99 protein-coding genes, 1 tRNA gene, 1 other RNA gene and 1 riboswitch are annotated in these 98,588 nt (G+C 73.0%); of the genes, 56 read left to right on the top strand and 45 right to left on the bottom strand.

The window, feature by feature from the left end; genetic code table 11:
* Positions 1-682, top strand: a 682-nt coding sequence (locus ACPCK6_RS08785) for a helix-turn-helix transcriptional regulator (protein WP_423480823.1), incomplete at its 5' end; no start/stop codon positions are given.
* A gap of 3 nt (positions 683-685) precedes the next feature.
* On the opposite strand, the gene ACPCK6_RS08780 is transcribed toward ACPCK6_RS08785, so the two are convergent.
* The 4 genes from ACPCK6_RS08780 to ACPCK6_RS08765 all read right to left on the bottom strand — a co-directional run bounded on the left by ACPCK6_RS08780 (position 686) and on the right by ACPCK6_RS08765 (position 3,033).
* Entirely contained in the window at positions 686-1,240 is a 555-nt protein-coding gene (locus ACPCK6_RS08780) for a DsbA family protein (protein WP_318335170.1), read from the bottom strand.
* Complete coding sequence (locus ACPCK6_RS08775; protein ID WP_396882662.1) at positions 1,237-1,734, bottom strand: redoxin domain-containing protein; 498 nt, start codon at positions 1,732-1,734, stop codon at positions 1,237-1,239. Before ACPCK6_RS08775 ends, ACPCK6_RS08780 begins: the two co-directional genes overlap by 4 nt.
* Positions 1,735-1,793: 59 nt before the next feature.
* Positions 1,794-2,468, bottom strand: coding sequence for a BON domain-containing protein (locus ACPCK6_RS08770; protein ID WP_135241477.1), 675 nt, complete (start codon positions 2,466-2,468; stop codon positions 1,794-1,796).
* Between the two features lie 160 nt (positions 2,469-2,628).
* A complete protein-coding gene (locus ACPCK6_RS08765) occupies positions 2,629-3,033 on the bottom strand; it encodes a hypothetical protein (protein WP_194802242.1) in 405 nt (134 codons plus the stop codon).
* Between the two features lie 418 nt (positions 3,034-3,451).
* Between ACPCK6_RS08765 and ACPCK6_RS08760 the strand changes: the two genes are divergently transcribed.
* On the top strand, positions 3,452-3,811 hold the full coding sequence (locus ACPCK6_RS08760) for an STAS domain-containing protein (RefSeq protein ID WP_013287849.1): 360 nt from the start codon (positions 3,452-3,454) through the stop codon (positions 3,809-3,811).
* 101 nt (positions 3,812-3,912) lie between these two features.
* Positions 3,913-4,365: an SRPBCC family protein gene (locus ACPCK6_RS08755; RefSeq protein WP_318335168.1), complete on the top strand. Its 453-nt coding sequence runs from the start codon at positions 3,913-3,915 to the stop codon at positions 4,363-4,365.
* A 25-nt stretch (positions 4,366-4,390) separates the two neighbouring features.
* Here ACPCK6_RS08755 and ACPCK6_RS08750 read toward each other — a convergent pair whose 3' ends face one another.
* The 4 genes from ACPCK6_RS08750 to ACPCK6_RS08735 all read right to left on the bottom strand — a co-directional run bounded on the left by ACPCK6_RS08750 (position 4,391) and on the right by ACPCK6_RS08735 (position 9,919).
* Entirely contained in the window at positions 4,391-5,467 is a 1,077-nt protein-coding gene (locus ACPCK6_RS08750; protein ID WP_423480822.1) for a coiled-coil domain-containing protein, read from the bottom strand.
* Between the two features lie 4 nt (positions 5,468-5,471).
* Positions 5,472-5,602, bottom strand: a riboswitch (cyclic di-AMP (ydaO/yuaA leader).
* Positions 5,603-5,746: 144 nt separating this feature from the next.
* Complete coding sequence (locus ACPCK6_RS08745; protein ID WP_396882660.1) at positions 5,747-6,661, bottom strand: cation diffusion facilitator family transporter; 915 nt, start codon at positions 6,659-6,661, stop codon at positions 5,747-5,749.
* A 104-nt stretch (positions 6,662-6,765) separates the two neighbouring features.
* Positions 6,766-8,880, bottom strand: a complete 2,115-nt coding sequence (locus ACPCK6_RS08740; protein WP_423480821.1) for a HelD family protein — start codon at positions 8,878-8,880, stop codon at positions 6,766-6,768.
* Positions 8,881-9,004: 124 nt separating this feature from the next.
* On the bottom strand, positions 9,005-9,919 hold the full coding sequence (locus ACPCK6_RS08735; RefSeq protein WP_423480820.1) for an alpha/beta fold hydrolase: 915 nt from the start codon (positions 9,917-9,919) through the stop codon (positions 9,005-9,007).
* A 148-nt stretch (positions 9,920-10,067) separates the two neighbouring features.
* Here ACPCK6_RS08735 and ACPCK6_RS08730 point away from each other — a divergent pair, with 148 nt between their 5' ends.
* On the top strand, positions 10,068-10,691 hold the full coding sequence (locus tag ACPCK6_RS08730) for a carbonic anhydrase (RefSeq protein ID WP_396882657.1): 624 nt from the start codon (positions 10,068-10,070) through the stop codon (positions 10,689-10,691).
* A gap of 37 nt (positions 10,692-10,728) precedes the next feature.
* Here ACPCK6_RS08730 and ACPCK6_RS08725 read toward each other — a convergent pair whose 3' ends face one another.
* Positions 10,729-11,058: a hypothetical protein gene (locus ACPCK6_RS08725; RefSeq protein ID WP_013287842.1), complete on the bottom strand. Its 330-nt coding sequence runs from the start codon at positions 11,056-11,058 to the stop codon at positions 10,729-10,731.
* Between the two features lie 328 nt (positions 11,059-11,386).
* Here ACPCK6_RS08725 and ACPCK6_RS08720 point away from each other — a divergent pair, with 328 nt between their 5' ends.
* Genes ACPCK6_RS08720 through ACPCK6_RS08710 form a run of 3 tightly spaced genes read left to right on the top strand, consistent with a single transcriptional unit; the run spans position 11,387 to position 13,912 of the window.
* Positions 11,387-11,878 (top strand): DUF3145 domain-containing protein, encoded by a 492-nt coding sequence (locus ACPCK6_RS08720; RefSeq protein ID WP_318335162.1) that lies wholly within the window; start codon positions 11,387-11,389, stop codon positions 11,876-11,878.
* Between the two features lie 33 nt (positions 11,879-11,911).
* Positions 11,912-13,636 (top strand): glycoside hydrolase family 3 protein, encoded by a 1,725-nt coding sequence (locus tag ACPCK6_RS08715; RefSeq protein ID WP_423480819.1) that lies wholly within the window; start codon positions 11,912-11,914, stop codon positions 13,634-13,636.
* Positions 13,637-13,690: 54 nt separating this feature from the next.
* Entirely contained in the window at positions 13,691-13,912 is a 222-nt protein-coding gene (locus ACPCK6_RS08710; RefSeq protein ID WP_423480818.1) for a hypothetical protein, read from the top strand.
* 93 nt (positions 13,913-14,005) lie between these two features.
* On the opposite strand, the gene fabF is transcribed toward ACPCK6_RS08710, so the two are convergent.
* From fabF to ACPCK6_RS08685, 5 genes are all read right to left on the bottom strand, one after another.
* A complete protein-coding gene (gene fabF, locus ACPCK6_RS08705) occupies positions 14,006-15,232 on the bottom strand; it encodes a beta-ketoacyl-ACP synthase II (RefSeq protein WP_135241466.1) in 1,227 nt (408 codons plus the stop codon).
* Between the two features lie 2 nt (positions 15,233-15,234).
* Complete coding sequence (locus ACPCK6_RS08700) at positions 15,235-15,474, bottom strand: acyl carrier protein (protein ID WP_007072348.1); 240 nt, start codon at positions 15,472-15,474, stop codon at positions 15,235-15,237.
* 82 nt (positions 15,475-15,556) lie between these two features.
* The gene (locus ACPCK6_RS08695; protein ID WP_366593737.1) at positions 15,557-16,501 is read right to left on the bottom strand and encodes a beta-ketoacyl-ACP synthase III; all 945 of its coding nucleotides are present in this window, start codon (positions 16,499-16,501) and stop codon (positions 15,557-15,559) included.
* A complete protein-coding gene (locus ACPCK6_RS08690) occupies positions 16,502-17,671 on the bottom strand; it encodes an acyltransferase domain-containing protein (RefSeq protein ID WP_423480817.1) in 1,170 nt (389 codons plus the stop codon). It abuts the gene before it with no gap.
* A gap of 97 nt (positions 17,672-17,768) precedes the next feature.
* Positions 17,769-19,043: a PucR family transcriptional regulator gene (locus ACPCK6_RS08685; RefSeq protein ID WP_423480816.1), complete on the bottom strand. Its 1,275-nt coding sequence runs from the start codon at positions 19,041-19,043 to the stop codon at positions 17,769-17,771.
* Positions 19,044-19,147: 104 nt separating this feature from the next.
* On the opposite strand from ACPCK6_RS08685, the gene ACPCK6_RS08680 reads away from it, so the two are divergent.
* Entirely contained in the window at positions 19,148-19,477 is a 330-nt protein-coding gene (locus tag ACPCK6_RS08680; protein ID WP_318335155.1) for a hypothetical protein, read from the top strand.
* A 43-nt stretch (positions 19,478-19,520) separates the two neighbouring features.
* On the opposite strand, the gene ACPCK6_RS08675 is transcribed toward ACPCK6_RS08680, so the two are convergent.
* Positions 19,521-20,183, bottom strand: coding sequence for a hypothetical protein (locus ACPCK6_RS08675; protein WP_396882649.1), 663 nt, complete (start codon positions 20,181-20,183; stop codon positions 19,521-19,523).
* 213 nt (positions 20,184-20,396) lie between these two features.
* Here ACPCK6_RS08675 and ACPCK6_RS08670 point away from each other — a divergent pair, with 213 nt between their 5' ends.
* Entirely contained in the window at positions 20,397-20,978 is a 582-nt protein-coding gene (locus ACPCK6_RS08670) for a copper resistance CopC family protein (RefSeq protein WP_423480815.1), read from the top strand.
* Between the two features lie 5 nt (positions 20,979-20,983).
* Here ACPCK6_RS08670 and gltX read toward each other — a convergent pair whose 3' ends face one another.
* From gltX to ACPCK6_RS08655, 3 genes are all read right to left on the bottom strand, one after another.
* Positions 20,984-22,393, bottom strand: a complete 1,410-nt coding sequence (gene gltX / locus ACPCK6_RS08665; protein ID WP_423480814.1) for a glutamate--tRNA ligase — start codon at positions 22,391-22,393, stop codon at positions 20,984-20,986.
* 105 nt (positions 22,394-22,498) lie between these two features.
* The gene (locus ACPCK6_RS08660; RefSeq protein ID WP_396882646.1) at positions 22,499-23,776 is read right to left on the bottom strand and encodes an MFS transporter; all 1,278 of its coding nucleotides are present in this window, start codon (positions 23,774-23,776) and stop codon (positions 22,499-22,501) included.
* Entirely contained in the window at positions 23,773-25,086 is a 1,314-nt protein-coding gene (locus tag ACPCK6_RS08655; RefSeq protein ID WP_423480825.1) for a GH1 family beta-glucosidase, read from the bottom strand. Before ACPCK6_RS08655 ends, ACPCK6_RS08660 begins: the two co-directional genes overlap by 4 nt.
* 201 nt (positions 25,087-25,287) lie before the next feature.
* Between ACPCK6_RS08655 and ACPCK6_RS08650 the strand changes: the two genes are divergently transcribed.
* Positions 25,288-25,734 (top strand): SRPBCC family protein, encoded by a 447-nt coding sequence (locus ACPCK6_RS08650; RefSeq protein ID WP_013287829.1) that lies wholly within the window; start codon positions 25,288-25,290, stop codon positions 25,732-25,734.
* 138 nt (positions 25,735-25,872) lie between these two features.
* Here the strand turns inward: ACPCK6_RS08650 and aceE are convergent, their stop codons facing one another.
* Entirely contained in the window at positions 25,873-28,617 is a 2,745-nt protein-coding gene (aceE, locus tag ACPCK6_RS08645) for a pyruvate dehydrogenase (acetyl-transferring), homodimeric type (protein WP_396882645.1), read from the bottom strand.
* Positions 28,618-28,806: 189 nt separating this feature from the next.
* Here aceE and ACPCK6_RS08640 point away from each other — a divergent pair, with 189 nt between their 5' ends.
* On the top strand, positions 28,807-29,211 hold the full coding sequence (locus ACPCK6_RS08640; RefSeq protein ID WP_269697422.1) for a secondary thiamine-phosphate synthase enzyme YjbQ: 405 nt from the start codon (positions 28,807-28,809) through the stop codon (positions 29,209-29,211).
* 41 nt (positions 29,212-29,252) lie between these two features.
* On the opposite strand, the gene ACPCK6_RS08635 is transcribed toward ACPCK6_RS08640, so the two are convergent.
* Positions 29,253-30,896 (bottom strand): alkaline phosphatase D family protein, encoded by a 1,644-nt coding sequence (locus ACPCK6_RS08635; protein WP_396882644.1) that lies wholly within the window; start codon positions 30,894-30,896, stop codon positions 29,253-29,255.
* Positions 30,897-31,082: 186 nt separating this feature from the next.
* On the opposite strand from ACPCK6_RS08635, the gene ACPCK6_RS08630 reads away from it, so the two are divergent.
* The 5 genes from ACPCK6_RS08630 (at position 31,083) to ACPCK6_RS08610 (ending at position 35,251) form a co-directional block, all read left to right on the top strand.
* Positions 31,083-31,553 (top strand): MarR family winged helix-turn-helix transcriptional regulator, encoded by a 471-nt coding sequence (locus ACPCK6_RS08630; protein WP_423480813.1) that lies wholly within the window; start codon positions 31,083-31,085, stop codon positions 31,551-31,553.
* 62 nt (positions 31,554-31,615) lie between these two features.
* Positions 31,616-34,000, top strand: a complete 2,385-nt coding sequence (locus tag ACPCK6_RS08625) for a transketolase C-terminal domain-containing protein (protein ID WP_423480812.1) — start codon at positions 31,616-31,618, stop codon at positions 33,998-34,000.
* A 110-nt stretch (positions 34,001-34,110) separates the two neighbouring features.
* Entirely contained in the window at positions 34,111-34,545 is a 435-nt protein-coding gene (locus ACPCK6_RS08620) for a DUF3052 domain-containing protein (protein ID WP_013287823.1), read from the top strand.
* Between the two features lie 80 nt (positions 34,546-34,625).
* Entirely contained in the window at positions 34,626-35,093 is a 468-nt protein-coding gene (locus ACPCK6_RS08615; RefSeq protein WP_194802220.1) for a peroxiredoxin, read from the top strand.
* Positions 35,094-35,176: 83 nt separating this feature from the next.
* Positions 35,177-35,251, top strand: a tRNA-Val gene (locus ACPCK6_RS08610).
* 28 nt (positions 35,252-35,279) lie between these two features.
* Here ACPCK6_RS08610 and ACPCK6_RS08605 read toward each other — a convergent pair.
* The 4 genes from ACPCK6_RS08605 to ACPCK6_RS08590 form a co-directional block, all read right to left on the bottom strand.
* Positions 35,280-35,909 (bottom strand): hypothetical protein, encoded by a 630-nt coding sequence (locus ACPCK6_RS08605; protein ID WP_423480811.1) that lies wholly within the window; start codon positions 35,907-35,909, stop codon positions 35,280-35,282.
* Positions 35,910-36,071: 162 nt separating this feature from the next.
* Positions 36,072-36,875, bottom strand: a complete 804-nt coding sequence (locus ACPCK6_RS08600; RefSeq protein ID WP_423480810.1) for a hypothetical protein — start codon at positions 36,873-36,875, stop codon at positions 36,072-36,074.
* 8 nt (positions 36,876-36,883) lie between these two features.
* Positions 36,884-37,414 (bottom strand): hypothetical protein, encoded by a 531-nt coding sequence (locus ACPCK6_RS08595; protein WP_423480809.1) that lies wholly within the window; start codon positions 37,412-37,414, stop codon positions 36,884-36,886.
* 231 nt (positions 37,415-37,645) lie between these two features.
* On the bottom strand, positions 37,646-38,404 hold the full coding sequence (locus ACPCK6_RS08590) for a helix-turn-helix domain-containing protein (RefSeq protein ID WP_423480808.1): 759 nt from the start codon (positions 38,402-38,404) through the stop codon (positions 37,646-37,648).
* Between the two features lie 225 nt (positions 38,405-38,629).
* On the opposite strand from ACPCK6_RS08590, the gene ACPCK6_RS08585 reads away from it, so the two are divergent.
* Positions 38,630-38,809 carry a hypothetical protein gene (locus tag ACPCK6_RS08585; RefSeq protein ID WP_423480807.1) on the top strand — a complete coding sequence of 60 codons (180 nt, stop codon included), beginning with the start codon at positions 38,630-38,632 and terminating at the stop codon, positions 38,807-38,809.
* Positions 38,806-39,051 (top strand): hypothetical protein, encoded by a 246-nt coding sequence (locus ACPCK6_RS08580; protein ID WP_423480806.1) that lies wholly within the window; start codon positions 38,806-38,808, stop codon positions 39,049-39,051. Before ACPCK6_RS08585 ends, ACPCK6_RS08580 begins: the two co-directional genes overlap by 4 nt.
* Before the next feature lie 39 nt (positions 39,052-39,090).
* Here ACPCK6_RS08580 and ACPCK6_RS08575 read toward each other — a convergent pair whose 3' ends face one another.
* The 3 genes from ACPCK6_RS08575 to ACPCK6_RS08565 form a co-directional block, all read right to left on the bottom strand.
* On the bottom strand, positions 39,091-40,791 hold the full coding sequence (locus ACPCK6_RS08575) for an ABC-F family ATP-binding cassette domain-containing protein (protein ID WP_423480805.1): 1,701 nt from the start codon (positions 40,789-40,791) through the stop codon (positions 39,091-39,093).
* A 199-nt stretch (positions 40,792-40,990) separates the two neighbouring features.
* Positions 40,991-42,838 (bottom strand): glycoside hydrolase family 15 protein, encoded by a 1,848-nt coding sequence (locus ACPCK6_RS08570; protein WP_318335140.1) that lies wholly within the window; start codon positions 42,836-42,838, stop codon positions 40,991-40,993.
* A gap of 75 nt (positions 42,839-42,913) precedes the next feature.
* Positions 42,914-43,870 carry an NAD(P)/FAD-dependent oxidoreductase gene (locus ACPCK6_RS08565; RefSeq protein ID WP_423480804.1) on the bottom strand — a complete coding sequence of 319 codons (957 nt, stop codon included), beginning with the start codon at positions 43,868-43,870 and terminating at the stop codon, positions 42,914-42,916.
* An 80-nt stretch (positions 43,871-43,950) separates the two neighbouring features.
* Here ACPCK6_RS08565 and ACPCK6_RS08560 point away from each other — a divergent pair, with 80 nt between their 5' ends.
* Positions 43,951-44,535 carry a helix-turn-helix domain-containing protein gene (locus ACPCK6_RS08560; RefSeq protein ID WP_423480803.1) on the top strand — a complete coding sequence of 195 codons (585 nt, stop codon included), beginning with the start codon at positions 43,951-43,953 and terminating at the stop codon, positions 44,533-44,535.
* A gap of 52 nt (positions 44,536-44,587) precedes the next feature.
* On the top strand, positions 44,588-45,385 hold the full coding sequence (locus ACPCK6_RS08555) for an alpha/beta fold hydrolase (RefSeq protein ID WP_423480802.1): 798 nt from the start codon (positions 44,588-44,590) through the stop codon (positions 45,383-45,385).
* Position 45,386: 1 nt separating this feature from the next.
* Here ACPCK6_RS08555 and ACPCK6_RS08550 read toward each other — a convergent pair whose 3' ends face one another.
* The gene (locus tag ACPCK6_RS08550; RefSeq protein WP_423480801.1) at positions 45,387-46,814 is read right to left on the bottom strand and encodes an MFS transporter; all 1,428 of its coding nucleotides are present in this window, start codon (positions 46,812-46,814) and stop codon (positions 45,387-45,389) included.
* A gap of 74 nt (positions 46,815-46,888) precedes the next feature.
* On the bottom strand, positions 46,889-47,347 hold the full coding sequence (locus ACPCK6_RS08545; protein WP_396884015.1) for a MarR family winged helix-turn-helix transcriptional regulator: 459 nt from the start codon (positions 47,345-47,347) through the stop codon (positions 46,889-46,891).
* Positions 47,348-47,451: 104 nt separating this feature from the next.
* Here ACPCK6_RS08545 and ACPCK6_RS08540 point away from each other — a divergent pair, with 104 nt between their 5' ends.
* Positions 47,452-48,327, top strand: a complete 876-nt coding sequence (locus ACPCK6_RS08540) for a universal stress protein (RefSeq protein WP_396884016.1) — start codon at positions 47,452-47,454, stop codon at positions 48,325-48,327.
* Between the two features lie 173 nt (positions 48,328-48,500).
* Positions 48,501-49,715, top strand: a complete 1,215-nt coding sequence (locus ACPCK6_RS08535) for an ROK family transcriptional regulator (RefSeq protein ID WP_423480800.1) — start codon at positions 48,501-48,503, stop codon at positions 49,713-49,715.
* Between the two features lie 120 nt (positions 49,716-49,835).
* Here the strand turns inward: ACPCK6_RS08535 and ACPCK6_RS08530 are convergent, their stop codons facing one another.
* Together ACPCK6_RS08530 and ACPCK6_RS08525 are read right to left on the bottom strand one after the other, a co-directional pair.
* Complete coding sequence (locus tag ACPCK6_RS08530) at positions 49,836-50,768, bottom strand: phosphotransferase (RefSeq protein WP_423480799.1); 933 nt, start codon at positions 50,766-50,768, stop codon at positions 49,836-49,838.
* 40 nt (positions 50,769-50,808) lie between these two features.
* Positions 50,809-51,384, bottom strand: coding sequence for a dihydrofolate reductase family protein (locus tag ACPCK6_RS08525; protein ID WP_423480798.1), 576 nt, complete (start codon positions 51,382-51,384; stop codon positions 50,809-50,811).
* A 92-nt stretch (positions 51,385-51,476) separates the two neighbouring features.
* Here ACPCK6_RS08525 and ACPCK6_RS08520 point away from each other — a divergent pair, with 92 nt between their 5' ends.
* Both ACPCK6_RS08520 and ACPCK6_RS08515 read left to right on the top strand, forming a co-directional pair.
* Entirely contained in the window at positions 51,477-52,055 is a 579-nt protein-coding gene (locus ACPCK6_RS08520; protein WP_396884020.1) for a TetR/AcrR family transcriptional regulator, read from the top strand.
* Positions 52,056-52,129: 74 nt separating this feature from the next.
* Positions 52,130-53,275, top strand: a complete 1,146-nt coding sequence (locus ACPCK6_RS08515; protein ID WP_194801070.1) for a polysaccharide pyruvyl transferase family protein — start codon at positions 52,130-52,132, stop codon at positions 53,273-53,275.
* A gap of 9 nt (positions 53,276-53,284) precedes the next feature.
* Here ACPCK6_RS08515 and ACPCK6_RS08510 read toward each other — a convergent pair whose 3' ends face one another.
* Complete coding sequence (locus ACPCK6_RS08510; RefSeq protein ID WP_396884021.1) at positions 53,285-53,491, bottom strand: DUF8847 domain-containing protein; 207 nt, start codon at positions 53,489-53,491, stop codon at positions 53,285-53,287.
* 85 nt (positions 53,492-53,576) lie between these two features.
* Between ACPCK6_RS08510 and ACPCK6_RS08505 the strand changes: the two genes are divergently transcribed.
* Positions 53,577-54,098 carry a DinB family protein gene (locus ACPCK6_RS08505; RefSeq protein WP_423480797.1) on the top strand — a complete coding sequence of 174 codons (522 nt, stop codon included), beginning with the start codon at positions 53,577-53,579 and terminating at the stop codon, positions 54,096-54,098.
* A 4-nt stretch (positions 54,099-54,102) separates the two neighbouring features.
* Here ACPCK6_RS08505 and ACPCK6_RS08500 read toward each other — a convergent pair whose 3' ends face one another.
* On the bottom strand, positions 54,103-54,963 hold the full coding sequence (locus ACPCK6_RS08500; RefSeq protein WP_423480796.1) for a carbohydrate kinase family protein: 861 nt from the start codon (positions 54,961-54,963) through the stop codon (positions 54,103-54,105).
* 85 nt (positions 54,964-55,048) lie between these two features.
* On the opposite strand from ACPCK6_RS08500, the gene ACPCK6_RS08495 reads away from it, so the two are divergent.
* Both ACPCK6_RS08495 and ACPCK6_RS08490 read left to right on the top strand, forming a co-directional pair.
* Positions 55,049-58,330: an SNF2-related protein gene (locus tag ACPCK6_RS08495; RefSeq protein WP_423480795.1), complete on the top strand. Its 3,282-nt coding sequence runs from the start codon at positions 55,049-55,051 to the stop codon at positions 58,328-58,330.
* The gene (locus ACPCK6_RS08490; protein ID WP_423480794.1) at positions 58,327-59,382 is read left to right on the top strand and encodes an SWIM zinc finger family protein; all 1,056 of its coding nucleotides are present in this window, start codon (positions 58,327-58,329) and stop codon (positions 59,380-59,382) included. Before ACPCK6_RS08495 ends, ACPCK6_RS08490 begins: the two co-directional genes overlap by 4 nt.
* A 51-nt stretch (positions 59,383-59,433) precedes the next feature.
* Here the strand turns inward: ACPCK6_RS08490 and ACPCK6_RS08485 are convergent, their stop codons facing one another.
* Complete coding sequence (locus tag ACPCK6_RS08485) at positions 59,434-59,691, bottom strand: DUF3040 domain-containing protein (protein WP_135241429.1); 258 nt, start codon at positions 59,689-59,691, stop codon at positions 59,434-59,436.
* A gap of 448 nt (positions 59,692-60,139) precedes the next feature.
* Here ACPCK6_RS08485 and ACPCK6_RS08480 point away from each other — a divergent pair, with 448 nt between their 5' ends.
* The 5 genes from ACPCK6_RS08480 to ACPCK6_RS08460 are packed head-to-tail and all read left to right on the top strand — an operon-like array spanning position 60,140 to position 66,380.
* Complete coding sequence (locus ACPCK6_RS08480) at positions 60,140-62,188, top strand: DUF1800 domain-containing protein (RefSeq protein WP_423480793.1); 2,049 nt, start codon at positions 60,140-60,142, stop codon at positions 62,186-62,188.
* A gap of 14 nt (positions 62,189-62,202) precedes the next feature.
* Entirely contained in the window at positions 62,203-63,576 is a 1,374-nt protein-coding gene (locus tag ACPCK6_RS08475; protein ID WP_396884054.1) for a DUF1501 domain-containing protein, read from the top strand.
* Positions 63,573-64,988 (top strand): ferredoxin reductase family protein, encoded by a 1,416-nt coding sequence (locus ACPCK6_RS08470; protein ID WP_423480792.1) that lies wholly within the window; start codon positions 63,573-63,575, stop codon positions 64,986-64,988. The genes ACPCK6_RS08475 and ACPCK6_RS08470 overlap by 4 nt, the downstream gene beginning before the upstream one ends.
* 13 nt (positions 64,989-65,001) lie before the next feature.
* Entirely contained in the window at positions 65,002-65,598 is a 597-nt protein-coding gene (locus ACPCK6_RS08465; RefSeq protein ID WP_396884028.1) for an FMN-binding protein, read from the top strand.
* A 50-nt stretch (positions 65,599-65,648) separates the two neighbouring features.
* Positions 65,649-66,380, top strand: a complete 732-nt coding sequence (locus ACPCK6_RS08460; RefSeq protein WP_423480824.1) for an FAD:protein FMN transferase — start codon at positions 65,649-65,651, stop codon at positions 66,378-66,380.
* Positions 66,381-66,841: 461 nt separating this feature from the next.
* Here the strand turns inward: ACPCK6_RS08460 and ACPCK6_RS08455 are convergent, their stop codons facing one another.
* On the bottom strand, positions 66,842-67,513 hold the full coding sequence (locus tag ACPCK6_RS08455) for a bifunctional DNA primase/polymerase (protein ID WP_355508170.1): 672 nt from the start codon (positions 67,511-67,513) through the stop codon (positions 66,842-66,844).
* 250 nt (positions 67,514-67,763) lie between these two features.
* On the opposite strand from ACPCK6_RS08455, the gene ACPCK6_RS08450 reads away from it, so the two are divergent.
* The 7 genes from ACPCK6_RS08450 to mctP all read left to right on the top strand — a co-directional run bounded on the left by ACPCK6_RS08450 (position 67,764) and on the right by mctP (position 74,425).
* On the top strand, positions 67,764-68,993 hold the full coding sequence (locus ACPCK6_RS08450; protein WP_355508168.1) for a helix-turn-helix domain-containing protein: 1,230 nt from the start codon (positions 67,764-67,766) through the stop codon (positions 68,991-68,993).
* A complete protein-coding gene (locus ACPCK6_RS08445) occupies positions 68,990-69,571 on the top strand; it encodes a flavoprotein (RefSeq protein WP_282310753.1) in 582 nt (193 codons plus the stop codon). The genes ACPCK6_RS08450 and ACPCK6_RS08445 overlap by 4 nt, the downstream gene beginning before the upstream one ends.
* 94 nt (positions 69,572-69,665) lie before the next feature.
* A complete protein-coding gene (locus ACPCK6_RS08440) occupies positions 69,666-70,523 on the top strand; it encodes a Nif3-like dinuclear metal center hexameric protein (RefSeq protein WP_396884029.1) in 858 nt (285 codons plus the stop codon).
* The gene (locus ACPCK6_RS08435; RefSeq protein WP_423480791.1) at positions 70,513-71,250 is read left to right on the top strand and encodes a zinc ribbon domain-containing protein; all 738 of its coding nucleotides are present in this window, start codon (positions 70,513-70,515) and stop codon (positions 71,248-71,250) included. Before ACPCK6_RS08440 ends, ACPCK6_RS08435 begins: the two co-directional genes overlap by 11 nt.
* 5 nt (positions 71,251-71,255) lie before the next feature.
* Positions 71,256-72,404, top strand: a complete 1,149-nt coding sequence (locus tag ACPCK6_RS08430; RefSeq protein ID WP_423480790.1) for a bifunctional RNase H/acid phosphatase — start codon at positions 71,256-71,258, stop codon at positions 72,402-72,404.
* 126 nt (positions 72,405-72,530) lie between these two features.
* Positions 72,531-72,773, top strand: a complete 243-nt coding sequence (locus ACPCK6_RS08425) for a DUF3311 domain-containing protein (protein ID WP_013287785.1) — start codon at positions 72,531-72,533, stop codon at positions 72,771-72,773.
* Positions 72,773-74,425 (top strand): monocarboxylate uptake permease MctP, encoded by a 1,653-nt coding sequence (gene mctP, locus ACPCK6_RS08420; protein ID WP_396884031.1) that lies wholly within the window; start codon positions 72,773-72,775, stop codon positions 74,423-74,425. The genes ACPCK6_RS08425 and mctP overlap by 1 nt, the downstream gene beginning before the upstream one ends.
* 58 nt (positions 74,426-74,483) lie before the next feature.
* Here the strand turns inward: mctP and ACPCK6_RS08415 are convergent, their stop codons facing one another.
* Complete coding sequence (locus tag ACPCK6_RS08415; RefSeq protein ID WP_396884032.1) at positions 74,484-74,951, bottom strand: MarR family winged helix-turn-helix transcriptional regulator; 468 nt, start codon at positions 74,949-74,951, stop codon at positions 74,484-74,486.
* A 56-nt stretch (positions 74,952-75,007) separates the two neighbouring features.
* On the opposite strand from ACPCK6_RS08415, the gene ACPCK6_RS08410 reads away from it, so the two are divergent.
* Complete coding sequence (locus tag ACPCK6_RS08410) at positions 75,008-76,231, top strand: MFS transporter (RefSeq protein WP_396884033.1); 1,224 nt, start codon at positions 75,008-75,010, stop codon at positions 76,229-76,231.
* Positions 76,232-76,255: 24 nt separating this feature from the next.
* Here the strand turns inward: ACPCK6_RS08410 and ACPCK6_RS08405 are convergent, their stop codons facing one another.
* Positions 76,256-77,017, bottom strand: a complete 762-nt coding sequence (locus tag ACPCK6_RS08405) for a sulfite exporter TauE/SafE family protein (protein WP_396884034.1) — start codon at positions 77,015-77,017, stop codon at positions 76,256-76,258.
* Positions 77,018-77,190: 173 nt separating this feature from the next.
* Here ACPCK6_RS08405 and rnpB point away from each other — a divergent pair.
* An RNA gene (rnpB, locus tag ACPCK6_RS08400) (RNase P RNA component class A) lies at positions 77,191-77,599 on the top strand.
* A gap of 118 nt (positions 77,600-77,717) precedes the next feature.
* Here rnpB and ACPCK6_RS08395 read toward each other — a convergent pair.
* From ACPCK6_RS08395 to ACPCK6_RS08385, 3 genes are all read right to left on the bottom strand, one after another.
* A complete protein-coding gene (locus tag ACPCK6_RS08395) occupies positions 77,718-77,981 on the bottom strand; it encodes a hypothetical protein (protein ID WP_423480789.1) in 264 nt (87 codons plus the stop codon).
* 209 nt (positions 77,982-78,190) lie between these two features.
* On the bottom strand, positions 78,191-78,994 hold the full coding sequence (locus tag ACPCK6_RS08390; protein WP_423480788.1) for a nucleotidyltransferase domain-containing protein: 804 nt from the start codon (positions 78,992-78,994) through the stop codon (positions 78,191-78,193).
* A gap of 318 nt (positions 78,995-79,312) precedes the next feature.
* Positions 79,313-79,717 carry an ADP-ribosylation/crystallin J1 gene (locus tag ACPCK6_RS08385; protein WP_396884036.1) on the bottom strand — a complete coding sequence of 135 codons (405 nt, stop codon included), beginning with the start codon at positions 79,715-79,717 and terminating at the stop codon, positions 79,313-79,315.
* Between the two features lie 128 nt (positions 79,718-79,845).
* On the opposite strand from ACPCK6_RS08385, the gene ACPCK6_RS08380 reads away from it, so the two are divergent.
* The 4 genes from ACPCK6_RS08380 (at position 79,846) to ACPCK6_RS08365 (ending at position 82,193) form a co-directional block, all read left to right on the top strand.
* The gene (locus ACPCK6_RS08380; RefSeq protein WP_423480787.1) at positions 79,846-80,184 is read left to right on the top strand and encodes an immunity 51 family protein; all 339 of its coding nucleotides are present in this window, start codon (positions 79,846-79,848) and stop codon (positions 80,182-80,184) included.
* Between the two features lie 90 nt (positions 80,185-80,274).
* Positions 80,275-80,679, top strand: a complete 405-nt coding sequence (locus ACPCK6_RS08375) for a DUF6331 family protein (protein WP_423480786.1) — start codon at positions 80,275-80,277, stop codon at positions 80,677-80,679.
* Between the two features lie 7 nt (positions 80,680-80,686).
* The gene (locus ACPCK6_RS08370) at positions 80,687-81,082 is read left to right on the top strand and encodes a VOC family protein (protein ID WP_396884039.1); all 396 of its coding nucleotides are present in this window, start codon (positions 80,687-80,689) and stop codon (positions 81,080-81,082) included.
* A gap of 154 nt (positions 81,083-81,236) precedes the next feature.
* A complete protein-coding gene (locus ACPCK6_RS08365) occupies positions 81,237-82,193 on the top strand; it encodes a threonine/serine dehydratase family protein (RefSeq protein ID WP_423480785.1) in 957 nt (318 codons plus the stop codon).
* A gap of 137 nt (positions 82,194-82,330) precedes the next feature.
* On the opposite strand, the gene ACPCK6_RS08360 is transcribed toward ACPCK6_RS08365, so the two are convergent.
* Positions 82,331-82,816, bottom strand: a complete 486-nt coding sequence (locus tag ACPCK6_RS08360) for a roadblock/LC7 domain-containing protein (protein ID WP_423480784.1) — start codon at positions 82,814-82,816, stop codon at positions 82,331-82,333.
* On the bottom strand, positions 82,813-83,184 hold the full coding sequence (locus ACPCK6_RS08355) for a hypothetical protein (protein WP_013287772.1): 372 nt from the start codon (positions 83,182-83,184) through the stop codon (positions 82,813-82,815). The genes ACPCK6_RS08360 and ACPCK6_RS08355 overlap by 4 nt, the downstream gene beginning before the upstream one ends.
* A 239-nt stretch (positions 83,185-83,423) precedes the next feature.
* Between ACPCK6_RS08355 and ACPCK6_RS08350 the strand changes: the two genes are divergently transcribed.
* Together ACPCK6_RS08350 and ACPCK6_RS08345 are read left to right on the top strand one after the other, a co-directional pair.
* Positions 83,424-83,741 carry a PadR family transcriptional regulator gene (locus ACPCK6_RS08350; protein WP_396884042.1) on the top strand — a complete coding sequence of 106 codons (318 nt, stop codon included), beginning with the start codon at positions 83,424-83,426 and terminating at the stop codon, positions 83,739-83,741.
* Entirely contained in the window at positions 83,738-84,505 is a 768-nt protein-coding gene (locus ACPCK6_RS08345) for a hypothetical protein (protein WP_396884043.1), read from the top strand. Before ACPCK6_RS08350 ends, ACPCK6_RS08345 begins: the two co-directional genes overlap by 4 nt.
* A gap of 3 nt (positions 84,506-84,508) precedes the next feature.
* Here the strand turns inward: ACPCK6_RS08345 and ACPCK6_RS08340 are convergent, their stop codons facing one another.
* Positions 84,509-85,783: a M48 family metalloprotease gene (locus tag ACPCK6_RS08340; protein ID WP_423480783.1), complete on the bottom strand. Its 1,275-nt coding sequence runs from the start codon at positions 85,781-85,783 to the stop codon at positions 84,509-84,511.
* Between the two features lie 182 nt (positions 85,784-85,965).
* Between ACPCK6_RS08340 and ACPCK6_RS08335 the strand changes: the two genes are divergently transcribed.
* The 4 genes from ACPCK6_RS08335 (at position 85,966) to npdG (ending at position 89,260) form a co-directional block, all read left to right on the top strand.
* Positions 85,966-86,169 carry a hypothetical protein gene (locus ACPCK6_RS08335; protein WP_030273123.1) on the top strand — a complete coding sequence of 68 codons (204 nt, stop codon included), beginning with the start codon at positions 85,966-85,968 and terminating at the stop codon, positions 86,167-86,169.
* A 77-nt stretch (positions 86,170-86,246) separates the two neighbouring features.
* Positions 86,247-86,996, top strand: coding sequence for a histone (locus ACPCK6_RS08330; protein WP_423480782.1), 750 nt, complete (start codon positions 86,247-86,249; stop codon positions 86,994-86,996).
* Between the two features lie 62 nt (positions 86,997-87,058).
* Positions 87,059-88,495 (top strand): RNB domain-containing ribonuclease, encoded by a 1,437-nt coding sequence (locus ACPCK6_RS08325; RefSeq protein ID WP_423480781.1) that lies wholly within the window; start codon positions 87,059-87,061, stop codon positions 88,493-88,495.
* A gap of 66 nt (positions 88,496-88,561) precedes the next feature.
* A complete protein-coding gene (npdG, locus tag ACPCK6_RS08320; protein WP_396884047.1) occupies positions 88,562-89,260 on the top strand; it encodes an NADPH-dependent F420 reductase in 699 nt (232 codons plus the stop codon).
* A gap of 86 nt (positions 89,261-89,346) precedes the next feature.
* Here npdG and panB read toward each other — a convergent pair whose 3' ends face one another.
* Positions 89,347-90,192, bottom strand: coding sequence for a 3-methyl-2-oxobutanoate hydroxymethyltransferase (gene panB / locus ACPCK6_RS08315; protein ID WP_396884048.1), 846 nt, complete (start codon positions 90,190-90,192; stop codon positions 89,347-89,349).
* Between the two features lie 118 nt (positions 90,193-90,310).
* Positions 90,311-92,071, bottom strand: a complete 1,761-nt coding sequence (locus ACPCK6_RS08310) for an NAD+ synthase (protein WP_423480780.1) — start codon at positions 92,069-92,071, stop codon at positions 90,311-90,313.
* Positions 92,072-92,280: 209 nt separating this feature from the next.
* Here ACPCK6_RS08310 and glnA point away from each other — a divergent pair, with 209 nt between their 5' ends.
* The 5 genes from glnA (at position 92,281) to ACPCK6_RS08285 (ending at position 98,571) form a co-directional block, all read left to right on the top strand.
* Positions 92,281-93,630, top strand: coding sequence for a type I glutamate--ammonia ligase (gene glnA, locus ACPCK6_RS08305; RefSeq protein ID WP_120568707.1), 1,350 nt, complete (start codon positions 92,281-92,283; stop codon positions 93,628-93,630).
* 81 nt (positions 93,631-93,711) lie between these two features.
* The gene (locus ACPCK6_RS08300) at positions 93,712-94,137 is read left to right on the top strand and encodes a DUF350 domain-containing protein (protein WP_013287762.1); all 426 of its coding nucleotides are present in this window, start codon (positions 93,712-93,714) and stop codon (positions 94,135-94,137) included.
* A gap of 32 nt (positions 94,138-94,169) precedes the next feature.
* Positions 94,170-94,862, top strand: coding sequence for a helix-turn-helix transcriptional regulator (locus tag ACPCK6_RS08295; protein ID WP_318335105.1), 693 nt, complete (start codon positions 94,170-94,172; stop codon positions 94,860-94,862).
* Between the two features lie 97 nt (positions 94,863-94,959).
* On the top strand, positions 94,960-95,325 hold the full coding sequence (locus tag ACPCK6_RS08290; RefSeq protein ID WP_396884051.1) for a VOC family protein: 366 nt from the start codon (positions 94,960-94,962) through the stop codon (positions 95,323-95,325).
* Positions 95,326-95,529: 204 nt separating this feature from the next.
* Positions 95,530-98,571: a carbohydrate binding domain-containing protein gene (locus tag ACPCK6_RS08285; protein ID WP_423480779.1), complete on the top strand. Its 3,042-nt coding sequence runs from the start codon at positions 95,530-95,532 to the stop codon at positions 98,569-98,571.
* Positions 98,572-98,588: the final 17 nt, after the last annotated feature.

Here is a 98,588-nt window from a genome sequence, read left to right as displayed (position 1 = left end):
CCCGGAGCTGGGTGCGTGGCTGGCCGCCGACGAGGCACAGGTACGCGCCGTCGTCGGTGACGTCGACGGCGCCCGGGCGCTGCTCGACGCGGCGGGCGACGGGCCGGCGCCGGCGCTGGCGGACGCGCGGCTGCGGTTGCGCGCCGGTGACGCCCGCGCGGCCGAGCGGGCGCTGCCCGACTGGACCGGGTCCGGCGCGGCGGACTGGCCGCTGCCGGTGCGGCTGGGCGCCGGGTTGCTCGACGCGGCGCTCGCGGACGCCTCCGGTGACGCCCGGCGCGCCGGCCGGCTGCTGGAGGAGGTGCTGGCGCTCGCCGAGCCGGACGGCTACCGGCGCGTCTTCACCCGCGCCGAACCGGGGGTACGGGATCTGCTCGCCGCGCGCCTGGACTCCGGCACCGCGTACTGGGCCACGGTGAGCGAGCTGGTGCGCGGCGCGGACGCGCAACCGGTGGCCGCGACCGCCGACGGTCCGGCCCGGACGCTCGACGAGCCGCTCACCGAGCGGGAACTGACCATCCTGCGGTATCTGCAGAGCATCCTGTCGAACGTGGAGATCGCCGCCGAGCTGTCACTGTCGGTCAACACGGTGAAGACGCACGTGCGCAACATCTACCGCAAGCTCGACGCGACCCGCCGGCGGGACGCCGTCCGGCGGGCGCGCGAGCTGCGGCTGATCTGACCGTCAGCCGTCGTCGGTGGCGGCGTCCACCACTGCCAGCAGTTCGGCCAGGTCGTAGCCGCCGTCGTGCCGGACGTCGTTGACGAACAACGTCGGCGTGCCGTTGACGCCGCTGCGGATGCCGCCGACGAAGTCCTGCCGGACCCGGTCGGCGTACTCCTGCCGGCCGACCTCCGCGGCGATCTCCTCCGGCGACAGGCCGATCTGCTCGACGCCCAGCGACAGATGCACCGGGTCGAGCTGGTCCTGGTGCTGGTAGAGCCAGTCGTACATCTCCCAGAACCGGCCCCGGGCGGCGGCGGCCTCGGCGGTCTCCGCGGCGCTCTCCGCGTACGGGTGGACGTTGGTGATCGGGAAGTGCCGGTACGCCAGCCGCACCACGTCGGCCCGCTGGCGCAGCACCTCGGCCAGGTTCGGGTACGCGGCGCCGCAGAACCGGCACTGGAAGTCGCCGTACTCGACGATGGTGACCGGCGCGTCCACCGGCCCGCGGACATGGTCGCGGTCGGTCACCGGGATCCGCAGCCGCGCGGTGGTGACCTGAAGTGGCGTGGTCATCCGGCACTCACCCGCCGATCCGCGTCCAGCCGTTCCAGCGCGTCGAGGATGCCGTCCACACCCGGGTTGACCTCGGGCGGGGACAGATGGCTCCAGGCCACCCGGCCGTCCGGGCCGATCACCACGAGCGCCCGGTCCGACTGCCCGTGCGGCGCGTACGCACCGTACCGGCGTGACACCTCACCCTTGGGCTCGAAGTCGGCGAGCAGCGGGAACCGGATGCCCCGGCTCTCGGCGAACGCCCGGTGCGAGTCGACGCCGTCCACCGAGATGCCCAGCAGCACCGCGCCGTACCGCTCCAGCTCGGGCAGGGCGGCCTGGTACAGGGTCATCTGCTCGCCGCACACAGGTGACCAGTCCGCCGGGTAGAACGCCAGCACCACGGGACGCCCCCGGAACTGCCCGGGGCCCACCTCGCGCCCGTCCGGCGTCGCCGGCAGCGTGAACCCGGGCGCGTCCGTGCCCGGTGTGATCAGCCCGTTCGGATCACTCATGCCGCCCACGATGCCCGCGGCCCGGGTGAGGCGGGCTCACCCGGGCGGGGTGGTTCCCGTCATCGCACGGCGAGGTGGTTGCGCACCTCCCGGATGCCCGGCGCGTTCCACACCACCCGCTCGATCTCCTCGCGTTCGCCGGGCGAGTGGACCCGCCCGTCCAGCAGCACCGTGTCGCCGTGCACCCGCACGTCGACCTCCTCGGCCTCGGTGGCGCGGTTGCGGGCCAGCGCGTCCACGATCCGCTCGGCCAGGTCACCGCCGTCGGCGCGCACCGCGGGGCGTACCGCGATGCCGTTGCTCACCCCGCACACGCCGGTGAGCCGGGCGACCGAGCGTTCGGCGGCCCGCCGCTGGTACTCCCACTCGACCTCGCCGTGCAGCGTGACCCAGCCGTCGGCCACCGTCACCTGCAACGCCTCGATCGGCACGAACGCGTCCCACTCCAGCGCCCGTACGGCCGCGACGGCGATCTCCGGGTCCTCCCGCCCGGCCGCGGTGTCGATCCGGACGGCGAGGTCGTTGGCGACCGCGCGGACCCGGGCGACCCGGTGCGCGGCCCGCTCGGCGGCCCACTTCTTGGCGTAGCTGTCGACCCGGCCGGTGAGCGTCACCACGCCCTCGGTGACGGTCACCCCGATCTCGTCCGCCCCGACCCGGGGTTCCCAGGTCAGCTCGTCGAGCACGGCGGACTGGATGTCCCGGTCGGTACGGGTGATCGTGTCGGTGGTCATCCGGCTCTCCCTCCCGTCGATCGCGGCACGGGCACGTGGTCCCGCACCCGCGATCCTGCGCGCGCCCCGGGTGAACGGCCCTCACCCGCCGTGGGTGAGGCAGCACGAGGGCCGCCCCCGGGACTCCCGGGAGCGGCCGTCGTGGTGTCGTACGGGCGGGTCAGCCGTCCAGGCCGGCCGGCGAGTTCGGCCGATCCACGTCCACGAACTCGATCTCCTCGGCGGCCCGGTCCCGGCTGCCGGCGGCGCGCGCCGCGGTGCCGGCGGCCCAGCCGATCGCCGCGCCGGTGAGCGCCGCCGCGATCAGCAGCGTCCAGGGCAGGGCGGGCCGGCGGCCGGCGAGCGCGTCGAAGGCGAGGGACGCCCGGCGGCGTGCCTCGTCGGCGGCGGAGCCGACCAGGTCGGTGGCGTCGTCGGCCAGGCCGGAGGAGCTGCGGCGGGCGGTCCGGGTGGCGTCGCGCACGCTGTCACCGGCGGAACCGACGGCGGAGAGCAGGTTCTGCCACGCCTGGTCGGCGACCCGCTCGGCCTTGCCCCGGCGGTCCAGCAGGTTGGATCCGAACATCGTTCTACCTCCTCGGGTGCCGAAGGCCGGCGGCCACTTCGGACTCCGGTGTCCATCCGGCGGGTTCACTGTCTCGGGCAGTGCCCCACCGGCGCACGCGGCAAACCACGCGGTGGTGCCCGGCCGTGAGCAGCGAACGGGACGAACCACCCGAACGCGCCGGGACCGGTGCCGACGGGACGTGCGTGCGCCAGCTACCCTGGTCGGCGGATCGGCGGGCCCGCCCGGTCGCACGGTTGGCCGCGGCCCGCCGTACAGGGGAAACTGGAACCCGGAGGTCCGGATTGAGTACGCCCAGGTGTGCCCAGTTCGCGAATTGCTCATCCCGGGGGGTGGCGACCGGGCCGTTGGAGGAATACTCTCGGTCGCGGCCCGCGTACTGATGAGGCGCCCGTCATGGGCGAGTGGAGGTGCTCGCGTGAGCCTGTCGATCGTGAAGTCGGTGCGGCCGGGTGGTGTCGTCCAGATCGCGCCCCGTGGGGAGATCGACGTCGACACCGCGTACGAGGTGCGGGAAGCGATCGCCGAGGTGCTCGCGAAGGGCCGTCCCTCGCGGATCGAGCTGAACATGCGGCTCGTCACGTTCATCGACTCGGTCGGCATCAGCGCCATGGTCGCGGGCTTCCAGACCTGCGAGGTCAGCGGCGTCAAGCTCGTGGTCACCGAGCCGAGCCGGTTCGTGCACCGGCAGCTCTGGGTGACCGGCCTGCTCGGCCTGTTCGGCGCGCCCGAGCCGTGGTTCGCCGACGACACCCCCGAGGTGCTGCCCGGCGCCTGAGCGCCGTTCACACCCCCTGCGGCCAGGGGACCTTCTACCCGTTGCCAGTCCGGCGTCGGTACGGGACGATCGTCGCGACGCACGACGGCGAGGGGGCCCGCTTGCAGAGCAGCGACAGCTTCAGCTACACCGTGCAGGCCCGGTGCACCCGGGCCGACGCGGTGGCCCTGCTGGGTGACCTGAGTCGCCAGGGCGAGCTGCATCCGCTGATCGTCCGGGTCCGGAAGCTGCCGGCCCGGCCGGGCGCGCTGGCCAGCTACGCGATCACCGACCGGCTGCAACTCGGCCCGCTGCACTTCCCGGTCACGTACCAGGCGGACGTGCTCGTCGCGAGCGAGGACGAGGTCGTCACCGTGGCGCGGCAGCAACCCGCGACGACCGTCCGCAACCACACCCGCCTGCGGGACGAGCCGGACGGCACGGTACGCATCGACGTGGAGATCACGCTGACTGCGCCGGCGCCGCTGTTCGGGTACGCGTTCCGCCAGGCCCGGGCGGCTCACCTGGGCCTGGCGGCTCGTCTCGGGGCGACCCTGGAGGGCCGGCCGGCCTGATCCGGCCGACCCTCTCCGGGTGTGCTCAGTACACCGACAGGTGCACGTGGTTGGTGTGGTCGCTGGACGGGTCACCGTTGCCGCCGCTGTACGACTTCCACCCGCTGCTGGGCAGCCAGATCTGCTTGAACCAGATCACGTAGAGCACGGCGAGCGGGTCGGCGTTGCGCACGAAGTACGCGGCCAGGTTGTTGCCGTACGTCCGGTCACCGCCGGTGGCGACGCCGCCGAAGCCGTTCTTCTGCGCGGCGAAGTCGCAGGCCCGCCCCTTCGGATGCTCACCCGAGCCGCTCGGCCGGTGGCACGAGACGTACCTGGTGAAGCCGGCCGCCTTCGCCTGTTGCAGCGCGTGCAGCGTGCGCGGCGTGATGCAGCCGTTCGCCGGGGTCGGGTCGTTGACGCTGCACGACTCCGACGGCCAGGAGCCGTCCGAGTTGCGCGGCGCCGGTTTGGCGTTCTTGCCGGAGGTGCCCTGGACGCTGCCACCGCCGCTGCTGCTGCGCGACGCGCGGTCGTTCGCCACCTCCAGGGCGCGCTCGGCCTGTTCCTTGCGCTTGGCCATCACCGTCACCTGCTTGCGCTGCTCGAGGATCTCCCCGTCGAGCTGGGCGCGGGTGCGGGTGGCCTCGTCGCGGGTGGCGATCAGGTCGCGCAGCGTACGGTCCTCGTGCGCGGCGACCTGTTCCAGCGCGGCGGCCCGGTCCATGAAGCCCTCCGGGCTGCTGCTGCCCAGCAGCGCCCCGGCGGTGCCCAGGCGGCCGTTGCGGTACGCCACGACGGCGATCTCGCCGACCTTGGCGTCGCGGACGGCGAGCTCGGCGCCGACCGTCTTGAGCTGGTCGTTGAGCTGTTTCTGGCGGGTCACCGACCGGTTCAGCGCGGCCTTCGCCTCCAGCCAGCCCTTGCTGGCCGCGTCGAGCTGGGCGCGCAGTTCCGGCGTGCCGCCCTCGTCGTCGCCGCCGGGCGCGGCGGCGAGCAGGCCGGTCGCCGGCGCCGCGGAGGCGGGGGAGACCGGAACGGTCGCGACGCCGAGGGTCAGCGTCGCGACGAGCAGGGCCGCCAACCGGGCGGCCGTCCGTCGTACAGGTGCCACTGGGGGCATTCACACGTCCTTCCGTCAACGCCGACCGGGTTAGCTGACGGGTTCGGGACGGAAGATCCCTACCGCTGACGCGGATGCACCCCACGTACGTGGTTCCCCGGCTCGTCCCTGCGGACGATTAGGCGACGGCCGCCCCACCGGGGCCGGGTGGCGTCCGCGGGTGCGGCCGCGACCGAGACTACCGGCGCTGCCCGGGCGCGGCTCCGTCGAGCAACGCCACTAGGCGGGGCAAAACCGGCATAAGACTACATTAGCCACAGTGATTTAAGTGTGTCCTAATCACCACTCGGTCTTGCCGCACACTCCGGCCGACGCTCCGGGTTCGACCTGCAACGTGGCGTGATCGATGGAGAAGTCCTCGTGCAGGGCGGCCCGCGCGGCGGCCAGCACCCCGGCCGGGTCCGCGCCCGGGTCGGTGGTCAGGTGCGCCGAGGCCACCTCCATGCCCGAGGTGAGCGTCCAGACGTGCAGGTCGTGCACCTCGGCCACGCCGGGCACGGCCGCCAGCCGGTCGTGCACGGCGGTGACCTGGAGGTGCTCCGGCGCGGCCTGCACCAGGATGCGCAGCGCGGCCCGGCCGAGCCGCCAGGTGCGCGGCAGGATGAACAGGCCGATCCCGACGGCGACCAGCGGGTCCGCCCACCACCAGTCGGTCACCGCGATGACCAGCGCCGCGGCGATCACGCCGAGCGAGCCGAGCAGGTCGCCGAGCACCTCCAGGTACGCCCCGCGCAGGTTGATGCTCTCCTTCGCCCCGGCGCGCAGCAGCGCGAACGCGACGATGTTGGCGAGCAGGCCGAGCACCGCCACCACGAGCATCGGGCCGGCCAGCACCTCCGGCGGCTCGCCGAACCGGCGTACCGCCTCGACCAGGACGTAGATCGCCACGGCGCCGAGCAGGACGGCGTTGGCGAGGGCGGCGAGCACCTCCAGCCGGTAGAGCCCGAACGTGCGCTGCGGGTCGGTGCCGGCGCGGCGGGTGGCGGTGATCGCGGCCAGCGCCATGCCGATGCCGAGGACGTCGGTGAACATGTGCCCGGCGTCGGAGAGCAGCGCCAGCGAGCCGGTCGTGAACGCGGCCACCGCCTCGACCACCATCAGGGCGGCGAGCAGCGCGAAGGCGGCCCAGAGGCGGCCCCGGTGGCGGTGCGCCGCGTTGGTCACCGCGCCGCTGTGGTCATGACCTGCGCCCACGCCAACACCCTTCCTGCCCCGTACCGGCCAGGCCCAATGTATGTTCACATCGCTATGTATGCAACTGAACTGTGGGTGACGGCTGGATCAACGTCGGGTGTCCGTCAGACGGGATCGAGCGTGGTGAGCCGCTGGGTGGCCCGCGACAGCGCCACGTACAGCGTGCGCACACCCGAGCCGGGGTCGGCCCGGATCTCGCTCGGTGCCACCAGCACCACGCCGTCGTACTCCATGCCCTTGGCCTGCAGGCTGGTCACCACCTGGAGGCGGCCCGCGCCGAGCCCGCCCAGCCAGCCGGCGACCTCGTCCCGGCGCGGCACCGGCGTGATCACCCCGACGGTGCCCTCCACCTGCGCGAGCAGCGCCTCGGCCGCCTCGACGGTGGCCGCCGGCAGGTCGGCGGCGGGCACCGTGCGCTCGACCGGCGGCACGCCGGTGGACCGCACCGCGTCGGGCAGCGGCAGGTCCGGGTAGAGGCGGCGGATCTCCGCCGCCGCCACCGCGAAGATCTCCGCCGAGTTCCGGTAGTTGGTGGTCAGCTCGTAGCGGTGCCGCTTGCGCCGGCCCAGCGCCTGGTCACGGGCCCGGTCCAGCTCCTGCGGGTCGCCGGTCCAGGCGGTCTGCGCCGGGTCACCGACCACCGTCCAGGACGCCAGCCGCCCGCGCCGGCCGACCATCCGCCACTGCATCGGCGAGACGTCCTGCGACTCGTCCACCACCACGTGCGCGTAGTCGCGGTAGTCGTCCGGACGCTCCCGCGCCGCCGCGCGGGCGGCGCGCTGCCGGTCGGCGTACGTGCTCAGCTCGCGCACGCCACCGGCGAGCTGGTACGGGTCGCGCTTGGGCCGGGCCCGCCGCACCGGCTTGCCGAGCAGCGCGTCCAGCTCGTCCAGCAGCGCGATGTCGGCCACCGTCAGCCCCTCGGTCGCCAGCGTCCGGTACGCGTCGCCGAGCAGCCGGATCTCCGCCGAGGACAGGACGCCCCCGGCGTATCGGCGCAGCCGGTCCGGGCGGGCCAGCCAGTCCAGCACGTGCCGCGGGTGCAGCCGGGGCCACCACGCCTTGAGGAACTCGCGGAACTCCGGCCGCTCGATGATCTCGTCCTCGAACGCGGGCTGCTCCGGCAACCGGCCCACCCGCAGCGTACGGGCCTGCGCGTAGAGCGCGGCGAGCACCGCGTCGAACGCCGCCCGGCGTACCTCGTTGCGGCGCGCGCCACGGGCCAGCGTGCGGTCCCGGATCGCGTCCAGCGCGGGACGTTCCAGGCGCAGCAGCTCGCCCCGGTAGAGCAGGCGCAGCTCGGCGGGGGAGTCCGGCACCGCGTCGCGTACCGCGCGTTCCAGCACCCGGCGCATCCGCAGCGAACCCTTCACCGCCGCGACGTCCGGCGGGTCGGTCCGGGACGCGGACAGCCCGGGGAACAGCGAGCCGAGCGAGTGCAGCGTGGCGGTCTCCTCGCCCAGCGACGGCAGCACCGAGGCGATGTACTCGACGAACACACCGGACGGGCCGACCACCAGGATGCCGCCGCCGGCGTACCGGCCCCGGTCGGAGTAGAGCAGGTACGCGGCCCGGTGCAGCGCCACCGCCGTCTTCCCGGTGCCCGGGCCGCCGGAGACGATCGTGACGCCGTTGCCGGGGGAACGGATCGCCTCGTCCTGCTCCCGCTGGATGGTGGCGACGATGTCGCGCATGCCCCGGCCGGTGGCCCGGGACAGCGTGGCCAGCAGCGCCCCGTCACCCACCACCGCCATGTCCGGCGGCGCGGCCTCCGGGTCCAGCAGGTCGTCCTCGATCCGGGTGACCTTCTCCGAGGCCGACTGGATCGTGCGCCGACGCACCACGCCGCGCGGCTCGGAGGGCGTGGCCTGGTAGAACGCGGCGGCGGCGGGTGCCCGCCAGTCCACCACCAGCGTCTCCGCGTCCACGCCCCGCACACCGAGACGGCCGACGTGCAGCACCTGCCCGGTACGCAGGTCCAGCCGCCCGAACACCAGCCCCTCGTGCTCGGCGTCCAGCACGTGCCGGCGCTGGGCGGCGTGGAAGACCATCGCGTCCCGCTCGACCAGCGCGCCGAAGTTGCCGACCCGGGCCAGCCGGTAGCCCTCCCGCTCGGCGTCGGCCGCCGACCGGCGCAGTTCGGCCAGCCTGGCGTACACCCGGTCGAGGTGGCGCTGCTCGGCGGCGATCTCCCGGTCCAGCGTGGTCTGGTCGGTCAACGCGGATGCTCCTGTGTTCGGAGGGCACGACGGGCTGAATGAGGGTACGGGCCGCCGGCAACCGGCACGCCGGGGCATGCCGCGCACGTGGCGTACGTCAGTGCCGCTCGCGAGCCGGAGACGCTCAGAGGCGGGTCGCCGGGCGACCGGCCAGCACCCGGTCCAGCACGCCGGCGAGGGCCGCGTTCACCTCGTCGGGGCGCTCCATCATCAGCATGTGCCCGGCACCGGGGCAGACCGTCAGCTCCGTGGTGGGCAGCGCCGCCGCGATCGACTCGGCGCAGGGCGGCGGGGTGAGCCGGTCCCGGTCCCCGACCAGCGCGGCGGCCGGCAGCCCGCCGAGCGCGGCGAGCGTCTCCAGCCGGTGCTGGGCGCCGATCGAGGCGCGGAAACCGCCGATCGAGCGCAGCGTGGCCCGGGCCACCGCGGAGGTGACCAGCCGGATGTCCGCCGGGTCGCAGCGGTCGCCGAACAGCATCCAGCGGATGCTCGGGCGCAGCGCGCGCAGCAGCGCGTGCGGGGGTCGCCAGCCGCCGCAGCGCGCCAGCACCCCGGCGCCCGTCGTCTCGGCCAGCCGGATCAGCCGGGTGATCCGCGGGGACAGGCCGTACGCGGTGTGCGTGTGCCCCTCGGCGGTGGTGGAGACGAAGACCAGACCGGCGGTACGCGCGGCGAACCGGTCGGGGTGGCGGTGGGCGTACTCCATCACCGTCATCCCGCCCATCGAGTGCCCGACCAGGACGATCGGGCCGGACGGGACGATCTCGTCGACCACCGCCGCCAGGTCGTCACCGAGCTGGGCGAGGGTGGCGTCGCGCAGCGCCAGGCAGCTCGACCGGCCGTGGCCGCGCGCGTCGTAGGTGACCAGGCGGACCCGGCCGCCGAAGCGTTCCCGCAGCTCGGCGACCTGACGGTGCCAGCTGCGCCCGTCCAGCGTCCAGCCGTGCAGCAGGACGGCGGTGACCTCGGCGTCGACCGGCCCGGTGACGCTGACGTGCAGGCGTACGTCGTCGGGGAGCCGCAGTTCCAGGTCCGGCATCGTCCACCTCCCGGGCCCGCCGATGTGTGTCCACCGGATGACCCGGCGGTGACACCGGCGTTACCCGCCATGAGACCACGGCAACCGGCCCGGAGAGAAGATTCCGGTCCGGCCCCACGGCGTCGGATCGGTGACCAGGCTGGGAGGCATGCCGTCCACCAGTCCGCGCGCCGCGCTGGCCGAGCTGCTCGCCGGCAACCGCCGCTTCGTCAGCGGCCGGCCGGTGCACGGGCACGACGTCACCGCCGCCGCGGCGGTGGCCTCCGGCGACCAGCAGCCGTACGCGGTGGTGCTGGGCTGTATCGACTCGCGGGTGCCGTTGGAGGCGATCTTCGACCAGACGTTCGGTTCGATCTGCGTGATCCGTACCGGCGGGCACGTGCTGGACCGGGCCGTCCGGGGCTCGATCGAGTACGTGGTGGAGCAGCTCGGCGTACGCCTGGTGATGGTGCTGGGGCACGAGCGCTGCGGCGCGGTCGGCTCGACGGTCGAGGCGCTGCGCACCGGGCGGCGGCCCGGCGGCGACCTGGCGTACGTGGTGGACCGGATCGCCCCGGCGGTGACCGACGTCGGCGTGGACGACCCGGACGCGCATCCGCTGGCGATCCGCCGCCACGTCCGGCGCACGGTGGCCGCGTTGCGCCGCGACGACCGGCTGGCCGGCCCGGTGGACGCCGGTGAGCTGGCGGTGGAGGGCGCGCTCTACGACCTGGCCACGGGCGAGGTCACGCTGCTGCCGCGGGAGCGGACGCGAAACCGCCCGCCGGGGTGATCCCGGCGGGCGGTCGCGGTGGTGCGGGTGAGGGCGCTCAGCCCTCGAAGACGCCGGCCTCGACCAGGCGCTTCTCGGTGGCGTCCCAGCCGTGGTCCGGGTAGGACGCGGCCAGGCCGTTGATCTCGGCGCGGATCTTGGCGGCGTGGCCGGCGGCGGCCAGCACCCGGATCTCCTCGACGAACGCGTCGGAGTCGGTGCGCAGGTGCGCGGTCTTGCCGTTGGTCAGGTTGCGCACGTAGGCGTGCTTGCCGCCGTTGAGCGGGATCAGGTACTTGAACTCGCCCAGCACGCTGAGGGCGCCACCCTGGCCAGCCTGGCCGGCCCGGACGGACGCGCGCGCGGTCTTAGAGGTGTTGCTCGCCACGGAGGTACTCCTTGCAGACGTACGGTGGGGACGGAAGGCCGTCCGGGGGCTGTGCGGATGACGCCCGGGTGGGCGCCGGCCCGCGAAGATGTACGGCGGCACAGAGAACCGCCCAGAGAACTGTACACGACCACGACACCTGGCTGGTCGTCGCGGCGTCAGAGGGCATAACCGGGTCCGCCACCCGGGTATTTCCCGCTCCGGGGCCCGGCGAATTTTCCGATTCGCTGGCGCACCACCAGTCACACGGGTCATCATGTGTGCCAGGTACCACTCGGTAGGACGAGGTCGTAGGGGAAGACGCACCTCGGCTCACCGGGAGGTCACCGTGCCAACGCGTGGCGTCGTATACGTCCACTCGACCCCGCTCGCCGTGTGCTCGCACGTCGAGTGGGCGATCGCGCGCGTCCTCGCCGCGCCGGTCAACCTGCACTGGACGGCGCAGCCCGTCGATCCGGCCGCCCGTCGCGCCGAGTGCGGCTGGACCGGCAGCCCGGGGACCGGCGCGGAGCTGGCCGCTGCCCTCCGGCAGTGGCCCATGATCCGTTTCGAGGTCACCGAGGAACCCAGTCCCGGCGTCGACGGCGAGCGCTTCATGTACGTACCGGGCCGGGGCCTGTTCCGGGCCGCTGTCGGCGCGGCCGGCGACATCCAGCTCGGCGAGGACCGCCTCCGCAGCCTGATGGCCGCCGCGCGCGGCCCGGAGGCGCTGGCCCACGCCCTGGACAAGGCGCTCGGCACCGCCTGGGACGCCGAGCTGGAGCCCTACCGGTACGCCGGCGACGGCGCGCCGGTGACGCTGCTCACCCGGGTCGGGTGACGGCGGCCGAGTTGCCCCGATACGGTGGGCCGCGTGTCGATTTCCCCGCGGCGCTCCGCCGTCGCGCTCGCCGCACTGACCGCGCTGCTCGTCTCCGGGTGCTCGGACGGGCCGGACCGTCCCCGGCCCGCCCCGACGAGCCCGGCGCCGTCGTCCGCAGCGCCCGCGCCGAGTGACCCGCCGGCCACCGATCCGGCCGCCCGCGCGGCCGCGCTCGTCGGCACGCTGAGCGACGAGGATCTGGTCGGGCAGGTGCTGATGCCGTACGCCTACGGCAGCTCCGCCACCCAGGTGTCGGCCGGCTCGGCGGCCGGGAACCGGGCGCTCGCCGGCGTCGACACCCCCGCCGAGATGGTGGCGAAGTACCGCCTCGGCGGCGTGATCCTGGTCGGCTTCAGCGCCGACGACCCCACCTCCGGCAACCAGGCCACCACGAACGTGGACAACCCCAAGCAGGTCCGGGCGCTCACCGACGGGCTGCGCGCCGCCGCCGGCAAACTGCCCGCCGGCGCCGCGCCGTTCCTGATCGGCACCGACCAGGAGTACGGCGTGGTCACCCGGATCACCGACGGGGTGACGCTGCTGCCCAGCCCGCTCGCCGCCGGCGCCGCCGGGAACCCGGCACTCACCGAGGCCGCCTGGCGGGCCGCCGGGGCCGAGCTGGCCGCGATGGGCATCAACCTCGACTTCGCGCCGGTCGCCGACGTGCTGGCGACCCGCAGCGCGGTGATCGGCTCCCGCTCCTTCGGCGCCGACCCGGCGACCGCGTCCCCGCAGGTGGCGGGCGCGGTACGCGGCCTGCAGGCCGAGGGCGTCGGCGCCGCCGTCAAGCACTTCCCCGGGCACGGCCTGAGCGCCGAGGACTCGCACACCGAACTGCCGGTGATCAAGCAGTCCCGCGCCGAGCTGGACCGCCTCGCGTTCCCGCCGTTCCGGTCCGGCATCGGCGCCGGGGCCATGGCGGTGATGTCGGCCCACCTGGACGTCAAGGCGGTCGACCCGGGCACCCCCGCGACGTTCTCCCGCAAGCTGCTCACCGACGTGCTGCGCGGCCAGCTCGGCTTCCAGGGTGTGGTGATCACCGACGGGATGAACATGGCCCCGGCGAAGAAGTGGTCGCCGGGCGAGGCCGCCGTACGCGCGCTCAACGCCGGCAACGACCTCATCCTGATGACCCCGAACGTCACCCAGGCGTACGACGGGCTGCGCGCCGCGCTCAAGGACGGCTCGCTGCCCCGGGCACGCCTGGTCGAGGCGGTCACCCGGGTGCTGACCATGAAGTTCCGGCTGGCCGGGCGGGACACCCCCGCGCTGTCCACGCTCGACGGTGCCGCCCACCGCAAGGCCGCCGACGACCTGGCCACCGCCGCGGTGACGGTGCTGCGCGGCAAGTGTGGCGGCGCGGTGACCGGCCCGGTGAGCGTGACCTCCTCCGGTGGCCGGGAGCGCACCCGCAAGCTGCTGACCGAGGCGCTCACCGCGGCCGGGGTCAAGGTGGTGCCCTCCGGCGGCACCGTGGTGCACCTGGTCGGGTACGGCGACGGCGCGAAGGACCTGAGCGCCGGCGCCGCCGTGACGGTGGCGATGGACACGCCGTACGTGCTGTCCGCGGCGAAGTCCCCGACGCTGATGGCGACCTACTCGTCCACCCGGGCCTCGATGACCGGGCTGGCCGCGGTGCTCGCCGGCAAGGCCCGCCCGGCCGGCCGCTCCCCGGTGCCGGTCTCCGGCCTGCCCGCCACCACCTGCCGTACCTGACCGCCGCCGTAACTCGGGTGCGGCCCGGGGCGGCCGGCTGGCAGGGTGGCGCCCATGGGAGAGGCAGCACAGGGATTCCGGTACGTCGAGTGCGCCGACGGCACTGTGGTCATCACGCATCACGGCCGGGTCGCCGGCACGTTGCGCGGTGGCCGGGCGGCGCAGTTCCTGGCCGAGGTCGGCGACGACCCGCAGCTGGTCATGGCCCGGTGGACCGGCAACTACCGGCGCGGCAACGAGCGCACCGCCCGGCAGCACCCCCGCAACCGCAGCTGAGGTGTAAGGAAGGGCCCCCTCTTAACGCCTGCGGTAGAGGAAGGGCCCCTTCTTAACAGCGACTGTTAAGAAGGGGCCCTTCCTTACATCCGATCAGGGGCGGGTGAAGACCAGCGCGACGTTGTGCCCGCCGAAGCCGAACGCGTTGTTCAGCGCCGCCGGGATCTCCATGTGACGCGCCTTGTGCGCGGCGACGTCCAGGGTCAGGCCCTCGTCCGGGTCGTCCAGGTTGATCGTCGGCGGAATCACGCCGTCCCGGATGGCCAGGATGGTGGCGATCGACTCCAGCGCGCCGGCCGCGCCGAGCAGGTGCCCGGTCATCGACTTCGTGGCGGTGAGCACCGGGTGGTCGCCGACCGCCTGACGCAGCGCGCCGATCTCCAGCATGTCCCCGACCGGGGTGGAGGTGGCGTGCGCGTTGACGTGCACGATGTCGGTACGGGCCACGTCCGCGTCGGCGACCGCCCGGGCGATGGCGCGGATGGCGCCCTCACCCTCGGCGTGCGGCTGCACGATGTCGTACGCGTCCGAGGTGATCCCCGCGCCGGCCAGGCGCGCGTACACCCGGGCGCCCCGGGCGGCGGCGTGGTCGGCGCGCTCCAGGATCACCACGCCCGCGCCCTCACCGAGGACGAAGCCGTCGCGACCGGAGTCCCACGGCCGGGAGGCCCGCTCCGGCTCGTCGTTGCGGGTCGACATGGCCCGCATCGAGCTGAAGCCGGCGATCGGCAGCGGGTGGATGACCGCCTCGGTGCCGCCGGCCACCACCACGTCGGCCCGGCCGGCGCGGATGATGTCCAGGCCCAGCGCGATCGCCTCCGCGCCGGTCGCGCAGGCGCTGGCCACGGTGTGGACGCCGGCCTTGGCGCCCAGCTCCAGACCGACCCAGGCGGCCGGGCCGTTCGGCATCAGCATCGGGATGGTGTGCGGGGAGACCCGCCGCGGTCCGGACGCCTCCAGGATGTCGTCCTGGGCGAGCAGGGTGGTGGCGCCGCCGATGCCCGAGCCCACGCTGACCGCCAGGCGCTCCGGGTCCGGCGCGGCCTCGTCCAGACCGGCGTCGGCCCACGCCTGCTTGGCGGCGATGATGGCGATCGCCTCCGAGCGGTCGAGCCGGCGCAGCTTCACCCGGTCCAGCACCTCGGACGGGTCGACCGCCAGTTCGGCGGCGATCCGGACGGGCAGTTGCGCGGCCCACTCCTGGGTGAGCGCACTCACCCCGGAGCGGCCGGCGAGCATGGCGTCCCAGGTCGACGCGACGTCCCCGCCGAGCGGGGTCGTCGCGCCGAGCCCGGTGACGACGACGTCGGGACGACTCATGATCAGGACTGCGCCTCGATGTAGCTGACCGCGTCCCCGACGGTCTTGAGGTTCTGCACCTCGTTGTCCGGGATCTTGACGCCGAACTTCTCCTCGGCCGCCACCACGACCTCGACCATGGAGAGCGAGTCGACGTCGAGGTCGTCGGTGAAGGACTTCCCCTCGGCCACGTCGTCCGGGTTCACCCCGGCAACCTCTTCGAGGATCTCGGCGAGGCCGGCGGTGATCTCGTCACGGGTCATTGCGGTTGGTTCCTCTCATCGGGGGTTCCGGTGACCGGCGTCGCCGGTCACGCACCTCGGCGCGTTCGCGCCCGAGGGGGTCTCAGGGGCAGCGCACGACCTGACCGGCGTAGGTCAGGCCGCCGCCGAAGCCGAACAGCAGCACCGGGGCGCCCGAGGGCACCTCGCGCCGCTCGACCAGCTTCGACAGGGCCAGCGGGATGCTCGCCGCCGACGTGTTGCCGGACTCGACGATGTCCTTGGCGATGATCGCGTCCGGGATGTTCAGCCGCTTGGCGATGCCGTCGATGATCCGGGCGTTGGCCTGGTGCGGCACGAACGCGGCCAGCTCCGACGGGTCCACCCCGGCGCGCTCGCACGCCTGTAGCGCGAGCGGGGCCAGCGCGGTGGTGGCCCAGCGGAACACCGACTGGCCCTCCTGGGTGATGTACGGCTGCCAGCCCTCGATCCGGACCGCGTCGCTCTTCTCCGGCGCGGAACCCCAGACCACCGGCCCGATCCCGGCCGGCTCGTCGTCGGCGGTCGCGCTGACCACCGCCGCCCCGGCGCCGTCGGCGAAGATGATGCAGGTCGAGCGGTCGGTCCAGTCGGTGAAGTCGGAGAGCTTCTCCGCGCCGATGACGATCGCGTTGCGCGCCGCACCGGCCCGGATCGCGTGGTCGACGGTGCCCAGCGCGTACGCGAAACCGGAGCAGGCGGTGTTGAGGTCGTACGCCCCGGGCGCGTCGATGCCCAGCTTGGCCGCGACCCGGCAGGCCACGTTGGGGCTGCGGTCCACGGACGTGCAGGTCGCCACCACGACCAGGTCGATGTCGGCGGCGGTCAGCCCGGCGTTGGCGAGTGCCTTGCCGGCGGCGGCGGTTGCCATGTCGGCCACCGTCTCGTCGCCCGCGATCCGCCGGGTGACGATGCCGACCCGGTCCCGGATCCACTCGTCGTTGGTGTCGACCATCTGGGCGATCTCGTCGTTCGTGACGACGCGGGAGGGCTGGTAGTGCCCCATCGCGACGATCCGGCTGCCGGCCATTTAGTGCGTTCCTCCGATACGGACGAGGGGCTGGCCCGGTGCGACCGGGTCGTCGTGGTGTGCGAGCCACTCGACGAGCGGCCCGTTGTCGTGTGCGGTCACCTCGACCGGGCCCCGGCCGGTGGTGACGTGGCCGAGGACCTCACCGGCGCGTACCTCGGTGCCTTCGACCGGTGCGGCCGACAGGTCGAGGCGGCCGGCGGCGGGGGAGACGACCACCCGGAACGACGGCGCGGTCGGGCGGGCGGCGGGGCCGGCGTGCCGGGCGATCAGGCGGCGCGCGGCGGGCAGGTCGGCCGGGGTGTTCAGGGTGACGATCTCGGGTGCGCCCTCGCCCTTGAGTTCCCGCTTGACCAGTCCGGCGAGCGTGCCGGCGGGCGGCAGTTCGATCACGCCGGTGACGCCGAGGTCGGCCAGCGTACGCATGCACAGGTCCCAGCGGACCGGGGCGGTCACCTGCCGGACCAGCCGGCGTACCGTCTCGGGGCCGTGCCCGACCGGCGCACCGTCGAGGTTGGACAGCAGGATCCGGGCCGGGGCGGCGGCCGGGACACCGGCGGCGACCGCGGCGAGCGCGGTCTCGGCCGGCGCCATGTACGGCGTGTGGAACGCGCCCGCCACCTGGAGCCGGATGACCCGGGTGCGGGTCGGCGGCTCGGCGGCCAGCTTGTCCAGCGCGTCGACCGCGCCGGCGGCGACGATCTGACCGGCGCCGTTGCGGTTGGCCGGGTGCAGCCCGTGCGACTCAAGCGTGGCGAGCACCTCGTCCGGGTCGCCGCCGAGCACGGCGGCCATGCCGGTCGGCTCCAGCGCGCAGGCGGCGGCCATCTCCCGTCCGCGTACGCCGGCGAGCGTCACGGCGGCCTCGGCCGGCAGCACCCCGGCCAGCGCGGCGGCGCCCAGCTCACCGACGCTGTGCCCGGCGGCCAGGCCGACGTCGTGCATCGGCAGGTGCTCGGCGGCGAGCAGCGCGGCGGCGACCAGCAGCGGCTGGGTACGGGCGGTGTCCTTGATCTCGTCCGCGTCCGCCCGGGTGCCCAGGTGGATCAGATCCACCCCGGCGAGCGCCGACCACCAGCGCAGACGCGCCTCGGCGCCGGGGAGGTCGAGCCACGGCGCGAGGAAGCCGGGCTTCTGCGAACCCTGTCCGGGAGAGAGTACGGCGAGCACGTGTACGACTCTGACGGATCCCGGCGTGCCGCGCTGTAACGTACGGCACCAAACCACACTAGAACCTTTAGAGGAAACCTACAAAGATCGCTGGCGATCATCGCCGGTCGGAGGCCGCCGGCACCACCGGGTCGAGGCGTCCCACTGTGAGCGCGACCTGCAGCGCGAACGCGTCGCGCGGAGCCAGTGGGGAGAAACCGGTCACCTCGGCGATCCGCTTCAGCCGGTAGCGCACGGTGTTCGGGTGCACGAACAGCGCCCGGGCGGCGCTCTCCAGCGTGCCGCCGGCGGCGAAGAACGCGTCGAGCGTCTCCAGCAGCTCACCGCCGGAGCGGGCCAGTGCCGCGTACACGTCGTGCCGCAACCGGCGGCGGGCCTCGGTGTCCCCGGCCAGCGCGCGTTCCGGGAGCAGTTCGTCGGCGGCGACCGGGCACGGCGCGGTCGGCCAGGCCGGCGCGGCCCGGAACCCGGCCAGCGCGGCCCGCGCCGACTCGGTGGCCTCGTCCAGGCTGGGCACCGCCGGGCCGACCACCACCGGCCCCTCACCGAAGGCGGTACGCAGCTTCTCCGTGGCCGCCACCGGGTCGGCGGCCCCGCCCAGCACGATGACCAGGCGGTCGCCGTGCACGCCGCCGATCACCTCGACGCCGATCCGGCGGGCCTGCCGGTAGACGGTGTGCAGCACGGCCGCCACCTCGCCGCCGGGGGAGCGGCCCACCGCCACCGCCACCGGCGGCGCGTCGGTCCAGCCCAGCGCGGCGGCGCGGCTGGCCAGCACGTCCGGGGAGTCGCCGCGCAGCAGCGCGTCGACAAGCAGCGCCTGCAATCGGGCGTCCCAGGAGCCGCGGCTCTCGGCGGCCCGGGCGTACACCCGCGCGGCGGCGAACGCGATCTCCCGGGAGAAGCGCAGCACCGCCTCCCGCAGCGACTGTTCCTCGCCCGGTACGGCCAGGTCCGACACCTGCTCCTCGACCACGTCGATGGTCACCTTGATCAGCGCCACGGTCTGCTGGAGGCTGATCGAGCGGGCCAGTGCCTGCGGCGCGGCGGCGAAGACCTCGTCCGACACCTCCTGGGTGCGGTCGGTCGCGCCGCCGCCCTGACGCAGCCACTGCACCAGGGAGCGCACGCCGGCCTGGGCGACGAGCATGACCCAGGAGCGCTGGTCGGCGGGCAGCTCACGGAACCACGGCAGCGTCTCGTCCATCCGGGCCACGCTGGCGGTCGCCAGGCCGCCCGCCGCCCGCTCGATGCGGCGCAGCGTCGCCGACGTCTCCGTTCCCCCCGGTTCGCTCACCGCACCAGCCTGACACGGCGTGACCAGCGGATCCACTTCGAGGCGGCGGGCCCGCGGTGGCGTGACGATCTCCACCGGTACGCGCTGACGATCTCGTCCGGCCGGGCCAGTACGGTGTCAGGGCACGCCGGGCCAGACTCCGGCCGGGCGGGCGAGGGCGACGCGTGAGGGGGGCCGGGATGGCGCAGGGGGAGGCCGAGCACGGTTGCGCCCAGGGTGAGGCCTGCCGGCGGGGCCACGACCAGCCGGTGACTGCCACGCACCCGCGCCGGCCGTGCCTGAACCATCAGGGCGAGCAGCCGGCCGGCCGGGTGCCGGAGCGCGCCGAGGACGAGCCGGGCGTGCCCCGGCAGCGGGCGGCGGAGCCGGCGCACCCGGCCGACGACGAGCCGTCCGACCGGAACTGCCGCAGCGATCTCGCGGGCTGGGCGGGTGCCCATCGGCACGGCGCGGTACGCCCGCGCAACCGCACCACCCGCCGGGAGCGCCCGCCGCGCCGCTGGTGCTGACGCGCCGCCTGCCGGGCTGACGGACCTGACCGCCGGGCCGGGCTCAGCGCGTGCGGCGGCGGACCAGCAGCGCGATGCCGGCCAGCCCGGCGGTGATGACGAGCACGATGCCCACGTTGAGCAGCAGCAGCCGCTGGAGTTCGCCGAGCGCGGTGTCGATGTTCTGCACCGGGTCGAGCGCCTCCTCCGGAAGCACCCGCTCGCCGCCGCCGACACCGCCGGCGAGCGTGTCGAACTGCGCCGGCATCGGCACGCCCACCGAGCGCAGCGTCTCGGGCATGTTGAGCCGGCCGAAGAACCAGCCGGCGCGGGTGCTGCTCAGGTCCGGCTGCTTGCCCGGCCGGTAGATCCGGGGACCGCCCTTGGCCAGCGGGAACAGGTCGTAGGTGCGCTGCGGGCCGGCGGCGGCGAGCACCACCACCGTGTACTTCGGACCGAGATCCTTGGCGGCCGGGCCGCGCAGCTGACCGGTCGTGCCGAGCCACTTGACCTGGTCGACCACCAGGTTGACCTCGTTCGGGCTGACGTCGGCGCGCAGCTGCAACGGCGCGTCGAGCCGCTCGCCGGTGATGTCGACGCCGGTCGGAGCCGGCTTGGGCTTCGGCGCGGCCTGAACCGCTGCCGTGCCGGCCAGGGCCAGCGTGCACGCCAGGGCCGCTACGCTCCCGGTCACGGCGACGAGCAGCCGTCTCACCCTTCGGACCATCGCCGCCTCCTCGCCCCGTTCGATGGCTGGCTTCCGCTGCAGGTCACACTGGACCGGTGTCCACCACAAAGACTCCGCAGAACGGCGCTCGGTTGCAGCTGGTGGAAGAGTATTTGGAACTATCTGCGAGCTGAGACCGACCAATGAGCGGTCGATGATCATCGGCCGGATCCTACCCGGACGGAGGGAACCATGGGGGGCAGGGTCGCCCGTGTGACACGTACCTGGATGGTCGTGCTCGGGGTGGTGGCGGCGTTCGCGCTGCTGCCGGCCGCGCCGGCCGCCGCGCACAACTCGCTGACCGGCAGCGATCCGCGCGACGGGGCCCGGCTGGCCGCCGCGCCGGAGCGGATCGAGCTGCGGTTCCTCGCCACGCCGAAGGAGGCGACCACCGAGGTCACCGTCACCGGCCCGGACAACGTGGCCGCTACCGGCGGCGCGCCGACCTTCTCCGGCAAGCGCGTGATCGTGCCGTTCCGGCCGGGCGCGGCCGGCCTCTACATCGTGACCTACCGGCTGGCCTCCGACGACGGACACCCGATCAAGGGGGAGGTCCGGTTCACCCTGACCGCCGGCACCCCGGCCGAGTCGCCGTCGGCGACGGTGCCGCCCACCAGCGCCGCGCCGACCGCCGCGCCCACCAGCGCCGTGCCGTCCCCGGCGAGCCCGACCCCGGCCGCCGCCGGAGCGGACGACGACGGCGGTACGGGCTGGCTGTGGGCGGCCGGCGCGGTGGTGGTGCTCGCGGCGCTGGGCGGCGGGCTGCTGCTGCGCCGCCGGGCCACCCGGCGCTGAGCGGCTCAGACCAGGCGTACGCGGGCGGCGCGCAGCCGGGTCAGCGTACGGTCGCGGCCGAGCACCTCGAGCGACTCGAACAGCGGCAGGCCGACGGTGCGCCCGGTGACCGCGACGCGTACCGGTGCCTGCGCCTTACCGAGCTTCAGCCCGCGCTCCGCGCCGACCGCCTCCAGCGTGGCCTTCAGCGACTCGGCGTCCCAGGACTCCAGCGCCTCGAACGCGACGATCGCCGCGTCCAGCAAATCGGCGGCGCCCTCCTTCATGGCCTTGGCCCAGGCCGCCTCGTCGATCAGCGGGTCGGCCAGGAACAGGAAGTCGACGTTCGGCACGATCTCGCTGAGCACCGCGATCCGGGTCTGCGCCAGCGGGGCCACCGCCGCGAACGCGGCCGGGTCGAACTCCTCGGGCTGCCACGGCGGCGGGGCGATGGTCTCGGTGCCGGTGAGCCACGGCCGGCACGCCTCGACGAAGTCCGCCACCGGCAGCGCCCGGATGTAGTCGCCGTTGAACGCGCGCAGCTTCTTCTCGTCGAAGAACGCCGGGGACGGGTTGACCTCGTCCAGCCGGAACTCCTCCTCGATCACCGACCAGGGCACGATCTCCCGGTCGCCCGAGGGCGCCCAGCCCAGCAGCATCAGGTAGTTGCGCATCGCGTCGGCGAGGTAGCCCTCGTCCCGGTACGCCTCCAGGGCGACCTTGTCGCGCCGCTTGGACAGCTTCTGCCGCTTCTCGTTCACCACCACCGGCACGTGCGCCCAGATCGGCGGCTTGACGCCGAGCGCGTCCCACAGGAGCTGCTGCTTCGGGGTGTTCGGCAGGTGCTCCTCGGCCCGGATCACGTGGGTGATCCCCATCGACATGTCGTCGACCACGTTCGCCAGCAGGAACACCGGGGAGCTGTCACCGCGGGCGATGACGAAGTCCTCGATCAGCTTGTTCTCGAACGTCGGCTCGCCGCGGACCAGGTCGACCACCACTGTCTCGCCCTCGTCGGGCGTACGGAAGCGCAGTGCCCGGCCCTCGCCCGGCTCCAGGCCGCGGTCGCGGCAGAAGCCGTCGTAGCCGCGCTGCTGCGGGCCGGTACGCGCCTGCACGTCCTCGCGGGTGCAGTCGCAGTAGTAGGCCCGGCCGCCCTCGTACAGGCGCTGCGCGGCGGCCCGGTGCTCGCCCGCGTACGAGGACTGGAAGTACGGGCCCTCGTAGCTGCCCCGGGCGATGCCGATCCAGTCGAGCGCGGAGAGGATGCCCTCGGTCCACTCGGGCCGGTTACGCGCCGCGTCGGTGTCCTCGATGCGCAGCACGAACACCCCGCCCTGCTGCTTGGCGAAGATCCAGTTCTGCAGCGCCGAACGGGCACCACCGACGTGGAACATACCGGTCGGGGAAGGGGCGAAGCGTACACGTACCGTCACGCCCCCCAGCCTACGGCGGACCGCCACCGAGAAAGGAAGGGCCCCTTCTTAACGCCTCCTGAGGTGAAGGGGCCCCTTCTTAACACGCGCGGCAGCCGGCGGACGTCACGGTACGGAGCGGATCTTCACGACCAGGGCGCTGCCGAGAAGGGTGACCGCCGCGGTGACCGCGTACAGCGTCGGGTAGCCGCCGAGGTGCACGACGATCGGCGCGGACAGCGCCGGGCCGAGCACCTGCGGCGCCGAGTTGGCGATGTTGATCACGCCGAGGTCCTTGGCCCGGTCGGTGGCGGCGGGCAGCACCTGGGTGATCAGGGCGGCGTCCACCGACAGGTAGACGCCGTATCCGGCGCCGAGCAGCAGCGCCGCGACGATCGCCATCGGCCAGGTCGGTGCCGCCGCCAGCAGCGTCGCCGCCACCGCCATGATCAGCCCGGAGACGATCACGAAGACCTTGCGCCGGCCGGAGCGGTCGGACATGCGCCCGGCGACCACCGCGGTGAGCATCATGCCCAGCGTGTAGAGCAGGATCAGCACCAGCAGGGAGCCCTCGGGGTCGGCCACCCGTACCCCGTCGGTGAGGAAGTAGAGCAGGTAGAGCGTGCCCAGCGCGTTTCCGGTCTGCACCAGGAACCGGGTGAACCAGGCCCAGGCGAAGTCGGGATGGCGGCGCGGGCTGATCCACATCGAGGCGAACAGCGACCGCAGCCGCAGCGGCGGGCGGTGCTCCCGGGGCAGGTGGTCGTCCTGGGTCAGCAGCGCGAACGGCAGCGACAGCAGCAGTACGGCGAGTGCGATCGCCGCGTACCCGGCGGCGTTGCCGGTGACCACGGCGGTGACCAGCACCGCGCCGAGGACCAGGCCCAGTGCCTGCGGGATGCCCACCCAGCCGGACACGCCGCCGCGCTGCGCCACCGGCACCCGGTCCGGGATCGCGGCGGTGAGGCTCGCCAGCATCGCGTTGAAGCAGACCTGCGCTGCCACCCAGGCCACCGCCACCCCGGCGATCGTGTTCTGCCGGGCCAGCAGCACCAGGGCGAGCGCGCCGATCACCGCGCCGAGCGCGGTCCAGACGTGCCGGCGGCCGAAGTGGCGGTTGGCCAGCCGCAGCGAGGTGCGGTCGGACAGCGCCCCGGCGAGCGGGTTCGCCAGCACCGCGGCGAGCGCGCCGATGCCGGTGACCACCGCCAGCATGGCTTCCTTGTCGGCCGGGGCGATCCGTTCCACCTGCTGCGGCAGCAGCACCTGGATCGGGGTGAAGAACGCCATCCAGACGCCCAGGTTCGCCGCGAAGATCAGCGCGATCCAGCCCCGCCGTACCGGGACGGTCGGCTCCGCGAGCGCCGCCGGCAGCGAGGCCGGCGTCGGGTTGACGGTGGTCACCGCCGGACCAGATCCCGGAACCAGGTGTACGACGACTTCGGCGTCCGTCGCTGCGTGTCGAAGTCGACGTGCACCAGGCCGAACCGCTTGGTGAAGCCCTCGGCCCACTCCCAGTTGTCCAGCAGGGACCAGACGAAGTAGCCGGTCACCGGCACGCCCCCGGCCATCGCCTCGCGCACCGCGCGGATGTGCCCGTCCAGGTACGCGATCCGCTCCGGGTCGTGCACCCGGCCCTCGGCGTCCGGCGCGTCGTCGTACGCGCAGCCGCTCTCGGTGACCTGGATCGGCGGCAGCGCGTCGCCGTACCGCTCGTGCAGGAGGAGCAGCAGCTCGCGCAGGCCGTCCGGGGCCACCGGCCAGTCGAACGCGGTACGCGGGTAGCCCTCCAGCGGCACGATCTCGAACGGCAGCGGCGAGTCCGCCTCCGGCGCCCGGATGCCGGTCGGGTTGTAGTAGTTGACGCCGAGCACGTCGATCGGGGCGGCGATGACGTCCAGGTCGCCGTCGCGTACCACGCCCGGCTCGGGGCCGAGCGCGTCCGGGTAGCCGCGTCCGAGCAGCGGATCGGTGAACAGCCGGTTGTGCAGCGCGTCGTACGCCGCGGCGGCGGCCCGGTCCGCGTCGGTGTCGTCGGCGACCCGCACGGGGGAGTAGTTGTTGGCGATCGCCACCGGGGACGTGCTGCGGGCGCGCAGCGCGGAGACCGCGAGGCCGTGCCCGAGGAGCTGGTGGTGGGCCACCGGGAAGGCGTCGAACAGCAGCGTGCGGCCGGGCGCGTGCTCGCCCATGCCGTGGCCGAGGCTCATGTGGATGAACGGCTCGTTGAGCGTGATCCACAGCTTCACCCGGTCGCCGAGGCGGGCCGCGGTCAGGTCGGCGTACTCGGCGAAGCGGGCGGCGGTGTCCCGGTTGAGCCAGCCGCCGGCGTCCTCGAGGGCCTGCGGCAGGTCCCAGTGGAACAGCGTGGCGACCGGGTCCACGCCGGCGGCGAGCAGCCCGTCCACCAGCCGGTCGTAGAAGTCCAGCCCGGCGGCGTTCGCCGGACCGGTGCCCGTCGGCTGGATGCGGGGCCAGGCGATCGAGAACCGGTACGCGGACACCCCCAGCCCGGCCAGCAGCGCGGTGTCCTCGGCGTACCTGTGGTAGTGGTCGCACGCCTGGTCGCCGGTGCTGCCGTCGGCGATCCGGCCCGGGTCGTGGGCGAACGTGTCCCAGATGGACGGACCGCGTCCGTCGACCGAGGTCGCGCCCTCGATCTGGTACGCGGAGGTGGAGACCCCCCAGCGGAAGCCGGCGGGGAACTCGGGCATCGGCGCGGTCGTCAAGTCACCCTCCAGAACGTGAAGCGTGCTCGCGACTCTAGGGCTCCGCGGACCGACGCGCCATAGGCCGAGATGACTGGGTGGCGCAAGGGAGTTCGGCGTGTCTTTTCCGAACCCGTCCGCTTAAGTCCGATTTACACATAGAGTGCCAAATATCGCGGATGTGATTTAAGTGGGGGAAAGATACTCATGATCCTCGTGGAACGAAGCGCGCACGTGGCGGCGCCGGTGGATGTGGTCTGGGACGTCGTGCAGCGCGCCGAGCAGCTGCCGGCCTGGCTGGCGGGAGTCCGCGCGGCCGAGGTCCTGTCCGGGGAGGGATTCGGGCGGCGGCAGCTGGTCCAGGCCGGACGCGGCGCCGCGCACGAGGCCGAGGTGATCGCCTTCCAGGAGCCGACCCTGATCGGCTGGCGCGAACGCGCGAAGGGCGCCGGCGCCCGGGCCGAGGCGCGCACCGAGATCTACGTCCAGCTGACCCCGGACGAGGAGGGCGGCGGCACCGTCGTACGCCTGATCGTCGTGCGGTGGCCCGCCGGACCCGTCAAGGCGGCCCTGCTCCGGCTCGGCCTGCGCCGGGTCGGCGCCGACCTGGAGGACTCGCTGGCCCGGCTGACCGACCTGGCCGCCGTCGGCTGACCGAGCCCGTCCCGGCGTCGCCCGCGATGGTGACGGCCCGGCGTTCCCGCCAGGGACGCCGGGCCGTCGTCGTCTGTGCCCGAGGTGTTAAGAAGGGGCCCCTCCTCTACCGGAGACGTTAAGAAGGGGCCCCTCCTTTCAGCTGTCGCCGCCGGTCTCGCCGACCGGGGCGGCGTTGACGTCGTCCAGCGCGTACTTGCGGGCCGCGTCGGCCGGCACGTGCGCCGGCACCACGCCGCGCAGCGCGAGCTGGCGCAGCGTGGCCACCGCCACCGACTCGGCGTCCACGTGGAAGTGGCGGCGCAGCGCGTGCCGCGTGTCCGACATGCCGAACCCGTCGGTGCCGAGCGAGGTGTAGTCCCCGGGTACCCAGCGGGCGATCAGGTCCGGCACCGCGCGCATCCAGTCGCTCACCGCGACCTTCGGCCCGTCGGCGTCGGCCAGCTTCCGCGCGATGTACGGCACCCGCGGCTCCTCGCCCGGGTTGAGCAGGTTGTGCTCCTCGCACTGGACCGCGTCGCGGCGCAGCTCGGTCCAGGACGTCACCGACCACACGTCGGCGGACACGCCCCAGTCCTCGGCGAGCAGCTGCTGGGCCTTGAGCGCCCACTGCATGCCGGTGCCGGAGGCGAGGATGTTCGCCTTCGGCGCGTCGTCACCGACCTGCGGCGCGGGGGAGTAGCGGTGGATGCCCTTGACGATGCCCTCGACGTCCACGCCCTCCGGCTCGGCCGGCTGGAAGATCGGCTCGTTGTAGACGGTGAGGTAGTAGAAGATGTTCTCCTGCGCCTCGCCGTACATCCGGTGCAGGCCGTTCTCCACGATGTGCGCCAGCTCGAAGGCGAACGCCGCGTCGTAGGAGACCACCGCCGGGTTGGTGGCGGCGAGCAGCAGCGAGTGGCCGTCCTCGTGCTGGAGGCCCTCACCGTTGAGCGTGGTCCGGCCGGCGGTCGCGCCGAGCACGAAGCCCCGCGCCATCTGGTCCGCCGCCGCCCAGAACCCGTCGCCGGTGCGCTGGAAGCCGAACATCGAGTAGAAGATGTACAGCGGGATCATCGGCTCGCCGTGGGTGGCGTACGCCGTGCCCGCAGCGGTGAACGAGGCCACCGACCCGGCCTCGTTGATGCCCTCGTGCAGGATCTGGCCGGTCGTCGACTCCTTGTACGACAGGAACAGATCCCGGTCGACGGCGGTGTAGCGCTGGCCGTGCGGCGAGTAGATCTTCTGCGTCGGGAACAGCGAGTCCATACCGAAGGTACGGGCCTCGTCCGGGATGATCGGCACCCAGCGCTTGCCGAACTCCTTGTCCTTCATGATGTCCTTGAGCAGGCGGACGAACGCCATCGTGGTGGCGACCTTCTGCTTGCCCGACCCGCGCTTGACGTCGGAGAACCGCTCGCTACCAGGGATGGCCAGCGTCTTGCGCGCGGTGCTGCGGGTGGGCAGGTAGCCGCCGAGCTGCTGACGCCGGTCCTTCAGGTACGCGATCTCGTCCGACTTCTCGCCCGGGGTGTAGTACGGCGGGAGGTACGGGTTCTCCTCCAGCTGCTTGTCCGGGATGTCCAGGTAGAGGCGGTCGCGGAAGAGCTTCAGATCCTCCAGCGTCAGCTTCTTCATCTGGTGCGTGGCGTTGCGGCCCTCGAAGTGCGAGCCGAGCGTCCAGCCCTTGATCGTCTTGGCGAGGATCACCGTCGGCTGGCCGGTGTGCTCCATCGCCGCCTTGTAGGCCGCGTAGAGCTTGCGGTAGTCGTGGCCACCCCGCTTGAGGTTCCAGATCTCGTCGTCGGTCAGCCCTTCGACCATCTTGCGGGTCCGCGGGTCGCGGCCGAAGAAGTGCTCCCGCACGTACGCCCCGGACTCCGCCTTGTAGGTCTGGTAGTCACCGTCGGGCGTGGTGTTCATCAGGTTGACCAGCGCGCCGTCGGTGTCCGCGGCGAGCAGCGGATCCCACTCCCGGCCCCAGACGACCTTGATGACGTTCCAGCCGGCGCCCCGGAAGAACGCCTCCAGCTCCTGCATGACCTTGCCGTTGCCGCGGACCGGTCCGTCCAGGCGCTGGAGGTTGCAGTTGATCACGAAGGTGAGGTTGTCCAGCTCCTCGCGGGCGGCCACGCCGATCGCGCCGAGCGACTCGACCTCGTCCATCTCACCGTCGCCCAGGAACGCCCAGACGTGCTGCTGGGAGGTGTCCTTGATGCCCCGGTGCTGCAGGTAGCGGTTGAACCGCGCCTGGTAGATGGCGTTCAGCGGGCCGAGGCCCATCGAGACGGTGGGGAACTCCCAGAAGTCCGGCATCAGCCGCGGGTGCGGGTACGACGGCAGCCCGCCGCCGGGGTGCGACAGCTCCTGCCGGAACCCGTCGAGCTGGTTCTCGCTGAGCCGGCCCTCGAGGAACGCCCGGGCGTACATGCCGGGGGAGGCGTGACCCTGATAGAAGATCTGGTCGCCGCCGCCGGGGTGGTTCTTGCCCCGGAAGAAGTGGTTGAAGCCCACCTCGTAGAGGGACGCCGAGCTGGCGAACGTCGAGATGTGGCCGCCGACGCCGATCTCCGGGCGCTGCGCCCGGTGCACCAGCATCGCGGCGTTCCACCTGATGTACGCCCGCAGCCGCCGCTCGACGTGCTCGTCACCCGGGAACCACGGTTCGCGCTCCGGCGGGATCGTGTTGATGTAGTCGGTGGTGGTCAGGGACGGCACCCCGACCTGCCGCTCGCGGGCCCGCTCCAGCAGGCGCAGCATGACGTACCGGGCTCGCTTTGTCCCGCGCTCGTCGATGACACCGTCGAGTGACTCGACCCATTCGCTGGTCTCTTCAGGGTCGATGTCCGGAAGCTGGCTCGGCAGACCAGCGGTGATCACCGGGCGCTTGCGTTCCGTAGCCACAGGCGTTCCCTCGGTTTCGTGTGGGATAGGTCTCTAGCGCCATCCTGCCCCCTGGTGGCGCGTGTCGTCACCTCTCCCACCCCCAGACGCGACGCTGAACACAGGTACCCATCAGTAACTTTGCGCGATCACCGGATGCGCTATCGGCTGGCGGGCCGGGGAACCGGGCACTGCGGCAGAATGCGCCGTATGCGCAGTGAGGTGATCACCGTCCGGACCGGCTCCCGTCCGACCGTCCGGGACATCACGAGCGAGGCCGAACGGTTCGTGTCCGGCGCCGGGGACGGGCTGCTGCACGTCTTCGTCCCGCACGCCACCGCCGGGCTGGCGATCATCGAGACCGGCGCCGGGTCCGACGACGACCTGCTGCGGGCGCTCGACGACCTGCTCCCCACCGACGACAGGTGGCGGCACCGGCACGGCTCGGCCGGGCACGGCCGCGACCACGTGCTACCGGCGTTCGTGCCGCCGTACGCGACGCTGCCGGTGCTCGGCGGGCGGCTCCAGCTCGGCACCTGGCAGTCGATCTGCCTCGTCGACACCAACGGCGACAACCCCGACCGCCAGGTGCGCTTCTCGTTCCTGGCCGGCTGACCGGCCGGACCGGGCGCCCCGCGCCCGGCCCGGCCGCGCCGTCACGGGCGGACCGTCTCCGCCTCCACCGTCTGCCGGCCCTGGTCGGCACCGGGGGCGGCGGTGCGCGCCGCGGCCGGCGGCCGGTCGTACGTCAGGTTCAACCCGGGTACGCGGTCCTCGATCACGAACCGGGCCCGGGTGTACGCGGGTGCGTCCGGCCGGCTCACGTACGGCAGCACGTCGAAGTCGGCGGTCAGCTCGGTCGGGGTGATCGTGGTGCGCACGTACCCCCGAAGGTTGTTCTGGAAGCGCAGGTGCGGGTTGAACGCCAGCCACGGGTGCGAGCCGGTCGGCGAGTCGGCGCCGTCGCCGGTCGAGGTGATCGACGAGCAGACCAGCTCGCTGCCGACGGTGCGCGAGGTCGGGTCGGCGTAGTCCAGTTTCAGGTCGCTGGCCCAGTGCGCGTGCACGTCGCCGGTGAGCACCACCGGGTTGCGCACCCCGGCGGCGGTCCAGCCCCGGGTGATCCGGTCCCGGGAGGCCGCGTACCCGTCCCAGGCGTCCATGCTCGTCACCGTGAGCGGGCCGGAGTTGTTGTCCCGCTGGGCGAAGAAGACCTGCTGGCCGAGCAGATCCCAGCGGGCCTCGGAACGGCGGAAGCCGTCCAGCAGCCACGCCTCCTGGGCGGCGCCGGTGATCGAACGGGCCGGGTCGGACGCCTCGGCGCAGCTCTTGTAGCCGTCGCCGCACGCCTGGTCGTCCCGGTACTGCCGGGTGTCGAGCATGTGGAAGGTGGCCAGCCGGCCCCAGCGCACCCGCCGGTAGAGCCGCATGTCGATGCCGCGCGGGATCGAGGTGCGGCGCAGCGGCATGTTCTCGTAGTACGCCTGGAACGCCGCGGCCCGCCGGGCGGGGAAGTCCGGATCGGGCGCCTCGGGCACCTCGTCGGCCCAGTTGTTCTCCACCTCGTGGTCGTCGAAGACCACCGCCCAGGGCGCGACGGCGTGCGCCGCCTGGAGGTCGGTGTCGGTCTTGTACTGGGCGTGCCGCTGCCGGTAGTTCGCCAGCGTGCGGGTCTCCGGGCCCTCGTGGTCGCGCGGGTTGCCCCCGGGGACGTTGTAGGTGTCCTTGGCGTACTCGTACTGGTAGTCGCCGAGGTGCAGGATCAGCTCCGGCTCGGTCTCGGCCAGCCGCCGGTACGCGGTGAAGTAGCCGTGCTCGTACTGCGAGCAGGAGGCGAAGGCCATCGCCAGGGCGGACGGCATCAGCCACGGCGCCGGCGCGGTGCGCGTGCGCCCGGCCGGGGACACCCAGCGCTCCGCCCGGAACCGGTAGAAGTACTCCCGTCCGGGCAGCAGGCCGCCCAGTTCGACGTGCACGCTGTGCGCCGAATCCGGGCGGGCCAGGGCCACGCCGCGGCGCACCACGTGCCGGAAGCGCTCGTCGGCGGCCACCTCCCAGGCCACCGGCACGGTCCGCGTCGGCATGCCGCCCAGGCCGTCCTCGGCCAGCGGCTCCGGCGCCAGCCGGGTCCAGAGCACGAAGCCCTCGTGGTCGGGGTCGCCGGAGGCCACGCCGAGCGTGAACGGGTCGCGGCGCAGCGGGCCGGGCGACGCGGCGGCCGCGACCGGCAGGCCGGCTGCCGCGCCGGCGGCGCCGAGCGCCGCGCCGCTGAGCAGGATGGTACGTCGGGACAGAGCCACGGTTTTCCTCCCCGGAGTCCGGTTCGTCGACTCCGGGAAGCCTCACGGACGTCGATGGACAGGAGGTGACGCGCGGACGACCGGGCGGGAATTTCCGCCGAACAGCGCTTCATGATCGGCAATCGGTTGCACGAGGTGCCTGACCGTTCCGATGATCGAAGATCGACTTCGCCATAACATGAACGGATGGCGCATTCCACCGTTCCCACCGCCCGTGACCGGGCCGGCCTGGCCGGGGAGACCGTGCGCCGGATCCTGCACGTCGCCGCCGCGATGCGGCACCACCAGCACGAGGGGATCGCGGCACTGGGCCTCACCCCGGCGGTCGCCCGGGCGCTGCACGAGCTGGACCCGGACCGCCCGCTCCCGGCCCGCGACCTCGCCGAGCAGCTCGGCTGCGACAGGTCCAACATCACCGGCCTGGCCGACAAGCTGGAACAGGCCGGGCTGGTGGAACGTCGCACCGACCCGGCCGACCGGCGGCAGAAGGCGCTCGTCGTCACCGGGCGGGGCCGGCAGGTACGCGACCGGGTCCGCCAGGTGATGTCGGACTCCCGACTCCTCGACGCCCTGAGCACCGAAGAACTGGCCACACTGCGGGACCTGGTGCTCAAGGTCTCCGACGGAGGCTGCCCGCGGGAGTGTGGGCAGGTCTGAGCCACGCCGGGCGGAACGTGTCCGAGTGGGCGAGGCGGGCCCGAGTCGGTAATGCTGTCCGCGTGACCACCCCGCACGATCTCGACGACCGGCTCCGAGCCGAACTGGCCGCGCTCGGGGCGCCCGACCAGCGGCGCGACCTGGGCGAACCGCTGCCCGACGGCGGTGCGTTGACCGGGGCGCAGGCGCTGGCCCTGTTCGACGCGCAGCTGACCAGCCGGCTGCTCGACCTGGCCGGCCGGTGGCTGTCCGGCTTCGGTGAGGGGTACCACACGATCGAGTCGGCCGGTCACGAGGGCGACGCCGCGGTGGCAGCCGCGCTGCGGCCGACCGACCCCGCGCTGCTGCACGCCCGCTCCGGCGCGTTCTACTGCCTGCGCGCCGCCCAGGCCGCCGGTGCCTTCCCGGCCCCCTCCCCGGAACCGGAACCAGAGCCGGAGCCGGAACCGGAACCGGGGGAGACGGAGGCGGCAAGCCTTCCCGTGGGCGCCGGGATCGCCGTGGACGCGGACGGGGACGCGACTGTCGTCGTACCCGATCTGCCGCAGCCCGCGCCCGACGACGCGTTCGCGGCGGCGGCGCGTGACGTGCTGCGCGGCATCGTCGCCTCCGCTGAGGAACCCGCGGCCGGCGGGCGGGCGAAGGTCTTCGGCCGCGCCGACCTGGCGGTCGTGCCGACCACCTCGACCGCCGGCGCGCACCTGCCGCGCGCCGTCGGCCTGGGGCTGGCGCTGGAGCGGCTGCGCCGCGATGCGCGGCCCACCGACGGCGACGCCGGGGCGGCGCCCTGGCCCGCCGACGCCGTGGTGGTCTGCGCCTTCGACGACGGCGCGGCCGACCACGCCACTGCCACCGCCGCGCTGAACACGACCGGCTGGTACGACCACACCGGCCTGCGCATCCCGGTGCTGTACGTCTGCGCCGACAGCGGCGCCTCCGCCGAGGGCTGGGTGGCCGCCACGCTGCGGGCCCGGCCCGGCATCAGGTACTTCGCCGCCGACGGCACGGACGTGGCCGCGACCTACCGGGTCGCGGCGGAGGCGGTGGAGTGGGTACGCCGGCAGCGCCGGCCCGCCGTGCTGCACCTCGGCGCGGTCCGCCTGATGGGGCACTGTGACGGCGACGCGGCCCGCGACCCGCTGCTGGCGACCGCGCGGCTGCTGGTGACCTCCGGGTACGCCGGTGGCGAGGAACTGCTCGCCCGCTACGACGAGCGGGGCTGGCAGCTGCGCCGCGTCGCCGAGGAGGTGCTGGACGAGCCGAAGCTCGCCTCCCCGGTCGAGATCGTGCGGGAACTGGCGCCGCGCCGGCCGGTGCGGGTGTCCCGCGCGGTCGCCGAGGCGGCGGCACACGCGGCCGGGCCGGGCGCCGGAGCGCGGGCGGAGGCGTTCGGCGGCAAGCCGCCGGAGCTGACCGGCCCGCTCACGCTGGCGCAGAGCATCAACGCCGCGCTCGCCGACGGCATGCTCGACCACCCCGGGACGGCGGTGTTCGGTCACGACGTGGCCGCCCGGGGCGGGGTGTACGGCGTGACCGAAGGGCTGCGGGACCGGTTCGGGGCGGCGCGCGTGTTCGACACGCTGCCGGACGAGACCTCGATCCTCGGGCTCGGGCTGGGCGCCGGGCTGGCCGGTCTGCTGCCGGTGCCCGAGATCCGCCACCTGACGCTGCTGCACGGCGCCGAGGACCAGCTCCGCGGCGAGGCGGCCACCATGCGGTTCCTCTCCCGGGGCGCGTTCCGCAACCCGATGGTGGTGCGGGTGCCCGGCCTGGCGAGCCCGGACGGGCTCGGCGGCCACGACCGTAACGACGACTCGCTGGGGGCGCTGCGGGACGTACCGGGCCTGGTGGTGGCCGTGCCGGCCCGGCCGGACGATGCCGCGCCGATGCTGCGGACCTGCCTGGCGGCGGCCCGGGTGGACGGCAGCGTCTGCGTGTTCGTGGAGCCGATCGCGCTCTACCACGTGCGCGACCTGTACACGGAAGGTGACGACGAATGGGCCGCCGAATACGCCGAGCCGGGCACCTGGGCGGACCGGCACGTGCCGATCGGGCGGGCCCGCGTCTACGGGATCGGCTCCGCCGAGGACCTCACCATCATCACGTTCGGTAACGGAGTGCGGATGTCGCTGCGCGCCGCCGCCACGCTCGCCGAGGAGGGCGTGGGCAGCCGGGTGGTGGACCTGCGCTGGCTGGCTCCGCTGCCGGTGGCCGACATCATCAGGGAGTCCTCGGCGACCGGCCGGGTGCTGGTGGTGGACGAGACGCGGCGAACCGGCGGGGTGGGCGAGGGCGTGCTGTCCGCGCTCGTCGACACCGGGTACGTGGGTGCCGCGCGCCGCGTAGCCGCACTTGACTCGTTTGTACCATTAGGTCCGGCTGCCCGTCAGGTACTGGTCTCCGCGGAAGCCATCACCCAGGGTGCCCGTACGCTGCTGGCACGGTAAATTCCGTTCCACCCGGTGCGCCACTTGCGTGGCGAGCCGCAACTGTGTGGACTGAGCCCGACGGTGTCACCCGACGCCACGAGCAGGGATAGATGAGGAGGCACTCGACAGTGAGCGCGACCGCTGGCCAGGCCGACGGGGTACGCAGCCTGGCGGACCGGTTCGGTATCGAGCCGGGCATGGTCGTCATGGAGATGGGCTACGACGACGACGTCGACACCGATCTCCGGGACGCCCTGACCGACCGCTGTGGGGAACTCGTCGACGAGGACACCGACGAGGTGGTCGACGCGGTTCTGGTCTGGCACCGCGACGGCGACGGTGACCTGTTCGAGCTTCTCGTCGACGCCCTCGGGCCGCTCGCGGACAACGGCGTGGTCTGGCTCCTGACCCCGAAGGCCGGCCGCGACGGTCACGTCGAGCCGAGCGAGGTCGCGGAGAGCGCGCAGACCGCCGGGCTCCAGCAGACCTCCACCATCAACGCCGGCCGCGACTGGAGCGGGGCCCGCCTCGTCATGCGTCGCGGGTCCAAGAGCAAGAAGTAGGGCGCGCCGCACACCCGGCGACCGCTGTCGCCGGGTGTGGCAGGCTGATCATCTCCAGACCCGATCCCGAGGGAGCACGCATGCCCATCGAGGTTGGCGCCGAGGCGCCCGACTTCCTGCTCAAGGACCAGAACAACCAGGAGGTCCGGCTTTCCGACTTCCGCGGTAGCAAGACCGTGCTGCTGGTCTTCTACCCGCTCGCCTTCACCGGCATCTGCCAGGGCGAGCTGTGCGAGGTGCGGGACAACCTCAACGAGTACGTCAACGACGACGTCCAGGTGCTGACCGTCAGCGTCGACTCCGTGTACGCCCACAAGATCTGGGCCGACCGGGAGGGCTACCAGTTCCCGCTGCTGGCCGACTTCTGGCCGCACGGCGCGGTGGCGCAGGCGTACGGCGTCTTCAACGACGTCGCGGGCATCGCCAACCGGGGCACCTTCGTCATCGACAAGGCCGGCGTGGTCCGGTTCGCCGAGATGAACATGCCCGGCGAGGCGCGCGACCAGCAGGGCTGGCGCAAGGCGCTGGCCGAGGCCGTCGCCGCCTGAGTCCCACACCCCAGGCACGTCGTTGCGCGGGGCCGGAGGCGGACAGGTAAGCTGGCCGCTCCGGCCCGCCGTACGGGCGTTCCGGGCGCGTAGCTCAGTGGGAGAGCACTCGCCTTACAAGCGAGGGGTCGCAGGTTCGAAACCTGCCGCGCCCACCAACAGCTAGGGGCGGGCCTTACGAGGGGCTCAGCCAGCGACCAAGTGCTGGTGGCATCGGTCGCCAGCGGCGTCCGGCAGCAGCACACATCCGCACACCCGGCACGTGCCCCAGCGGCCGTGCCACGATCCGGTGCGCCGGAATCGGGAGAGGGCTGCCCGCCAAGCGTTCAGGTCGGCCTCCTCAATCTCGCCGTCAGCGTCCAGCGGGTATCGGGGCTCGCTGCCGGCCAGGAAACCCGCGACGAAGTAGCGGGCCTCCTCCGACATGGCCCCCATCTGGGCGTGCGAGACGTTGTAGCCCACGCTCTCGTGGGGACACCACGCTGCCATCCGTCCAGCGAATGTGTGGCCGTTACCGATCAGGACGTCACGCCCGCAGGAAGTCTCGAACCACAGCCGCTCATCGATCGCCGGCTCATCGATCGGCGCCCGCTCCCAACGCAGCGGGAGGCTCACCTTCGCCACTACGCAGGAGGGAACCGCATCGTGGGAGGGCGGGCACCAAGCCACGAGATTGGCACCCCGTTCGTGTGCGAAGGCGATCGCCTCGTCCCGGGCCATCAGCTTCAACTCTGTCCCGCTGTCGAGGTACACCTCGGCGGCCTCGATAGCCTCGTCGAAGCGGAAGTCGGCCAGCGACCACATCCTGTCGGGCATGGACGACGATCCTAGATCGGCAGAGCAGCGATCATGTCAAGCATCAGCCGCGAATCGGCAGCACCTGCCGCCCGGCCAGGGCGACAAGTTTGCCGTCCGCTATCAAGCCACCGCGCACCTTGCGGCGATTAGCGAGTGGCTACCCGACTTCTGTGACACGGCTTAGCCTGGCGCGGGGACGGTCTTGACGATCGCCGTCGCCAGGGACGTCGCCTTCTCCTGAGCGATTGCGGTGACCTCGGAGGCGGTACTCAGTTTGGGCGGCCAGAAGGCGAGCGCCTCGACACTGATGAGCAGCGAGCCGTGGGCGAAGATCAGCCGCGCGTTGCCGGGCAGGAACGGCATTCCTTCGGCGCTCTCCGGGTTCACCCGGCTCACCGTCGCCGTGGTCAGCCGCGCGTTCGTCGATCCGATGGTCATCGAGCGTGTGCCCCACCGCGCGCTGGCCATCCCGATGGTAAGTCGGAAATCCTTACTGGGGCAGCGTTCGGTGCGCGCCGTACGCGCGGCCGCAGCGGCCGCCGAGGCATCGCGCAGACCGATCACCGTGACGTTCAGAAGGGTTGTCGGGGGCTGGACGTCGACGAAGATCCCTACGAGATTGACCTCCAGGCCCGCGCCCCACACCTGGTCGAACTCCAACCCGCCCCCGTCCGACCGGTCGGGGTCGGCAATGAGCAGGTCGCAGGGTTCATAGGGTTCGCCGACCTCGATCGTGCGCTCCCGGATGTCGTCGCCGACATCGGCCCGCTCGACCAGCTGGCGAATCATCGCCATCAGCGCCTCTTGCTGGTTGGGCGATGCCGACGGTGCGGGATCCACCGAGGGTGCCGGAGGCGGTGGCGGGTCGGCTCGTGTGACGCAGCCGGCAAGGCCCAGTACCACCAGTACGCCGGCGACAAAGGATCCGCCGCGAACCCGATCAACGATCCCCACGAATCCCCGCTTCCACTCGGGGTGCAGCATATGGCTCATCACGTCCGGCGTTTGCCCGTGCGCGGTCGCTGCTGCAGACGGGACTCGCGGGAGCCGCTCAGGCTGGATGGTCGTGCTGGATGGTCGTGCAGGAACGACTGGGCCGCCGCCTTCGCGGCCGCAGTCGCCTTCTCCGTCTGGTCGAAGGCCGCGTCCCATCCGGCGTACAGCTCCAGGAAGCGATCGGCCACGGATCGCAGCTCCGGCGACCGGGATTCGACCGCCTGGCAGTAGATCTCGTGGGCCAGGTCCTCGGCGTCACCCTCTCCCGCAACGATGCTCGCCGCTGCCTGACGCATGAGGTGCAGCCGAGCGCCGCGCTCGTCCGGCACCGGCGAACCGAGTTCGCCCATCGCCTGCCGGAACAGATCGACGGCCTCCCGCGACTGGCCCCTCGACAGGCCGGCAAGCTCACGCAGGCCCGGCGAGTCGATGCCTCGGGTCAGAGCGTGAGCAGCCGCCATCGGCAGGTCGTCGCCGACCGGTTCGTCCATCGCCAGCCGGACGGCGAGGTCGCGCAGGTGCTCCACGCCCGAGAGGCTAAGCGATGGACGGGGGCAGCGTCGGCCGTCGCGGTGCGGTGTGGTGACGGGTCAACGGCCGGCCCGTGGCGCGGACTGTCACAGCGTTCCCCTGTTGTCATCGCGAGCACGATGTGCGCCTCGCCTGGGTGCGGACACCCTGCCGTGCGGCATTCCACTGCAGAGTAGTCGACACGAGTGCTGTTCATGTCCGCCAGCCGAGGCGATGGTGCGGCCGCTCTACGTCGCTGACGTGTTGTACCGGTCCAGCGTCGCCTTGGAGGTCGACGCGTCGCGGAAGACGAGCTCCCAGGGGCCGGTGTTCACGTCCATGTCCTTGCCGAATCCGACCCACTTCCCGGCCATCCGTCGGCCCGTCGGCTCGGCCAGAAGCTGGATCGCCCCGTGGTAGCGGGCTCCCCGGTAGTAACCGGCCGGGTCGGTTTGTTCCACCCAGGTGCCGGTGATGACGGTGCCGTCCACGGTCAGATCCAGCGACAGAGACGAGGACGCCGATCCGGGCAGGCTGCGCGCCGTCAGCCTGTCGCCGTGCTGGAGCAGGACGACGAAGTGCTGCCCGGCGAAGGACTCCTCCCGGCCGCTGGAGTAGTACTGGTAGCGGCTGAGCCACACGCCCTCGTACGACCTGTGGGCCGTGGCGGGCTTGGGTGTCGGCGCCGGCGTGGCCAGGCTCGATACGGGTGAGGTCAGGTCGTGGCCACCGTGTTGGTCGTCGGCGACGTGTCCACCGGGCACTGCGGCGAAGCCGAGCAGTGAGATGGGCAGACCGGTGACGACCTCCAGGGCGCGGGCGTAGACGGGGCGCGGTGCGGCGATCGCACCGGACTCCCATCGCTGGACGAGTCGCTTGTTGGCGTCGTTGGGCTCGCCGACGCGGTGGCCGGCGGCTTGGAGCGCGCGGGCGAAGTCGTCCTGGCTCATGCGCATTCCGGTACGGACGCCGCGCAGAACCGTGTTGGGGGCGGTCATGCCCGCCACGATAATGCTATGTCGCCTCAATGTCGCCACCTATGTGGTCGGATTGTCGGCTCTTGTGCCGTCGCGATCGGTGACACCTGGACGTCACTGTGGACAGATGTCGGGCACTGGCGACGAACCGTCGATGAGCCGGAGCGATCAGATCCACGCGGTGCAACGGTCCACGGACGGCGACGCCTCGCGAATTTCGATCAATCGTGGTCACTGGCCGCAGGGGAGTGACGAGTGATCGGCGGGCCGGAGGTGACGATCCTCGCGGTTCACGTACGGGGACTCGACGGCATGTGTGCCGGGTGCCGGGCGTGGTGGGCGCGGCTCACGCCGTACCCCTGCTGGCAGGTGGAATGGGCGACCAGCCGGCAGGCGCGGGCGGTCACCGCGCGGTTCCTGAAGGGCGCGCGGTGACCACCCACGGCCCGGTCATGCCGGTCTGGACCTGCGGCGGCTGCGACAGGCCCTGGCCGTGCCCGACGCGGATGCGGGAACTGCGGGCGGAGTACGTCGGTGCGCCGGTGTCGCTGGCCCTGTACCTCGGTGCCTACCTCGTGCAGGCCTCCGAGGACATGCCCTGGGCGCCTGCTGGCGCACTGCACCGCCGCTTCGTCGGGTGGACCCGGGAAGCCGGTCCGCACGAGCGATATGACTGAGAGGCATGAATATGCCTCTCGGTCATACGCTCGAAGCCATCAACCTTCCGGCAGGCGTGACCCTGTGTCACCGGACGGCCCGGCGTCGCCGGCGGTGAGCGGCAGCGTGGGCCAGGACGCCAGGTCGTGGAGCATCTGCCGGTCGTGGGTGGCGACGACTACCGCAGCCCTGGTCGTCAGCAGGGCGGCGGTGAGGTCGTCGACCAGCGGCGCGGACAGGTGGTTCGTGGGTTCGTCGAGGATCAGCAGGTCGGGACGTTCGGCCAGGCGCAGCGCCAGGTTCAGCCGCCGTTGCTGTCCGTGCGACATCCGGCCGACCGGGGTACGCCGGGCCTCGGCGTCGAGCAGGTTCGTCGCGCCCAGCGGCAGAGGGGTGCCGGAGCCGAGGCGTCCGGTGGAGCGCAACCGGCCCACGTGCTGTTCGTACAGGTCATGGGCGAGCATCAGGGGAGGCCAGTCCGGCACCTCCTGACCGAGGTACGCCACCCGCGCGCCGGACGGGTGACGGACCTCGCCGGTCGACGGCACGAGGTCGCCGGCCAGCACGGAGAGCAGCGTCGACTTGCCCGCGCCGTTGGGCCCGGTCACCAGCAGGCGGTCCCCGCCGTCGAGCGTGAGCGTGACCCGGGTACGCAGACGCCCTGCGACCGTCACGTCGTGGCACCGCAGGATCGGCAGTCCGGCCCGGGTGTCCAGCGGTGGCCAGCGCAGTGGCTGCGGTGGCTCCGGGACGGTGATCCGGTGCTCGTCGAGCGCCTCCTGTCGGCGTCGCAGCGCCTGCACCAGGCCGGGGGCGCGGGACTGGCGCTGGTGCTTGCCGTGGCCCTTCTCCGGACGCCAGCCGGTGCTGAGCCGGCCCCGCGCCTCCCGTACCGCGTCGGTCAGCCGCTGGTGCTCGGCCTGCTGCGCCTCGTGGTCGCGTACCCAGTGCGCGAAGTCGCGGCGACGCCCGTCCTGCCAGGCGGCGTAGTCCCCGGCGTAGCGGCGCGGGCGGCCGTCCGCGCTGGGGTCGAGGTCCAGGAACTCCGTGGCGACGTCCCGCAGCAGGGCACGGTCGTGGGTCACCAGCACCACGCCACCCGGGTGCTCGCGCAGCCGCGCGGTGAGGAAGGCCAGGCTGGCCGCGTCGAGGTGGTTGGTCGGCTCGTCCAGCATCAGCAGGTCGACCCGGGCCCCCAGCAGGCACGCCAGCCGGACCCGGTAGCGCTGGCCGACCGACAGCGTCGCCAGCGGGCGCTCCCGGTCCGGGCAGGCGTCGAGACCGGCCAGCGCCACGTCGACGCGCCGCTGCGCGTCCCAGGCGTCCAGCCGGGTCGCCGCGTCGAGCGCTGCCGCGTATGCGTCGTCCGCGCCCGCCCGGCCCTCGGCCAGCGCGGTGGCGGCGTCGTCCAGTGCCCGTAGCGCGCGTTCGGACTCCCGGGTCGCCCCGTGGACGAGCGTGCCCACCGTCTCGCCGTGGCGCGACTCCAGGTTCTGCCGGGCGACGCCGATCGTGCCCAGTCGCTCCACGGTGCCCTGGTCGGGCAGCAGGATGCCGGCCAGCACGTGGAGCAGTGTGGTCTTGCCGCGGCCGTTCTCGCCGACGACCGCCAGGCGGGATCCGGCGGAGACGGTCACGCTGACGTCGGACAGCACGACCCGGCCGCCGCGTGCCACGCGGACGCCGTCGGCGCGGACGTGCGCCCGGTGCCCGGCGGGCAGCAGGCCGCTCTGGGTGGAGATGTTGTCGAGGTTGTTCACAGTCCGCTCTCGGCTCGTCGTGGAGCCGGGCAGCGCGAGGACACCGCCCGGCGGGAACGCCAGGACGGCGGAGCAGAGCTGGTACGTCAGAAGAAGCCGGTCACCCTGCCGCCGTCAGCGGAGGGACCAGGGCTTCATGACGGCGGCGTGGAACCTCATGCGGTCAAGGCTACCCGGAGCCGGACCGGGGCCGCCGGGATTATCGGCGGAGGCGGGCGTCGGCCTCGGCGTCGAGCAGGTCGTTCACCGTCAGCGCCGAGTTGATCAGCGCGAGGTGGCTGAACGCCTGCGGATAATTGCCGATCTGCTCACCGGTGGAGGCGATCTCCTCGGCGTACAGGCCGAGGTGGTTGCTGAAGGTGAACATCTTCTCCAGGGTGAGCCGGGCGTCGTCCAGCCGGCCGGAGCGGGCCAGCGCCTCGACGTACCAGAAGGTGCACATGTTGAACGTGCCCTCGTGGCCGGGCAGCCCGTCGGGGGAGTGCACCGGGTCGTACCGGTGGACCAGGCTGTCCGAGACGAGATCCCGCTCGATCGACTCCAGCGTGGACAGCCACAGCGGGTCGCTGGGCGTGACGAAGCCGACCGCCGGCATGTAGAGCAGCGCGGCGTCGAGCACGTTCTCGTCGTACGCCTGCACGAAGCTGCCGCGTTCCCGGTGGAACCCGCGGGCCATGACCTGGTTGTAGATCCGGTTGCGCTGCTCGGTCCAGCAGCTCATGTCCCCGGGCCGGCCGGTGCGGGTGGCCAGCCGGATGGCCCGGTCCAGCGCCACCCAGGACATCACCCGGCCGAACGTGTAGTTGCGGGGGTGGTGCCGGCTCTCCCAGATCCCGGCGTCGCGCTTGTCCCAGTTGTGGCAGAGCCAGTCGACCAGGCGCACGGTGCTCTTCCACACCTGGTGCGACACCCGGATGCCCTGCTCGTCGGCGAGGTGCATGGCGTACAGCGCCTCGCCGTGGATGTCGAGCTGAAGCTGGTCGGCGGCGCCGTTGCCGATGCGTACCGGGCGGGAGCCCCGATATCCCTCCAGGTGGTCGAGCACCTCCTCGTGCAGGTCCGAGGAGCCGTCCACCCGGTACATGATCTTCAGCGGGTCCTGGTGGTCGCCGGCTTCGCGGATGCGCTCGTCCAGCCAGTCCATGTACCGGCTGACCTCCTCGGTGAACCCGAGACCGAGCAGCGCGTGCACCGAGAACGAGGTGTCGCGTACCCAGGTGTAGCGGTAGTCCCAGTTGCGGGAGCCGCCGACCAGCTCGGGCAGCGCGGCGGTCGGCGCGGCGATCATCGCGCCGGTCGGCGCGTACGTCATGAGCTTGAGCGTGATGGCCGAGCGCTCGACCATCTCCCGCCAGCGCCCGGTGTAGCGGGAGCGTTCGACCCAGCGCCGCCAGTAGTCCCGGGTCCACTCGAACATGCCCTGGACCTCTTCCGGCGGGATGATCCTGGGTTCGTCGCTGCCCGTCTCCAGGATCACCCCGCCGGTGTCGCCCTCCTTCAGCGTGCCGTAGGCGATCAGGTCGCCGTCCTCCATGCGGATCTCGCCGGTCTGGGCCCAGAGCTGCCGTACCGGGTCGATCGGGTTGAAGGTGAGCGTCGCCGACGGGCTGCGGAACAGGTAGCCGTTGCGGTGCCGCTCCACCTCGTGGCGCTCGCGGGCGTAGTCGAACCGGGGCCGGCACTCCACCCGGAAACGCATGCTGCCGCGCACCATGTTGACCATGCGGACCAGGCGGTGCGAGTCGGTGACCCGCTCGCCGGTGACCGGCATGAAGTCCATCACCTCGGCGACGCCGTCCGCGCTGATGAACCGGGTGATCAGGATCGGTGTGCCGGGCAGGTAGAGCTGCTTGGTGACGTACCGGACCTCGTGCGGGGCGATCTGGAAGAAGCCGCCCTTCTCCTTGTCCAGCAGCGCGGCGAAGATGCTCGGCGAGTCGAAGCGCGGCGCGCAGAACCAGTCGATCGTCCCGTCACAGGTCACCAGCGCGGCGGTCTGCAGGTCGCCGATGAGCCCGTGATCCTCGATCGCCGGATAGCCCTTCACATCGCCCCCCAGGTTCCGACTGCCCTCTCCGACTCAACCTAGGGGAAGAATTGTCAGGTTAGGGGTGATTCGTGGTCACCCACCCGCCTGCGCGCCACGGTGCGCCTCGACCGCCCGCTGGGTCTCCGCCTGCACCAGGTCCGCGTTGATCATCGCCGCGGTCCAGGCGCCCGCCGCCGCGGCGGCGCCGACCTGCGCCGACAGGTTCGTCACGTTGCCCGCGACCCACACCCCGGGCACATCGGTACGCCCCGACTCGTCGGCCGGCAGGTACTCGCCCATCCCGCTGGGGTGGGGTTGCGGGCGCAGGCCCAGCCCGGCCAGGAACCCGGCGCGCGCCACCATCCGGGGCGCGACGGTGAGCACCTCGCGGTCGACGGTGCGGCCGTCGCGCAGGCGTACCCCGGTCAGCCGGTCCCCGGCGGTCTCGACGGCCGCGATCTCGCCCTCGACCACCGGCACGCCGCGCGCGGCGAGCTGCTCGGCCTGCTCGTCCGTGAGCGGCGGCGCGGTGTGCCGCAGGTAGACCACGTCGTCGCTCCACTGCCGGAACAGCAGCGTCTGGTGCACCGACATCGGGCCGCTGCCGATCACCCCGATCGGCCGCTCGCGCACCTCCCAGCCGTGGCAGTACGGGCAGTGCACCACGTCCCGCCCCCAGCGCTCGCGCAGGCCGGGCACGTCGGGCAGCTCGTCGACCAGGCCGGTGGCGACCAGCACGTGCCCGGCGCGTACCCGGCGGCCGTCGGCGAGCGCCACCGCGAACCCGTCGCCGTCGCGGTCCACCGTCTCGGCCCGGCCCTCGGTCAGGTGCCCGCCGTAGCGGCGCACCTCGTCCCGGCCGCGCGCCAGGAGCTCGGCCGGCGGCACGCCGTCGTGCCCCAGCAGGGCGTGCACGCCGTCGGCGGGCGCGTTGCGGGGCTCGCCCCCGTCCACCACCAGCACCGACCGGCGTGCCCGGGCCAGCATGAGCGCGCCGTTGAGCCCGGCCACGCCGCCGCCGATCACCAGTACCTCGTAGTTCTCGGTCATCGTGACCACCTCCGCGACCAGATTGCGGCGAGGTCGGGCAGAACTGCAAACTCTGTTGCTGATGTGGCAAACTAAGGGCCATGGACGACGACCTCGACCAGGCCCTCGACGCGGTCGGCCCCCGGCTGCGCGCGCTGCGCCGCGAGCGGGAGACCACACTCACCGACCTCTCCGCCGCCACCGGCATCTCGGTGAGCACGCTGTCCCGGCTGGAGTCCGGCGGCCGCAAACCCACGCTGGAACTGCTGCTCCCGCTGGCCCGCGCGCACGGTGTCACGCTCGACGAACTGGTCGGCGCCCCACCCACCGGCGATCCCCGCGTCCACCTGCGGCCGGTCGCCGCGTTCGGGATGACCATGCTGCCGCTCACCCGCCGCGCCGGCGGCATCCAGGCGTACAAGCTGATCATCCCGTCCGGCGGGCGGTCCGAGCCCGAACCGAAGACCCACGAGGGGTACGAGTGGGTCTACGTGCTCAACGGGCGGCTGCGGCTCGTGCTCGGCGAGCACGACCTGGTGCTCGAACCCGGTGAGGCGGCCGAGTTCGACACCCGCGTCCCGCACTGGTTCGGCCGCGCCGACAGCGAGGGGGTGGAGTTCCTCAGCCTCTTCGGCAGCCAGGGCGAACGCGCCCACCTGCGCGCCCGCCCCCGCGCGTCCCGCTGAGCGGCGTCCGCGAACGCGCCCGCCACGGAGCCGGGGGCGCGACGATCGGCGGGTGACCTATGCGGACGTCGGCGGGCTGCGGATCTGGTACGAGGAGCACGGCACCGGCAAGCCACTGATCCTGCTGCACGGCGGATACGGGTCGACGGAGACGTTCGCGCCGGTCCGGCAGGCGCTCGCCGCGCGCCGCCGGCTGATCGCCGTCGACCTGCGGGGCCACGGCCGCACCGGCGGTCTGGACCGGCCGCTGCGGTACGAGTGGATGGCCGACGACATCGCCGGGCTGCTGCGTCACCTCGGCCTGCCGAACGCCGACGTGCTCGGCTACTCGCTCGGCGGCGGGGTGGCCCTGCGTACCGCGATCCAGCACCCCGCCCTGGTCCGCCGCCTGGTGCTCGTCTCCACGCCGTTCCGGCGGCGCGGCTGGTACCCGGAGACGCTGGCCGCGATGTCCGCCCACGACGAGCGCGCCGCAGAACGCATGCGCGGCACCCCGCCGTACGAGCGGTACGCGCGGGTCGCGCCCCGCCCGCAGGACTGGCCGCTGCTCTGGGCCCGCAGCGGGGACCTGCTGCGGCGCGACTACGACTGGTCCGCCGAGGTGGCCGCGCTGCCGATGCCGGTGCTGCTGGTCTTCGCCGACGCGGACGAGATCCCGGTGAGCCACGCGGCGGAGTTCTTCGGCCTGCTCGGCGGCGGCCACCGGGACGCGGGTGGCGACGGTGCCGCCCGGCCCGCGTCCCGGCTCGCGGTGCTGCCCGGGCTCACCCACTACGACGTGGTGGCCTCACCCGCACTGCCGGCGGCGGTGCTGCCGTTCCTCACCCATCCGGCGCGCGCCCCCGGCTGACTCACCCGACGAGCGCCGGGGCGTCGGCGCGCGCCGCCGTGCGCGGGCGCAGCAGCGCGTACGCGAGCACGACGGCGACCACCACGAGCCCCGCGCCGACCGCGAACGCCGCGTGGAAGCCGCTGGTCAGGGCGGCGGCCCGGTCGTCGCCGAGCGCGATCCGGTCCGCGGTACGGGCGGCGGCCAGCGTGGACAGCACCGCGACGCCGAACGCCATGCCGAGTTGCTGGGTGGTGTTGAACAGCCCGGAGGCGAGGCCGGCGTCCTCGGCGCGGGCGGCGGACATGCCGAGCGCGGTGAGCGCCGGCAGCACCAGCCCGAACCCGCCGGCGAGCAGCATCACCGGGAGTACGTCGGGCAGGTAGCGGCCGTCCACCGGCACCCGGGCCAGCAGCGCGAACATGGCGGCGAGCAGCGTGAGCCCGGCGATCAGCACGGCCCGCTCGCCGAAGCGGGCGTTGAGCCGGGCCGAGACGCCGAGCGACACCGCGCCGATGACGACAGCGGCCGGGAGCAGCGCCAGCCCGGTGCGGGTGGCGTCGTAGCCGAGCACCTGCTGGAGGTAGAGCGTGACGAGGACCTGGAACGCGAACGTCGCGGCCACGGTGAGGACCTGCACCACGTTCGCCACGACGACGCCGCGTGAGCGCAGCAGCCGCAGCGGCATGAGCGGGCGGCGCGCGGTGGCCTGCCGGACCACGAACCCGGCGACCAGCGCGGCGGCGAGCGCGCCCAGGCCGAGCGTGTGCGCCGACGTCGCGCCGTACCGCTCGATCGTGACCACCGTGTAGATGCCGAGCACCAGCCCGGCGGTGACCAGCAGTGCGCCCGCCACGTCGGCTCCGGCGGTCAGGCCCAGACCCCGGTCCGCTGGCAGCGTGCGGACCGCGAGCACGATCGTCACAAGGCCGATCGGCAGGTTGATCAGGAAGATCCAGTGCCAGCCCAGCGCGTCGGTGAGCAGGCCGCCGGCGACCTGGCCGATGGCCGCGCCGGCGGCGCCGGTGAACGCGAACACGGCGAAGGCCCGCGCCCGCCCGGCGGCGTCGGGGAAGAGCGTGACCAGGATGCCGAGGCTCACCGCCGTGGCCGCCGCGCTGCCGACGCCCTCGAGGAAGCGGGCCGCGACGAGCGTGGCGCTGTTCGCCGCCACCCCGGCCAGTACGGAGGCGGCGGTGAACAGCGCGGTGCCGCCGAGGAACATCGTCCGGCGCCCGATCAGGTCGCCGAGCCGGCCGGCGAGCAGGAGCAGGCTGCCGAACGCGATCAGGTACGCGTTGACGACCCAGCTCAGGCCGGCCGGGGAGAAGCGCAGGTCGCGCTGGATGGCCGGCATCGCCACGGTGACGATGCTGCCGTCGAGGATGGTCATCAGGGCGCCGGTGGCGAGCACGCCGAGGGCGAGCCGCCGGGAGCGGGGAGCGGACATGGGGTCCTCCTGTCGAGAGGTGCGACAGGAGAGACCGTAACGGATAGTTCCGTTACAGACAATCTATTGAGGGACTATTGGCGGGCCCGGCGGGCCGGCTTCGGACTCTGCACCGGCGTGGCCAGGTGGCCGGCGGTCAGGCGTTCCAGCGCGCGCAGGAAGACCTTCCGCTCGTCGTCGGGCAGGCTCGCCAGCGCCTCGGCGTGCACCCGGTCGACGATCTCCTGGCTGCGGGCGGCGACCCGGGCGCCCTCCTCGGTGACCGCGATGATCCGCGCCCGCCGGTCCGTACGCGACGGACGCCGCTCGGCCAGCCCGGCCTGCTCCAGCGCGTCCACCGTCACCACCATCGTCGTCTTGTCCATGTCGCCCATCTCGGCGAGCTGGATCTGCGTACGCTCCTCGGGCAGCGCGTGCGCGAGCACGCAGTGCATCCGTGCGGTCAGCCCGATCTCGGCGAGCGCCGCCGCCATCCGGGTGCGCAACACGTGGCTGGTGTGGTCGAGGAGGTACGACAGGTCCGGGGTGCTCATCCGCCCAGCGTACCGATGATTCCGTGGCGGATGATCCGGCTCGGACCCGGTCCGGGCCCGGATACGATCTTGTGAGATGTCGTCGGTGAGAGAGGTTGGGTGCGGTGAGCGACGAGCACGGCAGGCAAGTGGTGGTGGGTTACGACGGGTCTCCGGCCGCCAGCGCCGCCATCGAGGTGGGGGCGTTGCTGTTCCCCGGCGCGCACGCGTGGATCGGGCATCTGTGGACGCCTCCGTTCGCCAGCGAGGAACTGCGCAAGCGGCTCTGGACCGGCACCCGCAACATCAACGTGTTCGTCGAGGCGATCGAGCGCGAGGGCGGCCGGGAGGCCGACCGGATGACAGCGGTCGGCGTGATGCTGGGCCGGGCCGCCGGCTGGGACGCCGAGCCGCTCGTGTGCCGCAGCTACGGCGGTGAAGGTCTCCGGCTCGCCGAGCTGGCCGACGAGAAGCAGGCCGACGTGCTGCTGCTCGGCTCGCGGGGACTCGGCGGCGCCCGCGCGGTGCTCGGCAGCGTCTCCGACATGGCCGTGCACTACAGCCCGCGTCCCGTGCTGGTCGTGCCGCACCCGCTGCTGACCGACGAGTACGACGCGCTCGCCGCCGGGCCGGTGGTGGTCGGCTGGGACGCCTCCGCCGGATCCGAGGCCGCGCTCGCCGCCGCCCGCCGCCTCTTCCCCGAGCGGGAGATCGTCCTGGCCGCCGTCGACGGCGACGAGGGGGACACGCCGGAGACCGTCGACGGGCAGCCGGTGACCACGGTGCGCGTGCGCGCCGGCGGCGGTGCTCCCGGCCGCGCGGTCGCCGACGCGCTCTCCACCGTGGCCACCGAGCGCAAGGCGAGCCTGGTGGTGGTCGGCTCGCGTGGCCGCACGGCGGTCCGCAAGATCCTGCTCGGCAGCGTCGCGATGGCCACGCTGCACCGCGCCCACCGGCCGGTGCTGGTGGTGCCGCACAGCCCGGTCCGCGAAGCCGAGTAACGCTCCGGCGCGGTCATCCTCGCCGGCTGGACCGTCACGGGTGTCTTCCGGACCGGGAGACACCCGCGACGGTCCACTCGTGCTTCGGCAGTCCGGTTCCGCGCTGGCTGCTGTCGATGTGTGCCAACTATCCTCGGTCTCGGAGAGCCAGTCGCCATCCGACGGAGTGGTCGATGCTGAAAGGTCTGGCAGCGGACCGGCACGCGCAGGGGGACAGCCGCCGGCACAACCTCGGCGCGCTGCTGCGGCGCGTCCACCTGACCGGCCCGGTCACGCGCGTCGAGCTGGCCGACTGGATGGGCGTCAACCGCAGCACGGTCATGGCGCTCACCGCGGAACTGGCGGCGGGCGGCCTGGTCCGGGAGGTGGCGGCCGGTGGCAGCGGGCGGGCCGGGCGTCCGTCGCGTGTGGTGCGTCCCGCGTCCGACACCGTCTACGTCCTCGCGTTCGACATCGCCGTGGATCGGCTCGTGGCCGCCCGCGTCGGGCTCGGCGGGGTGATCTCGGCGCGGCTGGAGGCGGAGCGGCCGCGGGCCGGCGCCGACCTCGACTCGGTGGTCTCGGTGCTCGCCGACTTCGGGCGGGCGCTGCACCACGCCGCGCCACCCGGGTCGGTGTGCGTGGGCGTCGGCGCCTCCTACTGCGGCATGATCCGGCCGGGGGACGGGATGGTCCGGTTCGGACCGGACATGGGGTGGGTGGACCAGGCGTTCGGCGCCGAACTGGCCGGGCGGCTGGACCTGGGCCTCCCTGTCCTGGTCGGCAACGAGGCGCACCTCGGGGCGCTGGCCGAGCATCAGCGCGGGGCCGGCGTCGGCGTGCAGAACCTCGTCTACCTGCACGGTGACGTGGGTGTCGGCGGCGGGATCATCGTGGGCGGGGAACTGCTCGACGGCGACGGCGGGTACGCCTCCGAGGTCGGGCACATGCTTGTGAACCCGTACCAGGGGCGAGCCTGCGGCTGCGGCTCGCGCGGGTGCCTGGAGGCCGAGGTCGGTGAGCGGGCGCTGCTCGACGTCGCGGGCCGACCGGCGGAGGAGAAGGGGCGCGAGGCGGTACGCGCGGTGGTCGCCGCCGCCGCGCAGGGGGAATCGGCAGCGCAGGAGGCGCTGCGGCACATCGGTGACTGGCTGGGCATCGGCGTGGCGAACGTGATCAACCTGTTCAACCCGGGCGTGGTGATCTTCGGGGGGACGCTCCAAGAGGTCTTTCCGGTCTGCGCCGCCCACGTCCGCAGCCGGATCGCCGCCAACGTGCTCCCCATCTCCCGCGACAAGGCCCGCCTGCGGGTGTCCGCACTCGGCTACGACGCGACCTTGATCGGCGCCGCCGAACTGGGCTTCTCCCCGTTGTTCGCCGACCCCCTGGGCATCCCCGCCCGGGGGTAACCCGACGCGTGTCGGCGCGCTTCGTCGATCTTGGACTTGTGGTGCCTGGGATGTGGCTTTGGCGAGCCTTGTGAGGTGCCACAAGTCCAAGATCGACGGTGACATTCCCCGGCCCGGGGGTCAGGTCTTGAGGCGGTGGGTCAGCCAGGGGAGCAGGGACTCGCCCTGGAGGCGCTGGAAGGCCCGCACCGTCGGGATGCCGGGTGGTGGCGGCTGGCGGGCGCCGTCGAGGAAGAAACCGGTGAATCCGGCCAGCACACCCGTCAGGTCGGCCGGGTCCACGCCTGCGGTCAGTGTCCGGGCGGCCAGCAGCGCGTCCGGGTCGTGTCCGCCGTACACCTGCACGTTGACGACGGTGAGCAGCGTGTCCAGCCAGGCCGGTCCCCGGCAGGCCCAGGGCCAGTCGACGACGGTGACGGATCCGTCCGGGCCGAGCAGCAGGTTGTCGGCGCGGACGTCGACGTGGCAGAGCGTGTCGCCGGCGAGCGCGGCCAGCCCCCGGTCGGCGGCGGCGCACAGTTCGGGCAGGTGGGACCGGGCCCACGGGTCGAGGTCGGCCGGCGGGTCGGCGGCGAGGCGCCGCCAGCCGCCGAAGTCGTGAGCGAGCCGCTCGGCGGCGGTGGGGGTGGGCGCGGCGGCCGGCGCCGGGGTGAGCGCGCCGGCCATCGTCTCCAGCGTGGACAGCACGGCGGTCAGTTCGCCGGCCCGCCACGGCGTGACCGGGTGCCGGCCCTCCACGTCGGTGAAGACGAGCGCGATCCAGTCGCCGTCGTCGTAGCTGCCGAGCAGCCGGGGCGCGGGCGTGTCCGGCGGCAGGGCGGTGGCGATGCGGGCCTCGGCGCGGTGCAGGCCGGGACTGCGGTCGTTCTGCGCCGGGCTGACCGCCTTGACGAAGGCCCGGCCACCACCTGCGGTACGGACCCGGTCGGCGGTGCCGGGGGAGAAGCCGCCCGGCTGGGATCGCGCCGCCACCACCCGGTCGCCGAGGACGGCCTCGACGCCGTCGCGGACGTGTACGGGCAGTTCGTGCCAGTGCAGCCGGGTCTTCGTCACCGCTCCACGGTGCGTGCCGCCCGCCGTCCGGGGCAACGGGTTAATCGTTGCGCGTGTAGTGCAGGACGACCACGCCGGCGTCCAACGGGCGTGCCGAGGTGAGCGTGAGCCGGCGTGGATCGAAGCCGCTGTCGACGAGCTTGATGCCGCTGCCGACGACCACCGGGTTGAGCTTGACCACCAGCTCGTCGATCTCGTCGAGGAGCTGACCGGCGAGCTGCCCGCCGCCGCAGAGCCAGATGTCGCGCCCGGGCCGGGTCTTCAGCTCGCGGACGAGGGTGGCCGGGTCGCCGTCGACGACGTGCACGTCCGGGTAGTCGGCAGGGGGCAGGGAGCGGCTGAACACGTACTGCTCCAGGTGGGCGTACGGGCTGGTGACGCCGACCTTCAGGCCCGGCTCGTAGCTGCCCCGGCCCATCAGCACGGTGTCGAAGCGGCCGCTCGGCGGGGAGTCGATGCCGAGCTGGGCGTGGGCGAATGTGGGCAGCGTCTGGGGCCACTCGGCCACCAGGTGGGACGCCAGGTCGGGCGTCAGCGGAAGGTAGTCGAACGACCCGTCGGGTGCGGCGATGAAGCCGTCGAGGGTGCTGGCGACGAAGTACACGAGCTTGCGCAAGCCGGCTCCGATGTCCGAGTTTATCCACGACGGCTGTCGTGGTTCGGCGATGAATGTACAACACCTGTCGTGGTTGTTGCTACCGTGTTCGCGTGGCCAGGAATCCGGAACGCCGTACCCTGCTCGCCGACGCCGGGCTGCGGGTGCTCGCCGACGCGGGCGCGCGAGGGCTGACCCACCGGGCGGTCGACGCCGAGGCGGGCGTACCCACCGGCACCACCTCGAACTACTTCCCGTCCCGCGCGGCGCTGCTCGCCGGCCTGGCCGAACGCATCTTCGACCGGATCGCGCCCGACCCGGCCGTGCTGGCCGACCTCGGCCGCCGCGAGCCGTCGCTCGCGCTGATGACCGACTACCTGCGCGACATCGTCGCCCGCACCACCCGCGAGCCGGGCCTCACCCGGGCGTTGTTCGAGCTGCGGCTGGAGGCCGCGCGCCGCCCGGAGCTGCGGGCCGCGCTCGGCGGCGTGCTGCGCCGGGGGTACGCCGACGACGTCGCCCACCACACCGCCGCCGGACTGCCCGGCGGGGCGTACGAGGTGGCGCTGCTGCACTACGCGGTCGACGGGCTCCTGCTCGACCTGCTCACCACCTCGATCGACGCCGGGTTCGACACCGATCAGGTGGTCTCGGACCTCGTCTCCCGTCTGGTCGGCGGCGCCACCGGTTGAGCCTCCTCGCCGTGCGTTAACCCGGGGCGGCCAGCGGGAACGCTGGCGCGGACGCCCCTGGGAAGGAGCAACGGATGAGGGAACGCACCGGACTGACCATCGGCGTGCTCGGCTCCTACGGCGGTCGCAACCTCGGCGACGAGGCGATCCTCACGGGTCTGCTGGACGATCTGCGCCGCCACGAGCCCCACGCCCGGATCATCGTCTTCTCCCGCAACCCGGCGCACACCGCGCTGGCCCACCCCGAGGTCGAGGCGGTGCCGTGGGAGGGCGTCAGCCGGGTCGACTCGTCCCCGGTGCTCAACCAGCTCGACCTGCTCATCCTCGGCGGCGGCGGAATCCTCTACGACAAGGAGGCCCGGCGCTACCTGCGGGTGGTCCGGGTCGCCCAGGAGCGAGGACTGCCGCTGATCACGTACGCGGTAGGGGTCGGCCCGCTCACCGACACGCTGGACAGCGGCATGGTCCGCGAGACGCTGGCGCAGGCAGTCGAGGTGACAGTGCGCGACCAGGAGTCGCGGATGGTGCTGGAGGAGGCCGGCCTGGTCAACCCCATCACCGTCACCGCCGACCCGGCGTTCCTGCTCGAGGCGGAGGAGTTCCCCCAGCAGTGGCTGCGGGAGGAGGGCGTACCGGCCGGCTCCCGGCTGGTCGGGCTGAGCGTGCGGGAGCCGGGCCGGGCCGCCGAGCGGCTCGACGTGGACGGCTACCACCGCCTGCTCGCCCAGATCGGTGACTTCCTGGTGCACCGGATCGACGCGTACGTGCTGTTCGTGCCGATGGAACGCGACGACATCCGGCACTCCCACGGCGTGCTGTCGCACATGACCGCCGCCGACCGGGGCCGGATCCTGCACGGCGACTACCGTCCGGCGCAGATCCTCGGGCTGATGCGCCACTTCGACCTCGCGGTCGGCATGCGTCTGCACTTCCTGATCTTCGCGGCCATGATGGGCACGCCGTTCCTGCCGCTGCCGTACGCCGGAAAGGTCTTCGACCTGGCCCAGCGGCTCGGTGTGCCGGCGCTGCGCGGCGTGGAACGCGAGGTGGAGGGCCCGTTGCTGGCCGAGGTGGACCGGCTGTGGGACGAGCGGGAGGCCCGGGCCGACGCGACCGCGCGACGGGTCGCGGAGGTGTGCGAGCAGGCCCGTGGCACCTCGCAGGTGACCCGGAGCGTGCTGGACAGCATCCGGGCCCGCACGCTGACGCACGCGCTGTGAGCCGGGCCGTCAGACCGCCGGGCCGCGCCAGGCGTAGACCCACTCGCGGCCCGGCTGGTCGCCCGACTCCAGCTCGTAGATCTGCGCCTCCGCGAGCCCCCTCGACCCGAGGTGGTGGTGGGTCAGCGGCGGACGGCCGTTGACGTCCAGCTCGACGGTGACGGTCTCGCCGTCGGCCGCGCCGCCCACCAGAGGGATCTGCACCGTGGAAGCCATGCGCCCATCCTGCCCCGGCCGGCCCGCCCGCGCAGGGGATCACGCGGGGCAGCGGGACGAGCACATCGCGTACTAGGGTCCGGGGATGGCGCACCCGACGATCGATCCGACACTCGGTCCGGTCCTCGCCCGCACGGGCGGCGAACGGGCGATCCTCGACGCGTTCCTCGACTTCCACCGGGCCACGGTGCTGCGCAAGACGCGCGGCCTGACCGACGCCGACGCCGCCCGGCGTCTGGTGCCCTCACTGACCACCCTGGCCGGGCTGCTCAAGCACCTGACCCTGGTCGAGGGCAACTGGTTGCGCCGCCTGTTCGCCCCCGAGCCGGGCGACGTCTACGTCACCTCACAGGACGACGCCGACGCCAGCTTCACACTGGGCGCCGGCGACACCGTCGAGTCGCTCGTCGCCGCGTACGAGGCGGTCTGCGACGAATCCCGCCGGGTCGCCGCCCGCTTCGACCTCGACCACGTGGTGCCGCACCCGCAGCTCGGCGAGGTGTCGCTGCGCTGGGTGCTGGTGCACCTGATCGAGGAGACCGCCCGGCACGCCGGGCACGCCGACATCCTGCGCGAGCTGACCGACGGCGAGACCGGCGCGATCTGACCGGTCACTCGCGGGGCAGCAGCCCGTCCGGATACTCCATCCCGTCGTGGGTGCAGGCGGCGGCCGCCACCCGGGCGGCGTACCGGGCCGCGTCGAGGACGCCCGCGCCACGCAGCCGGGCGGCGATCACCCCGGCCGCGAACGCGTCCCCGGCGCCGTTGGTGTCCACCACCGGCCCCGGCGGGGTGGCAGCGGGCACGTGCGTCGGCGGCACGCCGGGCGTGTGCAGCGTCGCGCCCGCCGCCCCGCCGGTGACCAGCACCGTGCGCGGCGCCAGCTCGGCCGCCTCCTTCGCGGCCCGCTCGCCGAGCCGCGTGTCGCTGACGAAGACCAGGTCCGCGATCCGGGCGAACGGGCGGTGGTAGTCGTTCTCGCCGTCCCAGTCGTGCAGGTCGGTGGAGACCGACGTGGCGGCGCGCAGCACCGCCAGCGAGTCCCGGGCCCAATCCATGATCGACAGGTGGACGTGGGTCGCCTCGGCGACGAGCGCGGCCAGCTCCGCCTCGCCGAACGGCGCCGGTCCCGACCAGGGACGCGGGTCGTGCAGCGACATCCGCCGCCCGGCCGGGTCGACCAGGTTCACCGAGCGGCGGGTGCCGGCCGGCGCGTCCGCGAGCGTGGTCCGGATCGAGGTACACGCCAGCGCCGCCCGGACCACGTCACCTGCTGCGTCGGCACCCAGCACGTCGACGAGCGCCACCCGCAGGCCGAGCGCGTGCGCGGCCAGCGCGACCCCGGAGCCGGTGTTGCCGATCCGCAGATCGATCGGCGGCACCAGCAGCGAGTCGGCGACGGGCGGCGGCAGGGCGGGAACCCGGGCACGGACGTCGACGCCCAGCCCGCCGATTACGAGAAGGTCGACCATGGCGCCGACGATAGCGGCGCCCGGCGGCCTATCCTGACTCCCCGGGCGCCGTCTTCCGGCCCCGGGGCGTCGTTGAGGGGGAACAGTGCTGGTCATCCACGGTCTGTGGCTGCCCGGCGCTGGGCTCGCCCTGTGGGCCGAGGACAGCACGCTCCCGGCCCGCGCGCCCCGCCGCCCCGGCCGCGTCCCGCGCGAGCGCCCGCACCCGTTCGCCGCCGGCCACGCCACGCTGGCCGCCGCGCTCGACGGCCCGCCCGGCGAGCCGATCTCCGTCCGGCTGGACCTGCCGACCCGGGCCGGCTCGCCGCTGGACTCGCCGGAACTGGTCCGGGCCACCGTCGGGGAACCGGTCCGCGGCCCGGTCACCCGCGCCGGATGGCGCGCACCCGCCCTGGGGTACGCCCCGGACGACGCGTACGCGCTGCTGCGCGCGCCGATCCCGGGCCCGGTCGGGGCGAGCCTGCGGCACCTGTGCGAGCTGGCCGACTTCGCCGCCGACCTGGTCGTACGCGGCCGGCTGCTGCCGGTCGTGCTCGAGGCGTACCCCGGTGGTGGTGGACCCGACGGAGGGCCGGCCGCGACCGGCCGGCGGACCTCGGCGCGGCGGTCCCCGGCGGTCCCGGGTGTGGCCGGTCCGGGCGGGGCGGGTGCGGCCCCGGGCGTCGCGAGGCCCGGGCGGCGGTTGCGGGCCGTGGGGACGGACGACGTGGCGACCGGGTGGGCGCTCTGGCGGCCGCTGCTCACCGGCACCGACGCGGGCTGGGCGCGTGACCTGGCGCTGGCGTTGCCACCGGCGGCCCGCGCCGCCCGGGAGTGGCGACCGGAGGCCTGGAGTGCCCCGGGGGCCGTCCGGGACAGCGGCGATCACGGCCCGGCTAGCGGCGCGGCGGAGGACGTGTGGGCCGGGCGGGCCGACGACATCGGGGCCGGTGAACTGGTCACGGAGGCGCTGGACGCGCTCGTCGACGCCGCCGCCCGGGTGGCGCTGGCCGGCCACCGGCTGCACCGGGGGATGCGCCCGGTCGGCGCGGTGCCGCGCTGGCTGGCCGCGCTCACCGGCCCGGAGCGCGCCTTCCCGGCCGAGCCGGACGCGCTGGCGACGCTGCGCGACGAACTGGACGCCTGGCAGCGCGACGCCGCCGGCGGCGCGGTACGGGCCACGTTCCGTCTCGTCGAGCCGGCCGTCGATCCGGTCGCCGAACTGGTCGAGGACGCCGTGTGGCGGGTCGAGTTCGGCCTGCACCCGGCCGACGAGCCGGGGCTCGTGGTGGACGCAGCGCACATCTGGCAGCGGCACGCGCCGGCGCTCGCCGCCCGGGGCGTGGAGCCGCAGGAGACGCTTCTCGCCGAGCTGGGCCGGGCCAGCCGGCTGTGGCCCGAGGTGGACGCCGCGCTGCGTACCGCCGCGCCCGAGGGCATGGAGCTGGACGCCGAGGGCGCGCACCGGTTCCTGCGCGAGGGCGCGCCGGTGCTGCACGCTGCCGGGTTCGGGGTGCTGCTGCCGTCGTGGTGGCGGCGGTCCTCGTCGCGGCTGGGGGCGCGGTTGCGGGCACGCAGCCGTACCGCGCCGGGTGCTGTCGCCACCACCGCCGGGAAGCTGGGGCTGGACGCGCTCGTCGACTACCGCTGGGAGCTGGCGCTCGGCGACGAGCCGCTCACCGCCGAGGAACTGGCGTCGCTGGCCGACCTGAAGTCACCGCTGGTCCGGCTGCGCGGCCGGTGGGTCGAGCTGGACCCGCAGCGGCTGGAGGCCGGGCTGAAACTGCTGCGGTCCTCCGGCGAGCTGACGGTGGCCGACCTGCTCCGGATGGGCCTGTCCGGCGACGACAGCGCCGGTGAACTGCCGGTGCTGGACGTGGTCGCCGACGGCGCGCTCGGCGAACTGCTCGCCGGTGAGGCGGAACGGCGGCTCACCCCGGCCGACCCGCCGCCCGGCTTCACCGGGACGCTGCGGCCGTACCAGCGGCGCGGGCTCGCCTGGCTGGCGTTCCTCCAGTCGCTCGGGCTCGGCGGGATCCTCGCCGACGACATGGGCCTCGGCAAGACCGTGCAACTGCTCGCCCTGCTCGCCGGGGACCCGCCGGAAGCCGGGCCCACGCTGCTGGTCTGCCCGATGTCGCTCGTCGGCAACTGGCAGCGCGAGGCGGCGAAGTTCGCGCCCGGGCTGCGCGTCCACGTGCACCACGGCGCCGAGCGCACCCGCGGTGAGGGCTTCGCCGCCGCGGTGGGCGAGGCGGACCTGGTGCTCACCACGTACTCGGTGGCCGCCCGGGACGCGTTCGAACTCGCAGGCGTCGACTGGCACCGGGTGGTGGTGGACGAGGCGCAGGCGATCAAGAACGCCGCGACCCGCCAGGCCGAAGCGGTCCGGTCGCTGCCCGCGCGGCACCGGGTCGCGGTCACCGGTACGCCGGTGGAGAACCGGCTCGCCGACCTCTGGTCGATCATGCAGTTCGCGAATCCGGGGCTGCTCGGACCGGCCGCGACGTTCCGCAAGCGCTTCGCCGAACCGATCGAGCGGCACGGCGACGCCGAGGTGGCCGAGCGGCTGCGCCGGATCACCGGCCCGTTCGTGCTGCGTCGCCTCAAGACCGACCCGACGATCATCACCGACCTGCCGGAGAAGCTGGAGATGGAGGTGGTCTGCAACCTCACCGCCGAGCAGGCCGCCCTCTACCAGGCCGTGGTCGACGACATGATGGCGAAGATCGAGTCCAGCGACGGGATCGAGCGGCGCGGACTGGTGCTCGCCACCATGACCCGGCTCAAGCAGGTCTGCAACCATCCCGCCCAGCTGCTGCACGACGGCTCCGCGCTGGACGGCCGGTCCGGCAAGCTGGAACGCCTCGACGAGATCGTCGACGAGGTGCTCGCGGCGGAGGAGAAGGCGCTGCTGTTCACCCAGTACGCCGAGTTCGGCGGCATGCTGCGCGGGCACCTGTCGGCGCGTACCGGCCGGGAGGTGCTGCTGTTGCACGGCGGCGTCGGCAAGGCCGAACGGGACGCCATGGTGACCCGGTTCCAGACGCCGCAGGGTCCGCCGCTGTTCGTCCTGTCGCTCAAGGCCGGCGGCACCGGGCTCACCCTGACCGCCGCCAACCACGTGGTGCACGTGGACCGGTGGTGGAACCCGGCCGTCGAGGACCAGGCCACCGACCGGGCGTTCCGCATCGGACAGCGCCGCCGCGTGCAGGTACGCAAGTTCGTCTGCGCCGGCACCGTCGAGGAGAAGGTGGCCGCGATGATCGCCGACAAGCGCAGCCTGGCCCGGTCGGTGGTGGGCAGCGGCGAGCAGTGGATCACCGAGCTGTCCACCGACACGCTGCGCGACCTGTTCCGGCTGGAGTCCGGGGCGGTGGTCGAGTGAGCCCCGGGTTTGACGACTACGGTCCGCCGGTACGCGTCGAGGGCGGCCTGCGGGCACGCAGCACCAGGGGCGCGATCGGGCAGTCCTGGTGGTCCCGGCGGTTCGTGGAGGTGCTGGAGTCGTTCGCGCTCGGCTCCCGGCTCACCCGCGGCCGGGCGTACGCGCGCCGGGGCCAGGTGCTCCGGCTGGACGTGTCGCCGGGCGAGGTCACCGCCGAGGTGCAGGGCTCCCGGCCACGGCCGTACCCGGTGCGGATCGGGCTCGCCACGTACCCGTCGAAGGTGTGGCGGCGACTGGAATCGGAGCTGGCCGGGCAGGCGTTCTTCAGCGCCCGGCTGCTCGCCGGTGACCTGCCCGCCGAACTGGAGGAGCTGTTCGCCGAGGCGGGCGCGCCGCTGTTCCCGGCCGAGATCGACGAACTGGACCAGAGCTGCGGCTGCCCCGACTTCGCGGTGCCGTGCAAACACCTGGCGGCCACGTTCTACCTGCTCGCCGAGGCGTTCGACGCGGACCCGTTCCACCTGCTGCACTGGCGCGGCCGGTCCCGTACCGAGTTGCTGGACCGGCTGCGTACGCTGCGCGCCGCCGACGCCGGCAGCTCGGGCGGAGCCGGCGGCGCGGGCGAAGCCGGCGAAACCGGTGGTACGGGCGGAACCGGTGGCGCGGGCCGGACCGGTGGCGCGGGCCGGACCCGTGGTGCGGGCGGAGTCGGCGGTGCGGGCGCCGAGCCGGTGCCGGGTGCGGAGCCGGAGTCGGCCGGGACGACCGGTGTGCCGGTGGTCGGCGCGGCGCGGGCCCTGGCCGGGTTGCCGCCGGTCGAGGCGGACGCCGAACCGGACCGGTTCTGGCTGTCGCCGGTGGCGCTGCCGGACCGTCCGCCCACGCTCGCCACCGGCCCGGAGCTGCTGCTGCGCCAGCTCGGTTCACCCGGTGCCGGGATCGGCGGGCCGGGCCTGGCCGAGCGGTTGCGCCGGGCGTACCGGGAGTTCAGCCGCGGCGAAGCCGCGCCCTCCGGGGAGTTCGGCCGCGGCGAAGCCGCAGGCGAGCGTTAATAAGGGACCCTTCCTCTACCGGAGGCGTTAATAAGGGGCCCTTCCTTGCACCTAAAGGAGGCGGCGGCGAAAGCGCCACATCACTGCGGCGTTGGCGACGAGCACCACCGCGCAGATCGCCCCGGCGAGCCGTCCGACGAGCACTGTCATCGCCGGCAGCGACGCCCAGAGCACGATCGTCAACAGCATCATGTACCGGCCCCGGCGGCCCTTGATCCGGCTGTCCAACCGGGCGAAGAATCGTGGATCACTCTCCCGCAGCTGGCGGGTGATCTGTTCGAACCTGCGCTGATCCTCTTGGCTGAGCATGGCGGTGCCTTCCCCTCACGGCTTCAGCGGTTCGGCGGCATACCCGGATCGGAGGCCGGTCACGCGCCGCCGCTGCTGCTGTTTCGCCGGACCGGACAGGCGGAACGAGGTTCTCAGCGCAGGCTTATCCGTACCTTAAGTTTCGGTGAGGTGATGAACGCGCCCGGCGGCGTCGCCGGGGTGCGGAACCTCGCATCCGGTCGGTGCGCGCCCGGGTCGGCCCTGCTCCGGAGGTCGCCGTGGCCCCACCGCCGGGCCGGGTGCTCCGCGGCGGGCCTGAGCACCGTCTTAAGTGCGCTCACGGGCGCGTTCGGCGCGCCTTGAGCGGCCGGGACGGCATGGCTACTTTCCCGTAGGCAACTTCTCCGGCAACCGTCGCCGCCCCTGCGCCACCCGACCCCCCTCGGGTGGCAGGCATGCCGGCGCTCGAAGAAAACGGGATAGGTACATGGCCGACCTGAACGTGCCACCGCGTCGACCCCGGGACGACCGCGGCTGGGACGGATACCAGCACCCCCATCCGGACGGGTACCGCGACCCGCACGCCGCGCCGCACCCCGGCGCCCACCCCGCCCCGGGCCCGCAGTGGGTCGGGCCGAACGGCTTCGCCCCCGCCGCGCCGGCCCCCGCCGGTTACCCCCAGCCCGGCGGCTACGCCCAGCCCGCCGGCGGGTACGGCCCGCCGCCCGGCGGTGGACTGCCCGACCTCGACGACGACGGCGACGAGGCCCCGAAGCGGGGCCGGCGCCGGGCGCTGGCCACCCTCGGCGGCGCCGTGGTGGTCGCCGGTGGTGCCGCCCTGGCCATGTCCCCGCAGGTGCGCGGCCTGTTCAGTGACGCGCCGGCCGGTGACGCCACCGGTACGGTGACCACCGACGGCAACGCCGCCCGGCCCAGCGGCCAGCAGCCCAGCACGGTACGGACCTACACCGAGCAGAACGAGAGCTACATGGGCTCCCGGGCCGGCGAGGCGCTCAAGCGCAACGCGCCGTCCGGTGGCCGGCTCTACGGCAGCCCGGCCGCCGCCGCCGAGGCGACGAAGGTGACGGTGAAGACGGTCCTCGCCAAGGATCCGATCCGGCACCTCGCCACCCGCACCACGTTCGCCGCCACCCCGAAGGTGATGGCCGACATCAAGCGGCTCGGCATCGACGACTGGCTGCGCCAGCAGCTCGAACCGGAGAAGATCGCCCCGACGAAGGCCGAACTGAAGCTGGCTGAGCTGCCGTCGCTCAAGCTCAGCCCGACCCAGCTGCGCGACCAGCGCGAGCAGCTCAACGAGAAGGGCGTCGACCCGGCCCGGGAGACGGTGGACGCCACCATCGCCCGGCAGATCTGGTCGGACCGGCAGCTGTTCGAGGTGATGGTCGACTTCTGGAACGACTTCCTGCACGTCGCCGCCGACTTCGACGGCGGGGAGAACTACCGCAACGCGTTCGACCGGGACGTCATCCGCAAGCACGCGCTGGGCAGCTACCCGGAGATGCTCGTCGCCGCGAACAAGCACCCGGCGCTGCTGCTCTACCTGAACCAGGTCGACTCGCGCAAGGACGCGGTGAACGAGAACCTGGCCCGGGAGAACCTGGAGCTGTACTCGGTCGGCGTCGACGGCGGCTACACCGAGAAGGACGTGCGCCAGGCCGCGCTGCTCCAGACCGGACGCGGTGTCGCCGACGGCAAGTACAAGTTCTTCGCCGAGCGGCACTACCTCGGCAAGGTGAAGATCCTCGGGTTCAGCCACGCCAACAACTCCGACGACCCGGTGGCCGCCGACAAGGTCATCGACTCGTACATCCGCTACATCGCGATGCACCCGTCGACCGCGCGGTACGTGGCACAGAACCTCGCCACCCGGTTCGTCTCCGACACCCCGCCGAAGTCCGTGGTGGACCGGCTCGCGAAGGCGTACACCACGAACAAGGGGCAGATCCGGCCGGTGCTGGCGACGCTGTTCAGCTCCTCGGAGTTCTGGGCGGCGATCGGCCAGAAGGTGCGCCGCCCGATGGAGTACCTGGTCGCCACGTACCGGGTGCTCGGCGTCTCGCCGGAAGCGGCCCCCGACTACTCCGGCGACAACCGGCGCACCCCGTTCGCGCAGGGCCTGCGGCAGATCCAGGACAAGATGCGCGAACTGGGCCAGTACCCGATGGGCAAGCCCACCCCGGACGGCTACGCCGACGTCTACCTGGCCTGGACCTCGGCCGGGACGATGATCGACGGCTGGAACGAGGCCGGTGACCTGATCGGCGGCTGGCGCAAGCAGTTCACCTTCGTCAAGCCGGAGAAGCTGGTCGCGAAGCCGCCGGCCACCGCCGGGGCGTACGTGGACGCGCTGGCCCAGCGGCTGGTGCAGCAGAAGCTCAGCGCCAAGGAGAAGAAGCTCGTGCTCGCCGTCGCCGGTGTGACCGAGAGCGCCAAGGTCGACGCCACCTTCAACGGGGCCATCGCCGCTGTCGCGCGGACGATCCTCGCGTCCCCCCAGCACCACCTCCGGTGAGGCATTCGATGGAGATGACCGTGAACCCGTACCCCCTGCACCCCGAATGCCCCGACCTGCGGCGGCTGGCCGACAACCCGGCCGAGGCGCTGCTGCGCGCGGAGGCGGACATCGTCGCGGCCGAGAACGCGGCCGAGACCGACCGGTACCGCCGGCTGGAGGAGATCGAGGAGGCGCAGCAGGACGGCCGGGGCGTCACCCGGCGTACCTTCGTCGCCGGCGCCGCCGCGACCGCGACCGCGCTCGCGACGGCGCAGTTCGTCACCACCTCGGCGTCGTTCGCCGCGACCAAGACCGGCACGCTGATCCACGTCTTCCTCTACGGCGGGCTGGACGGGCTGAGCCTTGTCGCACCGGCCGACGACCCGGTGCTCGCCAAGGCGCGCCCCGACCTGCTGCTCGGTGACGACTCGCTGGCACTGGCCCGCGGCTTCAAGCTGACCAGCGCGTTCGCGCCGCTGGAGAAGTGGCTCAAGGCCGGGCAGCTCGGCTTCGTGCCGGCCGTGTCCGACCCGCGGCTGTCCCGCAGCCACTTCCAGGCCGCCGACGCCTGCAACCTGGGCGGCCTGCCCGGTGAGACCGGCGGCCGGGGCTGGCTGGACAGCCTGGTCGACTCGCTCGGCAAGGGCACCGCGTTCCGCAGCGTCGGCATCGGCAGCACGCTGCCCCGCTCGCTCGTCGGCGTGAACGGCGCGATCTCCCTCAACAGCGTCGGCGACCTGCGGCTCAACGGCGACGACAGGTTCCGGGCGGCCACCGAGAAGGCGATCCGCGGCCTGTTCACCGGCATCAACCACCCGGTCGAGGAGGCGGTCATCGAGGGCATGGGCGCGCTCGCCACCGCCCAGAAGCTCGCCGCCAAGCCGTACGCCGCCGCCGAGGGCGTCGAGTACCAGGGCGTCGGGAACGCGTTCAAGCAGCTCGCCCAGCTCATCAAGGGCGGCGCGAACGTGCGGGTGGCCACGGTCGGCATGGGCGGCTACGACACCCACGAGAACCAGGGCACCCGCGAGGGCGGCCAGCTCTGGCGGCGGCTCAACGAGCTGGCGAACGCGATGGCCGCCTTCTTCACCGACCTGGGCGACCGGGCGGCGGACGTGACCATCATGGTGTCCAGCGAGTTCGGCCGGCGGGTCGGCTCGAACGGCGGCGGCACCGACCACGGGCACGGCGGCGTGGTCACCGTGCTGTCCGGCCGCAAGCTCGCCGGTTCGCTGCTCGGCACCTGGAACGGACTGGACAAGCTGGACAGCGGCGACGTGCCGGAATACAACAACATGTTCAACGTCTACGGATCGGTCGCGCAGGGCCGCTTCGGCCTCACCACCGCCCAGGTGGACAAGGTCTTCCCCCGGCAGAAGTTCACCCCGGTCAAGATCTACGCGTGACGTACCAGGACATCCGCGCCGCCGGCCGCCGTACCGGGCATCCCGCCCCGTACGGCGGCCGTCCGGCTGCCCCCGTACCCCCGGGTCGTCCGCGTCGCGGACCCGGCGGCCGGCGTGCGCTGGCCGCGGTCTTCTGGCTGGGCCTGGTCGCCGCGGTCGGACCGTGGTGGCTGGACACCCCGTCCGGATCGCTCGCCGACACCGCCGACCTGCTCACCGCGGGCGGCCGGATCACCGGGCTGATCGCCGGTTACCTGCTGCTGGTCCAGGTGCTGATGATGAGCCGGCTCGGCGTGCTGGAACGCGCGCTCGGCGGCGAGCGGATCTCCCGGCTGCACCGGGATCTCGGCGCGACGCTGCTGGTGGCGGTGCTCGCGCACATGTCGCTGCTGGTGGTCGGCTACGCCCGCCAGGAACGCAAGACGGTGCTCGGCGAGGTCGGTGCGCTGCTGACCGACTACGAGGACATGGTCACTGCGTTCGTCGCCGCGGGCATCCTGGTCACTGTCGCGTTCACCGCGGTACGCGCCGTGCGGCGACGCCTGCCGTACGAGCTGTGGCACCTGCTGCACGCCGCCAGCTACCTCACGCTGCTGCTCGGCTACGCGCACCAGTTCAGCAACGGCGCGCAGCTCTACGAGCCCGGCCCGGTGCGTACCGGCTGGATCGCCGCGTACCTGCTGGTCGTGGCCGCGCTGGTGTGGGGCCGGATGCTCGCGCCGCTGGTGTTCAACCTGCGGCACCGGCTGCGCGTCGCCGACGTGGTGGCGGAGAGCCCGGACACCGTCTCGGTCTACCTGACCGGGCAGCGGCTCAACCAGATCGACCTGCTCGGCGGCCAGTTCTTCCGCTGGCGCTTCCTCAACCCCGGCTGCTGGTGGCAGTCGCACCCGTTCTCCGTCTCCGCCGCCGCCAACGACCGGTGGCTGCGGATCACCGTCAAGGTCGTCGGCGGCTACACCGCCGAACTGCGCGACCTCACGCCCGGCACCCGGGTCTGGGCGCAGGGCCCCTCCGGTACGTTCACCGCCGCGCACCGCACCCGGGAACGGGCGCTGCTCATCGCCGGAGGCAGCGGCATCGCGCCGCTGCGCGCGATGCTGGAGGAACTGCCGCCCGGCGCGGCGCTGATCTACCGGGCGCGTACCCCCGCCGACGTGCTGCTGCACCAGGAGCTGGACTGGCTCGCACAGGCCCGGCACACCTCCGTCTGGTACGTCGTCGGCCGCCGCGACGACCCCGGCCCCCGCCAGGTGATGAACCCCGAGGGCCTGCGCCGGCTCGTGCCCGACCTGACCCGCCGCGACGTCTACCTGTGCGGCCCCGGCGGCCTGGTCGACGAGGCGGTCGCCGCGCTGCGGGCGGCGGGCGTGCCCCGCCGCCAGATCCACCTGACCGCGTTCGAGCTGTAGGAGAGGCACCGCCATGCGTCGCGCGCTGCTCGCGATCACCGGCCTGGCCGCCGGCACCACCGCGCTGGTGGTGCTCAAGGGCGCGCCGGGCGCCGGGCAGGCCGGAGCGGACGTACCGGCCGCGCTCGCACCGGTCGCCCCCGGTGGCTCGGCCGCGCCCGAGCCACCGTCGCCCACCGGCTCCGCGCCCGGCGCCGTCACCCCGTCGCCGCGCGCCTCGTCGAAGCCCACCCCGAAGCCGTCCGCCGACCGCAGCGCGGCCAGCCGGGGCGGCACCCGCACCAGCACCGCACCCGCCGCGCCGCGGACCACCACCAGCGCGCCGAAGGTCACCACCCGCACGGTGACCGGGCCGTCGGTCACCTACGAGTACGGCTCGCTCCAGGTCCGGATCACGCTCAGCGGCAGCCGCATCGTCGACGCCACCGCGATCGGACTGCCGCTGGGTGGGCAGTCCGGGCAGCGCAGCGACGACGTGCAGGCCCGCTACAGCGGCACCTCCGGCGAGGTGGTGGCCCGGCAGAGCGCCAACCTGAGCACGGTGTCCGGGGCCACCTACACCAGCACCGCGTACAAGCAGTCGTTGCAGGGCGCGCTGGACAAGGCGTGACCGTCCCGGCCTCCGCCGTTCGCCCCGGCCTGCGCCGGGTGGAACACGTCATGGGTACGGCGATCAGCCTCGACCTGGCCGACGACCTGCCCGCCGCCACGCTGCACGAGCTGGCGGAGGACACGTTCGGCTGGCTGCGCGAGGTGGACGCGCGGTTCAGCACGTACCGGGACGACAGCGAGGTGTGCCGGCTGGACCGGGGCGACCTGCGGGCCGCCGACGCCTCCGCCGACCTGCGGGCCGTGCTGGCCGCCTGCGCCGACCTGTGGACCGCCACCGACGGGTTCTTCGACGCGTACGCGACCGGTCGGCTCGACCCGTCCGGCTACGTCAAGGGCTGGGCGGCGCAGGTCGCCTCGGACCGGCTGGTCGCCGCCGGCGCACCTAACCACTGTGTGAACGCGGGCGGCGACGTGCGCGTACGCGGCCACGACGCGACAGGCGAGCCGTGGCGGATCGGGGTGCGGCATCCGTGGGACGCGGCGGCGATCTGTCTGGTGCTGACCGGCACCGACCTGGCGGTCGCCACGTCGGGCGTGTACGAGCGCGGCCACCACGTGCTGGACCCGCGCCGGGGCGTACCGGCGGCGGGCCTGCGCTCGGTGACGGTGGTGGGCCCGGACCTGGGTGTGGCCGACGCGTACGCGACAGCCGCGGTGGCGATGGGCGGGCCGGGCCTGGCCTGGCTGGACCGCCTACCGTCCCCCTGGCAGCACGCCGTGGTGACGGACGACGCTCACCAGCACCACTCCCGCACCCTCCCCACCCCGCAGCCTTCCTGACCCGCCCTGCCAGCTCGCCCTCCGCCCGCCCCTTGCCCCGTCGATCATGAAGTTAGCGGCACCGCCGCCCGGCGTGTCGCACCGCCAACTTCATGATCAACGGGGCGTCGGGCGAGGCGCGGGCTGGGAGGGAGAGGAGAGGCGGGGTCAGCGGAGGGGGCGGTGGAGGATGGCGGGGCGGGAACCGGTGGGGCGGGGGCGGCCGGGGCGGACGCCCAGGGGGCGCGTGAAGGCCCACGGGTGCAGGCGGCGGCGGGGCCGCGCCGGCTCGGTACCGCCGGTGTGGCGGGCAGCGTCGTCCCTGGACATGGTCAAACCCCCGCTCTGGCGCACACGCGCCCTCGCCAGGTTCAACGAGTCCGGTGCCGGTGAGGTCGCTGTCGGCCACCCGTCCGGGTCACCGCAGCCGCCGTGACCAGGGAGGACGCACGCGTTGCGGCAGCACCGGCCGGGTGCCGAGATCAGCGGCCCCGGCGGGGCAGCGGGAGATGGCCGGGGAACAGGTCGGCGCCGAGCGTCACCCCGGCCGCCCGTAACGCGGCGATCAGCGCGTTCTGCACCAGGTACGAGTCGGGTAGCTGCCAGCGGGCCTGCTCCGGGGCGACCACCCAGCGCACCGTCCCCTCGGGCAGCCGGGTCGGCGGGGCCGGGATCCACGAGCCGGGCCCGTGGCGGACCACGTGGAAGCAGTGCTCCAGTTCGGGCCGCAGCGGGTCGCCGGGGCGGACCAGGAACATCCAGCGGCCGGTCGGGGTGACCAGCGCGGGCCCGCGTACGCCGAACCCGGCGGGATGGGTGGCGACCGCGTCCAGGACCTGCCGGCCGAGGTGGGCGGCGACCTCCAGGACGTCGAAGGCGCGGCCGGTGGGCAGCAGGATGCCGTGCGGGCGGCTGCGCCACCAGGTGGCCACCCGGGCCGGGTCGGCGCTGGCGGCGTGCTCCCAGTCCTCCAGGGCCGGGTGGCAGCCCACTGTGGGACAGCCGGCCCGGCCGCACACGAAGCGGCTGTTGGCCAGGCAGGCGCCGGGGGTGACCGGCCAACCGTGCAGCGCGTACCGCACCGCGATCCGGCGCAGCCGGACCCGTTCCAGCGGCGAGAGGTGAGCGACGCGCGGTCGGACGTTCCTCCACATGTCTGTCGTCCCCTCTGGTCCCGCCGAACCGTCCACAAGCCGAACCGTCCACAAGCCCGAACCGTCCACAAGCCACACGTCGAAAGCCGTCACTGCCGTAACCCGCGCTCGTTGAGGTGACTAACGGTCGGTGCAACTTGCACGAAAACTACGAGAACTGGCTGGACGGTGGACGCACAACCTGTGCGATCGGCGCGAGCCTGGGGGACGTGGGGGGACCGGCCGGCGCCGTGAGGGGGAGGGAGCGGGAATGGACGAACTGCCCATAGGCCGGCGGGTGGCGTACTGGCGGAGCCGCCGCAAGATGTCCCAGCAGGTCTTCGCCGACCGGCTCGGCAAGTCCAAGAGCTGGGTGGACAAGGTGGAGCGCGGCGTCCGCCGGCTGGACAAGTTCTCCGTGCTCTACGAGATCGCCGACATCCTTCAGATCGACGTGCAGTTGCTGCACGGCAAGGATCCGGAACGGCGTACCGACGCGCTCAACTGCATCGACCAGGTCGAGGTGGAGGAGATCCGCACCGCCCTGGAGCGGTACGACTCGATGAGCGCCTACTTCGACGCGGCGCCCTACCCCCCGCCGCTGGCCGACATGCGCAAGGCCGTGAACCACGCCTGGCTCACCTACCAGTACGGCCGCTACGGGATGCTCACCCGCGCGCTGCCGAAGCTGCTGCGCGACGCCCAGGCGGCGGACGCCGGCTACGCCGCCGGTGACCAGGTACGCGAGGCCGCCCACCTGCTCGGGCAGGTCTACCAGATCGCCTCCTCGGTGCTGCGCAAGCTCGGCGAGTGCGACCTGGCCTGGCTCGCCGCCGACCGGTCGATGGCGGTGGCCCAGCGCGCCGACGACCCGCTGCTGGCCGGCATCGCCACCACGCGCGTCTGCAACGCGCTCGTCGCGATGGGCCGCCCCCGCCCGGCGCTGGAGCTGAACGTCCGCATCGCGGGCCGGCTCGCGCCCGGCGGCGACAACGACGTCCGGCCGGAACGGCTCTCGGTGTACGGGATGCTGCTGCTCCAGGGCGCGATGGCCGCCGCCCGGATCGGTGACTCGGCGACAGTGGACGACCTGCTCGCGGGCGCCGACGAGGCGGCCAAGCTGCTCGGCGGCGACCACAACCACTACTGGACCTCCTTCGGCCCGACCAACCTGGAGCTGCACCGCGCGGCGGCGGCGGTCGAACTGGGTGACGGCGGCCGGGCGGTGGAGACCCACATGCGGCTGGCCGAGCCCGCGTTCAACGCGCTGCTGCCGGAGCGGCGCGCGCACCACCTGCTCGACCTGGCCCGGGGCTACTCCCAGATCGGTGACGTCGCCAACGCCGGGGACATGCTGCTGCGCGGCGACCGGCTCGCGCCCTCCGAGATCCGGTGCCGGCCGATAGCGCACGAACTGATGTCCGAGATTCTCCGTCGCACACGTGGTGCGCCGCCTCCGCCGATCGCGGAGTTGGCTGAGCACATGGGAGTCGGAGTATGAGCGGTCCGGAGACCGCCAACGGGCACCGGCGGGTGCTCTACGTCATCGCCTGCGGTTCGCCGCTGGCCCGTCACGTCGGCCGGCTGGTCGACCTCGCCCAGCGGGAGGACTGGACGGTCTGCGTCGTCACCACGCCGGACGGCGCGAAGTTCGTCGACCGGACGGAGCTGGCCCGGCAGACCGGCCACCCGGTGCGTACGCACTACAAGAACCCGGGTGACCCGGACGTGCTGCCCCCGGCCGACGCGATGCTGGTGTGCCCGGCCACCGTCAACACGATCAACAAGTGGGCGGTCGGCATCACCGACACCCTGGCGCTCGGGCTGCTGGTCGAGGCGCAGGGGATGGGGGTGCCGATCGCCGCCGTCCCGTACACGAACGAGGCGATGGCCGCGCACCCGGCGTTCCGGGCCAGCCTCGACCGGCTCGGGCAGTGGGGCGTCCGGGTGGTGTTCGGCGACCACGTCGTACGCCTGCATCCGCCCGGCACGGGGGACCGGCGCGCGGACGCCTTCCCCTGGGACGCCGGCCTGGCCGCCCTGCGCGGCGCGGACCGGCCGGTCGCCCCGGTCGGCTGAGAGGCGCGATGGGCACGGCCCTCGGCGGACGCCGGGGGCCGCGCCCGGCGGCGCTCGGCGTGTACCGGCACGGACGCCGGTAAGCTGGCCGCCCGTGAGGACAACCGTCGCCGACGTGGTGGCCGCGCTGGACCGCCGTTATCCGCCCGCCTGGGCCGAGGAATGGGATCGGGTCGGCCTGGTGCTGGGCGAGCCCGACCACCCGGTACGCCGGGTCGCCTGCGTGGTGGACGTGGTCCCGGAGACCGTGGACGAGGCGCTCGACGCCGGCGCGGACATGATCGTCGCGCACCACCCGCTGCTGCTGCGCGGCGTCTCCTCGGTGGCGGCCACCACGTACAAGGGCCGGATCGTGCACCGGTTGATCAAGGCGGATGTCGCCCTGCACGTGGCGCACACCAACGCCGACGTGGCCGATCCCGGGGTGTCCGACGCGCTCGCCGCCCGGTTCGGGCTGACCGGGCTGCGCCCGCTGCACCCGCCCCGCCCCGGCTCGCCCGCCGCCGGGCCCGGCCGGGGCATCGGCCGCATCGGTGAGCTGCCCGCCCCGATGACGCTCGCCGAGCTGACCCGGCTGGCCGCCGCCGTGCTCCCGGTCACCGCCTGGGGAGTTCGCGCCGCCGGGGATCCCGGGCGTATGGTTCGTACCCTCGCCGTCAGCGGCGGCTCGGGGGACGGCTTCCTCGCCGAGGCGACCGCGGCCGGGGTGGACGCGTTCCTCACCGCGGACCTGCGCCACCACCCGGCCGGGGAACACCTCGCCGCCGGTGGCCCGGCGCTGCTGGACGCCGCCCACTGGGCGACGGAGCGACCCTGGCTGGACGACCTGGCCGCCTACCTGGCCGCCGAGCTGGACGTCGAGACCGTGGTGTCCGACCTGGACACCGACCCGTGGACCGTGCACGCCGCCGCGCCCCGGCCGGACGACAAGGAGCCCCGACGTGAAGGCTGACCCGAAGGTGCAGCGCCGCCTGCTCGACCTCCAGGCGATCGACACCGCGCTGGCCCAGCTCGCGCACCGCCGCCGCACCCTGCCGGAGCGTGCCGAGCTGGAGGCCCTGGCGCGTGAGCTGTCCGCGCTGGAGGACGAGCGGGTCCGCGCCCAGGTGGCAGTCGACGACCTGGATCGGGACATCGCCCGGATCGAGAAGGACGTCGACCAGGTGCGGGCGCGTAAGAGCAAGGACGAGGCCCGGCTCGCCTCGGGCAGCGGCCCGGCCCGCGAGCTGGAGGCGATCCAGCACGAGCTGGTCTCGCTGAACCGCCGGCAGAGCGACCTGGAGGACGCCGAGCTGGAGCTGATGGAGCAGCGGGAGACCGCGCAGGGCGTGCTCGACGGCATCGAGAGCCGGCTCACCGAGGCCCGCGAGCGCCGCGCCGCGACCGAGCAGCGCCGCGACGACACCCTGGCGGAGATCGCCAAGGAGGAGGAGTTCAAGCGCACCTCCCGCCAGCCGCTCGCCGGTGACCTCCCGTCGGACCTGGTCGGCCTCTACGACAAGATCCGCGAGGACACCGGCCTGGGTGCCGCGCTGCTGACCGGTGGCCGCTGCGGCGGCTGCCGGCTGGAGCTGTCCGGCGCCGACCTGGCCCGGATCCGCAAGGCCGACCCGGACGACGTGGTGCGCTGTGAGGAGTGCCGGCGGATCATGGTCCGGACCAACGAGTCGGGCCTGTAACCGCCGTGGCGGTGCGCGCGGTCGTGATCGAGGCCGACGGCGGCTCCCGGGGCAATCCCGGTCCGGCCGGTTACGGCGCTGTGGTCCGGGATCCGGAGACCGGCGAGGTGCTGGCCGAGCGGTCCGAGTCGATCGGTACAGCGACGAACAACGTGGCCGAGTACCGGGGCCTGATCGCCGGGCTGGAGGCCGCCGCCGAGCTGGGTGCGGCCGAGGTCGAGGCGCGGATGGACTCCAAGCTGGTGGTCGAGCAGATGTGCGGCCGCTGGCAGATCAAGCACCCTGGGCTGCGTCCGCTCGCCGCCCAGGCGGCCGGGCTGGTCAGCCGCTTCGCCGCCGTACGGTTCACCTGGGTGCCCCGGGAGCGCAACCGGCACGCCGACGCGCTCGCCAACGCGGCCATGGACGCTGCCGCGTCCGGCGCCGCACCGGCACCGGCGGCGGCCGAGGCGCGGGAGGCGACTGTCGTGCGCGCCACCGGCACCGACCCGGCCACCACGCCCGCCTCCTGGGAGCCGCGCCCGACCGAGGAGGCCACCCGGCTGATCCTGGTGCGGCACGGCGAAACCGAACGCACCGTGCAGAAGCGCTACTCCGGCCGGGGCGACGTGCCGCTCACCGAGCGCGGCCGGGCCCAGGCCCGGGCCACCGCCGCCCGGGTGGCCGCGCTGGCCCCGTCCGTCGCGGCAGTGGTCAGTTCCCCGCTGTCGAGGTGTACGGCCACCGCCGAGGCGGTCGCCGCGCAGGTCGGCAACCCGCCGGTACGCACCGACGACGACCTGATCGAGTGCGACTTCGGCGTCTGGGAGGGGCACACGTTCGCCGAGGTACGCGAGGGCTGGGCGGCCGAACTGGACGCCTGGCTCGCCTCGACCCGGGTCGCCCCGCCGCGGGGCGAGTCGTTCGTGACTGTGGCCGAGCGGACCGGGCGGGCGGTCGACCGGCTGCGGTCGGCGTACCCGGGGGAGACGGTCGTGGTGGTCTCCCACGTCTCGCCGATCAAGCTGGTGCTGCGCGACGCGCTCGCCGCCGGCGACGCGTTCCTGCACCGGCTCTACCTGGACACGGCCGGTATCTCGGTGCTGGACCTGTACCCGGACGGCGGCGTCGCGGTCCGCTCGGTGAACGACACCTCCCACCTCACGGACGTCTGACGGCCGCTCGGCGCATGCCGGCGGCCGTTCGGCGCATCGACATCACCCGATCGGACGTGACCCCCGTCACAGGGTCGTAGCCTCCGGCCGTCACATGGCCCGCTACGAATGCCCGGAGGGTGTCACATGTCCGCACCGGAACCGGAGGCGCTCGACACGGCGCGATCCAGGGCGAAGGACAAGAGTCCCTGGAACTGGTTGCTCTTCATCCCGATCGTGGTGCCGCTGATCCCGGCACTGTTCAACGCCGACTCGCCCCGGCTGTTCGGCTTCCCGCGCTTCTACTGGCTGCAACTGGTCTGGATCCTGCTCGGCGTCGGCACCACCACGCTGGTCTACCAGATGACCAAGAAGCGGGGTGACCGCTGATGTGGCGGGACCACCTCACCGAGATCATCGTCTTCACGCTGCTGTTCCTGCTGGTCAGCGCCATGGGTTTCGTGGCGGCCCGGTGGCGCAGACCGACGGACATGGCCCACCTGGACGAGTGGGGGCTGGGCGGGCGCAGCTTCGGCGGCTGGATCACCTGGTTCCTGGTCGGCGGTGACCTCTACACCGCGTACACGTTCGTGGCGGTCCCGGCGCTGATCTTCGGGGCCGGCGCGGCGGGCTTCTTCGCCGTGCCGTACACGATCGTCATCTACCCGCTGGTGTTCCTCGTGCTGTGCCGGCTCTGGTCGGTCTCGCACCGGCACGGGTTCGTCACCCCCGCCGACTTCGTCCGCACCCGGTTCGGCTCGCCGATCCTGGCGCTGCTGGTCGCGATCACCGGCATCGTCGCCACCATGCCGTACATCGCCCTGCAACTGGTCGGCATCGAGGCGGTGCTCAAGACCATGGGCGTCACCGGCGACAGCGCGCTGGCCCGGCACCTGCCGATCATCATCGCGTTCGCGATCCTGGCCGCGTACACGTACCAGTCCGGGCTGCGCGCGCCGGCGCTGATCGCGTTCGTCAAGGACTCGCTGATCTACATCGTGATCCTGGTCGCGGTGATCTGGCTGCCGTACAAGCTCGGCGGGTGGGGCGCCATCTTCGACGCGGCCGACGCGAAGTTCCAGGCGTCACCCGCGCCCGGCGACGGCATCCTGCTCAACCAGAACAACCAGATCCAGTACGTGACGCTGGCGTTCGGTTCGGCGCTGGCGCTGTTCCTCTACCCGCACAGCATCACCGGCGTGCTCGCCAGCCGGAACCGCGACGTGATCAAGCGGAACATGTCCGCGCTGCCCGCGTACAGCCTGCTGCTGGGGTTGATCGCGCTGCTCGGCTACATGGCCATCGCGGCGAACGTGAAGCCGCTGCCCGGCGCGAAGGAGGGCACGACGGACGGCAACACCGTGGTGCCGCTGCTGTTCGACCAGCAGTTCCCGGACTGGTTCGCCGGGGTGGCGTACGCCGCCATCGGCATCGGCGCCCTGGTCCCCGCGGCGATCATGTCGATCGCGGCGGCGAACCTGTTCACCCGCAACATCTACAAGGAGTACCTGAAGCGGGACGCCACCCCCGCGCAGGAGGCGAACGTCTCGAAGATCACCTCGCTGGTGGTGAAGGTCGGCGCGGTGGCCTGCATCGTCTTCCTCGACCCGCAGTTCTCCATCGACCTCCAGCTCATCGGCGGCGTGATCATCCTCCAGACGCTGCCGGCGGTGGCGCTGGGCCTCTACACCCGCTGGTTCCACAGGGGCGCGCTGATCGCCGGCTGGGCGGCCGGCATGGGCCTGGGCATGTGGATGCTCTACCAGATCGGCAACCCGGCGACCGGGAAGAAGCACTTCGCCGGTTCGGCGTTCCCGCTGGAGAAGTTCGGCTTCGACACGCCGAAGACCATCTACGTCGGCATCGTGGCGGTGCTGGTGAACCTGGTGGTGGCCGCGCTGCTCACACTGGTGCTGCGCGCCGCGAAGGTGGCTGACGGGCCGGACGGCACCACGCCGGACGACTACTTCGCCGACGAGGGCGACCCGCGGGTCACGGCCTCCGCCGACCGCGCCGACTCCGCGCCGGAACCGGTCGCGTAAAAGGAAGGGCCCCTTATTAACGCCTCGTGCATTAAAAGGGGCCCTTCCTAACACCACCTCAGCGGCGGCGGTTGCGTGCGTCGAGCGCCTCGTTGAGGCGGTGCAACATCTCCGCCAGCGTCTCCCGGTCCGCCTCGGGCCAGGCGGCGAGGATGTCGCCGTACAGCCGGGTGCGTGCCGCCCGGACGGCGGCCATCCGCTGGAGGCCAGCCGCCGTCGCGGAGATCACCGTGCCGCGCCCGTCGGCCGGGTCGGGGGTACGCGAGATCAGCCCGTCGCGCTGGAGCGCGGAGACCTGCCGGGTGACGGTCGAGCCGTCCAGGTTCAGCCGCGCGGCGAGCGCCGAGACGTTCTGCGGGCCGGTCGCGTCCAGGTGGCGCAGGATCACGTACGCGGCGCGGTCCAGCAGCCGGTGCTCCATCGTGCCGGTGCCCCGGCGGGTGGCCTCGCCCAGGCGCATCAGCAGCGCCACCTCGGTTTCGATCCGGCCGAGGGTGACCTCGGCGGCGTGGACGTCCTCGCTCATAGCTGTATGATACAAGGAAAATACCTGTACGATACAGCTATCTGGGAGGTTGCGGAGTGGATCGCCGATCCGAGCCCAACCGCAGTGCCATCTACGCCACCACGCTCGTGGCGTTCCTCGCCATCGCCGGCATCGCCGTCGTCGACCCGATCCTGCCCGCCATCGGCGAGGCCATCGGCGTCACCGCCTGGCAGGTCGAGCTGCTCTTCACCGCGTACATCGCGGTCATGGCCGTCGGCATGATCCCGGCGACGCTCGCCAGCGGGCGGTTCGGGTTCAAGCCGGTGCTCGTCACCGGCGTCTCCGTCGTCGGCCTGGCCGCCATCCTCGCCTCGTTCAGCAACGACATCGTGCAGCTCTCCGTACTGCGCGGCGTCTGGGGCCTCGGCAACGCGATGTTCTTCGCCACCGCCATGGTGGTCCTGGTCAACCTGGCGAACGACAGAGAATGGGTGGTCGGCCTCTTCGAGACCGCCCTCGGGCTCGGCTTCGCGGTCGGCCCGCTGATCGGCGGCCTGCTGGGCGAGGTGAGCTGGCGGCTGCCGTTCTTCGTCTGCGGGGTGTTCATGGTGCTGGCGCTCGGCGTCGCCGTCCGTAAGCTGCGCGAACCGGTGAACAGGCAACAGCCGGTACGCCTCGGCCAGATCTTCGCCACCTACCGCAAACCCGCGTTCGTGACGCTGTGCGTGGTCACCGCCGCGTACAACTTCGTCTTCTTCGTCGTGCTCGGCTACACGCCGCTGTTCCTGCGCCTCGACGTCATCCCGCTGGGTCTCGCGTTCACCGGCTGGGGCCTCGGCCTGGCCGCCGGCATCCTGCTGATCGGGCACCGGCTCGCCCACCGCATCGGCGCGGTGCAGACAGTCGGCGTCGCCCTGCTCGGCCTGCTGGTCTGCATGGTCCTGTTCGCCACCTCCACCGGCACCGCCATGTCGCTCGTCGTCCTCGTCGTGGCCGGCCTGTTCATGGGCCTCGCCAACGCCAACCTGACCGACCTGGCGCTCGGGCTCGGCTCCGCCGACCGGCGCGTCGCCACCGGCGCGTTCAACCTGGTCCGCTGGGGAGCCGCCGCGCCCGCGCCGATCATCTCCGGCAAGCTGGCCGAGCACAGCCTGGCGCTGCCGTTCTGGGTCGGCTTCGGAGTGCTCGCCGCCGGAGTGCTGGCGTACCTCGCGTTCGGTCATCTGATGGCAGCCGGCTACGGCGAACGGGTCATCTGGAACCGGGCTGCCCGCCGCGCCGAGCACGCCCCGGAGGAGCCGGTGGGGGAGGCCTACTGACGGGTCCGGTCCTGCCGGGCGGGGTCAGGTCAGCGCGCGCCACAGCAGGTAGAAGCCGATGGCGGTGCCGAACACCACGATGATCGTCTTCAACACCACCTGCGGAAGCCGGCGGGCCAGCCGCGCGCCCGCGTACCCGCCGAACAGGGTGGCCGGCGCGACCACCGCGACGGCCGCCCAGTTCACCGGGCCGAACAGGGCGAACACCACCAGCGTGGTCAGCCCCACCACTGCGGAGAGCAGGTTCTTCACCGCCGACACCCGGGCCAGCGTCGCGTCGAGCACCAGCGCCAACCCGGCCACCAGCATCACCCCGAGGGCCGCGCCGAAGTAGCCTCCGTACACAGTGCCGAGCGCGACCATGGTCTGCACCGTGACGGTACGGCGGCGCGCGCCCAACCGTTCCGGATGGCCGACCAGCCGGCGCAGCGGACCCTGGAACGCGAGTACGGCGGTCGCGCCCAGCACCAGGAACGGCACCACCAGCTCGAACGCCCGCGCGGGAGTGGCCAGCAGCAGCACGCACCCGGCGATCGTGCCGACCACGGCGGTCGGCAGCAGCGACCACAGCTCCCGCCCGCGCGGCAGGTCCACCCGGCTGCCCGCCACGCTCGCCACGTACCCCGGGAAGACCGACACCGAGTTCGAGACGTTCGCCGCCACCGGCGGCAGGCCGGTGGCGATCATCGCCGGGAACGTGATCAGTGAGCCCCCACCGGCCACCGCGTTGACAGTGCCCGCGGCGAGACCGGCGGCGAGCAGGAGCGCGGCGTCGGAGAGATCCATGGTCCCCCGAGGCTAGTCGGTCGGGCGGGCGAGCGCGCATCGCGCCAGTTCGGGGAGGTGGCGGTGTCCCGGGCCGGTTGATGCCGCCACCTCCCCGAAATGGCGGGCGAGCCCTGGTGGCCGGGGTGGAAATGGGCGCGGTGGGTGCGTCGTTAGGATGAGGGTGCGACGGACGAGTCGACCGGGCGGTCGCGTCGACGGGCTCCGGCCCGTCGCCGAGGAACGTCCGGACTCCACAGGGCAGGGTGGTTGCTAACGGCAACCCGGGGTGACCCGCGGGACAGTGCCACAGAAAACAGACCGCCGGCCCGTAACGGGACGGTAAGGGTGAAACGGTGGGGTAAGAGCCCACCAGCACCCCGGGTGACCGGGGTGGCTCGGTAAACCCCACCCGGAGCAAGGCCAAGAAAGGGCCGTCACCGCAAGATGACGACCCGCGCAGACGCTTGAGGGCTGCCCGCCCGATGTCTGCGGGTAGGCCGCTGGAGCCTGCCGGCAACGGCAGGCCGAGATGGATGGCCGCCGCCGGTGCGCCTACGGGCGTGCCGGACACAGAATCCGGCGTACAGGTCGACTCGTCCGTCGCCCACCAGCTCAGACACCCACATCTGTCGTCTGAACTGGTGTTCCTCTGGGACTCCTTCTGCGGCAGACGGGCCGATCACCTAGTAGGCGAGTGAGCGTCACCTGGCCGAGGGGGCTACAACACCATTTTCTGCCAGTTGCGGAACACGAAGCGGTGCACCGACTTCAATCCGACCCATAACGCCGGATGGAGCACGGCGCGGCCGAACCCGCGGACTGTCAACGTCGTGGTCCGGGTGACCTGCGTGCCATGACCAGCAGGGGCCATCTCGAATAGATCCCCGAGATGGTCAACGTAGCGGTGGAAACCAAGATCCGTCGACTCCATGTGGAACGCCAGCCGGGCTGGTGGCTCCCATACGGTGATCCGCTGCCGCACCACCCCTTGCTCCGAGACACACTGCCGGGCCGCGTCTACCTCGCCTGGGCCATCGGGCAACCGGCACATCGTCGGGGCCTGAGATCCGACATCGTCGGCAGCCGGCCTGTCCTCCGCCGACCGATGCGCGACAGCCTTTCGCCACCTGACCTCGCGGATCGCGTATGACCACGCATCACTCAGGCGTCGACTGATGGTGGTACCTCCGGTCACTGTCTGAGGATCTGCAGTTCGTCTCCCCAGCCTTCGATGATGGGGGTCAGCACGGGCACGGGACGCTCGTCGTCAAAGGTCGCGCAAAGGCTCTCGACCCGCTTGAAGGTTGCCCGTATGGCGGCCGGATCGCCGTCGAGCGTGGCCTGTAGCAATGACAGGAGTTCGCGTGCATCCCACTCAGGCACGGGGTGTTCGCGGAGTTCCCAAGGCAGGTACTTGTGATAGGGACGCACCCGTCCGGCCAGCGAGAAGATGACGTCCAGCAGCCAGGGCACTGATTCGGCAGCATCGAGACGGCGTTCCAAGTCGCGTCCGTCGCGGTCGCTCTTCAGGGCCCGGTAGGCATGGTTCAGCCACCCGTCCAGGCGGTCATGCTCGACGAGAATCGTCGCTGCCTCGTCGGACGTCACCGTGGCCAACCGGTGAAGGGCGGAGGACAGCCGGCCTTGTGTGCGGTCAAGGAGGATCGGGGCCCACGCGAACGACCAGCGGAACCACCAGCCTCCGCTCCCGAATGGGGGTACCTCTTCCAACTGGGAGAGCGGAACCGGGATCTCGTCGAGGTCAGGGGATCGGGTCGTCTTGCGCTCGCCCATTCCCTGGTCGGTGAGAACGACGTACACGTCCAGGTCTGAGCGCTCCGTGGCAAGCCCTCGGCCGACCGAACCGGAGAGGACCAGGCCCAGCAAGTCCTCGCCGTGATCCGCATCGTTCCGGGCCGCAAGCTCTGTCAGCACTCCCAGTCGCTGGGACGAGAGACCTGGCGGAAGGTTCAGGCCGTCGGGTGCTTTGGTCACACGCGGCACCCTTCCCTCACCGAGCCGGTTGCAGCAAGCACGTTTCTTGAACGGCGCTCCGGCCTGGCAGGACGTTCCAACGTTGAGCCTGGCGACTGGCCGTCACGGCGGCAGGCATCGTGCCGTCGAGGTCGACCGGCATGCACGCGCTGCGGCACTTCTACGCCTCGGCGCTGCTCGATGCGGGGGAGAGCATCAAGGCCCTCAACTCCTACCTCGGGCACTCCGGGTGTCGATGGTCATCGGATGATCCCGGCGACGTGCGGCCGGTTGGGCTGGACGACGCCGCGCGAAGGTGCCGTCTGAACCGGTCACCCGCTACCGGAATTCGTGGATGACCTCGATCGGACCGACGATGTGCGCGTTGAACTCGTCGAGTTCCTCGGCTGCAATCCACAGCATCGGAGCGGCGGACCCGCCGAAGGACCGTGTCGAGTAGCGGCCCAGGAAACCTGTCTCGACGTGGAAACGGGCGACGTAGCGCACGGGTCCGAACAGGTTCCAGTTCTGCGCAGCCCTGATGGCGAAGTCCTCGTCGAGCATCGGGAAGAAGTGAGTTTGCTCCGGCGAGAGTGGCGGCCACCTGCGCCCCCCTGCCTCGCGGACGAGACCGAGTTCCTGCTGTCCCAGGGGGCGCCACAGCACTGTCGTGACGTCGCTGCTCACGTCGCCCCCGCTGTCGTGGTCGGTCGTGGTGCCGGACAGTCCCGCCGGATCGAACATTCGCCGCACCTCGTGCCCGTTGAGTGTGAGGTTTGCAGATGACCGCGCCGCCTGGAGGAGCGGAACTGAACGCGTGACGGAGACTTCCTGATCTTGCCACGACCGCCGACCACTGTCAGGCTTCGAAGATGACCTTGCTCAGGCTGATCGAGACCACTCCCGGACGGTATTCGCTGCTGCTGGATGCCGGGACCACTCCAGTCGACGGTGTGATCGGGGAGCTTGGTCACGAGCCCAACGGGTACTTCTGGGCAGGCGTCGCGGAGGTCCTCGTCCGCACCGGGGCCCCGGCGCTCGAAGGCCGGTTCGCCTATGACCCTGAGGCCGGCATGTTCTGCGCCTACGGCACCGATCGAGGCGCGCTGCAAGAACTGGAGGCCCTGATGAACACCGTGGCCACCGACGGCGAACGCATCCGGCGGCTGGTCGACGACGCCGAAGCGCGCGGGTTCGAGTTCGACGACTGACAGCTGACGCCGGCGGTTGACGAGGGAGACGCAGCGCTCCACCCGATGTCCAACCGTCACTGTCGCGGCGGGTTCAGGGGAGGAGAGGCGATGGCGGACGTGTCGGTCGACGTGCCGTCGCCCCTGCGTACGTGCATCGCCTTCTGCGAGGTCGAGTGCGTTGTGGGGTGCTGCGGGATCGACGCCGTCTCCACGGACCCCGACCTGATCGAGGACTGGTGCCACCAGGTGGGCTCGGCCGTGGTGGTCGAGGCCCGGCTTCAACTCATCGAGCTGATCGAGGTGGTCGAGGACCGCTCCCGTTGCGTCACGTCGGACTTCTTGAACCACCGCACGCATGACGAGGCCGCGCGGCGTGAGTTGCTGGACTTCCTGGCCGCGCTCGACGCGGGACTGGCGGCCGGCGATGCGTCCGTGGGCGGCGCTGACACCTCGCGAGCCGGTGGCCGGTCCGGGAGCGACCGGGCGCTCCGGGGCGATCAGGACTTGCGATGATCCGGTGATGACCTCCTACGTGTCCCACACCACCGTGGACTGTGCCGACGCCTACGCCCTGTCCCGCTGGTGGGCATCGGTCCTCGACTACCGCGAGGACCCGGACGACCCGAACGAGCCGGGCCACGAGGAGTGCATGATCTCCTCGCGGGACGGGCGGCACCGCCTGCTCTTCATCGAGGTGCCGGACGCCAAGCAGGTCAAGAACCGCATCCACCTGGACCTGCGCCCGGTCGAGGGCACGCGCGACGAGGAACTGGCCCGGCTGACCGGGCTGGGCGCGGCGGTGGTGGCCGACCGGCGCAACTCTGACGGCACCGGCTGGGTGGTGCTCGCCGACCCGGAGAGCAACGAGTTCTGCATCCTCCGCTGCGACGCCGAGGTAGCCGCCACCCGCTCGTGACACCTCCATCGATCTTGGAGTTGTGGCGCCCAGAAGGCCCCTTTCACGAAGTTCGCGAGGTGCCACAACTCCAAGATCGACAGGGGCGGGCGGCGGGGAGGGCAGGGCGGGGCGGGCGGCTAGGGCGCGAGGGCCGGTGTGGGACGCTGCGGTGGTGATCGAGCTTGCGGACATCCAGGCGGCCGCCGACCGGATCGCCGACGTCGTCGTGCACACCCCGACCGTGCCCAGCCCGGGCCTGACCGAGCTGCTCGGCGTACCGGTCACCGCCAAGCTGGAGCTGCTGCAACGTACCGGCTCGTTCAAGGCCCGTGGTGCGGCGGCGAAGCTGCTCGCGCTCGACGACGCGGAGCGGGCGGCCGGGGTGGTGGCGGTCAGCGGCGGCAACCACGGCATCGCGGTCGCGGTGATGGCCGGGGCGCTCGGGGTGGCGGCGACTGTGGTGATGCCCCGCACGGCACCCGCCCGCGCGGTCGAGGTGGCCCGTGCGGCCGGCGCGGACGTGCGGCTGACCGAGGACATGGCCGGCGCGTTCGCGCTGATGAACCGGCTGCGGGACGAGGGCGTGACGCTGCTGCACCCGTTCGACGACCCGATCGTGCTCGCCGGGCAGGGCACCGTCGGGCTGGAACTGGCCGACGACGCCGGTGAGCTGACCGACGTGCTGGTCAGCATCGGCGGGGGCGCGCTGATCTCGGGTGTGGCGGCGGCGCTGCGGGCGCGCCGGCCGGGGGTACGCGTCTGGGGCGTGGAGACCGAGGGCGCGCAGGCGATGTCGCAGGCGCTGGCGAAGGGCGGCCCGGTCGAGGTGCCGCTGTCGTCGATCGTCACCACGCTCAGCGCGCCGAGCGTCTCGCAGCTCACCTACGACCATGTGACCGCACTGGTCAGCGACGTCCTCGTGGTCTCCGACGCCGAGGCGGTACGGGGCACGCTGGAGTTGGCCGAGCACGCCAAGGTGTGGGCCGAGCCCGCCGCCGGGTGCCTGCTGCCCGCCGCCCGCCGGGTGGTCGAGCGGGTGGGCACCGATGCCCGGATCGGCCTGGTGGTCTGCGGCGGCAACGCCACAGTCGCCGACGTGACCGCGTGGGCCGGTCGCTTCGGCCTCTGACCCGCCGCCCCGCGACCGCCGCGCCGAGCGGACCACCACACGGAGCGCGCGACCTCCGCGCCACACGACCGGCAGAACCCGGGGGTACGCCGGCCGCCTCCGGTCCGGACGGGTGGGACCGGGACGACCGGCGTACGTCAGGACGTGGCCGGGCTGACGCCGTCGAGTAGTTCGGCGAGCCGGGCCGCGGTGGTCGGGGCGTGCAGGTGCAGCCGCGCCACGTTGATGCTGTCCGTGCCGATCACGGCGAGCAGCGCCTGCCCGTTGATGGCGTACACGCTGAGGTAGCCGCCCGCGTTGCGCACCGTGGACTGCTGGAAGTCGCCCTGTCCGAGGCGCGACCCGACCTGGCGGCCGAGCCCGTACATGGTGGCGGCCAGCGCGGCCAGGTCGTCCGGGTCGGCGCCGTTCTGCAGGTTGTGCGTGACGAGCAGGCCGTCGACGCCGCCGAGGACGCATCCGTGCACGCCGGGGATCTGCAGCCGCAGGGCGGAGAGTTCCTGGGCGATGGCCGGGTACGGCAGCGCCGGGTTGCCGGCCAGCGACTGTGGAAGCGCCCGGGGTGGCGGCAGGGTGCCGGTCTGGGGGCGCGTACGGCGGGGGAGGTCGTCCACCCGGCTCACAGTTCCAGGCTCTCCTCGATCGTGCGCAGTTGGTGTCTGGCCATCGCGAGGTTGGCCCGGCTCTTGCTCACCATCAGGTAGAGGAACAGGCCCTTGCCGGTGCGGTTGCTCAGCGGGCGGATCAGGTGGTACTGGCTGCCGAGCGTGATCAGGATGTCCTCGATCTCGTCGTCGAGCTTGAGCATCTCGATGGTGCGCAGCTTGGCGCGTACGACGTCGGTGTTGCCGGCGGCGGCGACGGTCAGGTCGATCTCGCCGGTGCCCCCGGCGACGCCGAGGGTCATGCCACTGGTGTAGTCGACGAGCGCGGCCCCGATCGCGCCGTCGATGTTCATCGCGTTCTTCAGCGCGATGTCAAGGTTGCCCACGATTTTCTCTCCCCAGCTCGGGCCGCTGTCCGCCGGAGCGGGCGGGCAGCGGATTCGGTCCGTCGAGGCTCGCATATGGAGCTGCGACCTGCACCCGGGCCCCTGGTGATCCACCTGAGCGGTCCCCTCCGGATCGGCCGCCGGTCCCGTCGAAGGGACCACGCCGTCCTGTCGTCGATCACCGTTCGTCCGCCACAACGGTGCATCCACCCTATGTAGAGTTCCGATAGAGTCAGCCCGTGCGACTGACCATCCCGGTGGCGAAGGTGCTCTCGGCGCTGCTCGCCGAGCCCGAGGCGCCGCGCTACGGCCTCGACCTGATGCGGCTCACCGGCCTGCCCAGCGGGACGCTCTACCCGGTGCTGCGACGCCTCCAGGACGCGGGCTGGCTCGCCGCCGACTGGGAGGACGTCGACCCGGTCGCCGCCGGCCGCCCGGCCCGCCGCTACTACCGCCTCACCGGCGAGGGCATCCGGTCGGCCCGGCTGGCGCTGGCCGAGCTGAGTGCTCTCTTACCCGCCGAACCCGCGGACCCGGCCGGGGCACCGGCGTGGTGACCCGGCGGCTGGGGCGTACCGCAGGGGTGTTGCTGCTCGCGCCGCCGGTCTGCGTCGCGGTCCTCGTGCTCGCGGGCGCGGTGACGGGCGTGGCCCACGGGTGGCTGGAGATGCGCGTGCCGTGGGCCGCCGCCGCGCAGTTGCCGGCCTGGTCGGCGCTCACCGCGCTGCTCGGCACAACGCTCGCGCTCGTCGTCACCCGGGCCGCGCGCCGGACCGTACGCGTGCGGGCGCTGCCCACCGCACTCGGCGTGGTGCTGCCGGTCGCCGCGACCGTGACCGCGACGCTCGCGCTGCTCGCCGCCCGGGGCGAGAGCCGGGTGTGGGAGACGGTGCCCGGGCTGCTGCTCTGGCTGGCGCTGCTGACGGCGGCGCTCTGGGCCGCCGGCATGCTGGCCCGCCGGGGCCGGGTCCGCCTCGCGTGGTCGGCCGGGCTGCTCGGCGCGCTGGTGGCGGCCGACGCGGCGGTGATCCTCGCGGTGGTCACCTCGATCCCGGCCACCGCGCCGGTGGCCGACGGCCTGCCGCCGGACGCGGTCGACCGGATCTCCGCGCCGCTGTGGCTGTTCACCTGCTGGACCGACTCGTCGTTCGGACTGCCCCGGCCGACCGGGTGGGAACGGTTCCTCATCACCGACCGGGTGCTCGTCGAGCCGATGTTCTACCTGGCCTGCACGCCCTACGTCCTGGCGTACGCGATCGCGGCGGCCCGCCCGGCGCCCGCCGTCGTACCCGGTCCGGAGCCCGTCCCGGCACCCGCCTGAGCGTCAGGCGTTCCAGCTCAGCGCCCGCCCGGCCCGCTCGTAGTGCCGGGCCAGCTCGACGTCGATCCGCGCGGCGCGCGCCTCGGTGAGCGTCACCGCCGGGTCCTGCCAGGGCCGCGCGCCGAGCATCCGGTGCCGCAGACCGGTCGGCGGGTGGGCGGCGAACAGGGAGGCGTCCTCCCGGACGGTGAGCTGCCGTTCCAGCGACAGCCGCTCGGCGGCGGCGTCCAGCGCGCGCCCCGTCTCCACCCGCCAGGTGTCCGGCCCGTGGCCGCCGCGTACCGCGTTGCGCACGGCGGTGGCCACCGAGTCGGTCCGCAGCGTCGTGTCCAGCAGCCGGGTCGCGCCCGCCGTGCCGCCGGCGCGGGCGGCCATCTCGTCGGCCAGGTACTCGGCCCGCTGGCTCTCCCGCAGCGCGACGGCGACGAGCACCACGTGCCCGGCGAACAGCAGCCGCGACAGCGCCCAGGACGCCAGGCGCCCGAGCCACTCGCCGACCATCACCAGCAGCCCGCCGCCGTCGGATCCGCCCCGGGGCCGGAACAGGTCGGCGGCGTTGCCGAGCATGGTCAGCGCCGGCTGGGTCACCGGCCCCCGGCGGACGTCGCCGTTGACGAAGTGGCCCAGCTCGTGGCCGAGCAGCGCGACCCGCGCCGATCCGTCCAGGGCGCCCCACAACGGCAGTCCGAGGCCGAGCACGCGCCGCCGGCGCAGTCCCACCGACGTCGCGTACGCGTTGATGGCGCCGTCGACGCCGATCACGTGCGGCATCGGCGCGCCCACCGCCGTGGCCACCTCCCGGACCAGGGCGTGCAGCTCCGGCGCCTCCCGTTCGGTGAGCACGTCCAGGTCCCGGTCGAGCCGGCCGAAACGCGGCCGCAACGCCACCGCGAGCGCGATGAGCGCCACGCCGCCGACCACCGCGAGGTTCGGGAAGGGGTACGCGAACAGCAACCACACCCCGGCCACCGCGATCCCGGCCACGCCGAGCAGGAGCAGCACCGAGACGCCGGTGACCAGAACACCGGTGAACCCCTGCCCGGTCGGCTCCAGCGACCGGCCGAGCAGAGCGGCGTACTGCCGGCGGGTGAGCCGCGCGGCGAGCCGGTGGGTCCGCCGGTCGACCCAGGACCAGCCGAACTCGGGCGGCTGGCGGCGCGCGTCGTAGGTGTCGAGGTTCCAGTCGCAGCCGGCGCACCAGGGCAACGCCCCGTCCAGCGACACCGGCGTCGCGCCGCATCGCGGACAGGCCCCCGTGCCCGTCGTCGTGATGATCACGAGCGCCGATCCTGTCCGTTCCCCACCGGCGCCGGTACCGGCCGTTCGGACGAGTGCGGGCATCTCCGGGTCTTCCGCCGTTCCCCGCCACAACCGCCCCGACCAGGTCTAATGTGGAGAAGGCCGTGACTATTTGTGCCGTTCCGGTGGCGGCCGGGCGGTTCCCGGTGCACAGTGATCGCATGAGCGACGACGGAAGTGGTGGGCACTACTACTGGTGCACGCGACACCACCGGGTCGAGACCGATGCCGACGTGTGCCCCGCCAAGCACGTTCTCGGACCGTACGCCTCAGCCGCCGACGCGGACAACGCCCTGCAGACAGTGCGGGAGCGTAACGACGCGTGGGACGCCGAGGACGCCCGTTGGGCCGGGGAGGGCCGCTAGACGGCGCGGGAGGGCCCGCGTCGAGGTGATCCGTGCTCCGCGAGGGCGAGAGCACGTCCCCAGGAAAGGGAACCGAGATGGCCGAAGCACAGCAGGCCACCCGCCCGGCCGCGAAACGGACGACCGCGAAGAGGACCGCCGCGGGCAGGACGACGACGGTCACCAAGGCGTCGCCGAACGCCTCGGGCGCCGGTGCCGGACGGACACCGGCGAAGAAGGCGGTGGCCAAGAAGGCGGCCGCCAGGAAGGTCGTGTCGGCGGCGCGCAAGGCGCCGGCCACCAAGACCACCACCAGCAGGACGACGGCGAAGAAGACCGCAGCCCGTACGGCGCCGGCCGGCCGGGCCACCGCCAAGACCGCGCCGGCGAAGAAGACCACCGCGAAGAAGACGACAGCCGTCAAGAAGACGGCGGCGAAGAAGACCACCGCGGCCAAGAAGACCACCGCGGCGAAGAAGACCACGGCGGCCCGGAAGACCACGACGGCCCGGACCACCGCCACCGCGAAGAAGGCGCCGGCCCGTAAGACGACGGCGGCGAAGAAGACGACGGCGGCCAAGAAGACCACCGGCGCGCGGAAGGTCACCTCGGCGGCGAAGAAGACCACCGCCGCGGCGAAGAAGGCGCCCGCGAAGAAGACCACCGCCTCGACGCGTCCCACGGCGCGCAAGGCGGCGGCGAAGAAGGCGCCCGCCCGCAAGACCACCACCGCGCGCAAGACCACCACGGCGGCGAAGAAGACCACCGCCGCGAAGAAGGCGCCGGCCCGCAAGAGCACCGCCGCCAAGAGCACCACCGCGCGTCAGGCGCCGGCCCGCCGCGCCTGACGCCGCGGACACCGCTCCCTCCCGGGGAGCGGAACGTGCGGGGCGCTGTCAGGATTGACCGCGTGGTGATCCGACGCGTACTGGCGCCCCGTATCGACTTCGGCGCGCTGCGCCGCGAGCTGGGACTGCCCGAGAGCTTCCCGGCCGCGGCGCAGCGCGAGGCCGACCTGGCGGCCGCCGCGCCGCCGCCCGCAGTCGCCGACCGGACCGACATCCCGTTCGTCACCGTCGACCCGGCGACCTCGCGCGACCTCGACCAGGCCATGCACCTCACCCGCCGTCCCGGCGGCGGCTACCGCGTCCGGTACGCGATCGCGGACGTCCTGACCCACGTACGCCTCGGCGGTGACCTGGAGGCCGAGACGTGGCGCCGGGGGCAGACGGTCTACCTGCCCGACGGCAACGTGCCGCTGCACCCGCACACGCTCAGCGAGGGTGCGGCCAGCCTGCTGCCCGACGCCGACCGGGCCGCCGTGCTCTGGACCGTCGACCTGGACGCCGACGGCGGCACCGTCGCGGTCACCCTGGAGCGGGCGCTGGTGCGCAGCCGGGCCAAGCTCGACTACGGCGGCGTGCAGCGCGACGCCGACGTCGGCCGGCTGCCCGAGCCGATCGCCCTGCTGCCCGAGATCGGGGCGCTGCTCACCGCGCGGGGCCTGAGCCGGGGCGCGATCAACCTGCCGCTGCCGGAGCAGGACGTCGAGCCCGACGGCGACGGGTGGCGGCTGGTGCTGCGCGGCCCCGGTGCGATGGAGGAGCACAACGCGCAGATCTCGCTGCTGACCGGGATGGCAGCGGCGAACATCATGCTGGCCGGCCGGATCGGGCTGCTGCGCACCATGCCCCGGCCTCGACCGGAGGCGGTCGAGCGGCTGCGGCTCGCCGCCGGACCGCTCGGCGTGCCCTGGCCGGACGGCACCCCGGTCGGTCAGGTGCTCGACGGGCTGGACACCTCCCAGCCCCGGGTGGCCGCCTTCGTCGACCAGGCCGCCGAGTTGATGCGCGGCGCCGCGTACACCGCGTTCGACGGTGAGCTGCCCGAGCAGCCCGAGCACGGCGGGGTGGCGGCCGCGTACGCGCACGTCACGGCGCCGCTGCGCCGGCTGGCCGATCGCTACGCCACCGAGGTCTGTCTCGCGCTGCACGAGGGCCGCGAGGTGCCCGAGCAGGTCCGGGCCGCGCTGCCGAAGCTGCCCGAGGTGATGGCCGCGACCGACCGCACCGCGGGCGCCGCCACCCGGGGCGCCGTGGAGCTGGCCGAGGCGGTGCTGCTCGCGCACCGGGTGGGGGAGACGTTCGAGGCGGCTGTGCTCGACGTGGACGAACCGCGCCCGGCGGGCAACGGCCGCCCCGGCCGCCCGCCCGGCGGCACGATCGCGCTCGACGAGCCGCCGGTGCGCGCCCGCTGCACCGGTGAGCTGCCGCTGGGCGAACGCGTCCGGGTACGCCTCACCGCCGCCGACCCGGCCCAGCGCCGGGTCGCCTTCGAACGGGCGTGACCAGCGCGGTCATTGTCACAGCATCGGGATGCACCGCTCACGGCCCCGTTTTGCGAGGATGAGCGCATGGCTTACGACGCGACCACGCTGCCCGACGTCTCCGGGCTGACCGTCGGCATCATCGGTGGCACCGGCGACCAGGGACGGGGTCTCGCCTACCGGTTCGCCCGGGCCGGGCAGACCGTGCTGATCGGCTCCCGCACCGCCGAGCGGGCCACCCAGGCCGCCGCCGAGATCGCCGCCCTGCCCGGGCTCCCCGACGGCGCTCTGGTCTCCGGCGGCGACAACGAGGACGTCGCCCGGCGCAGCGACGTGGTGATCGTGGCGGTGCCGTGGGACGGGCACGCGGCCACCGTCGCCGCGCTCGCCGGACCGCTGGCCGGCAAGATCGTGGTGGACTGCGTCAACCCGCTCGGCTTCGACAAGCAGGGCCCGTACGCGCTCGACGTGCCCGAGGGCAGCGCCGTGCAGCAGGCCGCCGCGCTGCTGCCCGAGTCCCGGGTCTGCGCCGCGTTCAACCACGTCAGCGCGCCGCTGCTGGCCGACCCGGAGATCGACCGGATCGACCTGGACGTGCTGATCTGCACCGAGGACCGGGAACTCGTGGGCGTGGTCGGCGCGCTGGCCGCGCGGATCCCCGGCATGCGGGGCATCTACGCCGGGCGGCTGCGCAACGCCCACCAGATCGAGGCGTTCACCGCGAACCTGATCGCGATCAACAAGCGCTACAAGGCGCACGCCGGCATCCGGGTCACCGACCTCTGACGCGTCGCGCCGCCGTCGGGGCGGCGTGTGTTAAGAAAGGGCCCCTTCTCTACGCCAGGCGTTAAGAAGGGGCCCTTCCTTACACCTCAGAAGGTGTGCTCGGCCGCGGGGAACTCACCGCCGCGCACCTCGTCGGCGAACCGCCGGGTGGCGTCGGTCAGCGCGCCCGCCAGGTCGGCGTACCGCTTCACGAAACGCGGCGCCCGGCCGGTCCGCAACCCGGCCATGTCCTGCCAGACCAGCACCTGCCCGTCGGTGTCCGGGCCGGCCCCGATGCCGACGGTGGGGATGGGCAGCTCGGCCGTGACCCGCTTGGCCACCTCGCCCGGCACCATCTCCAGCACCACCGCGAACGCGCCCGCCTCGGCCACCGCCCGCGCGTCGGCGAGCACCTCCTCGGCGGCCTCGCCCCGGCCCTGCACCCGGTAACCGCCCAGCGTGTGCTCACTCTGCGGGGTGAAGCCGATGTGCGCCATCACCGGGATGCCTGCGCCGGTGATCGCCTCGATCTGGGTGGCGCAGCGCCGCCCGCCCTCCAGCTTCACCGCGTGGCAGCCGCCCTCCTTCATGAACCGCACCGCGGTGCGCAGCGCCTGCGCCGGTCCCTCCTCGTACGAGCCGAACGGCAGGTCACCGACGATCAGCGAGTGCTTCGTGGCGCGGACCACGGCGCGTACCAGCGGCAGCAGCTCCTCGGCGGTCACCGGCAGCGTGGTCTCGTAGCCGAAGACGTTGTTCGCCGCCGAGTCGCCGACCAGCAGCACCGGGATCCCCGCCTGGTCGAAGATCGAGGCCGTGTACTGGTCGTACGAGGTGAGCATCGCCCACCGCTCGCCGCGCTCCTTGGCGGCGATCAGGTCGCGGGTGCGTACCCGCCGGGTGGCCGGCCCGCCGTAGAGGGCGGTCACCTCGGCCGGGGTGGACTCCACCATGACAATCTCCTTCCTCGAGGCCGCGCACGCGGTCCCCGGGTTCCCCGCGATCGTCGCACCGGGCGGCGGGCCGCGGGCAGGTCGGAGTGGAGGATGTCACTCCCGGCCGGGGGAGCGGTCAGCCGTCCTCGCGCCACCGGTTGGTGATCGGCAGCCGCCGGTCCCGCCCGAACGCCTTCATGGAGATCTTGGTGCCGGGCGCGGACTGCCGTCGCTTGTACTCGGCGGTATCCACCATCCGCAGCACCTTGTCCACCACGGCCGGGTCGTGACCGGACTCGACCAGGCCGTCGCGGCCCAGGTCACCGTCGACGTAGCCGATCAGGATCGGGTCGAGCACGTCGTAGTCGGGCAGCGTGTCGCTGTCGAGCTGGCCGGGGCTCAGCTCGGCCGACGGCGGCTTGCCGATCGAGTTCTCCGGGATCGGCGGCGTCTGCCCGCGCCGCGCCGCGTCGGCGTTGCGCCACTTCGCCAGCCGCCACACGAGCGTCTTCCAGACGTCCTTGACCGGGTTGTAGCCGCCCACCGAGTCGCCGTAGAGCGTCGAGTAGCCCACCGCCAGCTCGCTCTTGTTGCCGGTGGTGAGCACCAGGTGGCCCTCCTGGTTCGACAGCGCCATGAGGATCACGCCGCGTACCCGGGCCTGGAGGTTCTCCACCGCCACCCCGGACAGCGACATGTTCGCCAGGAACGTGTCCACCATCGGCTGGATCGGCTCGACCCGGTAGTCCAGGCCGGTGCGCTTCGCCAGGTCCTCCGCGTCGGTGCGGGAGTGCTCGGAGGAGTGCTGGCTGGGCATCGAGACGCCGACGACCCGCTCCGGGCCCACCGCGTCCACCGCGATGGCCGCCGCCACCGCCGAGTCGATGCCGCCGGACAGGCCGAGCACCACCGACGGGAAGCGGTTCTTGTCGATGTAGTCGCGCAGGCCCAGCACCAGCGCGTGCCACACCTCGGCCTCGTCGGCGACCGGCTCGATGATGCCGCCGTCCGCAGCCGGGCCGGCCGGCGCGGCCGGGATCGCCGGGATGTCGTGGCGGGTCACGCGCATCCCGTCGCTCAGCGCACCGGTTCCGCCGGGCGCACCTGCCGCCGCCGGCAGCTCCAGGTCGTGCACCAGCAGGTGCTCGACGAACTGCGGCGCCCGGGTCAGCAGCGTGCCGTCCGCGGCGACGATCATCGAGTCGCCGTCGTAGACCAGCTCGTCCTGGCCGCCGACCATGTTCACGTACGCGATGGCCGCCCCGGCCTCGGCGGCGCGCCGGCGTACCAGCGGCAGCCGCACGTCGTCCTTGTTCAGCTCGTACGGCGAGCCGTTGATGCTCAGCACCAGCCCGACGCCGGCCTCCCGGGCCACCACGAACGGGCCGCCGGCCTGCCACAGGTCCTCGCAGATGGTCAGCGCCACGTCCACCCCGCCGACGCGCACCACGGTGAGCGTGTCACCGGGGACGAAGTAGCGGTCCTCGTCGAAGACACCGTAGTTGGGCAGATGGTGCTTGAAGTAGGTGGCCACCACCTCGCCCCGGTGCAGCACCGCCGCCGCGTTGCGGGCGCCCCGGCCCGGCTGGGCGTCGGAACTGACCTGCGGCGGGCCGTCCGCGTCCAGATAGCCGACCACGACCGGCAGCTCACCGAGGCCGTCGGCGGCCAGGTCGGCGGCGAGCCGGTGCAGCGCGGCGCGGGACGCGGCCACGAACGAACGGCGGAACACCAGGTCCTCCACCGGGTAACCGGTGAGCATCAGCTCGGGGAACAGGACGAGCTGGGCGCCGGCGTCGGCGGCCTGACGGGTCCACGAGCGGACCAGGCCGGCGTTGCCGGCGAGGTCGCCTACCGTCGGGTTGACCTGGCACAGGGCGAGACGCAGGGTGGGCATGCCCCCATCTTCCCCCAGCCGTCGGGCCGGAATCCGGCCGGTCGTGGGAGACGCGCGCCACCGGCCGGCCGGCGTCCGGCGAGGGCGGGACACGGCGGGGCGCTCCGGCGGGGAAGGGCGTAACGTCGGCGTAACGAGCCCGGTGGAGACTGGGCGGTCAGGCCGGGCCGGCCCGACCGGTGCGGACGTACGTGTCACGAGGGGTGGAAGTGGACCGTCAGCAGGAGTTCGTCCTCCGCACGCTGGAAGAGCGGGACATCCGTTTCGTCCGGCTGTGGTTCACCGATGTGCTCGGCACGCTCAAGAGCGTCTCGGTGGCTCCCGCGGAACTCGAGGCGGCCTTCGACGAGGGCATCGGTTTCGACGGCTCGGCGATCGAGGGCTTCGCCCGGGTCTTCGAGTCGGACATGGTGGCGATGCCGGACCCGACCACGTTCCAGGTCTTCCCGTTCGAGGGCGGGGTCAGCGGCGAGAGCGCCCGGATGTTCTGCGACATCTCGCTGCCCGACGGCAGCCCTTCCTGGGCCGACCCGCGGCACGTGCTGCGCCGGATGCTCTCCCGGGCCGCCGACAAGGGCTTCACCTTCTACACCCATCCCGAGATCGAGTTCTTCCTGCTGGAGAACGGCCCGCAGGACGGCTCGGTGCCGATCCCGGTGGACACCGGCGGCTACTTCGAGCACACCACGCACGCCGTCGCGCGGGACTTCCGCCGCCAGGCCGTGCTGGCGCTGGAGCGGATCGGCATCTCGGTGGAGTACAGCCACCACGAGGTCGCCCCCGGCCAGCAGGAGATCGACCTGCGCTACGCCGACGCGCTCACCACCGCCGACAACATCATGACGTTCCGGCACGTGGTGAAGGAGGTCGCGCTCTCCACCGGCGTGCAGGCCAGCTTCATGCCGAAGCCGTTCACCGACCAGCCCGGCAGCGGCATGCACACGCACCTGTCGCTGTTCGAGGGGGAGCGCAACGCGTTCCACGACGCCGGCGACCCGATGAAGCTCTCCAAGGTCGCGAAGTCGTTCATCGCCGGGCTGCTCACCCACGCCCGGGAGTACACCGCCGTCACGAACCAGTGGGTCAACTCGTACAAGCGGCTGTTCCCGCAGGCGCTGCCGGACCGGATCACCGAGAGCCCGGCGTACGTCTGCTGGGGTCACCTGAACCGGTCCGCGCTGGTGCGGGTGCCCGCGTACGGCAAGCCGAACTCGGCCCGGGTCGAGGTCCGCTCGCTGGACTCCGCGACCAACCCCTACCTCGCGTTCGCGGTGATGCTCGGCGCCGGCCTCAAGGGCATCGAGGAGGGCTACGAGCTGCCCCCGGGTGCCGAGGACGACGTCTGGTCGCTGAGCAGCGCCGAGCGCCGCGCCATGGGGTACGAGGCGCTGCCGGAGAACCTGGCCGAGGCGATCGACGTGATGGCCGGTTCCGAGCTGGTGGCCGAGGTGCTCGGCGAGCACGTCTTCGACTTCTTCCTGCGCAACAAGCGCTCCGAGTGGGAGCAGTACCGCCGCGAGGTCACCCCGTACGAGCGGCAGCGCTACCTCTCGCTCTAGATCACGCTGGCGCGGTGCCGCTATCGTCTGCGGCACCGCCCCGGCACCACCGCCGGGCGGGCGTGAGCCGGGGAGGCGTTGGTGCTGGGAGATCTGCTCGACGGGGCGTGGCAGAGCATCGTGTTCGGGATGGTCGGGGTCGCCCTGATGGCCGCCGGATTCCTGCTCGTCGACCTGCTCACCCCGGGCAAGCTGCGGGAGCTGATCTGGGTGCGCCGCAACGGCAACGCCGCGCTGCTGCTCGCCGCCAACCAGCTCGGCATCGCCGGCATCGTCTTCACCGCCGTGCTGACCAGCTACAGCTCGTTCACCAAGGGCCTCGCGTCCACCGTGGTGTTCGGGCTGGTCGGCCTGCTGGTGATGGCGCTGGCGTTCCTGGTGCTGGACCTGCTCACCCCGGGCAAGCTCGGCGACGTCATCGCCGCCGACGAGCCGCACCCGGCGGCCCGGGTCAGCGCCGCCACCCACTTCGGCGCCGCGCTGATCGTCTGCGCCTGCATCGCCTGAGCGGTGTCGTACCCCCGGGTTAGCGTCCGGGGGTGAACCGCACCGACCGCCTCTACGCCCTGGTCGAGGAGCTGCGGGCGGTCTCGCCGCGCCCGCGCAGCGCGACCTGGCTGGCCCGCCGCTTCGAGGTGAGCACCCGCACCGTCGAGCGCGACATCTCCGCGTTGCAGGGCGCCGGGGTGCCGATCTGGGCCGAGCCGGGCCGCACCGGCGGTTACGTGGTCGACCGGGCCCGCACGTTGCCGCCGGTCAACCTGACACCGGCCGAGGCGGTGGCGATGGCCGTCGCGCTGCACCGGCTCGGCGGTTCACCGTTCGCCCCGGCGGCCGGCGCCGCGCTGCGCAAGCTGGTCGCGGTGATGCCGCCGGCGGCGGTGGCCGAGGCGCACCGGCTCGCCGGCCGGGTGCACCTGGTCGGTGACGGGCCGGGCACGCCCGTCCCGGCCGCCGTCGCCGACGCGGTCGCCGCCGGGCGGGTGCTGCGCCTGCGGTACGCCGACCGCGGCGGCACCGATTCGGCGCGCGACGTGGAGCCGCTGGCCTACCTGGGCAACTCGGTGCACTGGTACCTGGTCGCCTGGTGCCGGCTGCGCGACGGTGTGCGCTGCTTCCGCACCGACCGGATCGTGTCGGTGCACCCGCTCGCCGAGCCGGTGACCCGGGAGTGGCGTCCCGGCGACCTCGACGTGCCGGTCGACCGGGTGCGCCCGCTCACCCTGGTCTGATCCGGGTGGAAACACCGACAGGACGCTGTCGTGGCCCGATACGAGGCTGAATCCTGACGACGCCGGCCGACCGCCGGCGCGAATCTCAGGAGGAAGCATGTCCAGCACGCCCGTGACCTGGTTCGAGATCGGCTCCGACCGCCCGGACGAGGCGCAGCGGTTCTACTCCGAGCTGTTCGGCTGGAGTTTCGACGAGCAGGGCGGCCCGGGCCTGTCGTACCGGCAGACGACGGCCGGCGGTGAGCGGGGGATCGGCGGCGCGATCCGGGACACCGACACCGGCAACTACGCGATCTTCTACGCCGAGGTGGCGGACGTGCCGGAGACCTGCCGCCGGGCGGAGGCGACCGGCGGCACCGTTCTGACGGCGCCGGTGACCACGCCGGCCGGTCTGGTGCGTGCCCTGCTGCGCGACCCGTCGGGCAACCTGCTCGGCGTCTTCACCCCGCCCGCCGCGGGCTGAGCGCGCGCCCTGCTCCCGGCCTGGCCGTCGCCGGCCGGGAGCAAGCCGTTGCGGGCGGTGCAACCTGTTACGACCGTGTCTACTGTGAACCACTGGTTTCGGGGAATCGAAACTGGTAATTTCCTGGCACCACGCGTCGCAAGTTCTTGCAACGCCTTCATCCCCTTGCGCCCGTCGTGCGGGCGTGGGTGTCAGGAGAGCGCCATGAGGGGCACCACCACCACCAACCGCCGCCGGTGGGGAGCGATCGCGCTCGCCGCCGGCGTGCTCGCCGCGCTGCTGCCGTTCACCGCCGCCGCGGCGGCGAACACCGTCACCGTCTACTACCAGTCACCGGCCGCCTGGGGCGGGTCCGTCAACATCCACTACGGCGTGGACGGGCAGGCCTGGACGCCGGTTCCCGGCGTACCGATGGACACCGCCTGCGCCGGCTGGCGCCGCAAGACAGTCGACCTGGGCACCGCCACCGGCGCCCAGGTCGTCTTCACCAACGGCAGCGGCGTCTGGGACAACAACAACGGCGCCAACTACCGCCTCGGCGCCGGCACCGTGACCGTCGCCGCCGGCCGGATCGGCACGGGCGACCCGTGCGCCACCCCGTCGCCGTCCGGCACCCCGACGCCGGGCCCGTCCGCCACTGCCGCACCGAGCCCGACGCCGTCCGGTGCCGCCGGGAACACCGCCGAGGTCTGGTACCACCTCACGCCGCGCGGCTGGGCCGCCGCGAACCTGCACTACCGGCCCACCGGCGGCGCCTGGACCACCGCCCCGGGCGTCGCCATGGAGACGCGCTGCGCCGGCTGGGCCCGCCGGATCGTCGACCTCGGCACGGCCACCGGCCTGACCGCCGCGTTCAACAACACCGCCGGGACCTGGGACAACAACGGCGGCGCGGACTACACCATCGGTACGGGGCGCAGCGTCGTCGACAACGGCCGGGTCACCGCCGCCGCCGCGGACCCGTGCGCGCCGGCCACCCCGGACACCACGCCGCCGTCCACGCCGGGCGGCCTCACCGCCGTCGCCGACGGACTGGCGGTCACGCTGACCTGGACCGCCGCCACCGACGACCGGGGCGTCACCGGGTACGAGCTGACCCGCACCGGGGGAGCCGGCGGCACCACGGTCACCAGCACCACCACCCGGCACGTCGCGTACGACCTGCGACCCGGCACCGCGTACACCTGGACCGTGCGGGCCCTGGACGCGGCCGGCAACCGGTCGGCGGCGAGTGCGCCCGCGTCCGCGACCACCGGCACCCCGCAGACCGGCGGCGCCCCGCTGGGCGGCGACCCGCGCGAGGACACCATCTACTTCGTGATGACCGCCCGGTTCGCCGACGGTGATCCCGCGAACAACCGTGGCGGCAGCCAGCACGTCGCCTCCGGCAACGCGGCGAACGACGACCCGATGTTCCGGGGCGACTTCAAGGGGCTGGTCGACAAGCTCGACTACATCAAGGCGCTCGGCTTCTCGGCGCTCTGGATCACCCCGGTGGTGCTCAACCGCTCCGACTACGACTACCACGGCTACCACGGCTGGGACTTCTACCGGGTGGACCCGCGGCTGGAGAGCGCCGGCGCCTCGTACCAGGATCTGATCAACGCCGCGCATGCCAAGGGCATGAAGATCTTCCAGGACGTGGTCTACAACCACAGCTCCCGGTGGGGCGCCAAGGGCCTGTTCACGCCCACCGTCTACGGCACCCGCGACGACCAGTGGAAGTGGTACTACGACCAGCCGCAGACCGGCCGGGAGTACGACCCGACGGTCGAGGCGACCGGGAACGACCCGGCGCTCACCCCGGCGCAGAACGCCAAGGCCAAGGGCCGGCCGTACAACGGCGACGTGTGGTCGTCCGCCGCGCCCGCCGGCAACCAGTGCCTGAACTGGGGTACGCCGACCGGCGGGCGCAGCCCCGAGGGCTACACGCTCTACCAGTGCCAGTGGCCGGTCCCGACCAGCAAGCTCTTCCCCGCCGACAAGTACCACCAGTGCTGGATCGGCAACTGGGAGGGCGAGGACTCACGCAGTTGCTGGCTGCACGAGGATCTGGCCGACTTCAACACCGAGAACGCCGCCGTGCAGCAGTACCTGATCGACGCGTACAACAGGTTCATCGACATGGGGGTGGACGGCTTCCGGATCGACACCGCCGTGCACATCCCCCGGGTCACCTGGAACCGGCGCTTCCTGCCCGCCATCCAGCAGCACGCGGTCGCCCGGTTCGGCGAGAAGGGCAAGGACTTCTACGTCTTCGGCGAGGTGGCCGCGTTCGTCAACGACAAGTGGAACCGCGGCTCGGTCAACCACTCCGCGCAGTTCTTCACCTGGAAGGAACGCAAGGAGTACAGCCCGGACGACGTCCGCGCCGCGATCGAGCAGTACGACCACGAGCAGCTGCTCGGACCGAACGGGCAGCCGACCACCGACAACGCGTTCCTGCGCGGCAACACGTACCACGCGCCGGACCGTTCGCAGTTCTCCGGCATGAACGTCATCGACATGCGGATGCACATGAACTTCTCCGACGCCGGCAACGCGTTCGGCAACGGGAAGGACTCCGACGACAGTTACAACGACGCCACGTACAACGTGGTCTACGTCGACAGCCACGACTACGGGCCGAACAAGTCCTCCACCCGGTACACCGGCGGCACCGACGCCTGGGCGGAGAACATGAGCCTGATGTGGACGTTCCGCGGCATCCCGACGCTCTACTACGGTTCGGAGATCGAGTTCCGCAAGGGCGCCCGGATCGACTGCGGGCCGAGCTGCCCGCTCGACACCACGGGCCGGGCCTACTACGGCGACCACCTGGCCGGCACCGTCACCGCGAGCGACTTCGGGGTGGTCGGCTCGGCCGGCGGGACGGTCGCCACCACGCTCGCCCAGCCGCTGGTGAAGCACGTGCAACGGCTCAACCTGATCCGGCGGGCGGTGCCGGCGTTGCAGAAGGGGCAGTACTCGACCGAGGGCGTGAGCGGCGCGATGGCGTACAAGCGGCGCTTCACCCAGGGCGGGGTGGACAGCTTCGCGCTGGTCACCGTGTCCGGCGGCGCCACGTTCCGCGGGGTGCCGAACGGCCGGTACGTGGACGCGGTCACCGGTGACGTGAAGACGGTCGCCGACGGCACGCTCACCGCAGCGGCCGGCGGCAAGGGCAATCTGCGGGTCTACGTGCTCGACCTGCCCGGCAACCCGGCGCCGGGCAAGATCGGCGCGGACGGGCCGTACCTGCGCTGACACGGGCGCGGCGGGGT

Source organism: Micromonospora sp. AB353, from assembly GCF_049538395.1.
Lineage (GTDB): Bacteria > Actinomycetota > Actinomycetes > Mycobacteriales > Micromonosporaceae > Micromonospora > Micromonospora aurantiaca.
The sequence above is the reverse complement of the archived record's forward strand: the minus strand, read 5'-3'. Positions and strand labels throughout refer to the sequence as shown.

Coding starts and splice junctions, on each gene's coding strand:
- ACPCK6_RS08780 (WP_318335170.1), bottom strand. CDS start 1,240: ATGACCACGCCACTTCAGGTCACCACCGCGCGGCTGCGGATCCCGGTG.
- ACPCK6_RS08775 (WP_396882662.1), bottom strand. CDS start 1,734: ATGAGTGATCCGAACGGGCTGATCACACCGGGCACGGACGCGCCCGGG.
- ACPCK6_RS08770 (WP_135241477.1), bottom strand. CDS start 2,468: ATGACCACCGACACGATCACCCGTACCGACCGGGACATCCAGTCCGCC.
- ACPCK6_RS08765 (WP_194802242.1), bottom strand. CDS start 3,033: ATGTTCGGATCCAACCTGCTGGACCGCCGGGGCAAGGCCGAGCGGGTC.
- ACPCK6_RS08750 (WP_423480822.1), bottom strand. CDS start 5,467: ATGCCCCCAGTGGCACCTGTACGACGGACGGCCGCCCGGTTGGCGGCC.
- ACPCK6_RS08735 (WP_423480820.1), bottom strand. CDS start 9,919: ATGCCGGACCTGGAACTGCGGCTCCCCGACGACGTACGCCTGCACGTC.
- ACPCK6_RS08730 (WP_396882657.1), top strand. CDS start 10,068: ATGCCGTCCACCAGTCCGCGCGCCGCGCTGGCCGAGCTGCTCGCCGGC.
- ACPCK6_RS08710 (WP_423480818.1), top strand. CDS start 13,691: ATGGGAGAGGCAGCACAGGGATTCCGGTACGTCGAGTGCGCCGACGGC.
- fabF (WP_135241466.1), bottom strand. CDS start 15,232: ATGAGTCGTCCCGACGTCGTCGTCACCGGGCTCGGCGCGACGACCCCG.
- ACPCK6_RS08700 (WP_007072348.1), bottom strand. CDS start 15,474: ATGACCCGTGACGAGATCACCGCCGGCCTCGCCGAGATCCTCGAAGAG.
- ACPCK6_RS08695 (WP_366593737.1), bottom strand. CDS start 16,501: ATGGCCGGCAGCCGGATCGTCGCGATGGGGCACTACCAGCCCTCCCGC.
- ACPCK6_RS08680 (WP_318335155.1), top strand. CDS start 19,148: ATGGCGCAGGGGGAGGCCGAGCACGGTTGCGCCCAGGGTGAGGCCTGC.
- ACPCK6_RS08675 (WP_396882649.1), bottom strand. CDS start 20,183: ATGGTCCGAAGGGTGAGACGGCTGCTCGTCGCCGTGACCGGGAGCGTA.
- ACPCK6_RS08655 (WP_423480825.1), bottom strand. CDS start 25,086: ATGCCCGAGTTCCCCGCCGGCTTCCGCTGGGGGGTCTCCACCTCCGCG.
- ACPCK6_RS08650 (WP_013287829.1), top strand. CDS start 25,288: ATGATCCTCGTGGAACGAAGCGCGCACGTGGCGGCGCCGGTGGATGTG.
- ACPCK6_RS08640 (WP_269697422.1), top strand. CDS start 28,807: ATGCGCAGTGAGGTGATCACCGTCCGGACCGGCTCCCGTCCGACCGTC.
- ACPCK6_RS08630 (WP_423480813.1), top strand. CDS start 31,083: ATGGCGCATTCCACCGTTCCCACCGCCCGTGACCGGGCCGGCCTGGCC.
- ACPCK6_RS08615 (WP_194802220.1), top strand. CDS start 34,626: ATGCCCATCGAGGTTGGCGCCGAGGCGCCCGACTTCCTGCTCAAGGAC.
- ACPCK6_RS08605 (WP_423480811.1), bottom strand. CDS start 35,909: ATGCCCGACAGGATGTGGTCGCTGGCCGACTTCCGCTTCGACGAGGCT.
- ACPCK6_RS08600 (WP_423480810.1), bottom strand. CDS start 36,875: ATGCTGCACCCCGAGTGGAAGCGGGGATTCGTGGGGATCGTTGATCGG.
- ACPCK6_RS08565 (WP_423480804.1), bottom strand. CDS start 43,870: ATGACCGAGAACTACGAGGTACTGGTGATCGGCGGCGGCGTGGCCGGG.
- ACPCK6_RS08560 (WP_423480803.1), top strand. CDS start 43,951: ATGGACGACGACCTCGACCAGGCCCTCGACGCGGTCGGCCCCCGGCTG.
- ACPCK6_RS08550 (WP_423480801.1), bottom strand. CDS start 46,814: ATGTCCGCTCCCCGCTCCCGGCGGCTCGCCCTCGGCGTGCTCGCCACC.
- ACPCK6_RS08545 (WP_396884015.1), bottom strand. CDS start 47,347: ATGAGCACCCCGGACCTGTCGTACCTCCTCGACCACACCAGCCACGTG.
- ACPCK6_RS08535 (WP_423480800.1), top strand. CDS start 48,501: ATGCTGAAAGGTCTGGCAGCGGACCGGCACGCGCAGGGGGACAGCCGC.
- ACPCK6_RS08515 (WP_194801070.1), top strand. CDS start 52,130: ATGAGGGAACGCACCGGACTGACCATCGGCGTGCTCGGCTCCTACGGC.
- ACPCK6_RS08510 (WP_396884021.1), bottom strand. CDS start 53,491: ATGGCTTCCACGGTGCAGATCCCTCTGGTGGGCGGCGCGGCCGACGGC.
- ACPCK6_RS08505 (WP_423480797.1), top strand. CDS start 53,577: ATGGCGCACCCGACGATCGATCCGACACTCGGTCCGGTCCTCGCCCGC.
- ACPCK6_RS08500 (WP_423480796.1), bottom strand. CDS start 54,963: ATGGTCGACCTTCTCGTAATCGGCGGGCTGGGCGTCGACGTCCGTGCC.
- ACPCK6_RS08485 (WP_135241429.1), bottom strand. CDS start 59,691: ATGCTCAGCCAAGAGGATCAGCGCAGGTTCGAACAGATCACCCGCCAG.
- ACPCK6_RS08480 (WP_423480793.1), top strand. CDS start 60,140: ATGGCCGACCTGAACGTGCCACCGCGTCGACCCCGGGACGACCGCGGC.
- ACPCK6_RS08475 (WP_396884054.1), top strand. CDS start 62,203: ATGACCGTGAACCCGTACCCCCTGCACCCCGAATGCCCCGACCTGCGG.
- ACPCK6_RS08465 (WP_396884028.1), top strand. CDS start 65,002: ATGCGTCGCGCGCTGCTCGCGATCACCGGCCTGGCCGCCGGCACCACC.
- ACPCK6_RS08460 (WP_423480824.1), top strand. CDS start 65,649: ATGGGTACGGCGATCAGCCTCGACCTGGCCGACGACCTGCCCGCCGCC.
- ACPCK6_RS08455 (WP_355508170.1), bottom strand. CDS start 67,513: ATGTGGAGGAACGTCCGACCGCGCGTCGCTCACCTCTCGCCGCTGGAA.
- ACPCK6_RS08450 (WP_355508168.1), top strand. CDS start 67,764: ATGGACGAACTGCCCATAGGCCGGCGGGTGGCGTACTGGCGGAGCCGC.
- ACPCK6_RS08445 (WP_282310753.1), top strand. CDS start 68,990: ATGAGCGGTCCGGAGACCGCCAACGGGCACCGGCGGGTGCTCTACGTC.
- ACPCK6_RS08425 (WP_013287785.1), top strand. CDS start 72,531: ATGTCCGCACCGGAACCGGAGGCGCTCGACACGGCGCGATCCAGGGCG.
- mctP (WP_396884031.1), top strand. CDS start 72,773: ATGTGGCGGGACCACCTCACCGAGATCATCGTCTTCACGCTGCTGTTC.
- ACPCK6_RS08415 (WP_396884032.1), bottom strand. CDS start 74,951: ATGAGCGAGGACGTCCACGCCGCCGAGGTCACCCTCGGCCGGATCGAA.
- ACPCK6_RS08405 (WP_396884034.1), bottom strand. CDS start 77,017: ATGGATCTCTCCGACGCCGCGCTCCTGCTCGCCGCCGGTCTCGCCGCG.
- ACPCK6_RS08385 (WP_396884036.1), bottom strand. CDS start 79,717: ATGTTCGATCCGGCGGGACTGTCCGGCACCACGACCGACCACGACAGC.
- ACPCK6_RS08380 (WP_423480787.1), top strand. CDS start 79,846: ATGACCTTGCTCAGGCTGATCGAGACCACTCCCGGACGGTATTCGCTG.
- ACPCK6_RS08375 (WP_423480786.1), top strand. CDS start 80,275: ATGGCGGACGTGTCGGTCGACGTGCCGTCGCCCCTGCGTACGTGCATC.
- ACPCK6_RS08370 (WP_396884039.1), top strand. CDS start 80,687: ATGACCTCCTACGTGTCCCACACCACCGTGGACTGTGCCGACGCCTAC.
- ACPCK6_RS08335 (WP_030273123.1), top strand. CDS start 85,966: ATGAGCGACGACGGAAGTGGTGGGCACTACTACTGGTGCACGCGACAC.
- ACPCK6_RS08330 (WP_423480782.1), top strand. CDS start 86,247: ATGGCCGAAGCACAGCAGGCCACCCGCCCGGCCGCGAAACGGACGACC.
- npdG (WP_396884047.1), top strand. CDS start 88,562: ATGGCTTACGACGCGACCACGCTGCCCGACGTCTCCGGGCTGACCGTC.
- panB (WP_396884048.1), bottom strand. CDS start 90,192: ATGGTGGAGTCCACCCCGGCCGAGGTGACCGCCCTCTACGGCGGGCCG.
- ACPCK6_RS08310 (WP_423480780.1), bottom strand. CDS start 92,071: ATGCCCACCCTGCGTCTCGCCCTGTGCCAGGTCAACCCGACGGTAGGC.
- ACPCK6_RS08290 (WP_396884051.1), top strand. CDS start 94,960: ATGTCCAGCACGCCCGTGACCTGGTTCGAGATCGGCTCCGACCGCCCG.
- ACPCK6_RS08285 (WP_423480779.1), top strand. CDS start 95,530: ATGAGGGGCACCACCACCACCAACCGCCGCCGGTGGGGAGCGATCGCG.